107 protein-coding genes and 2 pseudogenes (2 of these 109 running past the window's edge) are annotated in these 113,579 nt (G+C 61.7%); 76 read left to right on the forward strand and 33 right to left on the reverse strand.

All coding sequences use genetic code 11. From position 1 onward, the window contains the following. The 14 genes from WH367_RS07205 to WH367_RS07270 form a co-directional block, all read left to right on the forward strand. Nucleotides 1-69, forward strand: partial view of a hypothetical protein gene (locus WH367_RS07205; RefSeq protein ID WP_339535127.1) — the end only. Its footprint begins 432 nt before the window's first position; only the last 69 of its 501 coding nucleotides appear in the window; the start codon falls outside the window, past its left edge; its stop codon occupies nucleotides 67-69. After that, a complete protein-coding gene (locus WH367_RS07210) occupies nucleotides 66-524 on the forward strand; it encodes a hypothetical protein (RefSeq protein WP_339535128.1) in 459 nt (152 codons plus the stop codon). The genes WH367_RS07205 and WH367_RS07210 overlap by 4 nt, the downstream gene beginning before the upstream one ends. A 12-nt stretch (nucleotides 525-536) precedes the next feature. Further along, complete coding sequence (locus WH367_RS07215; protein WP_339535129.1) at nucleotides 537-1,070, forward strand: hypothetical protein; 534 nt, start codon at nucleotides 537-539, stop codon at nucleotides 1,068-1,070. A 79-nt stretch (nucleotides 1,071-1,149) separates the two neighbouring features. After that, nucleotides 1,150-1,770, forward strand: a complete 621-nt coding sequence (locus tag WH367_RS07220) for a hypothetical protein (protein WP_339535130.1) — start codon at nucleotides 1,150-1,152, stop codon at nucleotides 1,768-1,770. A 54-nt stretch (nucleotides 1,771-1,824) separates the two neighbouring features. After that, complete coding sequence (locus WH367_RS07225; protein ID WP_339535131.1) at nucleotides 1,825-2,418, forward strand: terminase small subunit-like protein; 594 nt, start codon at nucleotides 1,825-1,827, stop codon at nucleotides 2,416-2,418. Beyond that, a complete protein-coding gene (locus WH367_RS07230; RefSeq protein WP_339535133.1) occupies nucleotides 2,415-3,689 on the forward strand; it encodes a PBSX family phage terminase large subunit in 1,275 nt (424 codons plus the stop codon). Before WH367_RS07225 ends, WH367_RS07230 begins: the two co-directional genes overlap by 4 nt. A 2-nt stretch (nucleotides 3,690-3,691) precedes the next feature. Beyond that, the gene (locus tag WH367_RS07235) at nucleotides 3,692-6,031 is read left to right on the forward strand and encodes a portal protein (RefSeq protein ID WP_339535135.1); all 2,340 of its coding nucleotides are present in this window, start codon (nucleotides 3,692-3,694) and stop codon (nucleotides 6,029-6,031) included. A 234-nt stretch (nucleotides 6,032-6,265) separates the two neighbouring features. Then, nucleotides 6,266-7,357 carry a hypothetical protein gene (locus WH367_RS07240; RefSeq protein WP_339535137.1) on the forward strand — a complete coding sequence of 364 codons (1,092 nt, stop codon included), beginning with the start codon at nucleotides 6,266-6,268 and terminating at the stop codon, nucleotides 7,355-7,357. A gap of 17 nt (nucleotides 7,358-7,374) precedes the next feature. Continuing rightward, nucleotides 7,375-8,664, forward strand: coding sequence for a phage capsid family protein (locus tag WH367_RS07245; RefSeq protein WP_339535138.1), 1,290 nt, complete (start codon nucleotides 7,375-7,377; stop codon nucleotides 8,662-8,664). A gap of 69 nt (nucleotides 8,665-8,733) precedes the next feature. After that, nucleotides 8,734-9,213, forward strand: a complete 480-nt coding sequence (locus tag WH367_RS07250; protein ID WP_339535140.1) for a hypothetical protein — start codon at nucleotides 8,734-8,736, stop codon at nucleotides 9,211-9,213. A 54-nt stretch (nucleotides 9,214-9,267) separates the two neighbouring features. Next, entirely contained in the window at nucleotides 9,268-9,717 is a 450-nt protein-coding gene (locus tag WH367_RS07255; RefSeq protein ID WP_339535142.1) for a hypothetical protein, read from the forward strand. Continuing rightward, nucleotides 9,714-10,385: a phage adaptor protein gene (locus tag WH367_RS07260; protein ID WP_339535144.1), complete on the forward strand. Its 672-nt coding sequence runs from the start codon at nucleotides 9,714-9,716 to the stop codon at nucleotides 10,383-10,385. The genes WH367_RS07255 and WH367_RS07260 overlap by 4 nt, the downstream gene beginning before the upstream one ends. Before the next feature lie 15 nt (nucleotides 10,386-10,400). Further along, entirely contained in the window at nucleotides 10,401-12,080 is a 1,680-nt protein-coding gene (locus WH367_RS07265; protein ID WP_339535146.1) for a hypothetical protein, read from the forward strand. Between the two features lie 592 nt (nucleotides 12,081-12,672). Further along, entirely contained in the window at nucleotides 12,673-13,848 is a 1,176-nt protein-coding gene (locus WH367_RS07270) for an IPTL-CTERM sorting domain-containing protein (RefSeq protein ID WP_339535148.1), read from the forward strand. 126 nt (nucleotides 13,849-13,974) lie between these two features. Here the strand turns inward: WH367_RS07270 and WH367_RS07275 are convergent, their stop codons facing one another. The 4 genes from WH367_RS07275 to WH367_RS07285 form a co-directional block, all read right to left on the reverse strand. Then, on the reverse strand, nucleotides 13,975-14,184 hold the full coding sequence (locus tag WH367_RS07275) for a hypothetical protein (RefSeq protein WP_339535150.1): 210 nt from the start codon (nucleotides 14,182-14,184) through the stop codon (nucleotides 13,975-13,977). A gap of 112 nt (nucleotides 14,185-14,296) precedes the next feature. Next, nucleotides 14,297-14,767 (reverse strand): helix-hairpin-helix domain-containing protein, encoded by a 471-nt coding sequence (locus WH367_RS07280; protein ID WP_339535152.1) that lies wholly within the window; start codon nucleotides 14,765-14,767, stop codon nucleotides 14,297-14,299. 509 nt (nucleotides 14,768-15,276) lie between these two features. Beyond that, nucleotides 15,277-16,386, reverse strand: coding sequence for an NF038132 family protein (locus tag WH367_RS24355; protein ID WP_148293041.1), 1,110 nt, complete (start codon nucleotides 16,384-16,386; stop codon nucleotides 15,277-15,279). Between the two features lie 267 nt (nucleotides 16,387-16,653). Next, entirely contained in the window at nucleotides 16,654-18,003 is a 1,350-nt protein-coding gene (locus WH367_RS07285; protein ID WP_339535153.1) for an IPTL-CTERM sorting domain-containing protein, read from the reverse strand. Between the two features lie 306 nt (nucleotides 18,004-18,309). Here WH367_RS07285 and WH367_RS07290 point away from each other — a divergent pair, with 306 nt between their 5' ends. Then, the gene (locus WH367_RS07290; protein WP_339535154.1) at nucleotides 18,310-24,879 is read left to right on the forward strand and encodes an LPD38 domain-containing protein; all 6,570 of its coding nucleotides are present in this window, start codon (nucleotides 18,310-18,312) and stop codon (nucleotides 24,877-24,879) included. 244 nt (nucleotides 24,880-25,123) lie between these two features. Here WH367_RS07290 and WH367_RS07295 read toward each other — a convergent pair whose 3' ends face one another. Both WH367_RS07295 and WH367_RS07300 read right to left on the reverse strand, forming a co-directional pair. Next, nucleotides 25,124-25,699 (reverse strand): DUF2569 family protein, encoded by a 576-nt coding sequence (locus WH367_RS07295; RefSeq protein WP_339535156.1) that lies wholly within the window; start codon nucleotides 25,697-25,699, stop codon nucleotides 25,124-25,126. Between the two features lie 53 nt (nucleotides 25,700-25,752). Continuing rightward, nucleotides 25,753-26,517, reverse strand: a complete 765-nt coding sequence (locus WH367_RS07300; RefSeq protein ID WP_339535158.1) for a hypothetical protein — start codon at nucleotides 26,515-26,517, stop codon at nucleotides 25,753-25,755. Nucleotides 26,518-26,727: 210 nt separating this feature from the next. Here WH367_RS07300 and WH367_RS07305 point away from each other — a divergent pair, with 210 nt between their 5' ends. The 16 genes from WH367_RS07305 to WH367_RS07380 all read left to right on the forward strand — a co-directional run bounded on the left by WH367_RS07305 (nucleotide 26,728) and on the right by WH367_RS07380 (nucleotide 38,847). Next, the gene (locus WH367_RS07305) at nucleotides 26,728-27,888 is read left to right on the forward strand and encodes a hypothetical protein (RefSeq protein WP_339535159.1); all 1,161 of its coding nucleotides are present in this window, start codon (nucleotides 26,728-26,730) and stop codon (nucleotides 27,886-27,888) included. 3 nt (nucleotides 27,889-27,891) lie between these two features. Continuing rightward, nucleotides 27,892-28,314: a phage tail fiber protein gene (locus WH367_RS07310; RefSeq protein WP_339535161.1), complete on the forward strand. Its 423-nt coding sequence runs from the start codon at nucleotides 27,892-27,894 to the stop codon at nucleotides 28,312-28,314. Nucleotides 28,315-28,337: 23 nt separating this feature from the next. Next, nucleotides 28,338-28,802 carry a hypothetical protein gene (locus WH367_RS07315; RefSeq protein ID WP_339535163.1) on the forward strand — a complete coding sequence of 155 codons (465 nt, stop codon included), beginning with the start codon at nucleotides 28,338-28,340 and terminating at the stop codon, nucleotides 28,800-28,802. 8 nt (nucleotides 28,803-28,810) lie between these two features. Further along, nucleotides 28,811-29,452, forward strand: coding sequence for a hypothetical protein (locus WH367_RS07320; RefSeq protein WP_339535164.1), 642 nt, complete (start codon nucleotides 28,811-28,813; stop codon nucleotides 29,450-29,452). Then, entirely contained in the window at nucleotides 29,452-31,107 is a 1,656-nt protein-coding gene (locus WH367_RS07325) for a hypothetical protein (protein WP_339535166.1), read from the forward strand. The genes WH367_RS07320 and WH367_RS07325 overlap by 1 nt, the downstream gene beginning before the upstream one ends. A 9-nt stretch (nucleotides 31,108-31,116) precedes the next feature. After that, the gene (locus WH367_RS07330) at nucleotides 31,117-32,901 is read left to right on the forward strand and encodes a hypothetical protein (RefSeq protein WP_339535168.1); all 1,785 of its coding nucleotides are present in this window, start codon (nucleotides 31,117-31,119) and stop codon (nucleotides 32,899-32,901) included. Nucleotides 32,902-32,904: 3 nt separating this feature from the next. Next, entirely contained in the window at nucleotides 32,905-33,915 is a 1,011-nt protein-coding gene (locus tag WH367_RS07335; protein WP_339535169.1) for a hypothetical protein, read from the forward strand. 55 nt (nucleotides 33,916-33,970) lie between these two features. After that, a complete protein-coding gene (locus tag WH367_RS07340) occupies nucleotides 33,971-34,417 on the forward strand; it encodes a hypothetical protein (protein WP_339535171.1) in 447 nt (148 codons plus the stop codon). Beyond that, the gene (locus tag WH367_RS07345) at nucleotides 34,414-34,920 is read left to right on the forward strand and encodes a hypothetical protein (RefSeq protein ID WP_339535173.1); all 507 of its coding nucleotides are present in this window, start codon (nucleotides 34,414-34,416) and stop codon (nucleotides 34,918-34,920) included. The genes WH367_RS07340 and WH367_RS07345 overlap by 4 nt, the downstream gene beginning before the upstream one ends. Before the next feature lies 1 nt (nucleotide 34,921). Continuing rightward, on the forward strand, nucleotides 34,922-35,440 hold the full coding sequence (locus WH367_RS07350) for a hypothetical protein (RefSeq protein ID WP_339535175.1): 519 nt from the start codon (nucleotides 34,922-34,924) through the stop codon (nucleotides 35,438-35,440). 5 nt (nucleotides 35,441-35,445) lie between these two features. Next, a complete protein-coding gene (locus WH367_RS07355; RefSeq protein ID WP_339535177.1) occupies nucleotides 35,446-36,165 on the forward strand; it encodes a hypothetical protein in 720 nt (239 codons plus the stop codon). A 545-nt stretch (nucleotides 36,166-36,710) separates the two neighbouring features. Then, on the forward strand, nucleotides 36,711-37,019 hold the full coding sequence (locus WH367_RS07360; protein ID WP_339535179.1) for a hypothetical protein: 309 nt from the start codon (nucleotides 36,711-36,713) through the stop codon (nucleotides 37,017-37,019). Continuing rightward, complete coding sequence (locus tag WH367_RS07365) at nucleotides 37,012-37,332, forward strand: hypothetical protein (RefSeq protein ID WP_339535181.1); 321 nt, start codon at nucleotides 37,012-37,014, stop codon at nucleotides 37,330-37,332. Before WH367_RS07360 ends, WH367_RS07365 begins: the two co-directional genes overlap by 8 nt. Before the next feature lie 53 nt (nucleotides 37,333-37,385). Continuing rightward, nucleotides 37,386-37,682, forward strand: a complete 297-nt coding sequence (locus WH367_RS07370) for a hypothetical protein (protein ID WP_339535182.1) — start codon at nucleotides 37,386-37,388, stop codon at nucleotides 37,680-37,682. Next, nucleotides 37,679-38,311, forward strand: a complete 633-nt coding sequence (locus tag WH367_RS07375; protein ID WP_339535183.1) for a glycoside hydrolase family protein — start codon at nucleotides 37,679-37,681, stop codon at nucleotides 38,309-38,311. The genes WH367_RS07370 and WH367_RS07375 overlap by 4 nt, the downstream gene beginning before the upstream one ends. Next, nucleotides 38,308-38,847, forward strand: a complete 540-nt coding sequence (locus tag WH367_RS07380) for a hypothetical protein (protein ID WP_339535184.1) — start codon at nucleotides 38,308-38,310, stop codon at nucleotides 38,845-38,847. The genes WH367_RS07375 and WH367_RS07380 overlap by 4 nt, the downstream gene beginning before the upstream one ends. A gap of 73 nt (nucleotides 38,848-38,920) precedes the next feature. On the opposite strand, the gene WH367_RS07385 is transcribed toward WH367_RS07380, so the two are convergent. Continuing rightward, on the reverse strand, nucleotides 38,921-40,810 hold the full coding sequence (locus WH367_RS07385; protein ID WP_339535186.1) for a S8/S53 family peptidase: 1,890 nt from the start codon (nucleotides 40,808-40,810) through the stop codon (nucleotides 38,921-38,923). Nucleotides 40,811-41,079: 269 nt separating this feature from the next. Here WH367_RS07385 and WH367_RS07390 point away from each other — a divergent pair, with 269 nt between their 5' ends. Next, nucleotides 41,080-41,769 carry an SOS response-associated peptidase gene (locus WH367_RS07390; RefSeq protein ID WP_339535188.1) on the forward strand — a complete coding sequence of 230 codons (690 nt, stop codon included), beginning with the start codon at nucleotides 41,080-41,082 and terminating at the stop codon, nucleotides 41,767-41,769. Here WH367_RS07390 and WH367_RS07395 read toward each other — a convergent pair. Together WH367_RS07395 and WH367_RS07400 are read right to left on the reverse strand one after the other, a co-directional pair. Next, on the reverse strand, nucleotides 41,766-41,987 hold the full coding sequence (locus WH367_RS07395) for a hypothetical protein (RefSeq protein ID WP_339535190.1): 222 nt from the start codon (nucleotides 41,985-41,987) through the stop codon (nucleotides 41,766-41,768). The two genes, WH367_RS07390 and WH367_RS07395, sit on opposite strands and share 4 nt — an antisense overlap. A gap of 736 nt (nucleotides 41,988-42,723) precedes the next feature. Then, complete coding sequence (locus WH367_RS07400; protein WP_339535191.1) at nucleotides 42,724-43,749, reverse strand: site-specific integrase; 1,026 nt, start codon at nucleotides 43,747-43,749, stop codon at nucleotides 42,724-42,726. A 116-nt stretch (nucleotides 43,750-43,865) separates the two neighbouring features. On the opposite strand from WH367_RS07400, the gene dusA reads away from it, so the two are divergent. The 4 genes and pseudogenes from dusA (at nucleotide 43,866) to WH367_RS07415 (ending at nucleotide 47,242) form a co-directional block, all read left to right on the forward strand. Continuing rightward, entirely contained in the window at nucleotides 43,866-44,924 is a 1,059-nt protein-coding gene (gene dusA, locus WH367_RS07405; protein ID WP_339535415.1) for a tRNA dihydrouridine(20/20a) synthase DusA, read from the forward strand. A gap of 297 nt (nucleotides 44,925-45,221) precedes the next feature. After that, nucleotides 45,222-45,350 (forward strand): annotated as a pseudogene (locus WH367_RS24360) (NINE protein); the annotation flags it as partial. A gap of 36 nt (nucleotides 45,351-45,386) precedes the next feature. Further along, complete coding sequence (locus WH367_RS07410; protein WP_339535193.1) at nucleotides 45,387-46,808, forward strand: hypothetical protein; 1,422 nt, start codon at nucleotides 45,387-45,389, stop codon at nucleotides 46,806-46,808. Between the two features lie 2 nt (nucleotides 46,809-46,810). Beyond that, nucleotides 46,811-47,242, forward strand: coding sequence for a hypothetical protein (locus tag WH367_RS07415; RefSeq protein ID WP_339535195.1), 432 nt, complete (start codon nucleotides 46,811-46,813; stop codon nucleotides 47,240-47,242). A gap of 12 nt (nucleotides 47,243-47,254) precedes the next feature. On the opposite strand, the gene WH367_RS07420 is transcribed toward WH367_RS07415, so the two are convergent. The 4 genes from WH367_RS07420 to WH367_RS07435 form a co-directional block, all read right to left on the reverse strand. Further along, a complete protein-coding gene (locus WH367_RS07420) occupies nucleotides 47,255-48,178 on the reverse strand; it encodes a thiamine phosphate synthase (protein WP_339535196.1) in 924 nt (307 codons plus the stop codon). Nucleotides 48,179-48,190: 12 nt separating this feature from the next. Next, nucleotides 48,191-49,000, reverse strand: coding sequence for a thiazole synthase (locus tag WH367_RS07425; RefSeq protein WP_312987604.1), 810 nt, complete (start codon nucleotides 48,998-49,000; stop codon nucleotides 48,191-48,193). A gap of 68 nt (nucleotides 49,001-49,068) precedes the next feature. Further along, on the reverse strand, nucleotides 49,069-49,266 hold the full coding sequence (gene thiS / locus WH367_RS07430) for a sulfur carrier protein ThiS (protein WP_027011261.1): 198 nt from the start codon (nucleotides 49,264-49,266) through the stop codon (nucleotides 49,069-49,071). Between the two features lie 37 nt (nucleotides 49,267-49,303). Beyond that, nucleotides 49,304-50,416, reverse strand: a complete 1,113-nt coding sequence (locus WH367_RS07435) for an FAD-dependent oxidoreductase (protein WP_043341526.1) — start codon at nucleotides 50,414-50,416, stop codon at nucleotides 49,304-49,306. Nucleotides 50,417-50,705: 289 nt separating this feature from the next. Between WH367_RS07435 and thiD the strand changes: the two genes are divergently transcribed. Further along, entirely contained in the window at nucleotides 50,706-51,560 is an 855-nt protein-coding gene (gene thiD, locus WH367_RS07440) for a bifunctional hydroxymethylpyrimidine kinase/phosphomethylpyrimidine kinase (RefSeq protein ID WP_043341522.1), read from the forward strand. Nucleotides 51,561-52,304: 744 nt separating this feature from the next. Here the strand turns inward: thiD and WH367_RS07445 are convergent. Next, complete coding sequence (locus WH367_RS07445; RefSeq protein WP_052330187.1) at nucleotides 52,305-52,970, reverse strand: gamma-glutamylcyclotransferase; 666 nt, start codon at nucleotides 52,968-52,970, stop codon at nucleotides 52,305-52,307. A gap of 439 nt (nucleotides 52,971-53,409) precedes the next feature. On the opposite strand from WH367_RS07445, the gene WH367_RS07450 reads away from it, so the two are divergent. Continuing rightward, nucleotides 53,410-54,417 (forward strand): D-2-hydroxyacid dehydrogenase family protein, encoded by a 1,008-nt coding sequence (locus tag WH367_RS07450; protein ID WP_021028438.1) that lies wholly within the window; start codon nucleotides 53,410-53,412, stop codon nucleotides 54,415-54,417. A gap of 61 nt (nucleotides 54,418-54,478) precedes the next feature. Here WH367_RS07450 and WH367_RS07455 read toward each other — a convergent pair whose 3' ends face one another. Further along, a complete protein-coding gene (locus tag WH367_RS07455) occupies nucleotides 54,479-55,471 on the reverse strand; it encodes a Bug family tripartite tricarboxylate transporter substrate binding protein (protein WP_339535200.1) in 993 nt (330 codons plus the stop codon). Nucleotides 55,472-55,804: 333 nt separating this feature from the next. On the opposite strand from WH367_RS07455, the gene WH367_RS07460 reads away from it, so the two are divergent. After that, nucleotides 55,805-56,317 (forward strand): retropepsin-like aspartic protease family protein, encoded by a 513-nt coding sequence (locus WH367_RS07460; protein WP_339535201.1) that lies wholly within the window; start codon nucleotides 55,805-55,807, stop codon nucleotides 56,315-56,317. A 14-nt stretch (nucleotides 56,318-56,331) separates the two neighbouring features. Here WH367_RS07460 and WH367_RS07465 read toward each other — a convergent pair whose 3' ends face one another. The 3 genes from WH367_RS07465 to WH367_RS07475 form a co-directional block, all read right to left on the reverse strand. Next, the gene (locus tag WH367_RS07465) at nucleotides 56,332-56,763 is read right to left on the reverse strand and encodes a hypothetical protein (protein ID WP_339535203.1); all 432 of its coding nucleotides are present in this window, start codon (nucleotides 56,761-56,763) and stop codon (nucleotides 56,332-56,334) included. A 154-nt stretch (nucleotides 56,764-56,917) separates the two neighbouring features. Then, on the reverse strand, nucleotides 56,918-57,550 hold the full coding sequence (upp, locus tag WH367_RS07470; RefSeq protein WP_021028434.1) for a uracil phosphoribosyltransferase: 633 nt from the start codon (nucleotides 57,548-57,550) through the stop codon (nucleotides 56,918-56,920). 122 nt (nucleotides 57,551-57,672) lie between these two features. Beyond that, a complete protein-coding gene (locus WH367_RS07475; protein ID WP_021028433.1) occupies nucleotides 57,673-58,650 on the reverse strand; it encodes a threo-3-hydroxy-L-aspartate ammonia-lyase in 978 nt (325 codons plus the stop codon). 264 nt (nucleotides 58,651-58,914) lie between these two features. Between WH367_RS07475 and WH367_RS07480 the strand changes: the two genes are divergently transcribed. Together WH367_RS07480 and WH367_RS07485 are read left to right on the forward strand one after the other, a co-directional pair. After that, nucleotides 58,915-59,679 carry a basic amino acid ABC transporter substrate-binding protein gene (locus tag WH367_RS07480; RefSeq protein ID WP_021028432.1) on the forward strand — a complete coding sequence of 255 codons (765 nt, stop codon included), beginning with the start codon at nucleotides 58,915-58,917 and terminating at the stop codon, nucleotides 59,677-59,679. Nucleotides 59,680-59,744: 65 nt separating this feature from the next. Then, nucleotides 59,745-60,521, forward strand: a complete 777-nt coding sequence (locus tag WH367_RS07485; protein WP_339535204.1) for an amino acid ABC transporter permease — start codon at nucleotides 59,745-59,747, stop codon at nucleotides 60,519-60,521. Between the two features lie 68 nt (nucleotides 60,522-60,589). On the opposite strand, the gene WH367_RS07490 is transcribed toward WH367_RS07485, so the two are convergent. Then, nucleotides 60,590-62,110: a helicase HerA-like C-terminal domain-containing protein gene (locus WH367_RS07490; RefSeq protein WP_339535206.1), complete on the reverse strand. Its 1,521-nt coding sequence runs from the start codon at nucleotides 62,108-62,110 to the stop codon at nucleotides 60,590-60,592. 78 nt (nucleotides 62,111-62,188) lie between these two features. Between WH367_RS07490 and WH367_RS07495 the strand changes: the two genes are divergently transcribed. The 9 genes from WH367_RS07495 to WH367_RS07535 all read left to right on the forward strand — a co-directional run bounded on the left by WH367_RS07495 (nucleotide 62,189) and on the right by WH367_RS07535 (nucleotide 70,912). Then, a complete protein-coding gene (locus WH367_RS07495) occupies nucleotides 62,189-62,908 on the forward strand; it encodes a YebC/PmpR family DNA-binding transcriptional regulator (protein WP_021028429.1) in 720 nt (239 codons plus the stop codon). Next, nucleotides 62,905-64,182, forward strand: a complete 1,278-nt coding sequence (gene purD / locus WH367_RS07500) for a phosphoribosylamine--glycine ligase (RefSeq protein WP_339535208.1) — start codon at nucleotides 62,905-62,907, stop codon at nucleotides 64,180-64,182. Before WH367_RS07495 ends, purD begins: the two co-directional genes overlap by 4 nt. Before the next feature lie 30 nt (nucleotides 64,183-64,212). Beyond that, entirely contained in the window at nucleotides 64,213-65,172 is a 960-nt protein-coding gene (hemF, locus tag WH367_RS07505; protein ID WP_339535210.1) for an oxygen-dependent coproporphyrinogen oxidase, read from the forward strand. Between the two features lie 258 nt (nucleotides 65,173-65,430). After that, nucleotides 65,431-66,147: a ribosome silencing factor gene (gene rsfS / locus WH367_RS07510; protein WP_021028426.1), complete on the forward strand. Its 717-nt coding sequence runs from the start codon at nucleotides 65,431-65,433 to the stop codon at nucleotides 66,145-66,147. 72 nt (nucleotides 66,148-66,219) lie between these two features. After that, on the forward strand, nucleotides 66,220-66,687 hold the full coding sequence (gene rlmH / locus WH367_RS07515) for a 23S rRNA (pseudouridine(1915)-N(3))-methyltransferase RlmH (RefSeq protein WP_339535213.1): 468 nt from the start codon (nucleotides 66,220-66,222) through the stop codon (nucleotides 66,685-66,687). Nucleotides 66,688-66,840: 153 nt separating this feature from the next. Further along, entirely contained in the window at nucleotides 66,841-67,455 is a 615-nt protein-coding gene (locus tag WH367_RS07520) for a Maf family protein (RefSeq protein ID WP_339535215.1), read from the forward strand. Between the two features lie 21 nt (nucleotides 67,456-67,476). Then, the gene (gene rng, locus WH367_RS07525; RefSeq protein WP_021028423.1) at nucleotides 67,477-68,964 is read left to right on the forward strand and encodes a ribonuclease G; all 1,488 of its coding nucleotides are present in this window, start codon (nucleotides 67,477-67,479) and stop codon (nucleotides 68,962-68,964) included. A 191-nt stretch (nucleotides 68,965-69,155) separates the two neighbouring features. Beyond that, complete coding sequence (locus WH367_RS07530; RefSeq protein ID WP_339535217.1) at nucleotides 69,156-69,641, forward strand: helix-turn-helix domain-containing protein; 486 nt, start codon at nucleotides 69,156-69,158, stop codon at nucleotides 69,639-69,641. After that, nucleotides 69,638-70,912: a type II toxin-antitoxin system HipA family toxin gene (locus WH367_RS07535; RefSeq protein ID WP_339535218.1), complete on the forward strand. Its 1,275-nt coding sequence runs from the start codon at nucleotides 69,638-69,640 to the stop codon at nucleotides 70,910-70,912. Before WH367_RS07530 ends, WH367_RS07535 begins: the two co-directional genes overlap by 4 nt. A gap of 157 nt (nucleotides 70,913-71,069) precedes the next feature. On the opposite strand, the gene WH367_RS07540 is transcribed toward WH367_RS07535, so the two are convergent. The 3 genes from WH367_RS07540 to WH367_RS07550 all read right to left on the reverse strand — a co-directional run bounded on the left by WH367_RS07540 (nucleotide 71,070) and on the right by WH367_RS07550 (nucleotide 73,843). After that, nucleotides 71,070-72,233 (reverse strand): pyridoxal phosphate-dependent aminotransferase, encoded by a 1,164-nt coding sequence (locus WH367_RS07540; RefSeq protein WP_339535220.1) that lies wholly within the window; start codon nucleotides 72,231-72,233, stop codon nucleotides 71,070-71,072. 93 nt (nucleotides 72,234-72,326) lie between these two features. Further along, the gene (locus tag WH367_RS07545; RefSeq protein ID WP_021028419.1) at nucleotides 72,327-73,268 is read right to left on the reverse strand and encodes a CysB family HTH-type transcriptional regulator; all 942 of its coding nucleotides are present in this window, start codon (nucleotides 73,266-73,268) and stop codon (nucleotides 72,327-72,329) included. Between the two features lie 170 nt (nucleotides 73,269-73,438). Next, the gene (locus WH367_RS07550; RefSeq protein WP_339535222.1) at nucleotides 73,439-73,843 is read right to left on the reverse strand and encodes a sirohydrochlorin chelatase; all 405 of its coding nucleotides are present in this window, start codon (nucleotides 73,841-73,843) and stop codon (nucleotides 73,439-73,441) included. 293 nt (nucleotides 73,844-74,136) lie between these two features. Between WH367_RS07550 and WH367_RS07555 the strand changes: the two genes are divergently transcribed. The 6 genes from WH367_RS07555 (at nucleotide 74,137) to WH367_RS07580 (ending at nucleotide 82,938) form a co-directional block, all read left to right on the forward strand. Continuing rightward, nucleotides 74,137-75,378, forward strand: a complete 1,242-nt coding sequence (locus tag WH367_RS07555; protein ID WP_339535224.1) for an efflux RND transporter periplasmic adaptor subunit — start codon at nucleotides 74,137-74,139, stop codon at nucleotides 75,376-75,378. A gap of 26 nt (nucleotides 75,379-75,404) precedes the next feature. Next, complete coding sequence (locus tag WH367_RS07560; RefSeq protein WP_339535225.1) at nucleotides 75,405-78,575, forward strand: efflux RND transporter permease subunit; 3,171 nt, start codon at nucleotides 75,405-75,407, stop codon at nucleotides 78,573-78,575. Between the two features lie 20 nt (nucleotides 78,576-78,595). Further along, nucleotides 78,596-80,113 carry an efflux transporter outer membrane subunit gene (locus WH367_RS07565; RefSeq protein ID WP_339535419.1) on the forward strand — a complete coding sequence of 506 codons (1,518 nt, stop codon included), beginning with the start codon at nucleotides 78,596-78,598 and terminating at the stop codon, nucleotides 80,111-80,113. Between the two features lie 87 nt (nucleotides 80,114-80,200). Further along, a complete protein-coding gene (locus tag WH367_RS07570) occupies nucleotides 80,201-81,337 on the forward strand; it encodes an NAD(P)/FAD-dependent oxidoreductase (RefSeq protein WP_339535227.1) in 1,137 nt (378 codons plus the stop codon). Nucleotides 81,338-81,367: 30 nt separating this feature from the next. After that, a complete protein-coding gene (locus tag WH367_RS07575) occupies nucleotides 81,368-81,838 on the forward strand; it encodes a GNAT family N-acetyltransferase (RefSeq protein WP_339535229.1) in 471 nt (156 codons plus the stop codon). A 149-nt stretch (nucleotides 81,839-81,987) separates the two neighbouring features. After that, a complete protein-coding gene (locus WH367_RS07580; protein WP_445228086.1) occupies nucleotides 81,988-82,938 on the forward strand; it encodes an AEC family transporter in 951 nt (316 codons plus the stop codon). Here the strand turns inward: WH367_RS07580 and WH367_RS07585 are convergent. The 4 genes from WH367_RS07585 to WH367_RS07600 form a co-directional block, all read right to left on the reverse strand. Continuing rightward, nucleotides 82,935-83,444 (reverse strand): GNAT family N-acetyltransferase, encoded by a 510-nt coding sequence (locus tag WH367_RS07585; RefSeq protein WP_339535233.1) that lies wholly within the window; start codon nucleotides 83,442-83,444, stop codon nucleotides 82,935-82,937. The genes WH367_RS07580 and WH367_RS07585 overlap by 4 nt on opposite strands. A gap of 35 nt (nucleotides 83,445-83,479) precedes the next feature. Further along, the gene (pdxH, locus tag WH367_RS07590) at nucleotides 83,480-84,151 is read right to left on the reverse strand and encodes a pyridoxamine 5'-phosphate oxidase (RefSeq protein ID WP_339535235.1); all 672 of its coding nucleotides are present in this window, start codon (nucleotides 84,149-84,151) and stop codon (nucleotides 83,480-83,482) included. A 75-nt stretch (nucleotides 84,152-84,226) separates the two neighbouring features. Continuing rightward, nucleotides 84,227-84,763, reverse strand: coding sequence for a superoxide dismutase family protein (locus WH367_RS07595; RefSeq protein ID WP_021028409.1), 537 nt, complete (start codon nucleotides 84,761-84,763; stop codon nucleotides 84,227-84,229). Nucleotides 84,764-85,157: 394 nt separating this feature from the next. After that, nucleotides 85,158-86,078: a LysR family transcriptional regulator gene (locus WH367_RS07600; RefSeq protein ID WP_021028408.1), complete on the reverse strand. Its 921-nt coding sequence runs from the start codon at nucleotides 86,076-86,078 to the stop codon at nucleotides 85,158-85,160. 88 nt (nucleotides 86,079-86,166) lie between these two features. Here WH367_RS07600 and WH367_RS07605 point away from each other — a divergent pair, with 88 nt between their 5' ends. After that, nucleotides 86,167-87,177, forward strand: a complete 1,011-nt coding sequence (locus WH367_RS07605) for a bile acid:sodium symporter family protein (protein ID WP_021028407.1) — start codon at nucleotides 86,167-86,169, stop codon at nucleotides 87,175-87,177. Nucleotides 87,178-87,230: 53 nt separating this feature from the next. Here WH367_RS07605 and WH367_RS07610 read toward each other — a convergent pair whose 3' ends face one another. Next, complete coding sequence (locus WH367_RS07610; protein ID WP_339518092.1) at nucleotides 87,231-87,713, reverse strand: hypothetical protein; 483 nt, start codon at nucleotides 87,711-87,713, stop codon at nucleotides 87,231-87,233. A gap of 160 nt (nucleotides 87,714-87,873) precedes the next feature. Further along, nucleotides 87,874-89,040: a DUF72 domain-containing protein gene (locus WH367_RS07615; RefSeq protein WP_339535237.1), complete on the reverse strand. Its 1,167-nt coding sequence runs from the start codon at nucleotides 89,038-89,040 to the stop codon at nucleotides 87,874-87,876. 216 nt (nucleotides 89,041-89,256) lie between these two features. Here WH367_RS07615 and WH367_RS07620 point away from each other — a divergent pair, with 216 nt between their 5' ends. Together WH367_RS07620 and WH367_RS07625 are read left to right on the forward strand one after the other, a co-directional pair. After that, a complete protein-coding gene (locus tag WH367_RS07620) occupies nucleotides 89,257-91,647 on the forward strand; it encodes a Tex family protein (protein ID WP_339535239.1) in 2,391 nt (796 codons plus the stop codon). Between the two features lie 163 nt (nucleotides 91,648-91,810). Further along, on the forward strand, nucleotides 91,811-93,766 hold the full coding sequence (locus tag WH367_RS07625) for an AI-2E family transporter (protein WP_339535241.1): 1,956 nt from the start codon (nucleotides 91,811-91,813) through the stop codon (nucleotides 93,764-93,766). 57 nt (nucleotides 93,767-93,823) lie between these two features. Here WH367_RS07625 and WH367_RS07630 read toward each other — a convergent pair whose 3' ends face one another. Continuing rightward, nucleotides 93,824-94,726 carry a LysR family transcriptional regulator gene (locus WH367_RS07630; RefSeq protein WP_339535243.1) on the reverse strand — a complete coding sequence of 301 codons (903 nt, stop codon included), beginning with the start codon at nucleotides 94,724-94,726 and terminating at the stop codon, nucleotides 93,824-93,826. A gap of 75 nt (nucleotides 94,727-94,801) precedes the next feature. Here WH367_RS07630 and WH367_RS07635 point away from each other — a divergent pair, with 75 nt between their 5' ends. Then, nucleotides 94,802-95,983, forward strand: coding sequence for an MFS transporter (locus tag WH367_RS07635; RefSeq protein ID WP_021028401.1), 1,182 nt, complete (start codon nucleotides 94,802-94,804; stop codon nucleotides 95,981-95,983). 268 nt (nucleotides 95,984-96,251) lie between these two features. Beyond that, nucleotides 96,252-97,055, forward strand: a complete 804-nt coding sequence (gene dkgB, locus WH367_RS07640) for a 2,5-didehydrogluconate reductase DkgB (RefSeq protein ID WP_339535245.1) — start codon at nucleotides 96,252-96,254, stop codon at nucleotides 97,053-97,055. Between the two features lie 93 nt (nucleotides 97,056-97,148). Here the strand turns inward: dkgB and WH367_RS07645 are convergent, their stop codons facing one another. Beyond that, nucleotides 97,149-98,093: a LysR family transcriptional regulator gene (locus tag WH367_RS07645; protein WP_339535247.1), complete on the reverse strand. Its 945-nt coding sequence runs from the start codon at nucleotides 98,091-98,093 to the stop codon at nucleotides 97,149-97,151. 178 nt (nucleotides 98,094-98,271) lie between these two features. Between WH367_RS07645 and WH367_RS07650 the strand changes: the two genes are divergently transcribed. The 15 genes and pseudogenes from WH367_RS07650 (at nucleotide 98,272) to ggt (ending at nucleotide 111,125) form a co-directional block, all read left to right on the forward strand. Next, nucleotides 98,272-98,940, forward strand: coding sequence for an aspartate/glutamate racemase family protein (locus tag WH367_RS07650; RefSeq protein WP_339535249.1), 669 nt, complete (start codon nucleotides 98,272-98,274; stop codon nucleotides 98,938-98,940). Nucleotides 98,941-99,088: 148 nt separating this feature from the next. Next, a complete protein-coding gene (locus WH367_RS07655) occupies nucleotides 99,089-100,102 on the forward strand; it encodes an N-carbamoyl-D-amino-acid hydrolase (RefSeq protein WP_339535251.1) in 1,014 nt (337 codons plus the stop codon). Beyond that, nucleotides 100,102-101,136 carry a threonine/serine dehydratase gene (locus WH367_RS07660; RefSeq protein WP_339535253.1) on the forward strand — a complete coding sequence of 345 codons (1,035 nt, stop codon included), beginning with the start codon at nucleotides 100,102-100,104 and terminating at the stop codon, nucleotides 101,134-101,136. The genes WH367_RS07655 and WH367_RS07660 overlap by 1 nt, the downstream gene beginning before the upstream one ends. A 91-nt stretch (nucleotides 101,137-101,227) precedes the next feature. Beyond that, nucleotides 101,228-101,647, forward strand: a complete 420-nt coding sequence (locus WH367_RS07665) for a VOC family protein (RefSeq protein WP_339535255.1) — start codon at nucleotides 101,228-101,230, stop codon at nucleotides 101,645-101,647. Nucleotides 101,648-101,794: 147 nt separating this feature from the next. Continuing rightward, a complete protein-coding gene (hydA, locus tag WH367_RS07670; protein ID WP_339535257.1) occupies nucleotides 101,795-103,267 on the forward strand; it encodes a dihydropyrimidinase in 1,473 nt (490 codons plus the stop codon). A gap of 167 nt (nucleotides 103,268-103,434) precedes the next feature. Beyond that, entirely contained in the window at nucleotides 103,435-104,289 is an 855-nt protein-coding gene (locus tag WH367_RS07675; protein ID WP_312988632.1) for a transporter substrate-binding domain-containing protein, read from the forward strand. Between the two features lie 40 nt (nucleotides 104,290-104,329). Then, nucleotides 104,330-105,127 carry an amino acid ABC transporter ATP-binding protein gene (locus WH367_RS07680; protein WP_339535260.1) on the forward strand — a complete coding sequence of 266 codons (798 nt, stop codon included), beginning with the start codon at nucleotides 104,330-104,332 and terminating at the stop codon, nucleotides 105,125-105,127. Next, nucleotides 105,124-105,807, forward strand: a complete 684-nt coding sequence (locus WH367_RS07685; protein WP_339535262.1) for an amino acid ABC transporter permease — start codon at nucleotides 105,124-105,126, stop codon at nucleotides 105,805-105,807. Before WH367_RS07680 ends, WH367_RS07685 begins: the two co-directional genes overlap by 4 nt. A gap of 10 nt (nucleotides 105,808-105,817) precedes the next feature. Beyond that, complete coding sequence (locus WH367_RS07690) at nucleotides 105,818-106,498, forward strand: amino acid ABC transporter permease (protein WP_339535264.1); 681 nt, start codon at nucleotides 105,818-105,820, stop codon at nucleotides 106,496-106,498. 75 nt (nucleotides 106,499-106,573) lie between these two features. Continuing rightward, nucleotides 106,574-107,524 carry a 2-hydroxyacid dehydrogenase gene (locus tag WH367_RS07695; RefSeq protein WP_339535266.1) on the forward strand — a complete coding sequence of 317 codons (951 nt, stop codon included), beginning with the start codon at nucleotides 106,574-106,576 and terminating at the stop codon, nucleotides 107,522-107,524. Between the two features lie 34 nt (nucleotides 107,525-107,558). Beyond that, a pseudogene (locus tag WH367_RS24365) lies at nucleotides 107,559-107,645 on the forward strand (tripartite tricarboxylate transporter substrate-binding protein); the annotation flags it as partial. Between the two features lie 67 nt (nucleotides 107,646-107,712). Then, nucleotides 107,713-107,862 carry a hypothetical protein gene (locus tag WH367_RS07705; RefSeq protein WP_339535429.1) on the forward strand — a complete coding sequence of 50 codons (150 nt, stop codon included), beginning with the start codon at nucleotides 107,713-107,715 and terminating at the stop codon, nucleotides 107,860-107,862. A gap of 123 nt (nucleotides 107,863-107,985) precedes the next feature. Continuing rightward, entirely contained in the window at nucleotides 107,986-108,510 is a 525-nt protein-coding gene (locus WH367_RS07710; RefSeq protein WP_339535268.1) for a hypothetical protein, read from the forward strand. A gap of 79 nt (nucleotides 108,511-108,589) precedes the next feature. Beyond that, nucleotides 108,590-108,850 carry a hypothetical protein gene (locus tag WH367_RS07715; RefSeq protein ID WP_339535270.1) on the forward strand — a complete coding sequence of 87 codons (261 nt, stop codon included), beginning with the start codon at nucleotides 108,590-108,592 and terminating at the stop codon, nucleotides 108,848-108,850. Between the two features lie 274 nt (nucleotides 108,851-109,124). Next, the gene (gene ggt / locus WH367_RS07720; protein WP_339535272.1) at nucleotides 109,125-111,125 is read left to right on the forward strand and encodes a gamma-glutamyltransferase; all 2,001 of its coding nucleotides are present in this window, start codon (nucleotides 109,125-109,127) and stop codon (nucleotides 111,123-111,125) included. Nucleotides 111,126-111,226: 101 nt separating this feature from the next. On the opposite strand, the gene phnX is transcribed toward ggt, so the two are convergent. The 3 genes from phnX to WH367_RS07735 form a co-directional block, all read right to left on the reverse strand. Further along, nucleotides 111,227-112,063: a phosphonoacetaldehyde hydrolase gene (gene phnX, locus WH367_RS07725; protein ID WP_339535274.1), complete on the reverse strand. Its 837-nt coding sequence runs from the start codon at nucleotides 112,061-112,063 to the stop codon at nucleotides 111,227-111,229. 88 nt (nucleotides 112,064-112,151) lie between these two features. Further along, entirely contained in the window at nucleotides 112,152-113,285 is a 1,134-nt protein-coding gene (locus WH367_RS07730) for a TIGR03364 family FAD-dependent oxidoreductase (protein ID WP_339535276.1), read from the reverse strand. Between the two features lie 44 nt (nucleotides 113,286-113,329). Then, nucleotides 113,330-113,579, reverse strand: partial view of a putative 2-aminoethylphosphonate ABC transporter permease subunit gene (locus WH367_RS07735; RefSeq protein WP_339535277.1) — the end only. It continues 1,472 nt past the right edge of the window; the window shows 250 of its 1,722 coding nt (coding positions 1,473-1,722); its start codon lies beyond the right edge, outside the window; it ends in the stop codon at nucleotides 113,330-113,332.

Consider the following 113,579-nt stretch of genomic DNA (forward strand, 5'->3'; position numbering starts at 1 on the left):
TTTGACCAGTGGGAGGCAGCCATTGCCCGGGGCGACGTGGATCCAGACACCGGGGAGATTCTGGGATGAAGCGCAGCGGATTCAAGTCCCGGACCTGGGCCCCAGCAGCCAAGGCTGTGCACCAGCCGTTGGCCACCGCACCGAACTACGCGCCCGCGACCGACGCAGCCGCACCGGTGGCAAAGGGCGACTTCCTGCGCCATGAGGGCTACCGCCGCGCCGTGGCAAGCCTGCCATGCTGCGCGTGCGGCATCGTGGGGTACAGCCAGGCCGCCCACGCCAACCACGGCAAGGGCGCGGGCCTGAAGACCGACGACCGTACTTGCTTTGCGCTGTGCTTTGACCGGCCGGGCGTGAAGGGGTGCCATCCCAAGTTCGACCAGTACGAGCTTTACCCCAAGGCAGCAGCGGCCCTGGTGGCCGAGGCCTGGGGCGCCGACACCCGCCGCAAGATCGAGATGAAGGGCCAATGGCCCGCAGATCTCCCGAAGTGGCCGACAGATCAAAACACATTGAACGACTGAGAAGGGGAAACCATGACCGAAAAGCAGACCACCAGCCAGGAACGCACCACCGGCCAAATCATCTTTGACACCCTGCAGGACTTGCACCAGCAGGGGCAGGTTGCCACACGGGAGCTGCTGTGCGACCTGACCGGCTTCAAGATGACCATTGTGGACGACCACATCAGCCGGATGATCGAGAACGGCCGCGTGCATCGCCTGCGCGCCGGCGTGTTCACCCTAGTGGCGGCCATGCCAGAGCCCAGGGCCATCTCCATGACCCGCATGGGTGACGGCACCACCATCCTGGAGATCGGCGAGTGCGTGGTGCATATCTATCCGCGCGAGCGCCGCGAGTTGGCCACCATGCTGGTGGGAGACGCCGTTCAATACAGCAACATACAGGCCGGTGTAGAGGCTGGCGTCCTGGCCACCGAGCTTTCAGCGGACCTGCTGGCTACCAAGCGGGAGATGGGGAACCGGATCGTTGACCTAGAGAAGCAGCTCGCCGCCACCCGAGCTCAGCAGCGCCAGGGTGACAACCAGCTGAACCTCATCGGGGGATGACCCGCATCGAACCCGGAATGTAAAGACTCCGCAAGCTATCTCGTCTATAGTGCGGCGCTTTACATAAAAGGAGCGGGCAATGGATGCAAGTAACAATTTCGATGACGAGGTAGCGAATGAGCAAAGGCTTCGCTCACAGCTAGAGCGCAAAATCATTAAATGGAAGTGTTTCTTGGCAGTGTTTGCTTTGATCTTAGTGTGCGCGTATTTTGGTTACTTCGGAGGTCATCTCAAGCAAGACGCGACAACAGATGCAAGCAAGTGGGGATCATTCGGGGACTTCGTGGGCGGGCTAATGAACCCAGTAGTGGCCTTTGCGGCATTCTTCTGGCTTACAGAATCGGTGAAGATACAGAAGCAGGAACTGGCCGACACTAGGCGCGAACTGGCGAACGCAACCTCTGCACAGCATTTACTTGTTAAAAATGGACGCCAATCCGTCGAGCTGGCAGCTCTCACTACATTGTTGAATGTGAATAACAACGACATTGCTCGCTTTGAACAACGAATTGACGACATCAATGTGAAGCTTGCAGAAATCGAATCGTTGCGCGAGGATCTAACCGCTGACTGCAGCTCGCTGACGGCAAGGGAAGAGATGCTGAAAACTCAAAGAACGGAACTCTACAAAAAAATGAGCGTTTTGGTTATGAATGGGGAAGAGCATGCCAAAAAGGTTGAGCGAATTTTAAACCTCTGATCGAATACCCCGTCTAGGGTTAGACGCCCAAAGGCCATGCCGGAACACTAGGGCATGGCCAATCCCAAGCCAGGCACGAAGCCTGCGACCCCCAAGAAATCAAGCATCAAGCCCGCTACTAAGAAGAAGGTAGCGGGCTTGGTTGCGTCTGCTCGCCCGCCCCATGCGCTTGACCGCTCAGTCATTGATACCGTCCTGGAGAAGCTGGTAGAGGGAAACAGCCTGCGATCCATCTGCGCCGAGAGGGGCATGCCTGCCATGGCTACGTTCATGCGCTGGCTGGCAGAAGAGGGGGAAGAGGGCGACAAGCTGCGAGAGCGCTACGCGCACGCGCGCGAGGCCCAGGCAGAAACCATCGCAGAAGACATCCTGACCATCGCTGACGAGGAGTGCACGATGGTGAAGGCCAGCAAGCACGGCAGCAGCGATGACGGCGACGGTGAAACTGAGGTGATATTCGACGCGACAGCCGTTGCCCGCAACCGTCTGCGCGTAGACGCCCGCAAGTGGTTGTTGTCCAAGCTGGTCCCAAAGAAGTACGGTGACAAGGTGCAGGCCGAGCACAGCGGCCCAGGCGGCGCACCCATCGCCATCCAGTCCACTGTGACATTCGTTGAGGCGCCGACGCGCGCAGAAGGCGACGAATGAGCGCTCCTCTGTCCATCAGCGTCCAGATCCCCGCCAAGCTCGCGGGCCTGTACAAGCCCTGCCGGTACAAGGTGATGAAGGGGGGCCGTGGTGGCGGTAAGTCCCATGGCGTGGCCGAGGTGCTGCTGGAGAAGGGCGCCCGCAACCCGCTGCGTATCCTGTGTGCCCGGGAAATCCAGAAGTCCATGCGCGATTCCGTGCACCGACTGCTCAAGGACAAGATCGTCAAGCTGGGCCTGCAGGCGTTCTATGAGGTGCTGGACACCGAGATTCGTGGCGCCAATGGCACCCTGATCGTGTTTTCCGGCCTGCAGAGCCACACGGTGGACTCGATCAAGTCCTTTGAAGGTGTGGACCTGGTGTGGGTGGAAGAAGCCCACGGGGTGAGCAAGAAGTCCTGGGACACCCTGACGCCAACCATTCGCAAGGACGGCAGCGAGATCTGGCTGACCCTCAACCCGGACATGGAGACGGACGAGACCTATCAGCGGTTCATTGCTACCCCGTCGGGCGACACTTGGGTGTGCGACATCAACTGGCGCGACAACCCCTGGTTTCCCGAGGTGCTGAACGAGGAGCGCCTCAAAGCCAAGCGCTCAATGCTCAAGGAAGACTACGAGCACATCTGGGAAGGCAAGGCGCGCCGTGTGGCCGCCGGGGCCATCTACCGGCACGAGATTGAGACGCTTTATCTTGAAGGGCGCGCTCGGGATGTGCCCTATGACCCGCTGCTGCCAGTGCACACCGTATGGGATCTGGGATGGAATGACTCTATGACCATTGGCATGGTCCAGCGAGGTCCTCACGATGTCCGATTGATCGACTATATCGAGGACAGCCACCGCACTCTCGACTGGTATGTGGCTCAACTGGACAAGCGGCCTTACCGGTGGGGTACAGACTTCCTCCCCCACGACGGACGCACACGAAACTTTCAGACTGGTAAAAGCACGCAGGAACAGTTGCAGGCGATGGGCCGCAAGAGTGTCGTCGTGCAGGCTCAGACCAGCGTGGAAGAGGGCATCAAGGCAGTTCGCATGCTGTTTCCCCGCTGCTACTTCGATAAGACCAAGACCGCCCGGCTACTGGAATGCCTCAAGCGCTATCAGCGCCAAATCAACACGCAAACGAATGAGCCAATGGGGCCGCTGCATGACGAATACAGCCATGGCGCGGACATGTTCCGCTACGTTGGCCAAGCAGTTCCAGTCATGGAAACGACCTTTGGTCATGAGTACCAAGAACCTGAAGAAACCGATTGGAGGCTCTGAGCATGAATGCCGCCACCTATGACAACAGCGTCGACGAAGAGTTGATGGACAGCGCAGATAAGGCTGAATCCACCGTTAGCGGTGAGGTAACGCTCACGGAATACCAGGAATGGCTACGAGAGATGGATGAAGAGCCAGCTTGGCGTCGGACTGCTGACAAAGAGATGGACTATGCCGACGGCAACCAGCTCGACACTGAGTTGCTTCGCGCCATGAAGGAGCAGGGAATTCCACCTGCAATCGAGGATCGCATCGGCCCGATGCTCCTGGCCCTCCAGGGATATGAGACTGCAGTGCGTACTGACTGGCGTGTCACTGCCAACGGACAGCCTGGGTCTGAGGACGTGGCTGATGCCCTGAACTTTGAACTAAACCAGGCAGAAGACAAGAGCAAGGCGGACAAGGCCTGCTCCAATGCATTCCGCCCGCAAGCGGCAGTGGGCATCGGTGTTGTCGAGGTGAAGCGACAGAGCGATCCCACCAAGTATCGATACAAGTGCGCCGTCGTGAAGCGAAACGATATTCGTTGGGACTGGACGGCCGAGGAGGACAACCTCGATGACGCCCGATACCTAAAGCACGACAAGTGGCTGCACTGGAATCGGCTGGCTGCCTCCTTTCCTCAGCATGCCGAGCACATCAAGCAGATGGGGCTGCAGGGCAACAACTGGTGGCAGAGTGGCCTAGCCGGTCAGTTCATCACCGCCGGTGGTGGCTCGACAGGCCTGGAAAACGTCTGGCAGGATGGCCGAGGCTGGACCGTTGAGGAATCACGCTGGTACAACCGCGAGAACAAGCGTCTGTGTCTTTCGGCCCTTTGGTATCGCCGCTGGGAAAATGTGGCGCTGCTGCGCACACCTGATGGCCGTGTGGTCGAATATGACCCGGAGAACATCGCGCACAACGTCGGGATCGCCATCGGATCAAGCGAAGCGTTCCGCGCGGTTGTATCCAAGGTGCGGCTTAGCTACTGGATCGGTCCGCTCAAGGTCCACGATGGTCCATCTCCCTATCCTCACAATCACTTTCCCTATGCATTCTTCTGGGGCTTCCGTGAGGACAGCACCCGCGTGCCCTATGGTTATGTACGCGGCCTGATCTTCCAGCAGGACAGCCTCAACAGTGGCACGGCCCTCATGCGTTGGGGTATGGCCGCCTATCGAGTGGAGCGCACAGAAGACGTCTTGGACATGCCCGATGACATGTTCCGCCGGCAGGTGGGGCGCCGCAATGCCGACATCAAACTCAAGTCTTCGGGCTTGGCCAAGACCGGCGCCCGCTTTGAAATCAAGCGTGATGTGCAGCTCACGGACCAGCAACACCAGCTGATGAACAACTGCCGCGCAGTGTTTGAGCAGATCTCTGCTGCGCCGGCCGCGTTCACTGGTCAGAAAGGCAATGCCAGCAGCGGCTTGCAGGAGCGCACCCAGTTGGAGCAGGCCAACCAGGCGCTGGGCGTCATCATGGACAACTTCCGTGACGGCCGCCGCATGATCGGTGAGATGCTGCTTTCGATGATCATTCAGGACCTGGGTGAGCGCGAGAAGACGGTGATCATCGAGGGTGATGCCGTGAAGTCAGATCGGACAGTGGTGCTCAATCGCTTGGAGACCGACGAGTCTGGCTACACCTACCGCAGTAACGATGTCCTGCGCACCATGCTGCAGGTCCAGCTGGAAGAAGTGCCCAGCACAGCTGGCTTCCGCTCGCAGCAGCTGTATGCGTTCCAAGAGGTCATCAAGACCATGCCGGCACACTTCCAGCAAGCTGCGTTCCCGTACATGGTCGCGCTGATGGATAGCCCCTATAAGCGGGAGATCGTGGAGGCCTTGCGCCAAGCTGGTGCACAGGAAACGCCAGAGCAGGTGGAAGAACGCATCAAGCAGTCCGTGCAGGATGCGATGGTCAAGGCGGGCCACGATTTGAAGGCGCGCGAGCTGGACCTCAAAGAGCGCCTGACGGATGCGCAGATCAAGGACATCGTGGCGGCCGCAGTGTTGAAGGGCGTGCAATCCGCTTTCAGTGCGATGCAGGGCGGTGCGCAGGTTGCGCAGATGCCAATGATTGCCCCGATCGCTGATGTGATCCTGCAGAACGCCGGGCACAAGAACCTGCCCGGTGACGACCCGAACATCCCCCAGCCAGGTCAAGCGAGCGCTGCTCCTCCGCAGGGGGCGAGTCCTGGCTCCCCGGGGGCTGCTGCACAGGAAGCTCAGGCAGCTCCGGATGTCCGGCAGAACACCAGCCCTGGATTCCCACCGGTGCCTCAAACGCCTGCCTCCGGTGAGCAAGGCATCGAGACGCCAACACCCGCTGACAATTTCAGTGGCGCACTTCGGTAGTCACTCTCACGGCCACTATCAGACCGCCTTCAGTCGAGGCGGTTTTTCTTTATCCCCCGTCTAGGGTTCGCGCCATTCAGCCTTCCCAGGAACACTGCCTATTAAGCCCCGTGCCATGCATGAGGTGAAGTGCAGCAGGCTTCGGCTTGCTGCTCCAAAGGCAGATGGCGTCGCCCAAGTGGCGGCACCGGATTGCAAGGCCCATGCGGCCACGGCGATATGTGGCGGGACAGCATGACGACATCAACTAACGATACAGACTCTATTGCGGATACCGGCGATGACGCTGGTTTTTCTACCGGACAGCTCGCCCAGATGTTCAACACTGGGATGAATGGCGATACCAAGGTGGCCGACCCTGTCGATCCCACCGAGGAAAACGATGCGAAGCCAGACGCGTCGGCTGGAGGTGGCGAACCAGAGAAGACGCCAGAGGGTGGACAGGCTGCAGGTGAGGTTGAGGCTGCCAAGGATGCAGCGTCATCCGAGCAAGAACAGCAGCCCGATCCCGCCAACACGGTGATTCTGGCCAAGGATGGCAAGCACACCATCGACTTTTCGCACTTGGAGAAGGCGCGCCAACAGCGCGACGGCTACAAGGCGGAGGCGGAGGAAGCAAAGCGTCAGCTTGCAGAAATGCAAGAGCAGGCGCAGGCGCGTGCGGACGCCGGACAGGCTCCAACCAAGCAGGATCAACTGGTTCACCAGGCCCAGGCGGCAATCGATGCCGGCGTAGACCCATCGGTCTTCGGCGATTTCGATGAGGAAGGCCTCACCAAAGGCATTGTCGAGGTGACCCGCCGTAACAGCGAGAAGCTGCGCGCTGAGCTGAAGGTTGAGGTGATGCAAGAGCTGCGTGCGGAAATCGCGCCGCTCCTGCAGCAGCAACAACAAGACGCTCTTTCGTCGCATGTGAGCGCGATTCTCCAGGCCCACCCGGCAGCTCCCAGCATTCTGGAAAGCACCGAGTTCGCTGAGTGGAAAGCCTCGCATCCGAGCTACGTGCAAACCGCCATGGCTGAGGTGCTCGACAAGGGCTCCTCCAAGCAAGTGGTCGAGTTGCTCGATAGCTACAAGGCAGCCAACACGCAAAAGAGTCCAGAAGTAGCCCAGCCCCAAGCCACCCAAGCGGCAGCGCAAAAGGTGGTGGAACAGCTGAAGCCGCCAGTGCCCAACAGTCCTACGGATATCCCGGGCGGACGAACGGGTGGTGGCACTTTGGCCGAGCGGCTGGGAGCCATGAATGAGGTGGACTTGTTCAACGCGGTCAACAACGGAGAGATCTCCGAGAGCCAGCTGAACGCCTACCTCTCCCGCAAATCCTGATTTACCGAGGTACACATATGAGCAAAACGCACACTTCTGGTGATGATGCCAAGAAGCTAGTCCAGCAGGCGATGGGTGTCTTCATTGGCACCCAATCGCGCAAATCCAACATCAACCGTCTGACGGGCAAGATGCCCCAGATTGAAGACGTTGCCAACTCGATCTCCAACCAGTCGAGCAACTCCATGCCTATCGTCCAGACCATGGACCTGGGCAAGGGCAAGGGCGACGAGGTGAAGTTCAACTTCGTCAACCCTGTCGGCGGCATCCCGATCATGGGCGGCGAGATGGCCGAGGGCCGTGGTGAGGGCGTGTCTCTCTCCGAAGACAAGCTGCGCGTGAACCAGGCACGCTTCCCGCTGGACCTGGGCGATGTGATGGACGAAATCCGCAGCCCCGTGGATATCCATCGCATTGGCAAGCCGCTGCTGCAAAGCTCCATGGACAACTACGAAGACCAGATGGCCTTGGTGCACATGGCCGGCGCTCGTGGTTTCCACAACAACATCGAATGGCGCCTCCCGCTGGCCAGCGATCCTCGCTTCGGCAAAGTGGTGACCAATCGTGTGAAGGCTCCCACGAAGAACCGTCACTTCATGGTGGACAACGGCACCATTGCGCTGTTCAAGGACAACGCCGGCGAAGTCGATCTGACCACGGCAGATGCCATGAGCATGGGTGTGGTGGATTCGTTGGCCGCTTACCTGGACCAGATCGTGGCGCCTCCACCTCCTGTGGAGTTCGAGAGCGACCAGGCCGCCAAGGACAGTCCATTCCGCGTGCTGCTGTGCTCGGCTGCCACCTACAACCTGTTTACTGCGGACCCTAATTTCCGCAACTACCAGGCCAATGCGCTCGCCCGCGCCCGTTACGCCAAGGACCACCCGCTCTTCACCAATCCAGAAGTGGCCCTGTGGCGCAATACGCTGCTGGTGAAGATGCCCAAGCCCGTTCGCTTTTACGCCGGCGATGCCATCAAGTTCTGCAGCGCTTATGACAGCGAGGCTGAAAGCACGACCACGGTCCCTGCATCGTTTGCCGACAAGTTCGCGGTGGACCGCAACATTCTGCTGGGCGGCCAGGCCCTGGCCAAGGCTTACGCCAAGAGCCGCCATTCGGGCTGGCCGTACTTCTGGAAAGAAGCGCCCAGCGACTTTGACGACAAACTCGAAATCATGATCGGCGCGATCCTGGGTATGTCCAAGATCCGCTTCGCAGTCGATGTGGGCGACGGCCGCACTGAGTTCACCGATCACGGCGCTGCTGTGGTGGACGCTGTGGTGCCAATCATCGGCGCGCGCCAGTAAGTACGACCGCAGGAGCTGGATTGATCCGGCCCTGCCGTCTCGCACAACACATTTCTCAAGGAGCCTGACATGGCCAAACTCAAGATTGACGGTTCGAGCCGAGCACGCTTCGGCAACAAGCCATTCGGCAATGAAGCAGTTCATCGCCATTCCCTAGAAACCGGTGCCACCGGCATTCTGCTGAACTCCCGCGATGCCACCGTCGCACTGGCGGTGAACGATGTGATCACCGTGGGCCTGCTCCAAGCTGGCCTGGTTGCTGACACCGTGAAGATCATCGTATCCACGGCTTTCGGCGCCGGCGTGAAGTGCTCGCTGGGCTTCGCCTATGCCGATGGCGTGGACAGCACAGCTCTGCCACAGGACGCTGCCTACTTCGGCACGGCCATCGACATCAGCGCTGTCGGTGAAATCGCTGTGCCCCTGAAGAAGAAGCTGCTCCCTCTGCCCAAGGATGCATTCCTGGTGCTCACGATCACCGGTGCCGCCGTGGCTCAAGCAGCCTATGCGGATGTGGTGGTCAAGGGCGAACTGCTGGGCGCTGAGTAAGCGCCGCGAACGGGGAGGGGCCTTGTGCCCCTTTCCCCAACCAGGAGGATCCACATGAATACGCCAGTCCAATACATTGGCCGCAAGCCCACCTACACCGATCTCCTCTATGGAACGGGGCTGACTTTTGTGCCAAACCAAGTACGACCCCTGCCAGAACGCTTGGCCGCCAAGTTCCTGCGCCACAGCGATCTGTTCCGTGAGGAGCGCCAAGACGACGAGCAGCAGGACGAGCAGGCGCAGAAGCCTGAGCGGAGCGATACTCCGGCACAGCAGGAAGATGACACCGCTGCATTGCTGGCCGCCGCCCAAAAGCAGCAGGACGAGCAGGCGCAGAAGGATCTGGAGCGAGCCGGGCTGATGGACCAGGTGCGAACCATGACCAAGCCCGAACTGCAGACTCTGGCCAAGGATCGCTGGAACCAGGTGCTGGCCAAGAACCTGACGCTGGAAAGCACCCGTGAGCGCGTGCTCCAGTTCGTTGACCAGTATGGTGCGGCATGAACCTCCAGCAGCTGATCAAGCGGTTTCGGCGCGATGCGATGGACATCGCTGCTGGGGAGCTTTGCACAGACGCTGACATCACCGATTGGCTGAACGAGGCGGAGCGTGAAGCGGCGATTCGCGGCCGGCTGCTACTGGAAGACATGAACACCAGCTTGTGCACGCTCAAGGTGTTGGCCGGCCAGTCCAGCTACCGGCTGCACCCCAAGGTCTACGAGATTGCTCACCAGGCCTTCTTCCCAGATGTTGGCCAAGGCCCGTGCTCGCTGGAGCTGGTAACCCGGGAGAAGCTCGACCGCGTGCAGCATCGCTGGCGAGAGCTGCCAGCCGCAGATCCGCGCTGGATGATCCAGACCGATACGGCGGTGCGCCTGGTGCCAGTGCCTTCCCAGGATGGGGAGTTGCGCATTGAAGCGTATCGGCTGCCCATGAAGGACATGTGCTCGCCGACCGACAAACCAGAGATTCACGAAGCACACCATGTGAAGCTGGTGCTCTGGGCACTGTTCAAGGCATTCAGTGCGCCCGATGGTGACCTGTTCGATGGCTCGCGCGGAAAAGATTCATATGCCGCCTTCGAGGCATATTTCGGGCCAAGGCCTGACGCCGATCTGCGCCGCAGCACCCGCGCAGACGAAGTGCAAACCACTGTCGTACAGACGTTCTAATTTTCAGGAGCCAAGATGGCCAACCCAAACCAAGACAAGAAGCAGGCGCGAACCGTTGGGCTCGGGGTAGGCCCTTTGCTCGACGCCGCTGCCATGGCGCAGTTGCAGAACCAGCAACCAGATTCACTTCCCGGGATGTTCAAGCCCGGTGAGTTCGTTCTCCCTCCTGATACCGTTCATGCTCTGGGTGGCAAGGCCGTCCTTCAGGATGCAGTGAACAGCACTCACACCCCCGGCAACTCTGGAGCCATCGTCCCTGCAGGCTTCAAGCCTGAGATGTTCTTCGCCCAAGGCGGCGCACCGGAAGACGAGATCAAGAAAGCGAACAGCTTTGGCGATGCTGCAGGCGCCACTGCAAGCCCTGGCATGCAGGTTGCGCAGCCGCGCTCGCAGCAGATCGCTGACAAGATGCTTGTTGGCCCTGCCAGTACCAGACAAGAACTCAACAAGCAGCAACAGTTGGGGCGTCAGTACCAGACCGCTCTGGGCAACGAACGCTATGAAGCGGGCGCTGCACAGATGGCGCAAGAAGCCCGGGATGCTGCATACAAGCGGCAGACCCGTGCGTTCGGCGCCTCGCCTCTGTACAACAGCTCTACCGTTCCGGATACAAGTAAGGCCCAGCCTGCTCTTGATGCGTGGGACAACAGCAATCCGCAGTACAAGCCAAGCACGGGCAGTTCGACAGCGGCTGCACCGGCATCTGCAGCGGCGTCCAGCAACCAGTCATCGGGTGAGATGGGGCCGCCGGATCTCTCCGCGTTAAGCAGAGGCACAGCTGCGTTGTTTCTGCCGAGCACGCCGACAGCCGCGCCCGCGCCCGGACCTGCTCCAGCGCCAGGCCCCAACAATGCGGTAACGAAAAACGGCAACAGCTACAGCGGTACGAACGTGGCAGGGGACATCTCGATCAATGGCGGGGCGCCTTCGGGTAGTTTTGTGGGCGGCGTCGGGGCTTTGCTTCAACGCTCCAGTCCACAATCCCCTGCAAGCCAGGTGCCCCAGTTCAACTCCCCGCAGGTAGCCCACAGTGGCAACGACTGGGAAGCTCGAAACAACCTGCGTAACCTGGAAGTGTCAGCCAGCTCCATCACGAACAATGGTGGTCGCTACGATTCTCGGCAGGGCCGCAACAACGCTGGTCCATCGGTAGCTCAGACCGCGTACCAAGATGCCCTAAGGGCAGACCTGACTGCCCGGGGCGTGCAGCCGGTTCTGGATAGTCAAACCAACCAACTCAACTCCAACCTCCAGCGCGAGGGCATGCAGCAGCGTGGTTCTGATTTCCGTGGCGGTGTGCACGCTCTGCTCGATCAGCAGAGGATTGACCAGGCAGGCGTTACTGCCGGCTACGCAAACCGCGCGGCTGGCCAGGCAGAGCAGATGCGTGATCGCATCATGAACGAGACCGATCCTGCCAAGCGTCGCGCGCTCACCGACACGATGATGGCTATGGAAGGCAAGCAGACGCAGGCCGATCCCTACCTGGTCGTGCCAGGTGGCCAGCAGGTGGATGCTGCCAGCGGCCGAGCCTACAACACGCCCTCGACAGTGTTCAACCGGCAGACGGGGCAGTGGGTGCAGCAGCCAGGGCAGTCGGGCAACCTGCCAGCGGGCATGACCAAACAGGTTGGCACCTCGGGTGGGAAGCCGGTGTACGAGGATGCCAGCGGCAACAGGTTCGTTGCTGGTTAATCGAGCTTGCCAGAGAAGGGGTTCAACTTCTGCGGCTCGTCATACAGCCTCCGACAAGCAATAGCCACCAGCGTGGCAGCCTGATTGCTCCGAGTGTCCACTGCCTTCTTGGCGGTGCACTCGGCCCCTGATTTGTAGCCCAGCACGCCACGGCCCGAGCCTTGAGGTATGGCCTCGATGCCGCCGGGGTGCTAAGCCAAGCACGACTGCATGATCGCGTGGGCCGCAACGTCGTTCTGCGTGGCAGGTGCCTTGTCCAGGATGCAGGTGGCGTAGTTCGCGGCCATGGCAGGTGAGGCTAGGAGCAGGGCTAGGGCGGCTAGGGTTGGGCGCATGGGCGCATGGGCGGATGGGCGGATGGGCGGATGGGCGGATGGGCGGATGGGCGGATGGGCGGATGGTAGCGCAAATGCGGGGAGAGCCGTCGAGGTGCCTGGAGGGTGGAGGCTGGTGGCGCGCTGACCACGCAACAAAAAAGCCCTGAGGCGATTGTGGGGCGGGGATACACCTACACTCTCTTTGAAACATTTCAATACATAAATTGGTCTTTGATCTTAGAATGCGCTCCAGTTGTTCTACATCTGGAGATGAAATGAAGAAGTTTTTGATCGGCTTGGGCTTGTCAGCTGTTGCAGCGCACGCAAGTGCCACCTATACGATTTTCCTGACTGAAGTTGGCACGGATGTCGTCGCTTCTGCAAGCGGGACAGTCGACACAACTGGGATGACGGCGGTTGCTGCTAACATTGATTGCACGGGCACCAACCTTGGGGCGATAGTTACTACCGGTACACTTTGCATGGGCTCAGGAAGGTCCGGCATCATGCTTGCCTCAGCTATTACGAACCCTCAAGCTTTTGGTCCAGGCACAGTCGTTTCAATGGGAGACTCAGGATCTGGTGACCCAGTTTATTTTAGTGCTAACACCCTTTATTTGCCTGCTAACTATGTTTCAGGTTCTACCCTCGTTGGCTCAAACACTTACGCAGGAAAGACTCTGGCTACGCTGGGCGTTACTGCAGGGACGTACACCTACAACCTGACTTCTGGCGACAAGATCGTATTGAACATCGGCGTTGCTGAGTTGTTGTTCCCAACGCCGTCTACGATACCTGTGGGGCAGATCGGCGCTGCATATAGCTTGCCGTTGGCCGCTACAGGCGGTAGCGGTGAGATCAGCTATCAGCTCGAAAGCGGCACGTTGCCCGCAGGTTTGAGTTTGAACACAACCAGCGGCTTGATCAGTGGCACTCCAACTGAAGCTGGGTATTACTCAGTTTCTGTGTTGGCCAAAGATGGCGCAAATCAGCAAAAGAGCGTTTCGCTGTTCATTGTTATAGATCCCCTTGATCTGGTCATCCAAAGTATGACCTTGCCAGGTGGCACCGTTGGGACTGCGTACAACTCGAACATTGTGGTCACAGGAGGTGTTGCGCCTTACAGTTTCACTGTTGAAGGTGAATTTCCTGACGGACTGAATCTCAACCCCGAAACTGGCGCAATAACCGGCACACCGACCAAAGCCCAGACGAGCAACTTCAGCATTACTGTCACGGACAGCTCTGTTGTTCCCACAGCGGTGGCCGTTAACGCAGTCAAGGCGGTTAGCACGCTCACCCAGAATTTCAGCATCACCATAAATGCTGCAGCGGTCGTGCCTGCGACGGCTACGCCTGTGCCAACACTGGGTGAGTGGGGCATGATTTCTCTGTCGGCTTTGCTGATGGGGCTGTTTGGAGTGGTGCAGCGTCGCAAGCGCAAGCTCTAAGTCAGCAACGCCAGTCAATTGCCATAGCTATGGGCAGTTGACTAGTTCAGGGTCTGAGACCGGTATTTCCCGGACTCAGGCTTTTTCTTTGAGTTTGCTCCGTCGGGTGCAACTTCACGCTACGGATCATCTCCGATGCAGCCCTTCTCTAAAAAGGTGGCCGCCGATCTCGGCTAAGGAGAACATCTCTTCCTCCGAGATGCTCCCCTCGATCTCGGCCATGAACTGCGCGAGGAGCACCATCGCTGCATCTGGGTCGCAGGGGATGCCCAGCTCGTCCATGCGCTCGGCCTGATGGCGGAAGGTCTCGATGTAGGGGTCTACTGGGTTGGTCATAGCTGCCTCCTCTTTGGATGCTACAGCGCAGGCAAAAGAAAAGCCACCCGGAGGTGGCTTGGACATTTCACTGGATGTTAAAAAACCCGCGCTTTGAACTGACCCCCAGAAGTTAGGCAGCGTCGTCCACTGCCGCCTGCTTCCTGCCGCGCGGGATCTCGTAGTGTTGACCTGGAAAGAAGGCTCTCTCGATCTCGCGAAGCCTGTTCACACCGAGGCCCTTGATCTTGAGAAGCTCAGACGGCTCCACCGCCTTCAGTTCCTCAGGAGTCGTGATTCCAGCGCTCAGCAAGGCCATGACTATGGACGGGTCGAGGGCGCCATTAAGAGATGAGCCGTGGATGTGTCGCACCGGCGAATAGACCCGTGCCGGTGTGAACGACTTCCCTGGGAAGAACGCTTTCTCAATCGTTCGGAAGCGGTACATGCCCAGGCCCCACATCTTCACGAGCTGATGCGGATAGGCACTGCGCAGCGCTTCTACCGTATGAATCCCATTCCTTTCGAGAATACGCTTCACTCGGGGCTGAAGTACGTCACCCAGGGGTGTTTCCGCTTGCGGCGTGGTTGTGTCTTCTTTCATATGCACGCATCATAAATTTGAACGCGGAGTCATCCTAACTCCTGGACCCAGCTTGTGCCGACTCCCTATCTGCCCTCTGGAGTTCCATGAGCAAGCGCCATAGAGCCGGTCGGTACTTAGATTTCCCATCAAGGGTATCGCTCTTCAGATCGTCCCGGAAGTCAGGTACATAGTACTGGCCAGGGAAAAGAAGCGCTTCAATCTTCGTGAACGCACGGGGACCTATGTCGGACATTTGGAGCAGCCCCTCGGGGTATAGCCGTCGTACCTCTCCCATGGTCGTCATCCCGTTTCTAGCAAGGGCCCTCCAAAGTCTTGGAGGCAAAATTTCCTTCAGCGATACGCATTCTTGATCGTGTGTTTCGTCGGTCATCCAATTCATGAATAAGATCATACAAATCAGAACTGACGAACACTTACAAATCGATGTTTTTAGTTGCTTTCGCAACAGAATTGGAAAGAAGATGTGACAGATGCTCATGAAAAAGCCCTCTGACGAGGGCTCTTGGTCAGTTCGACTTGCGTCGGCGCATGAGGCCCATGGATCCGGCAACCAGCCCCGAGAGCAGCAGCAGACCAATGCCGCCCAGGGTAGGGACTGTCTTAGGGGCGGTTGGTGGAGGAGGCGCTGTCACAGTAAATTCTTGCGTCTGAGTGCTACTCGTTCCTGTGAGGGTAGCGGTCACGGAGTACTGGCCGGCGGGCAATCCAGCACCTTGAGTGCTGTAGGTATTGTCCGGATTCAGAGTAGCCTGAATGTTTTCGACATATCCATTAGGACCAGTGATAACAAGGTCTACAGTGGTTGATGTCCCGGGGTTCGCAACTGACCCAGAGTACACAGGCTTGGTAAAGGCTGGCAATGTTCCAGGATTCGTCAGAGCCAAACTTGAAGGCGGTTGTCCTGCCACAAGTAGTCCATCGACGGCGAGTCCGGACTGATAACCGTTGTCAGACCAATTGACCACACCTACCTCTAATCGATATGCCCCAGGATTTGCGACCACGTAGGTAGCTTCAACCCAACCGGAATAGCCACACCCGTCGTCCCAGCATCCGCCAGAGCCATCGTTGACAGTTCCTAGTGGAGCCCAAGTGGGTGCCCCCGGAATGATTGGAACGCTTGGAGGTGTCAACGTAGCTTGATGTGGAGGCATTCCGTTGCCTGGAACGACCGATGCTACCGGGTCAGTTCGAGCAGTGAAAAGAAGTGCCACTTCATTTCCAGAGCTGTCCAATAGTCTCGCCCAAGCAAAATCTGAAAATTCTCCACCGTCACTGGTCACGTAGTTGAATTGGAAACTAACAGGCGAGTTTGATGCAGGAACTGCAAACGTTGGAGATGTGTATGTAGCGCCGCTTTTTACGTCAGCCGTCGGAACCCCAGTGGGGAGATTAGACGTTTCAAAATCTGGTGGTGTGGCACCGCCTGAGCTTTGCTGAGTACTGACCCACGCATACCCGGTGGTGCCTGCAACAGGCGCGTCAGTTACGACTCCATCGGCTGTTGATGTACCACACCCAATCAGATTGCTGCATGTCCAGCCAGTGGTGTCAATTGCCCAGGATTGGGCGGAAAACACTAATCCGGCTGTAGCCAATAGAGTCGTAATTTTCATCTTTTCTCCTGAGAGTTGAGCTCCGAATTGAAGCGGGTGAACACATCCTTCACGATTGTTATTCAGTGCTTTGAATTGCTTGAAGGAAAGGGGTGTTGGAAGGACCAAGCAATGATGGTCGGAATTTTCTATAAAGCTATAAATTTAAACAGATTGTTGCGCACTGTCCATCACTGAAATTAGTGACAGGGATAACCCGAGCTAATAACAGCAGGACGCAAAAAAGCCCGCGTCTGCGGGCTGCTGGTCACTGTTCTCCCTGAGGGATCAAGCGCTCTTCTGTGGAACTCTCCGCACCCTTGCGACGCCTAGCATGCCGAGCAAAGTCGTCAGGAGAATCAGACCCCATCCTTGAACTGACGGAACTGTTTTGGGGGCTGTTACCACCGGTGCAGTCCAGGTTACATCCAATGTGTTTGAGGTGATGGTGTTCCCAGCCAAAACGAATGAAGCTTCTATGGTGTCGGTGCCTACACCACCATTGCCAGCGTATGTGAAGTTGACCTTGCCTTCAGCATCAGTAGTACCGGTGAACGTAGCTCCAGCATTTGGGCCGGCGGTGACAGTGAAGGTGACACTGACATTTGGCTGGGGCACTCCGTTGTCATCGTTGATGACGGCTTGAGCAGTGTGCTGCGCACCCACGGTGTGCGTGTCGACAGTCTGGCTCAGCAGGATGCCTGCGCCGATGATGGCAGGAGAAGAGCTTTGGAAGTAGGCAAAGAAAATGTTGTCGTCTGACGAGGCATTGATGGTGTACGTAGAAATCGATGTCGTGCTTGAACTTAAAAACGGCAACAGAGAATAAAGTTCATCATCTGAACGTGCATTGGTTGAAGGTGCCAATGGATCTGCGGGGTTGTCATTGCTGTCGCCCAGTCCCCCGACAGTGATGAGAGCGCCATCGCTGTGTTCGCCATCGTCGTCTCCACCTGCAGATGATGTGAGGGTTTGACCATTGACTTGAACAACGCTGTTTTGGCCAGTAGTTCCTTCCTGGTATCCAAACGAGATACCTAATCCCATATCAAGCTGCGAACCAGGGACAGCAGGGTCGATAGGTGAGGCAAGCGTCACGTTAAAGGTGTCACCCATGATCTCCTGAGCACCAAAGTTCAACAATACGCTTGAAGCCTTTGGCTGGCTGGGATCATCAAAAACCACAACCAAAATGCTTCCATCAACAAGACTGCTTCCAGCGACGGATTCATCCACTTCAATTCCACTTATTCCTACAGCAGCAGGATCAAGAATTGGTTTGATGATGCTGGTGACATCCGCACGATAGTTGTTAGATCCAATGCCGTTTGGAAGAGACTCGACCCAATTGACCGGCTGCCCAGCAAGCGATATGGATGCGTTTGCAAGTACGGCTCCCGAGAAACCACTACTGGCCGTCATCAGGAAAGCAGTTTTCACTGTTGCCGAAGAACTTGGCTTATTCACATCGATGTTGCATTTGTCTGAGACGGTCCCGCAGCCATCAACCGACAGTCCTAGTTTTCCCGTTGCGCTATAGAAATTGACCAGTGCAGCATGGGCTGGTGCCGCCAGAAGGGCGAATGCGGCTGCAGAGGCTGATAGGACGGAGCGCATCTTAGGTTTAGTTAATTGCATCACTTTAGTCTCTCTTTACGCAGTGTGAATTAGTGAATAGTGTGTAATTGCTTACATGAGTATACGTATTCAATTGATTTATGACGAATGTATTTTTAAAACACAATGTTCATCACTGCGGAAGGTTGATGCTGGTCAAGTAAATTCCGGCGCACTGTCTGCTTTTCGCTTCCACCCTGTGGGGTTCGACTCTCATCGCACCGGTGGTGACACTGGAGCATGGCTACTGCAAACCTCCAACCATTCTCCGGTCAGCTTGACGCGCCTTCAGCAAAGACAGGGGCGGATGGCCCATGGTCAAACTATGTGAACAAGTCTCAGGCTGGTAGCGAGACTGGTCCGTGGAGTGCCTATGGCGGCCTTAAGTCTTTCGATGGAAAGCTCGACGGTGAGAAAGACACCGGCGGCGTAGTCTCCGACCTAGCCAAATCCGTCAAAGTAGGCGTGCAGCGCCTGCCGGGCATGGCCGCTGGCCTGGCGGATCTTCCGATTGCCGCAGTCAGCGGCGCCCGCCCGGTAACGGCAGCGGCAGATGCCATCGGCAAGGCCACGGGCTTCCAGCCTGGCAAATGGGCCGACGAAACCAAGTTCTCTGCTGGGCACGAGCAGGGCCGCAAGGCGGTCGACGAAGCCTGGGAGCAGGGCGATGTCGGCTCCATTGCCAAGGCCTACCTACAGAACCCTGGTTACACGGCTGGCCAGGTGGCCGAATCTTTGCCAGGTATGGTGACTGGCGGTCTGGTCGGTCGCGCGCTGATGGGCGCCGGCGCGGCAGCGGCAGCCGGTAATGCCGCCGGCGGCGCCGCGCGCGCCGCTGTGCCTGGGTATCTGGAGAGGGCTGTGGGCCAAAAGCTGGCCGTGCCGATTGCCGCCGGCGCCGGTGAAGGTGCCATCACCGCTGGCCAGCAGATGGCTCAATACGAGGGCGACGACCAACAAAAGAACGCTCTGGCGTCTCTGGGTGCTGGTGTCGGCACCGGTGTGCTGGGCGCCGTGGGTGGCCGGCTGGCCAACAAGCTAGGCCTGGAAACCGCAGAGACTGCCATCGTCAACGCAGGCAAGGGCCGGCTGGCAGAGGGCGCGGGCAGATCTTTGGCCGGGCGTGTTGCCGGCGGCATGGTGTCCGAGGCCGTTCTGCAGGAGCTGCCTCAGTCCACCCAAGAGCAGATGTGGCAAAACTATGCCGAGGGCAAAGACATCTGGGACGGCGTGGCGCGCGCCGGCGTGGAAGGTGCCATCGCCGGTGGTGTCATGGGCGCCGGTGCCAACATTCGTGGCCGCCGCACTGAAGGCGAGCATGCCAACGACCTGGCCCGCGATGCGGCCGCCAGCGCAAACGGCTTGGCCGAAGATGCGCAGAACCAGCCAGCACCCCTGATGCTGGGCAATGCGCCCCCCGACCAGATGGTGTCCTTCCCTGATGGAAGCGTGGGCCGGCGCGGCGAAGTCGAGAGCTACCTGGCCAACCTGCCCGAAGACCAGCGTGAGCAGGAGCGCTTGCGCCTGATGGGCCAGCAGTTCACAGAGGTCAACGACCTCCAGGCGCAGCAGGCGCGCCGCTGGTGGGAGAACTACGGCGAGGATGGTGCCCGTGCGCAGCGCCCCGACTACCTGGCTGAGGTGCAGCAGGCCGTGCGCAGCGGCACGCCTTTCAGCACGCAGGAGACCGTCGACACAGTACGCAGCGCCATGGAGGACGCCTGGCTACAGCAGCATGTTCAAGCTGAGGCCACGCCGGAGTCTGCCGCCGCGCCTGCGCAGGCAGCCGACGCCATCGGCCAGCAGCTGCAGGCAGAGTTCGACCAGGCCGGCCAGGATGCGGCCGTCGCAGCGGTGGACGCGCGCGTGCGCACCGGTCGTGTGCTCACTGGCTTGCAGAACGTGCTGGACGCCGGCGCCGACAACTCCCTGCAGGTGCTGTCCCGCTTGAATGATTCCCTGGTGCGCATTGGCGAAGACCCGCTGCAGCCCGGCGAGGTGGCGCGCGTGCGCCGCATGACCGATGCCTACATGGGTTTCAAGGGAGCAGGGGAGGCTGCGCCATTGCCATCGGCCCCGCGCCGCCTGGCCGACATGAACGCTGATAACGCAGCGATGGAATCCTTGATCCCAGAGCGGCAAATGTCCGAGCGCATGGGGCTGAACCCGGCCGCTGGCCCACTTTCCCGCGCCGCAGTGACCGCTGTTGATGGAGCAGCAAATGCCCAAGCTTCCCAAGGATCGCTGGCCCGAGCCGCCCAATCCATTCCCGCAGCCAGAGCCCTTCCCGTGGAAGCCGCTGGGCCTGCACCAGTTTCCCAACCCGTAGGAGCAGCCCTTGTCCCGCAAACCGATCAAGCCCAGCAAGTCCCAGCGCAACGCCCGCAAACAGCAGGAGCGCAAGCAGTCCAACCAGAGCCGGCGGGGCTGAACGATGGCAGCGCCACGCCTCAGAACACTGGAACGCAAACAACGCCAGCGCCAAGCGCGCAAAGCCAAGCGGCGCCTGCAGCGCAAGAAGTAGCCGCCCAAGCACCGGCGCGGCCTGAGAACTGGCGCTCCAGCATGCTGCGCGCTGCACCGGTGGCCCGCGCCCTGGGCATCGAGACGCGCGGCAAGCGCCTGGCAGAGGTTGTTGCCGAGGTGGATGCAGCAGATGCGCAGCGCACTGGCGTGGCGCCGGCGGACACAGGTAGAGCAGACGAAGGCTTCGCGACGAGCAACGAGGGCAGCAACAATGATCCAACCACACCAGATTTACGGGTGGCAGATGTCGGTGCGCAAGGCGCTAACACTGCTGCGGCAGACGGGCGAAGTGACGCGGCTTCAAGCCAGGCAGCTGGACAGCCTGCTGCGCAGCCCGCCAGAGGACAACGCGCTGATGCCAGAGAGCCTGGTGCCTCTGTGCCTGAAGCTGTACCTGGCCGAAGTGGCACCGGCGAATCAGCTGCCAACCTGAACAACACTCAGACCGAAGCCGCGCAGTTCAGCCGTGGCACCCCTGGCATGACGCCGGAGCTGGCCGCCGCGATCATGCGCATCAAGATGCCCGCCACCGTGGATACCGTGCGCGCAGCCGTACGAGACCTGGTCGGTGGCCTTGGCACTCTGCCCAACCGGCTGGGCCGCGTGGTCGTGGCCACATCGGCGGAAATCCGCCAGACCTGGGAGCCCCTGATTGGGCCCGTGGCCATGGAGGCCGCCGGCGACACCGGTCGCGCCCAGGGCTTCTACGACCCCAAGACCAAGACGGTGTTCCTGATTGCTGACCACATCCAGCGTGGCCAGGAGGCGGGCGTTGTAGCGCACGAGCTCATGCATAAGCACGGCGAGGCGGTGTTGGGCGCCGAGGGCTGGCAGCAGCTGCACGGGATGATCGAAGGCTGGGCCAGCGCGCCAGAGGGCAGCATGGAGCAGCGTGTCTACAGCGAAGCCCAAGCTCGCGTGCAGTCATCCATGCCAGAAGGTGCACAACAGCAGCAGTATTCCTCGCAGGAGTTGTTCCCCTATGCCGTGCAGGTGGCGTTGGAGATGGGCGTACGGCCGAACCTGTTGGCGCAGCCAGGCACTGTCGCCCGCTGGCTTGGCCAAGTGCGCGCCGCGCTGCGTCAGGTGTGGGCGAAGATCACCGGTAAGCCAGGCCAGTTCGAGGCGCAGGACATGGTGAACCTGGCATTCGGCATCGCCCAGCGGGAGAACCCAGAGCATGCCGGCGAGCTGGATGGCTCGATTGCTCCGTTGCGCACAGCGACCAACTTCCTGCAGGCGCGCCAAGCAGTGAAGGAATTCCAGGGCAGCGAGCTGACAAATGCGTCCACGGGCATGACTGCTGTGCTTGCACGCAACAGCTTGGACAAGATGCTGAGCGGCAAAGCTGTGGCCAAATCCGAGACGCCGGCCACGCATGCCATGGCGGTTGCGAATGCTGACAGCCTGTTCGAGCGGGCAATTCTGGGATGGAGCAAGGAGGACCGTGCCGGCGACCCGAACATTCGGGCCATTCACCGGTTCTTTGCCCCGCTGGATGTCGATGGGCGCACCAAGCTGGTGAAGCTGACGGTCAAGGAAAGCGTGAGCGCGGATCGCCAGAACCCGCTGTACACGATCGAGGCAGTGGAGCTGAATGAAAAGATGCCAGGGGATGCTTGGCTGGAGGCTGCTGCCCGCGAAGATGGGGTGAGCCTGGACGAAAAAAGTCCCCTGCAGCGGGGAGTAGGTCGGCAGGATGACCAGCAAGCTGGCTCCCGAGCAACCCTCACGTCGCCCCACGGTTTTACCCCGGGCGACTCTGCAGAGGACTTGCGTAGTTTAGCGCAAGAGGTGGAGCGTCGCAATTCTGCCCCCTCACAGGCGCCGGATAAGGCGGAGCCCCCCAAGGGATCGGGAGGCGAGGGAGTGCAGTTCAGCCGCGCCGCCACAGCCACGATCACCGACAACTACAACCCATCGCAGAAGCAGGCCGCAGAGAAAGCTTTCGGCGCCGTGGCCAAGCAGACGGTGGCCGAGCGTGCCAAGGAGATGCGTTCGAACCTGGGCACCAAGCTGCGTCAGGGCCTGGTCGACCAGTTCGCCCCCATCAAGGAGGTGAGCGAAAAAGCCTATATGCTGGCCCGCCTATCCAAGGGCAGCGACGGTGCGGTAGAGGCCGCCTTGCTGTACGGCAAGCCATTCCTGAAAGACGGCGTGGCCGATGTCAACATCCAGGATGGCGGCTTTGCCAAGGTGCTGGCCAGCCTCAAGGGTGAGCACGACCGCTTCTTCCAGTGGGTGGCGGCTCAGCGCGCCGAGCGCCTCAAGGCCGAGGGCAAGGAGAACCTGCTCACGGACCAGAACATTTCTGCCCTGAAAAGCCTCAACGCCGGAACATTTGAGGATGGCACGCCGCGCATGCCGGCCTACTCAGCGGCCCTGCGCGAGCTCAACGCCTTCAACGAGGCGGGGCTCAAGATCGCCAAGGAGTCCGGCTTGATCGACCAGGCCGCCATGGACCTGATGAAGGACCAGCCCTATGTGCCGTTCTACCGCCTGATGGAGGACGGCGACATCAAGGGCGCCAGGTTCAGCTCGGGCCTGATCAACCAGCAGGCCTTCAAGAAACTCAAGGGCGGCAACCAGCAGATCAACGCCGACTTGCTGCAGAACACTCTGTTGAACTGGGGCCATCTGTATGCGGCGGCCGCGCGCAACCGCGCTGCGCTGGCCACGATGAAGGATGCCGAGGGCATGGGCATTGCCTACCAGGTGCCGGCCGACACCAAGGGCGCCGTGAAGGTGATGCGCGATGGTGTGACCGAGCACTGGATGATCGAAGACCCCTACCTGCTGGACGCTGTGTCCGCGCTGCACTACACCCCGAGCAAGCTCGCCCAAGGCATGGCGCCCTTCAAGCGGCTGCTGACCATGGGTGTGACGATCAATCCCACGTTCAAAATCCGCAACCTGATCCGCGATTCACTGTCTGCCATGGCGCAGTCGGACTTGGGCTACAACCCGTTCGCCAACGTTGCCCAAGGCTGGAAGGCCATGGACAAGAACAGCCAGACCCAGGCCTCGATGCTGGCATCCGGAGGCATTATCAAATTCGGGACGCAGGAGGACACCGGGGCGCTGCGCCGCAAGATCGACAAGCTGGGCGGCACTATGCTGGACAAGGATGGGTTCGGCAAGCTCAAGAGCCAGATGGCAAGCCTGTGGGAAACCTACGAGGAATTCGGCGACCGGACGGAAAACGCCAACCGCGCAGCGCTGTACGAGCGCCTCATCGCCAAGGGCCACAGCCATGCCGAGGCCTCGTTCATGGCGCGCGACCTGATGGACTTCTCCATGAGCGGCAAATGGGAGATGGTGCGATTCCTCACCCAGACGGTGCCGTTCCTCAACGCACGAATTCAGGGCTTGTACAAGCTGGGCCGGGCGGCCGCCGAAGATCCCAAGCGCTTTGGCGCCATTGCTGGGGCAGTATCTCTGGCCAGTCTGGGCCTGCTGGCTGCCTATCAGGATGACGAAGACTGGAAGAAGCGCGACGACTGGGACCGCGACAGCTACTGGTGGTTCAAGATCGGCAACCAGGCCTTCCGTATCCCCAAGCCGTTCGAAGTGGGCTCCATCGGCACGATGGCCGAGCGCACTGCAGAGCTGATGTTCAGCAAGGAGATGACCGGCAAGCGCTTTAGCGAACGTCTGAGCGACATGATCTTCAACACCTTCGCCATGGATCCCACGCCCCAGGCGGTCAAGCCGCTGCTGGATGTGTACGCCAACAAGGACAGCTTCTCCGGCAAGGCCATCGAAGGGTTTGCTGATGAACGCCTGCGCCCGCAGGATCGCTACAGCGACCGCACGTCAGAGGTGGCACGGCTGCTGGGATCCTGGGGCCTGCCTGATCCGGTGAAGCTGGCCAAGGGCGACTACTCAGCCCTCAGCCCCAAGCAGATCGATTTCCTCATGCGTGGATACACAGGCTGGCTGTCCACCGTGTTCACCACAGCGACAGACACCGTGCTGCGCCCGATGATGGGCCGGGGTGATCGCCCAGAGATGCAGATGCGCGATGTGTTCCTGGCGGGCAACTTCGTGGAGAACTTGCCGACAAACTCCAGCCGCTATGTCAGCACGATGTACGACCAGGCCCGGGAGATCAGCCAGGTGTGGGCGTCCTACCAGGCAGCGGTCAAAAGCGGCGATGCGGACGGCGCGGCCAAGATCCGGGCAGCAAACCCAGAGGCTTTGGCCAAGCGCATTCCCGTGGAGGCGGCCAAGACTCGGGTGGCCGAGCTGTCGCAGCAGGCCAAGAAGGTGGAGGGGGACCGCCTCATGAGCGCGGAGGCCAAGCGGCGCCGGCTCGATGAGATCGCCGCTCAGAAGGATGCAATCGCCAAGCGCTTGGCCACGCTATGAGCTGAGGGTTCCCTGGCGTAGGAACTGCCACACGAAACCACAAGAGCCGAGCAAGATGATGATTACCCAGAAGCTGGACCACATCTCTCGGCGCTGCTCGCGGGTGGTGAGGTTGAGGAATATTACGATCAGGATGATCGCGCCCCAGAAGACAAGTGCTGCCATGTATGCAATCGTATTAGGCGCCTGTGCGTCAAGCAATCCGCTGGTGCCGGATAGTAGTCAAGACATGACCTCGTTTGCCTCAATCTTTAGATGGATGTTCAAAGGGTGATGTGCCTGGCTTTGATGTTTCCACTGGCGAGTCTATAGATCGCGCAGGAGGTGGAGAACTGAAAATATCTTGGAGAGTCGATTCCTTCACCTTTGATTTTTGAATAAATCCTGGCGCACCAATAGGATATGTGTTTCGCACACGCTTGGATTTCAATAGGTAAAACGTCCAAATTACAAGTGAAATGCATGAGCCGGTGGCAGAGGGGAGTACAGCTGACCATACGTCAACATTAGGCATGAACATGCTAACCACCAGCGCGGGTGCAAGTAGGGAGGTAATTGATCCAATCCACATGCACCTAATTGCGGTGTTGACCGTTTGCCATGTACTATGTTTAATCAGTGTCCATGCGGCGAATCCTAAAAACCCAGCAGGAATGAGAAGTGAAAGTGTGTAAGTAGGTTTGAATCCCGGGGGCCAAACAGCACCTTCTTGCTCTGCTATTAAAATAGGGCCCATTCCCTTGACGAGAATTGCAAGAGTAGATGCAATGAGAATGAAAATAAAAAATCGAAGCCAGCCGCCGCGTCCTTTGGGTTCCAAAATAGTTACTCCGTAATAGTTAATTTTCGACTATTGAAAGCTCCGTGGATGACTTACTTTACATCATATTTGTTGATTTTCGAAACACGACTGAATTCATCTTGCGTGACTGCTTCGCCATCGGGCTGCACAACAAAGCGCGATTGAAGTAGGAACCCTTGATATTGCGACTTCGCCGCAAACCATCGCGTTTTCGTAATTGTCGTAGGCTTGCTATTTGGATCGCTGTAGGTGAAGTGCTGTTTAATTTCGAATTTGCAGGTCTCAAACGAACCCATGGGGGTCTCAATAACTTCACGCCCAACGTATGTGTTGTCGTGAACAATATTTTGCGATGATTCAAGGTTGCCCGATCCATCATTAATATAGTAGTTGGTTGTTACCACTTGATGTAATGACTCGCCAGCTTCCATCTGAATGGGTCTGCGGAAGGGGGGCGTAGAAAATCCTATGCTGTCATTGAACAGGATCCCATATTCCAGAAGGGCATCTTGGTCGACCAAATACAGCGTGGCGGAATTAAATGCCGTAGTCACCTTGGACATTGCTGGAGTCTTCGCCGTGGCGGCATAGGGGGTTACCTCCCATATGGCCGAAAATCCGATTGTCTGGTCGGGCTTATCCAATCTCTCAAACTCGATGCTGGTCCCAGGCTTGTAGAGCCCGCTGTTGAAACAGTCTCGGGAGTCTGCCTGTCTGATTGGCCCCGGGCCGCTGCCCGAATCATTCTCTCCACCACCACCGCCGCCACAGGCAGTGAGCAAGGCAATGCTGAAGATGGCAGGAAGAGCCAGAAAACGCATGGAGCTAGAGTTCATGTTAGTTATCGTTAAAGGTGAGTCTCGCTTGCCATCTTATTAAATTATTTGTCTCAAAAAACATACGTTGACACAAATATAGAATTGGCGGCGTAGGGTAGTCTGCCCCCGCGTAGGGTTCGACTACGGCAGCCACTCCCGGAACACTTGGGGTATGCGCATAGCCCCAAGGACTGACCACCAAGCCGCAGCCAGAAAGCGGGGCAGGTAATGCCACGCACTGTCAGCCTTGGCGCCATTCTGGGCCTGAACAACCGTCTGCCTCCAACACGCATGGAGGTGGCGCTGCCGAACCGCACCACGGCAGCATGGCTGCAGGTGGCCACCAATATAGACCTGACCAGCAATGGATTCATCCGGCGTCGGCGCGGCGCGGGGAAGAAGGTGGCTGCCGGCTGCCATTCCGTCTGGGGTGACAAGTCCGAAGGCTATATGGTGCGCGATGGCGATCTGGTGCACATAAATGCTCGCAGCCTGGTGCAGACCACAGTGCTGGCTGGAGTGGGCCAGGCCCCAGTGCAGTACGCCCGCTTGCCCGACGGCATGGTGTACTGGACCAATGGCAACCAGATCGGGCGCCTGGACGGCGCATCGGCGCGCAGCATCGCAACGCCTGTCCCCAATCCTGTGCCTGTAGCCAGCGCCACCGGTGGAAGCCTGCCGCCTGGCCGCTACCAGATTCTGTTCACCGCCCTGGGGCCTGATGGTGAATCGCCAACGACCGAGCCCCAGGCCATCCACCTGCCAAACGGCGGCGGTGTTGCCATTGCGGGACTTACCCCCAACACCTTGGTCTACGCCACGGGGCCAGATGGCGAGATCTTCAACGAGATCGCACCCGGCGACTACCTGAGCCTGGGCAACACGGGCGCCGCATGCGGCACGCTCATGCACAAGGCCATGCCAGCGGGCCGGGCCATCGCCCACTATCGCGGTTCGCTGATGGTGGGGCGAGGGCGCTTCGTCTATGTGAGCGAGCCCTACGAGTACGGCCGGGTGAACCTGGGCCGGGCCTTTATCCCTTTCCCCGGCGATGTGTCGGTCATCGCGCCATGCGAGGACGGCGTCTACATCTGCGCCGACAAAACCTATTGGATCGCTGGCGACCCGCTGAACTCGGCCCCCGTGGTGGTGCTGCCCTTTGGCGCCATGCCGGGCTCTCTCGCCTATGACCCCAAGGAGCAAGCCAGCTACTGGCAAAGCGAGCTCGGGGTGATCGTTGCCAAGCCCGGTGGGATTGTGGTCGCGCCCCAGGATGACGCGCTGCAGTTTGGCAAGGCTGAGTCAGGCGCAACGCTGGTGCGGGACCAGGACGGCGAGACCCACATCATTGCCGCCCGGTTTGATGTTGAAAAACTTCATGAGGATTGAACCATGTCTTTGAACTTCCCGGCCCAGGGCCGTGACTATTTGATGGATGTCGGTGTCCACGGCGGCACGCAGGTGCCCGCCTGGTACATCGCATTGTTTGAAGGCGACTACGACCTTCAAGAGGACGACACGGCGGCCAATATCGGCAGCCGGGCAACGGAGATCACGGCCTATGCCGAGACCACCCGCCCGGAATTCAAGGAGTCGGCAGCCACTGGCGGTGCAACCAGCAACTCCGGCGGGGTGGCACTCGTAACGTTGACCGCGCAGAAAGCTGTCTCCGGTTTCGCTCTGGTGTCCAGCGCAGGCAAGGGTTCGAGCACCGGCATCTTGCTGTGCTACCAGCGCCTGCCATCGCCCCGCACCTATGGCCCGGGCGACGTGGTCAAGATCCCGGTGAGCCTGTTGCTCGCCAACGCCGTTTAACCCGAACCCCGAAGGAGCGTCACATGACGGTTAGTTTTTCCACTGGATACCGCAATGCTGCGGCAGGCGGCGCGCTGAACGCAGCCCCGTCGGCCCCCATCATGGATGGCTGCGTGCTGATGCTCTATGCCGGCAGCATGCCTGCCTCGGCTGACGCGGCACTCGACAGCGCCACCTTGCTGGCCACCTACAGCCTGAACGGCACGGGCGACCCGCTCGCCTGGAGCGCCCCGGCCAATGGCTCGGTGTCCAAGGTGGTGGGCGATGTCTGGTCGGCTGTCGCGGTTGCCTCAGGCACACCCACGTTCTTCCGCTACCAAGCGCCCGATGACGATGGCACCTTGAGCAACACCCGTATTCGCGTGCAGGGCAAAGTGGGCCTGGTGTCTGACCCGAGCGCTGACCTTGCACTGAGCAGCCTGGCCATTGCCAATGGCGCGCCGCTGACCATCGACGCTGCAAGCGCCACGGTGCCGGCCAGCATGTAAGGGCAGCCATGACGCTGTTGGTAGATGCTGACTTTGGCGGGCCTGCAGGCAGCCGCATTGCCGGGCTCAATGCGGGGGTAGGGGCAGAGCTGCCGTGGGCGAGCGAGTGGGGCGACCCCACGCCGATCATGGATGGCGTTGGCAACGTGATCCAGGAGGACTCTTCTGAAAGGGAGGCCATCTTGTCGCTCCCGCCAGCCATGTTCACGGGGCCGTTCTCGGTAGCGCTGCGACTGGCAGCCGTGAGCACAGGAGGGAACAGCCCCAATGTGGTCACTGTGCGCATGGGTGGGTTGGATGTGTTCCTGATGAACCAACCCGGTGTCGGCGGCGCGATTACAGCAGGAGCCACCTTTGCTGGCATTGCCACCGTGGACGATGCCGTGGGCAAACAAATCTGGTACACCTTCGACCCGGTCGAGATGCGCATTGCCGCAGGCGTCGGTGAGGAGATTGGGCGTGAAGACGATGTGATTCTCAGCGCCTACGGGCCCATCTACTTCTCAGACACCAACCTCAAGCTGATCATGTATTCGGTGGAGGAGGGCGCCACGACCGTCAAGCTCAGCAATTTGAAGGTGGACGGCATCGGCTCGCTCAACATGCCCGATTTCTGGACGGAGTTCGCGGGCACACGCGAAGTGCCCTGATGGACTACAGCAAGTTTCCCCACCACCGTGGCATGCCCCGCAGTCTGCAGGGCGAGCGACAGGCCAGGTTTCTGGACACCCTGGGCGCGCCGGCGCTGCACCATGCCAACCTCGATGGCAGCCGCTCGTCCAAGGTAGGCGGCCGTCTGTATGTCGATCCGGCGCAAGACCAGGCAGAGGACGGCTACTACAGCGCCGGGGCGGTGGGCGATGGCTCGATCCATGTTGTGGGCAGCCCAACGGCCCTGGGCGCGTTCCTCGATCGCGGCGTCTTTGGCAACTCGGTGGACTATGTGAACACCGACATCACGCAGATGGTCTACTACGGGGCGGGCCTGGGCGCCATGATCCGGGTGGCTTACCGGGGCACCGTGCCTGATTTCAACGGCATGCCATCCATCGTGGCGGGGGTGTCCGTCCACAAGACACGCAACGGCCGTACCTTTGAGCAGGTCTACGAGACCTACGCCTCTGTGCCCTACGTTTCTGCGCTCCGTTCCTATAACGCGGCCATCTTCGCCACCGGGCCCACCTTGGTGCGCCAGGGCGTGGTGGGGTGGCGCTACATGGGGCTGGGAGCCGTGCAGTTCCTAGACGGCCAATACCAGTTTGTCTACACCGTTGACGACGGGATCTCCCGGGGCTATGGCAACACTGTGACGATTGCCTGGCAGCTGCCGCTGCTGTTTGAGGCCTGGTCCACGGCGCCCGAGCAGCGCTTTGCCCTGGGCAAGTACCTGCGGCCCGAATACAGCCAGGCCGGGATGCCGCACCCGATCAATGTGGCCGCCTGCCCCGGGGTGGATTTTCAGTTCTCTGAAGACTCGGGCATGAACTGGGTGCGCGCCGCTGCGCTGCCGGTGATGGCTGAATTCACCGATACCGCCTTGGCGCTGCCGGCCGACTCGGTGCCTGCCGCCATTGCCTTCAATACAGCGGTCAACTGGGTGCATGTGAACGTGGCGCCCGTCTCCAAGCGCTATGCCGTGGCCATTGTCTCGGTGCCCTATATTGAGGTGGATGCCAGCCTGCCCACCGGCTACCGGGTGCATGCCAAGGTCAAGCTGGCCCGGATCGATCACGAGGAGCGCACCGTCGTGCAGACGGCGGTGCTGCAGGACTTCCGTTCCGAAGACGCAGACGATTGGGACAGCGGCGCGGAGAATGCTGCCGCGTTTGCCAATGGCGGCTGCGTGCCCATCGCCGGCGGCGCTCTGTTTGTGCTGCGGCCGCCCGGCCAGGCCGACTACCGGGACAACGCGGCCGTGTGTCTTTTCACCACCGATGGCTATGACCTGCAGTACCAGCCCAGCACTGGCTGGCCAGGCTGGCATGTCGGCATTCCCTTTGCCATTGATGCCCGGACCCTGGCGCTGCCAGTGTTCAGGGCTGAGCCCGTCCTCGTGGAATCGGGCGGCGCGGTGGCGGCATATGGCCAGGGCTACACGCTCATGCAGTCCACGGACCTGGGAGCGACTTGGAAGCAGCGCGCCGTGCTCTCGGTGGATGCGCCCGCGCCGGTAAAACAATTGGGCGTGTCCTACCTGCGCGACTTTGCCAGCATCACCCAGCTGCGCGCTGCCAACTTCGCGGCCAATGCCACACCAGGCGCTACCTGGATTTCTGATTCTCGATACCCAGCGCCCAGCGCATAGGAGCAAGCGGTGGCCAATTCACTGATCAAAGAAAAAGTCTACGTCCCGGGCGAGCAGGGCCAGGAATACCGTCCGGCCCGGCCAGCTCGAGATATCTTTGTCGACACCATGGTGTGCGGCATGCGCCCCGTATCCAAGAACGTGCCTGGGCGCTACAAGTATGTGACCAATCCGGCCACCGGCCAGGTCTCGGCCATCTTTGTGCCCGACAAGAAGACCGGCACCGTTACCCTGGTGAGCGAGATCGAGATGACCTACGCCTGCTGGGAGGAGAAGGTGCTGGTTCACCTTCCGGCTGACCCGGGGCAGAAGGGGGTCGCTGCCCGCGCGCCGGGCTGGGACTATGCCCTGGGTTGGGAGAACGGGGCGCGCTCGCTGATGTTCGTGACGGGTGATGCATCGGCCACCTTCCAGGGCCGGGCCAGCCTTATCGGCGCCGTGGTGGGCCTCAATGGCTACGAGGACCCGGTCCAGTACACGGGCCTCACCACCGCCTACGGCTTCTACCTGGCCAAGGGCCTTGCCAAGGTGATGGAGCTGGGCCAGGCCAAGACTGGCTCGCGCCCCTACACCGATGCCACCGTGTTCAAGATCGAGCGTGTCGAAGGTGTGGTGAGCTATTTTCTCGATGATGAGCTGGTCTACACCAGCAGCACCACCGGCAGCACGCAGCCGCTGTGGCTACAGGCCGCGCTGTATGCCGGGGATGATGAGATCTTCAACCCTATGCTCACGCAGATCTCCCCTCCGGACACAAGTCCAGTGACGGGCGAGCTCACCCTTCGGCTCCCCCCGGCCAATGTCGCCTTCGACAAGGGCCAGGTCCTGCGCCTGGTGCTGGGCCAGGCTAAGCCCGCGATGTCATTTGGCAAGCTGGCCGCGCCATCGTTTGCGTTGCTGAGCTTCACCCTGCCGCCGGTGCTGCCGTATGCCAATGCACTGGTGGGCGCCGTGGGCCAGCTGGCCCTGACGCTCCCTCCTGTCAATCTCGCGGCGTCGGACCGGGAGATCGGCCGGCTCAAGCTGCCCCTGCCAGCACCCACCCTCTACGGCCGCAACTGGCCCTACGGCGAGCTGCCGGGCACCTTTGGGCGGTTGATGCTGGACGGCAAGATCTCGTTGCAGGGCTTGGTGACCCTGCAGACCAAGCCCATGCGCGCGGTGCTGTCTGGATCCGTGTCTCCGTATGCAGAGGCCACCCTGCAGACGGTGGTGATGCGCGGGATGCTCAGCGGCGACATGACGGCCATGGGCGAGGTCACTTTGCCGGTGGTGCCCATGCGCGCCGTGCTGAGCGGGAAGATCTCGATTCTGTCGGGTCTGGGTGAGGTGTTCGCCATGAACATAACTGGCGGCAACCCGGGCGGGACTACCCGCTACGAGCGCTACCCCTACAACAGCTACGCCACCATTGGCGGGAAGCACTATGGAGCGAGCGAGGAAGGCCTGTTCCTGCTGGACGGTGATGACGATGCGGGCCAGCCCATCGAGGCCGTGTTTGGCATGGGCCAACTGGACTTCGGCAGCCCACAGGTGAAGATCCTGAGCTACTGCTATCTGGGCGCGGCGGCGGGCTCCATGCGGCTGCAGATCGATTCCTTGCTCAACGGCCGGCCCGCCAGCTACACCTATCCAGCCCGTGGGCACGGGGCCAGCATGCGTGAGGTGCGCTTTGACCTGGGGCGCGGCCTGCGCAGCGCCTACGCCACCCCCACTTTCAAAAACAGCAACGGCGATGCTTTCGAGGTGGATGCCATTCGCTTCGTCGTCAACGAGTCCAACCGGAGGATCTAAGCCATGCCAATCGTCACCATTCCGCCCGGCATCACTGGGCCGGCCCTGCAAACCACTCAGGTCATCAACGCCAAGTGGGACAACGCTGTGGGCTGGTTCAACCAGGCCTTTGACTTTGGCGCCGAGGCCATGGGCCAGGTGGGCACGGCTCCCGTGGTCCAGCAGCCCAACGTCCTGCAAAATTTCGACCTGGTTGATCCCCCCAGCGATCTCAGCTTCGATGACCCGACCGCTGCGATGGCGTACTTCGATGCCAAGAACTCGGAGATCTCCGCACAGATCGACGGGGCTTTCCGCTCCATGCTCGGGGAAGCCTTCCCGGATATGTCCACCCTGGCCGAGGCACTGGCCTGGTGCCGGCGCGCTATCACGCAGGGCGGCACCGGCATCAACTCCAATGTGGAGGCGGCATTGTGGGAGCGCGGCCGGGCGCGCATCCTGCGCCAAGCCGACCGTGACATGGCCAGTACCACCGAGCGCTACGCCCGCGCCGGCTGGCCGCTGCCGCCTGGCGCCATGCTGCACGATACGGCGCTCATCCGCCAGGACAGCCGAGACAAGCTGGCCGAGCAAAGCCGCGACATTGCGATCAAGAGCTTTGAGACAGAGGTGGAGAACGTCCGCTTTGCCGTCGGCGCCGTGTCGGACATGTACACCAAGGCCATTGCTGCCGTGGGAGAGTATGTCAAGGCTATCGCGCTGGGTCCGCAACTGGCTGCCCAGCTGGCCACCTCGATGTCCGGGCTCAAAAACGAGGCAGCGCGAACCCTGGTGGCTCTGTACCAGGCACAGAATGCGGCCATCGATCCGCTGCTGCGCCTGTCCATCACCGATGCCGAGCTCAAGACCCGGGTAGCCGAGGCCAATGCCCGCTTCAAGCAAGACACGGCCCAGATGCGCGTGCAGACCGTGCTGGCAAACGTCAAGATGATGGGCGACTCTGCCGCCGCGAGCTTGAACGGCATCGGCGCGGGGGTGAGCAACACCATGAGCACCTCCGTAGTGGGATCCTGACCTTACACCCCTGTGGGGTTCGACGGGGGAGGGTGGTTTGCAGACACTGCAATGCATGACAGCTCCGGCCCACCTCTGCTACACCATCTACCAAGGGGCCACGTTCCGGCGTGGCTTCCAGTGGTGCACGGCTCCATATCCCACGCGCATCGTCAATGGTGAGCTGGTCAATGCGCAGACTGGCCGGCCTGTACCCAAGACCGACCTGACGCCAGTGGACCTTACGGGTTGTACGGCACGCATGCAGCTGCGTGCCGATGTGCTCTCACCTGATGTGCTGCTGGAGTTGAGCACGGAGAACGGCCGCATTGACCTCAGTGGCGGGGAGGGGCGTATCGCCTTCATTCTTGACGCTGCCACGACTGCCGACTTGCCCTATGGGCAAAACCCGCCCGCGACCTGGTGCTCGGCCGTGGGTCAGCTCGAAATCCTGCACCCCAATGGCGACGTGTCGCGCGTGGCGGAAATCTCCTGGAACCTGAACCCAGAGGGCACGCGATGAACTGCGATACCTCCGTCATCGTGGAAATGCAGCCCGGCGAGATTCTGGTAATGCCAGAGGACAGCCAGGTGGTTGTGAGCGAGATAGAGCTTACCGAAGTGCTGATCGCGCCCGGAGAGCAAGGCCCGCCAGGCCCACCTGGCCCTGCAGGTGGTGGCGGCGATGAATACGTGACCCGCACGGCAGGGGAGACGATCAGCGCGAACCGCGTGTTGTACGACCAGGGTGGCTTTGTGTATCCACTGAGCCAGGACGACGCCGAGAACATTTTCGCCATCTTGGGCCTGTCGGTCTCTGCTGGCCAGACGGGCGCGCAGATTTCGGTGCAGCGCAGCGGCACGGTGACTGACTCGGGCTGGTCCTGGGCCTACGGCCGCGTGTACCTGGGCGCCAACGGGCAGCTGACCCAAACCCCGCCTACCAGCGGCTTCTCTGTGCTGATCGGCTTTGCAGCCACTGCGACCAGCATCAATCTTTCAATCAACGATCCAATCGAGGTGTGATATGCCACAAGGTTTTTTGGCCCTGGTGGGCGGCAAGGTAAAACAGATTTTTGGCATCGCCACTTCGGCGGGGGCCACAGACGCAGGCAAGATCCCGGCGCTCGACAGCGCGGGCAAGATCGACATGAGCATGATGCCAGCTGGCATTGGCGCCAACACGAAGATCGCGCCGGCTTTCGAGGCCTTGGGCGCGGGCAAGTTCGTGAACCTGTTCTCTGACTCGGGCACCCTCAAAGCCCGCCTGGCCGACAACTCCAACAACCGGCCGGCCCACGGGTTTGTGCTGGCGGCAGTGGCTTCTGCCGCGAATGCGACCATCTACCCGCTCGATGTGGCCAACACGTCGCTGAGCGGCTTGACGCTGGGCAACGACTACTGGCTGGGCACGGCGGGCGATGTGACGCTGACGCCGCTGGACGCCACTGATGCCGGCAACGTGAACAAGCTCAACCAGATGCTGGGCACGGCCACGAGCGCGACTGAGCTGCGCACTGACGACTACGGCTTCCAGATTCTGTAAAGCTCATGGACATTCGCAAGCCACTGGTTCTCAAAGGCGGTATCCCGCAGCAGCTGCCTGCTGGGGACGCCGTTGTGGCGCCGACGCGCCTGGTGCCGGTGCGCATGGCTGATGGCGTGACGGTGCGGCAGGTGGAGGTGGGGAATGCTGGTCCAGCTCTGGTGACTTTCGCTGATGGCTCGACAGCCGAGGTATCCGCAGCTAATGCGGCCGTCTGGCTACTGACGCAAGACCCGACACCTGTGGATCTTTCCGGAAAGCTGGACGTCGAATTCAGCGGGTTCGCGGATGGCGTCGCTCCACAGGTGACAGACCTCTGGCCGGTGCGCCGGGGCTCGTCAACGTTCAAGCTGACGGTGCAGGCGCTGCTGACCTGGCTGCTGGGCTCGGCCCGCAACTGGCTTGGGGTGCAGACATTTTCTGCCGGTGCTGTGATTGGCGAGCAGTCCCCAATCGTGAAGTGCAAAGTGCTCGACACCACCATGACCAGCAGCACCGCCGGTGTTGATCTGATCGCGCACGGGCTGTCACAAGCAGATATTTTGAATGCCAACGGGATGGTGTTGTCGACCAATGGCCACTGGGTCGGTATGAATAGCCAATACGCCGATTCCCAATGGGTCTTCGTAGTGAGCGCTACTCATGTTCGTGCTGCTGTTACAGCGGCTAGCAGCTCGGCAGTCACTGGCCGGGCCGCGCGATTCTTCATTTTCTACAAGGGATGACCTATGACTACACCCCTTAAAGCGGGAGCAGCCGGCGGTAATAGCGCAGAGCTGCGCGAGTGGATTGCTGGTGTGGATTTCTTGCCAATCGCACTTGGAGGCACTGGCGGCACGACGGCGGCAGCGGCGCGCTCCAACCTTGGCCTTGGTCTTGCTGCACTCGCGGACATTCTGGGTACGGTTTCTCAGTCTGGAGGTATTCCAACTGGGGCGATTTTTCAAACTGGTTCTAATGCCAATGGAGAGTTCATCCGGTTTGCAAGTGGGTGGCAGATTTGCACGAAAACACTCGCGCTCTCGACAGGTGCGACAACAGCGGTAGGGAGTATTTTCGCAAGCACAGCTACTAGTGCTGGAGCGTTCCCTGCCAGTTTTTCACAGACACCAATCGTCATACCTAACGGAACGGACACCCGTGGGGGTGGGTGGGCAGCCATGGATATTTATCCTACTGCTACCACTTGGGGCTCATTCAGCACACGCCATGGCACATCAGGCGGTGTGAGCGGGACTGTCTATCTTGTCGCCGTCGGAAAGTGGTTCTAATGAAAATCAATCTCTCCCCCCAAGTTCGCCTCGATGCATTGGAAGTGCTCAAGGCTGGCGACACGCTCACCATCAACGGCGAGCCGTTCGACTTCACCCAGCTTCCAGAAGGTGCCGTTCTGCCAGCGGCTGCCGTGGACTGCGAATTCATCATTGGCGATGTGCGCCGCCAGGGTGGCGAGTTGCAGCTGACTCTGCTGCTACCCATCACCTGGGACGCGCCCGAGAGCTGCGCTTTCCCTGAGCCCATCCTCAACCCAGCAGATGGCCGCGTGTCCCTGCCAACCGACGAGGTGCCCAATGCCTAATATCGACTGGGGTCAGCTCAAGACGGCCGAGCAGATTGCCGAAGACGACCGCCGTGCGCGCGTGCCTGCCGAGATCAGCCGCGCACAGGGCCGGGCGATCCTGGGCCTGCATGGCCTCACCCAGGGAGTGCTCGACTACATGGCCGGCATCACAGACGATCAAGAGGCTATGTGGGCTGACTTGGCTTGGAACCACACCAGCACCTGGCGTCGCTTCGACTCGCCATTTCTGACCAAGGCTGCTGCTACGCTTGGCCTAAGCGACGACGCCCTGGACGAGATGTTTATCGCTGCCGCGCAGATCGCCATCTGATCCTCCCCCGCGTAGGGTTAGACGCAAGGGGCTGAGCCCGGGATCATGGGCCCATGAAAAAAGCACTCGTCGTCTTCCTTGCCGCAATCGGTGTCAACCGGCATTTGAGTGCTGAGCAGCGCCAGGACATTGCCAACGCTGCCTACCACGCGACACCTGGAGCAGCTGCCACGGGCGTATTCAAAGTGTGGGGGTTGCCGCTGAGCGAATGGCTCGTGGTAGCCTCGCTTTTGTTCATTGCGTTGCAGGCCGGATACTTGGTATGGAAGTGGCGCCGAGATTACCGCCGCGATCTGGCCCGCCGCGCCATGGGCAAGTTGGCAGATGAGACTGTGCGGGGTGAGCTGTGAGCCGCATTCCAAACGCCTTGCGCACTGGCCTGATGGCGCTCGCGGTGCTGACTGCAGGCGGTGGCGGCTACGTGGCGCTCGAGCGAGACAAGGCCGCTGCCCAGGCCATGTCCGAGCAGAATCAGTACATCCAGGCCGTGGCAGCTGATCCTGGCACCTCCCAGGCGGTCAAGATCGCCATGGTGATGGGCGGCTACTACGAGAGCAGCTATCGGCACATTGGAACGCCCTACGTGGACAAGCTGGGCAAGGGCCAGCCGCTGACGGTCTGCAATGGAATAACGGGCAGGGATGTGGTGGCTGGCCGGTACTACACGCCGGCCGACTGCTACGAGCTCGAGCGCAGCCGTTACCTTGCCGCCGAGCGTGCTGCCATGGGCATGTTCCGCCTCTGGACAACCTACACACCGCTGCAGCAAGCCGTGTTCATCGACTTCGTTTGGAACAAGGGCGAGGGTGCGCTGTACACCTCCACGCTGCTGCGCAAGGCCAATGCGGGCGATGTGGTGGGTGCATGCCGTGAAAACCCGCGCTGGAATCGCGGCACGGTCAATGGTGTGTCAGTGGTGCTGCCTGGTTTGCAGGCCCGTGGCGATGCCAATGGCGAGATCTGCGAGGCAGGCTTATGACCCTGCAGATCAAACTTATCTTGGCCGCCGCTATCGCCGCGCTGGCCTTCTCTACTGGCTGGGTTGTCAAAGGCTGGCAGGCCAGCAAGACCATCGCCGAGCTGCGCGCCGAGCAATCCCAGGCCAAAGCCACCCGGGCCGAAGCCGCACGCACCGACGAAGCCCACACTGCACAACTGGAAAGCAAGCATGCCCAAGACACCATCTACAACGCCGATCGACTGGCAAACCTCAAAACTGGCATTGATGTTGATGTGCGCGCTGAGCTTGCCCTTGCTGAGCGGCTGCACCGCGGCGCCGACAGCCGAAGTGCCACTTATCGTGCGCAAGCCCAGGCCGACGCAGCTGCCCGCAGCGATCTTGCAGATAAAGCCGCAGCCCTCGACCGCCAGCTTGCAGAAGGCCTCGGCGTGGTCGCAAGCCTCGGAGGCGACCTTAAGCGACGAGACGCCGAAGTAGCCGCGCTGTGCGACCAGGTGAACATCGAGCGCCGGCTGAGTGGTGACGACAGCGACCAGGCCTGCAGCCAAAAATAGAAAGAGCCTTCCTACTACCTAGGAAGGCTCTTGCATATGGAGGTGCCGCGTAACTACAGCGGATTATAGATTATCACTTGCTATAAACTTCGATTTCGGCGTATCGCAAATTAGTTTCAGATGGATTGTAGCCGTCCAGCCTGAGGAATCTGTAAGATCCGTTAATCGGTATAAAAACAGGGGCATAATCTGCCTGAGAGGGTTCATTATAAGCAATAATGGATGTGTTTGCAGTATCTATAGTTGCGTTGCCAGCGTAAAGACCGAAGTGAAATGGCAAGTTGGCTTCTGCACCAATACCGCTTTGCTTGGTTCGAATTGTTACGCGTATTCCATGCAGGTTATACGCTGAACCAAGGTCAATGTATAAGGTTCCGAAATTTTGGGGGAATGCGAACTCATTTGCTCCATAAAATTTTCCGTCTTTAAGGATTGGTATATCTGTAGTAGATGTCGATGTTCTAATGAGTGTTGGCTTGATATATTTCAACTGGTAGGTGGGAGAGGTATCTCCTACCCTTACTTTCTTAATAAATCCACCGCCTCCATCTGGATTAGAAGTAGAGACAAGTTGGCTCTTAATATAATTTTCTCTCACTATCGGCCGGGTGGCTGAATTGCCAAATCGCGATGCTACTGCCGCAGTGATCGGTGCCGCGAAAGAGGTGCCGCTAAGAGTCCAGTAGGATCCATGAATTTGCGGTGGCGTGTCAGCATTTGGTGATCCGTTATATGCATTGTTTGACGTGATCTCATGTGACGGAGCCCATGCCTCGACGCATTTTCCATAGGCTGCGGCAGGTACATTGTCGTACAAAATCGGAACTACTCCAATTGGCCAAGTCGTTCGTGCAGGCATTGGATATTCAATACCAACTGTAGGAGTTCTCTGGCCATTGAAATTATGACCGCTCACCACAATAATTCCGTCATTATGCCTAGCGCCAGCTCCAGATGGATTAACTGTGGAGTTTGTCTGATCAGGAGCTGCGCTATAAGCGGTTAAGCACGCATCAGAGTTTGAATTTCCAGCAGATTGCACCACTAACAATCGATTGCTGGCTTTTCGCATTTTGACAGCTATTTCACTGTCATGTGAAAAGTAGTTGGTTGAGCCTATCGAACTGTTGATTGATAAATTCAATGTGGCGAAATGATTATTTGTTTCGGCTTTTGTTAATGCTGCTTCAATTGCTAATGAAAGTTTTCTTATGTCATTGGGGTCAGTGGAAAATAAATAAATAGGCTGACTGGGGTTTATGCCTACAACTCCAGTTGTGTTATCTTTTGACCCTATTATTCCTGCGACCATGGAGGGATGATATGAAGCTAGGGGGTAAAAATTATCTTCCAAGTTATAAAGTAAATTTATTTCTGCTTTCGCCGCTGCCGTCATTCCATCATTTGCCTGATCTACAATATATGCGGGTACTGAACTAGTACCAGAGGAAGCACCAACTGCTGCTTTAGCCCATGGGATGACTTGTCCACTGACTATTTGATCATTTGGATGCAAAGGAGCGATTTTGGTTGAGAATGAAGTTTGCTCCGTAGAAGCCTTCTCCGAATCACCATTTTTTATTTTGCCGTTGACTTGTCGGGCAGATTCAACTCTATAGTCAGTTTTTAGTCTTTCTATTTCGTAAGGATCTGCCCACACAAAGAATGAGTTTGAAGATGGTGAACTATAGTCAAGTATTTCCAATTGAAGCTTATCGCTAATTTCCAATCCGACTTTATAAACTGGGGGGTTGTAAGTAAGGTTTGATTCTTCGGTGTGATTTTTACTAGCTGTTGAAATATCTAGTGCAGAAGTTTTGAGGCCAATCTCCCATAAGGTTTTGCTTGAATCGAATTCATTCGTCACAGGTGTACTTGCTAAGTTCAATTGACTCGCAAATCCATTGATGGCTAACGTCGCCAAAGATATTCCGATTGCTATAGAAATTTTGCTTATTTTCATATTTAATCCTTAAGTGTGAAGGTCGCAATCGAGTTCTAACAGATGCGTTCGTATTTGGCAAGTACAAATTTTTGCGGGAAATGATTTCTATTTTTTGCATTGGTTTTTAATTGTATCGGCAAGGGCTGGTAAAAGAAATAATCTATTTTGCGCAAGATGCTGAAGGTGTGTAATACTATCTTGTGAAATAAGCAGTGTTTAAATGTTTGGAAAGATAGCGGCCTCTGGAGACTTGTAGAGTCTGCTTCCTTCGATCTGAAGAGGCCCAAATGTGCAACCGCTACCATTCCCCAGACGAAGGCTATATACAGCAGTACTGGCGGCTGAACCCCCGGCAGCTCGGCCTGGGTGCCCGCGATGTGTTCCCGCGATCACCCGGTGGATTCATCCGGCGCGCCGTGGATGATCCTGGGTACAGCAAAGAGCTGGCGGTGGGCCGATGGGGCCTGATCCCTTGGTTCAGCAAGGCGCCCGACATCAAGTACAGCACCAACAACGCCCGGGCTGAGGAGGTCGCGGATAAAGCCAGCTTCAAAGACCCGTGGAAGCGCGGCCAGCGCTGCATCATCCCGGCGACCACCTTTGACGAGCCGTACTGGGGGCCATATGAGGCGCAGTTTAAGAAGTGCGAATGGTGGCGCTTCAAGCGCGCGGATGGCGATCCCTGGGGGCTAGCCGGGCTGTGGAATATCTGGACAGATAGGGCCACAGGCGAAGTGCATGAGAGCTATACGATGCTCACACTCAATGCTGACGGTCACGAGATCATGGGGAAGATGCACAAAAATGAGCTCAATCCCGATACCAAAAAGCCACTTCCCTTGGACCATCAAGACAAGCGGAGTGTGATCCCCATCGAGCTGGCTGATGTGGATCAGTGGCTTGAAGGATCAATAAAAGACGCACAAGCGCTGCTCAAGTTAGCACCGGTGGAAGTGTTCGCGGCAGGGCCGGCCTAACCCTCGACATCCTCCGCAATCCACTGGTGGATCGTTTGATATGCCTGCCCTGGCATGTCGAGTAGGTGAGGGTGGCTGGCCTGCAGGTACTCAGAGAACAGATGGATCTGCTTGCCCGTGTCGTAATACGGGAACCAGCCGTCGCTAAGGTCGCGCATGTTCTGGCGCCAAGCCCGCCAAAGACCAATGACTACACCGCGGCGTTCAGAAAGGGACATCTGGCTCCAAGCTTTCATAAAGGGCCACCGCATCAGAAGACAGTGGCGTGCTGTGCAAGATCATAGTGCCCAAGACGGGCATAGCCTCTGGGAAGTCTGGCTTGATGCCATCCCATCGCTCGTGCTCGGTGGTCTGCAGCCACCCCTGGCCGTTCTTGATGTGCCAGCGCCAGTATCTTGATTGATCCATAGACACCTCCAAAAGACTGTATATTTATACAGTAAATGGAGCGAGCAATGGAAGCAGTCAGGAAATTTGCGGGTCAAGATTTGCCGGGGCTATACCTGGGTATGGCGACACCTGGCACTGAGCTAGATTTGGAGGGCAAGCGCCGGGTTGGGTGTGATGCCTATGTGCTTCGGCTGTGCTTCAATGGTGTCTACCTGCCGGCTGAAATCCTGGCCAGGAGGGCTAAGTCCACAGGAATGCTGCTCAGTACCGCAATGACAGATGGCAGCTTCCAAACTTGGCTGGTGGATCGCAATGAGCCTATGCGGCTCATCATTCATGGGCTGGAGCGTGTCGAGGTATGGCGGCAACGCCAATCGGGGACTCTCCTGTTACGAGGTTTCGAGTTTGACGAGGGGGAGCTTCAGCGCTGGCCGCAAACTTGGATGTGCGGCACCAATCTCCGAGAGATGCATGAGATCTTGGGGGAGATGTCGCACTGGCTCTCCACGAGATACAAGGAGGTCAAGCGAGGGCCGCACCCTCATGTTCGACCAGGCTAAAACTCTACCCAGCCAGAAGCTTGGTCTTCCATTCCCAATTTTCGTATCTGTCTCCGACCTTCTTGAACTGGGTGTAGCGCTGCAAGCTCTGCCAAGAGCGATGCCCTGAAACTTGCGCAACATGAGGAATGTTCCAGCCCATCTCAAACAACCGGCTGATCCCTTCATGTCGAAGGTCATGGAAATGTAGATCTTCAATTCCGAGTAGCTTGCATGCTCGAGTAAAGCTCGTGCTGACAGACTCAGCGTTGTAGGGCCAGATGCGACCCTTTGCCACCTTGCGATTCTGAATGAGCTTGAGAGCTTCCGGCGGGAGGAGGGTGGTGACATCGTTGCCTATCTTTTCACCCGGGTTTTTCATGTCGCGAACGATGACCTCAGAGTTTTCCGCATCCACATCCTCGCCCAAGATGCGGCAGGTTTCCTCCTGCCGGCGCGTGGAGAATAGGCTGAACAGTATGATGTAGGTCATCGGGATAGAATCCTCCCGCTTTCGCTCATAGACCGAGTAGTAGGTCATGAGCTTGTTCAACTCCTCAAGAGTTGGGCGGCGTGTACGCTGCTTTGACCTGGAAATTAGCCCAAGCTTTTCAGCTACCACGCGTGCGTCCTCACAGGCTTGCTTGTCGAGGGGATACCCCCAAGCAGGGCGGGCCACGGTGAAAATCGCGGAAAGGTGGGAAAGGTAGTTGCCTCGGGTTTGGGGCTGACTGGTTAGGCCTTCTAGGTATTTGATAACCGTCGCGCTGTCGATCTGAGAGCAATGTGTCTCACCAAGCCAAGAGTTGGCAATTGTGCGCAGAACCTGATCCTTGGTCTTCCCGTGTGGCTTGAGCTTATCCTCCAGGTACTTCTGGATGACGACAGATAGGATTGGGTCTTCAGGTTTATCAAGGGCGCCAGGTTCCGCAAGCTCTGTCTCGCGCTTCTTGATCCAGGTTTTGGCGGCTGCTTCGCGGTCAAAGGTCTGGGTTTCAGCGTGAACGACCTTGCCACCCTTTTTGACGCGGACTTGGGCGGTGTAGCCCACGCTTCCGTCTTTGCGCTCACGGCGGATTATGGTTCCCATAGTCTCGGTGCAACATTGAAAAATTGTTGCGCTGAATGTAGCACCAAAGTGCTAAAAATGGCATGAAATTAGATCAAATGGTATCGAATCAGACAGTTGAAAAATCGTTAGTTTCCATAGGGAAAACGCCTCTTCATTGGCCGGGTCGCATGTCTGTCGCGCCGATGATGGACTGGACCGACCGCCATTGCCGCTATTTTCACCGTCTGCTCACGCGCCAGACCTTGCTCTACACCGAGATGGTGACGACCGGTGCGCTGATCCATGGGGATGTGGCGCGGCACTTGCGCTTTTCTGCAGAGGAGCACCCGGTGGCCTTGCAACTGGGCGGCAGTGAGCCTGCGGACCTGGCCCAATGCGCCAAGCTGGCGCAGGACTGGGGCTATGACGAGGTCAACCTCAACTGCGGCTGCCCCAGTGAGCGTGTGCAGCGCGGTGCCTTTGGCGCCTGTCTGATGAATGAGAAGGAATTGGTGGCCGATGGCGTCAAGGCCATGCGCGATGTGGTGGATATCCCCGTGACAGTGAAGCACCGCATTGGCATCGACAAAAACGAGAGCTATGGCTTTGTGCGTGACTTCATCGGCACGGTGGCCGATGCGGGTTGCGAGGTGTTTGTCGTGCATGCCCGCAATGCCTGGCTCAAGGGCTTGTCGCCCAAGGAGAACCGCGAGATTCCGCCGCTGCGCTACGACGTCGTGGCCCAGCTGAAAAAAGACTTTCCGCAGCTGACCATCGCGATCAATGGTGGCATTGCCGATAACGCCACCGTGCTGGCACAGCTCGAACAGGTCGATGGGGTGATGGTGGGGCGCGAGGCCTACCACAACCCCTGGTGGCTCGCGACCTGGGATGCCCAGTTTTATGGCGCCGAGCTCAACAGCGGCATCAGCCGCGAATCGGTTGAAGAGGCGATGGTGCGCTATATGGAGCGTGAAGCTGCCGAGCATGGCACGCACTGGTACGCCATTGCCCGCCATATGCTGGGCCTGCGCCAGGGCATGCCTGGTGCACGCCGCTGGCGCCAGGTCTGGAGCGACCACCGCATGAAGCATCTGCCAGCGCATGAAGTCATGCAAGCGGCCCGCACCAAGCCCGAGCGCCAAACCGGCGCCCCCGTTTTGGTAAATATTTGATACGGCAATGCCGGCGGCAGCTGGTCGTTGCCGGCCGCTGCCAACGGGTATTGCGCGGCAGCGGCGCAGCGGCTGGCCTCTGTAACGCCCTCGCGCAGGCCTGATTTTTAGGCCTCGAAATCCTCTCCCAGACCTTCCGGCGCCCCAGCGACAGGCGCTGCAAACGTCCGCTGGCAGCCCTGGCGCAGCCGGTAGCGGTTGCTATACTTCCCGCGATATATGCCGCCTTGTGCAGCGCTAATGCGGTGCATGCCTGGGCGGCAAAGTGCAGACCAAACAAAGCACAAGGGATGAGGGATGGGGGAAAAAAATCCGCGATGGGCTCTGGGCCTGTTGTTGGCGGTGGGGTGGCTGGGCGCTCACCGCTTTTATCTGGGACGCTATGCAAGCGCCGTGGCGCAACTGGGCTTAAGCCTACTGTGCGCGGTGCTGTGGCTATGGGGAGGCCCCCTTGCACGCTACGTGCCTTACCTGCTCGGGCCGGTGGTCTTTTGGCTGCTGCGGGACGGCTTTTGGCTGTTCGACTACTTTCGGGTCGAAGAAGACATGGATTCGCGCCTGTCCGCCTTTGCGCAGTCCCAGCTCGATGCGCAGGCATCGCAGCCAGCAGCCAGCGCGCAGGCTGCCGCAGCGCCGGCGCTTGCCCCTGTGGCCCAGGCCTTGGGAGCCGCAGCCGTCTTGCCGGACGCCAGGTCGCAGCCCGTAGTGGATCTGCAGGCCGACAAAAAGTCGCTGGCCATCCAGATGGCGCAAAAGCATATTGGCGATGCGCTGGCACACCGGGATGTGCAGACCGCGCATGCCGAGGCGGACACCTTGGTCAGGTACCTGGCCCAGCGCAGCCGCAAACCGCAAAGCGATCCCCATTTGGCAATGGCCTATCTGCTGCAGGGGATGACCTTCTACCAAACCGAACACCTCGATGCCGCTCGCAAAAAGCTGCAGATGGGTGTGCATCTGGGCGTGGCTTTTGCCGAGCTGGCGCAACCGGTGCAGCAGGCGCAAGCCTGCTTGCAGCGCCTGCGCTCGCCCAAGATGGCGCCGGGCGCCGCTGCCACCCCTGCACTGCAGCCAGGGCAGTACCCGCTGCTGATGCAAGCGCAGGACTGGGCGCAGGCATTGGCACTGTGTGAGCAGACCATTGCCTTGCAGGCCGCCCAGAGCGGCGATCTGACCGATCTGGCGCAGCACCACCTGCATGCGATGGAGATGGCCCAGCATCTGGGCGATACGGCGCGCCAACGTGGGCATGGCCAGGCCTTGCTGGCGCTGGCCGCGCGCGAGGGGGCTGCTGTGCCCGCCACGCTGCGGCGCCAGGCGCTGGAACGCCTGGGCGATGGATACCAGGCGGAGGCCGACCACCAGCGTGCTGTGCAGCACTATGCGCAAGCGCAGGCCCTGGTCGATGTGCGCAGCGGGGGCAACGCCGCAGCCCAGGCCCTGGCACTGTGCGCGCTGTTGCAGCGCATGGCCGCCAGCCATGCAGCGCTGGGCGAGACGGCGCAGGCGCTGCAATGCTGGCAGCGGCTGGCGCTGTACCTGGACAGCTTTGACCGGCTGGACCAGCAAGGCCAGCGCATGCCCGATCCGGAGGCGGTGTCTGTCATGCTGGCCGGCTACGCCGCGTTTGCCATCCGCCACCAGCCCGCGCGGGTCAAGCCCCTGGTGCAGCAGGCCTTGCGCATACAGCAGCGCAGTTGCCGGGGTTACTCGCTGGCAGCAGCGCGGGCCTATGAGGTGTTTGCCGCATTTCTGGCGGTGCATGGGCAGACCGATGCCCGCCGCAGCTACCTGAAAAAAGCGCTGCTGCTGGTGCAGATCTGTGACCCGGATAACGCCTTGCATCTGCAGCAGTTAAAAACAGCGATCAGGGAGGCGGTATGAGCGTGCAAGGACTTTTTTATGCGCTGCCGCGCCATGGCCTGCGGGGCTTGCTGGTCGAGCCTTCGGCGATGGATGACTACCTGCAGCGCAGTGCTGCGCAAGGCGGGCCGCTCGCCATGATGGACCAGGGCAGCCTGTGGCAGCAGGACATGCAGCGCCTGCCCGAGATCGAGCCCGGTGTGGCGGTGGAGGGCACCTTGGCCCAGCAGTGCTGGGCCTGGCCGGCCGACCTGGTGACGGACAGTGCGCAAAGGCTGGCCGCCATCAGCGCGGCCCAGCTGGTGCAGCGCATGCATGCCTGGCAAAAGGCGCAGGATGGCAGCGCGCCCGATCTGGAAGCCCTGCGGCTGTGGGTGCGCCGGCAGGCCGCGTTGCGCGGCTTTTGGCAGGCAGCGGCCCAGCGGCGTGATGCCGTGCTGCTGTATGTGGTGTAGCGCGGGCCGCGCTTAGCCCATCAGCGCCATCAAGTCGGCGGCTGCGGCCTCGGGCTTGTCCGCGTTGACGATGGCGCGCACCACGGCAATCGATCCAACACCGCTCTCGCGCACCTGCGCAAACTCCGCTGCCGAGATGCCGCCAATGGCGACCTGGGGGTAGCTGCGCGTCAAGGCGGCATAGCGCTCCAGGCGCGCCAAGCCTTGCGGGACGGTGGCCATTTTCTTCAAGGTGGTCGGAAAGACCGCCCCCATCGCGATATAGCTGGGCTGCGCCTGGCTGGCACGCACCATCTCGGCATAGCCATGGGTGCTGACACCCAGGCGCACGCCGCTGGCGCGCAGCTCGGCCAGCTCTGCTGCGCCGAGCGCATCCAGGTCTTCCTGGCCCAGGTGCACGCCATAGCTGCCCGCTGCAATCGCCTGGCGCCAGTGGTCGTTGATAAAGAGCAGGGCGCCGGTACCTTCAACGGCGGCCACGGCAGCGGCGATCTCTGCAGCAATGGCCTGGGCATCGTCGGATTTGAAGCGCAGCTGCACCGTCGGCACGCCTGCGCGCGCCAGACGGCCCACCCATTCGGCCGTTGGCAGCACGGCATAGAGGCCCAGCCGCTGGGGGCAGGGTGCAAAGGCCTCGGGCCCGCCGCTGGTCAGCAGGCCAAAATCGGCGGCTTGCGTGGGCCAGGCTTGGGGATCGAACTGGCCGGTGCGGGCAGTCTGCGCGCTCCAGGCGCTGGCCAGACATTCAGCATCGATAGCGATAAAGCCCAGTGCGCTGCAAGCGGCCAAGGCGCCGGCATAGACGGCATCGTGCTGGCGGCCTGCGGGCAGCGCAGGCGTGGGTTGCTGCGGAAAGCTGGCAAAGGCGGCCTGGTGGGCCGCTGTGATGGCCTCTGCGATCTGGGCTGGGGTGGTGGCCGTGGTGGTGGGCTGCATGGGCATGGCCTTTTAGTTGCTCTGGTGCCAGAACGGCGTGCCCAGCACCGGGGTGCTGGGTTGGGCCATGTCCTGCGCCTGCATCGCGCCGGCGCGGAAGGCGGCGTGGCCGGCGGCGGTGGCATCGGCAAAGGCGCCGGCCATGGCAACCGGGTCTTGCGACAGCGCGACGGCCGTGTTGAGCAGCACGCCATCAAAGCCCCATTCCATCACCTGGCAGGCATGGCTGGGCAGGCCCAGGCCCGCGTCACAGATCAGCGGCACATCCAGGCGCTCGCGCAAGGTCTGCATCGCGTACGGGTTGACGGGGCCACGGCCCGTGCCAATGGGGGCAGCCCAGGGCATGACGGCCTGGCAGCCCACATCGACCAGGCGCTGGCAGAGCACCAGGTCCTCGGTGCAGTAGGGCAGCACCTGAAAACCGTCCTTGATCAGGATGGAGGCGGCCTCCACCAGATTCAAGGTATCGGGCTGCAAGGTGTAGTCGTCGCCAATCAGCTCCAGCTTGATCCAGGGCGTTTCGAACACCTCGCGCGCCATTTGCGCGGTGGTGATGGCCTCTTGCAGGCGCATGCATCCGGCGGTGTTGGGCAGCACCGGCACATTCAGGCGCTTGAGCAGCGCCCAGAAATCGCTGCCGGTCTCGGCGGCATTGCTGCCCTGGCGGCGCAGCGATGCGGTGACCATGGCCGGCTGGGCGCGGGCGACGGCTGCTTCCAGCACGGCGGGCGATGGATAGCGCGAGGTGCCCAGCAGCAAGCGGCTTTGAAAACGCTGGCCATAGAGCACCAGGGCGTCGTCGGAGGAGGGGGTGGCGTTCATGGCAAAGGCCTTGGGTAAATACGGGTCAGGGGCGCTGGCGAGGTAGCCCGGGCAGATGGCGCGCGAGCTCAGCCGCCGGTGACAGGCGAGATGACTTCGAGCTTGTCGCCTGCCTGCAGCTGGCGGCTGTCGTACTGGCCCTTGGGTACAAATTCGGTGTTGACGGCCACGGCAAAAGGCGGGCGCGGCTGCAGCTGGGCCAGCGCCACCGCAATGGTCGCGCCTTCGGGCAAAGCTGTGGCCTGGTTGTTCAAGAGGATCTGTATCGTCATCATTCAAGGCTCATCATAGGGCTGCGGGCCATCAGGCCGTCGCGAGCAGGCGCACATCCATGCCAAAGCGTGCTGCCAGGGGGGCCTCGCCCGTCAGCAGCAACTCGACCGCGCAGTCCAGCACGGCGGGCGAGATCATGAAGCCGTGGCGGTAGAGGCCATTGACCTCCAGCACCCGGGGCCGCACCTGGCGGATGGCTGGCAGATTATCGGGCAAAGTCGGGCGGCACTGGGTGTTGATCTCCAGGATGCGCGCCTCGGCAAAGCCGCTGTGCACGGTATAGGCGGCGCTCAGCAGCTCCATCGCCGAGCGCACGCTGGCCGGGGACATGTCGTCGGACTCGATCTCGGTGGCGCCAATGACAAAGTGGTGGTCCTGCTTGGGCGCGATATAGATCGGGTAGCGCGGGTGCATCAGGCGGGTGGGGCGGCGCAGCTGCACCTCGGGCGCATGTACGCGCAGCACTTCGCCACGTACGCCGCGCAGCTGGCTCCACTGCGGCTTGGCACCCAGGCCACGTGTGTCGATCAGCAGATCGGGCTGGCCCTGCGTGCCGGGCGCAAAGTCATTCAGCTCACGCGCTTGCTGCCAGTGCAGGCGCACGCCCCGCGCCTGCAGTGCAGGCACCAGCGCAGCCAGCAGCTGGCGGTTGTCCAGCTGGCCTTCGCCTGGCAGGTAGTAGGCGGCTTGAAAATGTCTGGCCAGCGCTGGCTCCAGCTCGGCGATTTGGGGGGCACCCAGGGTCTGCAAAGGCGGCAGCTCGGGGATGGCCGCCTGGGTGCGCTGCAAGATGCCATGGAAGCGCTGGGCTTCCGCCGCATCCTGGCGGTGCCAGACCACCATGGTGCCGGCCTGCTGCAAAAACACCGGCGCCTCCAGCTGCGCAAGCAACGCGGGCCAGCGCTGCAGCCCATACTGGCCCATGCGCACCACGCCATGCTCGGTCACGGCCGATTCGGCCAGCGGCGCGAGCATGGCGGCGGCCACACGCGCTGCGGCATGCTCGGCATCCGGCCCGCCCCGGTCATACAGATCGATGGAGAAGCCCCGGCCCGACAGCTCCAGCGCCATCAGCCGGCCCAGCAGGCCAGCGCCCAAAATGGTGATACGGGATTGGGGAGAAATGAAGGGCTGAGAGGGCATGTTTTGTAGTTGGCAATAGACAAAACAGTGCGCGCAGCTGCCGAAAACTCCCCACGCCAGCATGACCTGGATCGGGTTGCGGAGCGCTGCCATGGCGGCGCGCTCCAGGGTCTGATCTCAGTCGCGCTGCAGCCAAACTGCTGCAGGGACACCCCTGTTTCGTCTCAGGCTGCATTAAAACACAGCGCTGCGCCGGGGGCATGGGGCTGCGTCAAGCCGTCGTCACAATCGTGGATAATTTTGCCCAGGCCGGGCCAGTGTTGCCCGGCATTGTTTTTGGACTGCAGCCATGGCCTCACTGAACCCCTCTTCTCCCGTCTCCTTGCCGCGCTATGCCCGGGTGCTGTCGATTGCCGGCTCCGACAGTGGCGGGGGGGCAGGTATCCAGGCCGATCTGAAGACCATGTCGGCGCTGGGCTGCTTTGGCATGACCGCGATCACGGCGCTGACCGCGCAAAACACGCAGGGCGTGCGCTCCATCCATGGCGTGCCACCAGTCTTTCTGCAAGAGCAGCTCGATGCGGTGCTGGAGGACATTGGCTGCGATGCCGTCAAGATCGGCATGCTGCATGCGCCCGAGATTGTCGCCGTGGTGGCCTCGGCGATTGACCGCTATGCCTTGCCCCATGTGGTGCTGGACCCGGTGATGGTCGCCACCAGCGGTGACCGGCTGATTGCCGAGGCCACCGTGGCTGAGCTGGTGCGCGAGCTGTTTCCGCGCGCTGCGCTCATCACCCCTAATCTGGACGAAGCGGGTTTGCTGCTGGGCCGCAGCCTGGTGCATGCCGACCAGCTCGAGCAGGCCGCGCAGGATTTGCTGGCCCTGGGCGCCAAGGCTGTGCTGATCAAGGGCGGCCATCTGCCCGGCAATGAGGTGGTGGACCTGCTGGCCACTGCCGACGGCGAGCGTCTGCGCCTGGCTTCCACCCGCATCCACACCCATAACGGCCATGGCACGGGCTGCACCCTGTCATCGGCCATTGCCTGCCAGCTGGCCCTGGGGCAGCCGCTGCCGGCCGCCGTCAGCCTGGCGCGGCAGTATATTCTGGGCGCCATTGAATCGGGTGCCGATGTGCATACCGGCCAGGGCCATGGCCCGCTGAACCATGGTTGGAACCCGCAAAAGCAGGTGATTGTGCGTTGAACACCTGCGTTTGGCGGGTTCTGTAAGCAGCGGTCAGGGTGGCTAGGTAGCCGATTTTTTGCCCGTATTTACGTCTAAATGGCTAAATAATTGACCATTTGAAATCGAAATGACCTGAAATTTGTCGATACTACGACGAAATGCAATATTTATTGAACATCAAATGGCGTTGCTGTTAACTTAAGTTACTTTCTACGTTTACGATTTAAGCCAATGATATATATCAATAACATGCGAAAAATGTAGCCTGAATCAAGCTTTCGATACATTTTCCAGTGTTGTTTTTCATGGGTTAAATATATTTAAGTAAACCATATGTAAACATGCAAATTTCTGGGGCCTGCTGTCAACCGCCTCGTCATCCCCGGCGTTGAACACGCATCTTTAGGAGATTGTTCACATGACCACCGCAAATGTTTTCAGCATCTGGCCAGAAGACGAACGTGATCGCAAGCGCTAAGCACTGGCGCCAGTAGCTCTTTTTTCCTGCTTGCCGATACTGAAGCCGGCAACCCACCCCAGTAGACGGCTCCTCCATGGAGCCGTTACTTGCGAATAGGGCGCGGAAGCTGCACATTCCCGCCCGGGATGGCCCAAAGACCGTCCATCCCCTCTCAACATGCACCTCGCTTTCGGGCCATCTGGCTGTAGAAAGGCGGGGTGTTTGTTTTTGTGCCGCAGTTTTGGGAGACCAGCCCTCAGACCAGCGCCTCTGGCGCGCTGGTTGGGCCTTTGCAATCGGGTTTATGCGGCAGAGCTGGCCGTGCTGCGGCTTGGCTGGCCCAGCAGGCTGCGCGCTTCCTGGCCTGCATGGGCACGTGAGGCCGACAGGCGCAGCAGGCGCTCCAGCGCCCGGTCCTGGATACCCCGGCTTTTGAGGGCGGTGTAGGTGGACTCGGCGTAATCCAAGGTGGTGCCATAGATGCCGCAGGACTGGGCAAAGATGCGGCGGTAGTCTTCTTCGCTCAAGGTGCCCGTGCAGCGCGGGCTGGATTTGGACAGCGTAAAGGCCAGCGCCTTGACGGGGCCGTCTTCGGTCTGGCAATCGAGCCACTTGGGATCGTAGGAGTCGGTGGCCATTTCGCGCTGCCACAGGCGAGGCATCATCTCGGGCACATGCTGACGGGCGATGCGAAAGGCCATGCCTCGGCAACTGCCACCGGAGAACATGCCAAACACCAGGCCGGGGCACTCGGGCGTGCCCCGGTTGATGTGGCTCCACATCTTGAGCGCGCGGTGCCAGCCAAAGACCCGCGCGTGGCGGCATTCCAGAAATTCGAACTCCGGGCGCCAGATCAGCGAGCCGTAGGCAAATACCCAGAGATCCTCCGCTCCTCCCCATTCCTGCATGGTTTGCGCCAACATCTGTTGTGGGCAACGACTGCGGGATGGAGCGACCAAATTCGTCATAGTGCTATCAACCAACAAAGCAAAGTAACAAGCAATTGTTATAGCGCTCGGCGTGAGCCAGCGCTAGCGTTGCAGCGCCCCGGCATCTAAATTTGCGTTGAAAGCAACAGTCTGGCGGGCGCTGTACGCACAGTGCACAACGCAGGAGGCAGCCGGAGCGATGACAGCGGCCAGGCACGGGCCTGTGCAAAGATTTGCATAGCAGCCGGCGGCATCGATGGCTGCTGCCGCCAGGTGATCGCTGTTGCAGCCTTGTCGCCCGCTGGTGGGCATGGCAGAGTGCTGAGATTATTCAATGCTATGATGTTCATAGCTGATGCGGTACTCAGCGGTGCTCGGAAACCGGTTTTTCGGTGAATGTTGCCAGCGCGCTGCCGTGTACAGGGGGCTTGCGTGGGGCAAAGCCGCCTGGTTGGCGTTCGATGAGAATGGTCTTCCTATGAATATTGTGATCTTGGACGATTATCAGGATGCAGTGCGCAAACTGCAGTGTGCATCCGTTCTCGACGCCTATTCGGCCAAGGTCTATACCAATACGGTCAAGGGTCTGGGGCAACTGTCGGTGCGTCTCAAGGATGCCGACATCATCGTTCTGATCCGCGAGCGCACGCATATCAACCGCCTGCTGCTCGACAAGCTCCCGCGTCTCAAACTGATTGCCCAGACCGGGCGCATCGGCTCCCATGTGGATTTGACAGCCTGCACCGAGCGCGGTGTGGCGGTGGCCGAGGGTGTGGGATCGCCCGTGGCGCCCGCCGAGCTGACCTGGGCGCTGATCATGGCCGCAGCGCGCCGCCTGCCGCAGTACATCGCCAACTTAAAGCATGGCGCCTGGCAGCAGTCGGGCTTCAAGGCGGCCAATATGCCGCCCAATTTTGGCCTGGGCAACGTGCTGCGCGGCCGCACCCTGGGTATCTGGGGCTATGGCCGCATTGGCCAGCTGATTGCCGGTTATGGCAAGGCCTTTGGCATGGAGGTGCTGGTCTGGGGCAGCGATGGCTCGCGCGCCAAGGCACTGTCCGATGGCCACAAGGTGGCCTCGAGCAAGCAGTTCTTCTTTGCCAACAGCGATGTGCTGACCGTGCATTTGCGCCTGAGCGAGCAGACCAAGGGCTGCATCAGCTTTGACGATCTGGCGCAGATGAAGCCCTCGGCCACCTTCGTCAACACCTCGCGGGCCGAGTTGGTGCAGCCCGATGCGCTGATTGCTGCACTCAACCGGGGACGCCCCGGCATTGCGGCCGTCGATGTGTTCGAGAGCGAACCCATCCTGCAGGGCCATGCCTTGCTGCGGCTGGAGAACTGCATCTGCACGCCCCATATTGGCTATGTCGAGCAGGATAGCTACGAGCAGTACTTTGGCGTGGCCTTTGACAACGTGGTCAACTTCATCAAAGGGCGGCCATCGAACATCGTCAACCCCGGCGCCTTGCAGGTTCGCCGCTGAAACTGTTCTATTCACAGAAAAGGGCCCTGCGAGGGCCCTTGGTGTTGCAGCAGCGCGGGTATCACTCCAGCTGCAGTTTCTTTTTTGCAATCAAGGCGTTGTACATCTTGCGGTCGCTGCTGATGCGCGTTTGCAGCGCTGCGGGCGATGCGTCCTCCAAGGTCCAGGCCTGGCGCAACAGCTGATCGCGGATGTCGGCGGTGTTGAGCACCTTGAGCAGCGCGTCGCTCAGCTGGCTGCGGATGGCGGCAGGCATGCTGGCCGGGGCCATTAGCGCGTTCCAGACTTCGATATTTACATCCTGGGCGCCGATTTCGCGCATCGACGGCGTCTGCGGCATCAGCTGTGTGCGCTGGGCGGAGGTGACGGCCAGGGCCGCCAGCTTGCCGCTTTGCACCAGCGGCAGCACCGACGAGATGGGCAGCAGCGCGCAGTCGAGCTGGCCGCCCATCAGCGCGCCGACAACACCGGGGGCACCGGTAAAGGGGATGTGCACGGCATCGAAATGCAGCGCATCTTTGAGCAGCTCCATGCCCAGATGGCCGCCCGAGCCCAGGCCGGTGGAGCCGTAGCTGGCGGCATTGCCTTTTTGGCGCAGGCTGGCGAGCGCCTTGTCGGTCTGCGCACCTGCACTGGCCGGCACCACCCAGGCCAGCGGCGATACGCCCACCAGGGCGAGCGGCGCAAAGTCCTTGACCGGGTCGTAGGGCAGCTTGGCATACAGCGCCTGCGACGAGGTCAGCGGGCCATTGCCCACAATGCCAAAGCTGTGGTCATCGGTCGCGCGGGCCACCTGGTCGGCGCCGATATTGCCGCTGGCACCAGGCCGGTTGTCGACCACCACGGGCTGGCCCAGGATCTGCGCCAGCGGCTGAGCGATCATGCGCGCCTGCATGTCGGGCGAGGAACCCGCCGGGTAGCCGACGATAAAGCGCAGGGGTTTGCTGGGCCAATGGGCTGGGGCTGCATGGGCGCTGGTCCAACCCGCAGGCAGGGCAGCGGCTGCGGCAAATCCCGCCAGGGATTGCAGCAAATGGCGACGGTCGATGGTCATGAAAAACAGGGCAGGGTGATAACTGGCGGCCATCCTACCCCAGTCCAGCCCGCCCCCAGCTGCTCACCCTGTCCGCCAGGCGGCTGCGGCCGGGCGCCCATGAAGCGCTATAAGCCCGCGCGCACAGTGCAGCGGCGTGGCCCGGGCCATGCCAGTATGATTTATGCTTTGTCACCGGCCGTCGCACAGTTTGCTTGCGTAGGCAAAAAATCCTGATCCATGAGCCGATTACGCACCCGACGTCCAGATTCCTCCTCTTCAGCACAGCCCGCAGCTGCCGCGCCGCCGTCACCCTGGCCAGGCGCGCCACTGCCCGCTGGCGGCCCAGGGCCTGTGCGCTCGCCACCCGATGCCAGCCGGCGCACCACCTGGATGCTGCTCGCTCTCTGGATCGGCGTGATGTTTGCGATCTACCTGGTGACCGAGGTCTACCGCAAGCCCAGCGAAGGCAAGGTCATGGCCCATGGCGTGCTGGAGATTCCGCGCGACCGCGATGGCCATTTCCGCGTGGCGGGCTCGGTCAACGGCGTGCCGGTGCAGTTCATGGTGGATACCGGTGCCAGCCTGATCAGCATCACCGATGCGGTCGCCGAACGTGCCAACCTGGGCGAGGGCGTGCCCATCAGCTTTCAGACCGCCAATGGCGTGCGCCAGGGCATGATGAGCCGGGCCGAGCGGATTGAGGTCGGCCCGCTGGCCGTCAACGATTTGCGCGTGGGCACGGGCTATACCGGCGAGAGCGCGCGCGATGCGCTGCTGGGGCAGAACTTCTTGCGCTACTTTGATGTGAGCATCTCGGGTAACAGCATGGTGCTCAAGGCGCGCGACAGCGAGTCGGCACGTTGAATTTGGAGGCCAGCTCAGCCCATATCCGGCTTGCAGTCAAATGCGGCCTGCAGGCCATTGTTGCCATCGGGCAGGCGCACGGCGGCCGGTGATTCGCTGGCCTCGTACAGGCCAACGCAGTGCTGGGCTGCCAGCGCACGCGCCAAGGCCAGCGCGGCCTTGGCCTGGGCCGGTTGCACGGCGACAAAAACAATATTGCGGCCAATGCTGTAGTCGGCCAGCAGGCTTTTGTCCTCGGGTGGGAGCTCTTCCCGGTAAGGGCCTGATCGGGGGGGAAAGCGCTGCATCATCTCCAGGCACCAGGCTTTGAGCGACAAGGTAGCAACAGCCGGATCCTCGTAGTCATGGTGCTCGGGCCATTCGGTCTGGGCCTGGAACCAGAGACCAAAGGCCGCCGCTTCCTTGGGCGCGGCGGAGGGCGCAAAAACCAGCAGATGGTAGCTCATGGTGTGGTCTCCCGGCAGTGATGCCCCGAAGGCCATTTAACCAAAGCTGCTGCATATTGGGTGTGCGATTTGTCCTACGCCCTGCCATAGGCCAGCCGCGGCGGCGTCGGACCTCGCATGCCCAGCGCGTGGTGGGCATGCGGTTTGGCTGGGCTTACTTGGTGCCGAAGATGCGGTCGCCCGCGTCGCCCAGGCCCGGCAGGATGTAGCCGTGGTCGTTGAGCTGGCGGTCCACGGCGGCCGTGTAGATGTCCACATCGGGGTGGGCGGCCTGCATGGTCTTGATGCCTTCAGGGGCTGCGAGCAGGCACATGAACTTGATCGACTTGGGCTGGCACTTGTCCTTGAGCTGCTGCACGGCGGCGGCGGCCGAGTTGCCGGTGGCCAGCATCGGGTCCACGACGATCACATCGCGCTCGCCCATGTTGTCGGGCATCTTGAAGTAGTACTCGACGGGTTGCAGCGTTTCGGGGTCACGGTACAAACCGATGTGGCCGATACGGGCGCCGGGCACCACGTTGAGCATGCCGTCGAGAAAGCCATTGCCGGCGCGCAGGATGGAGACCAGGGCCAGTTTCTTGCCATCGATGACCTTGCCGACCATCTTTTCCATCGGGGTTTCGATCTCAAGATCCTGCAGCGGGAAGTCGCGCGTGATCTCATAGGCCATCAGGGTGGACAGCTCGCCGAGCATGCGGCGAAAGCTGTTGGTCGATGCCTCCTTGCGGCGCATCAGGGTGAGTTTGTGCTGGACCAGCGGGTGGTCGATGAGGTGAACGGTGCTCATGGTAGTTGCCAATGTCATTTTTGGCCGCAATGGTAGCAGTGCCGCTCTGTGGCCGTGCGCTGCTGGTGAATATATTTACCGAATGGTAGGCTTTAGCGCTGCAAATCGCCGCCCATTGCCGCTCAGGCGCTGCCCAGCAATTGCGCGTAGCGCCCCAGGTCCACATTGCCGCCGCTGATCAGCACGCCCACGCGGGCGCCCTGCAGATCAACGCCGCCAAATCGGGCCCCGGCCAGGCTTAGCGCGCCGGTGGGCTCGACCACCATCTTCATGCGCTCGGCATAAAAGCGCATGGAGTCCACCAGTTGCGGATCGCTGGCGGTGACGATATCGGTCACATCGCGGCGGATGATGGCATAGGTCAGATCGCCCAGTGCCTGGGTCTGTGCGCCATCGGCAATGGTGCGGGGCGTGGCGATCTTGACGATCTCACCCTTGCGCAGCGATTGCTGGGCATCATTACCCGCCTCCGGCTCCACGCCATAGACCTTGCACTGGGGTGCCATGGCCTTGGCCGACAGCAGGCAGCCCGACAGCAGTCCGCCGCCGCCCAGGCAGACAAACAGGTAGTCGAGCTGGGGCACGTCCTGGAACAGTTCCATCGCGCTGGTGCCTTGGCCGGCAATCACATCGGCATGGTTGTAGGGCGGCACCAGGGTCATGCCGCGCTCCTGGGCAATGCGCTGGCTGATCGCCTCGCGGTCTTCGGTAAAACGGTCATAGGTGATGACCTCGGCGCCGTAGCCGCGCGTGGCATCGAGCTTGGCCGCCGGGGCATCTTCGGGCATCACGATGGCCGCAGGCATGCCCAGGATGCGGGCCGACAGCGCAATCGCCTGCGCATGGTTGCCCGAGGAGAAGGCCAGCGCGCCGCGCTGCGCCTGCTGCGGCGAGAACTGGGCCAGCGCGTTGTAGCCGCCCCGGAACTTGAAGGCGCCCATGCGCTGGTAGTTCTCGCACTTGAAGAAGAACTCAGCCCCCGTCAATTTATCGAGGGTGGACGAGCGCATCACTGGCGTGCGGTGGGCAACGCCTTGCAGGCGCTGGGCAGCGGCCTGCACATCATCGAAAGTGGGGAGCGGGGTGGCGGTGGCGTTCATGGTCGATCAGGGTGGCAGAGGCGTCGAGGGATTCATGGTAGTGGCTTTTTGGCGATTCGGTGTCGCTCTGGTGGTGCGCCCTGGGCGTATTGCCTGCTGCGTTGCGGGTTGCTGCGCTGCCCGGCACCTGGCGGCTCAGGCTGGCTGACAAGCTTGTGCGCAATGCTTTCCGGGCGCTGGCGGGCTGGCTTTGACAGCCGTTGCCTATAGGCGTTTACGTATAATCGGCTGCTTGTATCGGCTTATGTAGCTAAAGGTTGGGGTATGTGGAACAAAAAATTTGCGCTGGCCATCGGTGCCGCAGCGGTCTCGGTGTTGGCAGCGGGCGCGGCGCAAGCGCAGGGCCGTGATCTGGTGGTGGCCTCGAGCGCGACCTACGCACCTTTTGCGTTCGAGAACAAAGACAAGCAGATCGTCGGCTTTGACATCGACATCGTCAATGCCATCGCCAAGCAGCAGGGCATGAAGCTGCGCATCGTCAACACGCCGTTCAGCAGCATCTTTGCCTCGCTCAACAATGGCGATGTGGACTTTGTCATCTCCGGCGTGACCATCAACGACAAGCGCAAGCAGAGCTTTGATTTCTCCCAGCCTTACTTTGATGCCCGCCAGCTGATCGCTGTGCCCAAGGACAGCACGGTGGCCTCGCTCAAGGACCTCAAGGACAAGAAGGTGTCGGTGGTCAGCGGCTCGACCGGTGACGATGTGATGAGCCGCGAAGTCGGCAAGACCAGCGCCAATATCCGCCGCTTCGAGAGCACACCGCTGATCATCTCCGAGCTGGCCGCAGGTGGCGTGGATGCCGCCATTGGCGACAATGGTGTCATCGCCTACCGCGTCTCGCAGTACCCGGCGCTCAAGACCGTCGATGATGCGAGCTTCCCCAAGGAGCATTTCGGCATCGTCGTGCGCAAGGGCGACAAGGCCTTGCAAGACAAGATCAACGCCGGCCTGGCCGCCATCCGCGCCGACGGCAGCTACAACGTGATCTACAAGAAGTGGTTCAACCAGGACTACAAGCCCCAATAAGGCAAGGCTTGGCGCAGTTGCAATGACGGCCCTGTGGCCGTCATTTTGTTTGAAGGAATGGATTGATGGACAACAACACCCCCGTAGAGTGGTTCGGCTGGTTCCGCCCCGACATCCTGGTGGAATACAAGCAAATGTTCTGGCAAGGTGCCATGGTCACCATCGGCATGACGGTGGCCTGCGTGATCATGGGCTGCGCGCTGGGCCTGATGCTGGCCCTGGCGCGCCTGGCCGACACGCGCCACCAGCCCTGGAAGGGCGTGTGCAAATACCTGCTGCGCTGGCCATCGACCGCCTATGTCAGCTTTTTCCGGGGCACGCCGCTCTTTGTGCAGATCTTGCTGATGCATTTTGCCGTGATGCCCTTGTTCGTGCACCCGGTCAACGGGCTGTTCATCAGCGGTGACCTGGCGCGCACGCTCAAGCAGGACCATGGTGCGCTGATGTCTGGTGTGGTGGCCTTGACACTGAACTCGGCGGCCTACATCTCCGAAGTGTTCCGCGCCGGCATCCAGTCGATTGCCGTGGGCCAGAAGCAGGCGGGCATGTCGCTGGGCATGACGCATGGCCAGATGATGCGCTATGTGGTGATTCCGCAGGCCTTCCGCCGCATGCTGCCGCCGCTGGGCAACAACATGATCTCGCTGCTCAAGGACACTTCGCTGGTCTCCGCCATTGGCCTGGCCGAGATGGCCTATGCCGCGCGCACCGTGGCCGGCGCCTATGGCCGCTACTGGGAGCCTTACCTGGCCGTTGCGCTGGCCTATTGGTTGATGACCTTTATGCTGACCCTGGGCCTGCGGGCGCTGGAAAACCATCTGGCACGCACCGATCGCACTTGATTGCGCAATGCATAAGCGAAAAAGCCGGCAATTGAACTGCCGGCTTTTTCTTTGCGGTGCCTCTCAAGCTACTTCTTGCCGCCCATGATGCTGCCCAGCACGCCGCGCAGAATCTGGTTGCCCAGCTTGGTGCCAAAGGAGCGGGCCGTGGACTTGGCCATGGACTGCACGATGCCGTCCTTCTTGCCGCCACGCGGGCCGGTGGTGCCAAAAAGAATGTCGTTGATGCTGCCCATCAGGCCGCCATCCTCAGGGGCTGCAGCGCCACCTGTAGCGCCCGCTCCGGCCTTGCCGCCTTGTGCATCGGTGGCCTGGCCGGCGCGCGCCTTGAGGATCTCATAGGCCGACTCGCGGTCCACCGGCGTGTCATAGACGCCAGCGACCAGCGAATTCTTCAGCAAGGCCTGGCGCTGTTCGGTAGTAATGGGGCCGATCTGGCTGCCGGGTGGCAACACATAGACGCGCTCTGTCACGCTGGGGCGGCCTTTTTCGTCGAGAAAGCTGACAAGCGCCTCGCCTACGGCCAGCTCGGTGATGGCCGCTTCGATGTTCAGGCCCGGATTGGCGCGCATCGTGGTGGCCGTGGCCTTGACGGCCTTCTGGTCGCGCGGCGTGAAGGCGCGCAGCGCATGCTGCACGCGGTTGCCCAGCTGGGCGAGCACGCTGTCGGGAATATCCAGCGGGTTTTGCGTGACGAAATACACGCCCACGCCCTTGGAGCGCACCAGGCGCACGACCAGCTCGATGCGCTCTTGCAGCACCTTGGGCGCGTCATTGAACAAGAGGTGGGCCTCGTCAAAGAAGAAGACCAGCTTGGGCTTGTCGGGGTCGCCAATTTCCGGGAGCTTCTCGTACAGATCGGACAGCATCCACAGCAAAAAGGTGGAGTACAGGCGCGGCGAATTCATCAGCTTGTCGGCTGCCAGGATGTTGATCACCCCCTGCGTGCCCACGGTCTGCATCATGTCATTGATGTTGAGCATGGGCTCACCAAAGAAGCTGCCGCCGCCTTGCTGCTCGATCTGCAGCAGGCCGCGCTGGATGGCGCCCACGCTGGCCGAGCTGATGTTGCCGTAGTCGGTGGTGAACTGCTTGGCGTTCTCGCCCACGTAGGACAGCATGGCGCGCAGGTCCTTGAGGTCGAGCAGCAGCATGCCGTTGTCATCGGCGATCTTGAAGACCAGGTTGAGCACGCCCATCTGCGTATCGTTCAGGTCCAGCATGCGGCCCAGCAGCAGTGGGCCCATGTCCGAGATGGTGGCGCGCACCGGGTGGCCTTGCTCGCCAAACACATCCCACAAGGTGGTGGGGCAGGCCTTGGGCGTGGGCAGGTCAATACCACGGTCTTGCAAGGTGGCGGCCAGCTTGCCGCCAATCTGGCCTACCTGGCTGATGCCGGTCAAATCGCCCTTGATATCGGCCATGAACACCGGCACGCCAATGCCCGAGAATCCCTCGGCCAATGTCTGAAGGGTTACAGTCTTGCCCGTGCCGGTCGCGCCGGTGATCAGCCCGTGGCGGTTGGCGAGGCCAGGAAGTAAAAAACACTCCGTTGTGCCATTTTTGGCAACCAGTAGGGGTTCAGCCATCGTAGGTTTCCTCTCCAGCATCAAAGTCAAAAGTAAAATCGCAGTCTAGCTAGATAAAACAATAGCAAAGGAAATTCTGTGGCAGGACACAGCAAATGGGCCAATATTCAACACCGCAAGGGTCGTCAGGACGAAAAACGCGGCAAGGTATGGACCCGCATCATTCGTGAAATTATGGTCGCTGCGCGGCAGGGCGGTGCGGATTTGAGCGCCAACCCGCGTCTGCGTCTGGCGATCGACAAGGCCAAGGCGGCCAACATGCCGGCCGACAACATCAAGCGCAACATCGACAAGGCCACCGGCAACCTCGAAGGCGTGACCTACGAGGAAATCCGCTACGAAGGCTATGGCATCGGTGGCGCGGCCATCATTGTTGACACCATGACGGACAACCGCGTGCGCACGGTGGCCGATGTGCGCCATGCGTTCAGCAAGCACGGCGGCAACATGGGCACCGAAGGCTCGGTGTCCTTCCAGTTCCGCAACCTGGGGCAGCTGGTGTTTGCCCCTGGCGCTGACGAGGACAAGATCATGGAAGTGGCGCTCGAAGCGGGCGCCGAGGATGTGATCACCGACGAGGAGGGCGCCGTCGAAGTGCTGACGCCCCCGTCAGAATTTGAAGCGGTGCGCAATGCGCTGGAGGCAGCGGGATTCAAGCCCGAAGTGGCCGAGGTGACGATGCGCCCCGAAAATACCGTAGATCTGGATGAGGAAGGTGCGGCCAAGATGCAAAAGTTGCTGGACGCACTGGAAGATCTGGATGATGTTCAAGATGTTTACCATAACGCGGCGCTATGAAGGTACTTGTGATTGGTGGCGGCGGCCGTGAACACGCAATGGCCTGGAAGTTGGCGCAATCGCCCAAGGTCTCCAAGGTCTATGTAGCCCCGGGTAACGCAGGCACCGCACGCGACAAGCGTCTGGAAAACCTGCCGATCACCGATGTGGTCCAACTGCGCGAATGGGCGCAGGACAACGGTGTGCAGCTGTCCGTCGTGGGCCCCGAGGCGCCTTTGGCCGCCGGCGTGGTCGACGAGTTCCGCGCGCATGGCATGAAGATCTTTGGCCCGACCAAGGCCGCAGCGCAGCTGGAAAGCTCCAAGGCTTTCTCCAAGGATTTCATGGCACGCCATGGCATCCCGACGGCGCAGTACGAGACCTTCAGCGACCCGGTGGCGGCCCATGCCTACATCGACAAGCTGGGCGCGCCCATCGTCGTCAAGGCCGACGGCCTGGCTGCCGGCAAGGGCGTGGTGGTGGCCACCACCGCCCAGGAAGCGCACGATGCCGTGGACTTCATGCTGGTGGACAACAAGTACGGCGTTGCCCATAACGACGGCGGCGCCCGCGTGGTGATCGAGGAGTTCCTCGACGGCGAAGAGGCCAGCTTCATCGTGCTGTGCGATGGCAAGAGTGTGGCGGCCATGGCGACCAGCCAGGACCACAAGCGCCTCAAAGACGGCGACCAGGGCCCCAACACCGGCGGCATGGGTGCCTACTCGCCCGCCCCAGTGGTGACGGCTGATGTGCATGCCCGCGCGATGCGCGAGATCATTCTGCCCACCATCCGTGGCATGGAAAAAGACGGCATTCCCTACACCGGCTTCTTGTACGCGGGCCTGATGATCGACAAGGCGGGGCACCCCAAGACCTTGGAGTTCAACTGCCGCATGGGTGACCCGGAAACCCAGCCGATCATGATGCGCCTCAAGAGCGATCTGGTCGATGTGATGCAGGCTGCCACCGACGGCAAGCTCGACCAGATCGAGCTGCAGTGGGACCGCCGCACCGCGCTGGGCGTGGTGATGGCCGCCCATGGCTACCCGGACGCTCCCCGCAAGGGCGATGTGATCACCGGCCTGCCCGAGGACGAAGAAGAAGTGATGGTCTTCCACGCCGGCACCACAGTGCGGGATGGCAAGCCCGTCACCAGCGGTGGCCGCGTGCTGTGTGTGACCGCCTTGGCCGACAACGTCAAGCAGGCGCAGCAGCGCGTGTATGCCGCTGCAGCGCAAGTGCATTTCGATGGTGCGCAATACCGCCACGACATCGGCTACCGCGCGGTCAAGTGACTGCCCGCAAGCCCACAGAGAGCCAGGCCCGTGCTGTCCTCGTCCGTTGACCAACTGAACGCCGGGGCCCAGGCCCAGGCGGTGGCCGCCTACCTCCAGTCGCTGCAGGCCTCGATCACCGAGGCCGTTGAAGCGCAGGAGCAGGGGGCGGGCAGCTCCGTGCGCTTTCTGGCCGATGCCTGGCACAAGGCGCCCGGTGAGAAGCTGCAAGGCCAGGGTCTGACCAAGATCCTCGAAGGCGGAGCGGTGTTTGAGCGCGCAGGCGTGGGCTTCTCGCAAGTGCGGGGCCCGCAGTTGCCACCCTCGGCCACCCAACACCGGCCCGAGCTGGCAGGTGCCCCTTTCACGGCCATGGGCGTGTCGCTGGTCTTCCATCCGCGCAACCCCTATGTGCCCACGGTGCATATGAATGTGCGCATGATTGCAGCAGGCCACCCCGGCCAGCCCGCCACCTGTTGGTTTGGTGGCGGTATGGACCTGACGCCGTTCTACCCGTTTGCGCAGGACGCGCAGCATTTTCACCAGGTTTGCCACGATGCGGTGGCGCCTTTTGGTGCTGAGTTGTACCCGCGCTTCAAGCAGTGGTGCGACAGCTATTTTTTCCTCAAGCACCGCAACGAAGCGCGCGGCATCGGCGGCATCTTCTTTGATGATTTCTCCGAGCTGGGCTTTGAGGGCGGCTTTGCAATGCTGCAGTCGGTGGGCGATGCCTTTTTGCAGGCCTATCTGCCCATCGTGCAGCGCCGCAAGGACGAGGTCTATGGCGAGCGCGAGCGGGACTTTCAGCTCTACCGGCGCGGGCGCTATGTGGAGTTCAACCTGGTCTGGGACCGGGGCACCCACTTTGGTTTGCAGTCGGGTGGGCGCACGGAGTCGATCCTGCTGTCGATGCCGCCGCTGGCGAGCTGGAGCTACCAGCGCCAGGACCCTGAGGGCTCGCCCGAAGCGCGTTTGCTGGCGGACTTTTTGCAGCCGCGTGATTGGCTGTAAATACCGGGCCGCTCGGGCTGCCGGTGCCCTTGTGCTGCGGCTTGGCGAGGGCCTCCGTCTGCGCTGCAAGGCCCTACCGGGGCGCCATTTGGCGCAGCTTGCGTATAATTGACTTTCCGCTGACCGTATTCATGCCCCATCGCAGGCTGTGCGGCAGTATCTCTTGAAGGCCTTGCCCTTTTGCCACGGCGTGTTGACGCGATCAACAATAACTGCAACACGCGCTATAGTACAAACACTTTCATCCATCACCGACTGATGACCACCGCCAAAAAATCCGAATCCACTGCCAAGAAATCTGTGCAATTGCTGCAGCGTGCCATCGTTGATGGGCTGGAAGATGTGAAAGCACAAGATATCCAGGTTTTCAATACCGAGCACCTCTCGCCGCTGTTTGAGCGCGTGATCGTCGCTGCCGGTACCTCGAACCGCCAGACCAAGGCCTTGGCTGCCAGCGTCAAGGACGCCGTCAAGGAAGCGGGCTTTCCCAAGCCACGCACCGAAGGCGAAGACAACGGCGAATGGATCATTGTCGACTGCGGCCCGGTTGTGGCCCACATCATGCAGCCGATGATCCGCCAGTACTACCGCCTCGAAGAGATGTGGGGCGATACGCCCGTGCGCGTCAAGCTGGGCGCTGCCAAGCCCAAGGCCGCCAAGCCGGCCAAGGCCAAACCAGAAGCCGCTGCCGACACCGCTGCTGACAGCAAGAAGAAGCCCGCTGCACGCAAGCCTGCTGCTGCCAGCGCTGCCGATGCACCGGTGAAGAAGACCGCTGCGAAGAAGCCAGCGGTCAAGAAGATCTCGGGCACCGTGGCCAAAAAGCCTGCGGCCAAGAAGACCAGCGCTGCTGCCACCGTCAAGACCGTCGTGGTCAACAAGCCCAAGGCCAGCAAGCCCGCAGCCAAGTCAGCCGTCGCCAAGCCTGCAGCCAAGAAGCCAGCGGCCAAGCGCGCGACCAGCAAGGCCAAGTAACGCCCCTCAACCTGCGGGTTGCAAAGAGCTGTACTGCCGAGCAGGACAGCTCTTTTTCATTGGAGATTTCACATGAAGATTTTCATTGTTGCGGTGGGCCAGCATGTACCTGATTGGGCGCAGATCGCTTATGACGACTATGCCAAGCGCTTCCCGCCCGAGCTGAAGGTGGAGCTCAAGGCGGTCAAGACCGAGCCGCGCGGCTCCAAGACGGTGGAGACCCTGTACGCCGCCGAGCGCAAGCGCATCGAGGCGGCCATCCCGCGCGGCACACGCATTGTGGTGCTCGATGAGCGCGGCACCAACCTGACCACCAAGGCACTGGCCCAGCGGGTCAAGGGCTGGCAGCTCGAAGGTGACGATGTGGCGTTGATCATCGGTGGCCCCGACGGGCTGGACCCCGAGTTCAAGGCTGCTGCGCACGAGCGCATTCGCCTCTCGGACATGACCTTGCCCCATGCGATGGTGCGGGTGCTGCTGATCGAGCAGCTGTACCGCGCCTGGTCGGTCAATGCCGGCCATCCTTACCACCGCGAGTAGGCCCAGAACGCCTGCGCTCGGGTGGGCGAGAGCAGGGCAATATCCCCGCTTGCCAGCGGGCTGCCGGATGCGTTATGCTGCAAAAATAATAGCTGCTTGTGCTGGATTGATGGGCGCAGGCGCTTTTTTCAAATCTTGGCCTCGCTTCCCACCATGCATCCCTTCGTCTACCTGGCGTCACAGTCCCCGCGTCGCAGTCAACTGCTCGAGCAGATCGGTATCGCCCACCGCTTGCTGGTGGCCCAGGACGGCGATCCCGAGCCCCAGGACCCCGAAGCGCTGGAGCAGGTGCTGCCGCGCGAATCGGCCACCGACTATGTGCAGCGCGTGACCGGGCTGAAGCTCGATGCCGCGCTGGCCCGCCTGCAGCGGCGCGGCTTGGACCCAGCACCGATTCTGTGCTCTGACACCACGGTGTCGCTGGGCCGGCATATTCTGGGCAAACCCGAGACGCCGCAGCAAGCGAGCGAGATGCTGCAGGCACTCAGCGGCAAGACGCACCGGGTATTGACCGCTGTGGCCCTGCAAAGCGGGCGCAAGCGTTTGACGGCCTTGTCCGTCTCCAGCGTGCAGTTTGCGCCTATCGATGCCGCGCAGATCGAAGCCTATGTTGCCAGTGGTGAGCCCATGGGCAAGGCGGGCGCCTATGGCGTGCAGGGGCGGGCGGCCGCATATATTGCCAAGATCAGCGGCAGTTATTCCGGCATCATGGGGCTGCCCGTGTTCGAGACAGCGAATGTGCTGCGGGCTGCAGGGTTTGCCATCTAAGGCCCTTTAAGAATGACTTCTATGCAAAATGATATTTTGATCAATTGGGCGCCGCAGGAGACGCGGGTGGCCATCATTGAGGGTGGCGCCGTGCAGGAGCTGCACCATGAGCGCACCCTGGAGCGAGGCCTCGTGGGGAATGTCTACCTGGGCAAGATATCGCGCGTGCTGCCCGGTATGCAGTCGGCCTTTATCGACATTGGTCTGGAGCGCGCCGCATTCCTGCATGTGGCGGATGTCTGGCAGCGCCAGGAGGGTGGCCTGGCGCCGATGTTTGCGCGCAAGGGTGAGCCCCAGGTACCGATTGAAAAGCAGATCTTTGAAGGCCAGTCGATCATGGTGCAGGTCATCAAGGACCCGATCGGCACCAAGGGCGCGCGGCTGTCCACCCAGATCAGCGTGGCCGGGCGCTTGCTGGTCTTTCTGCCCCAGGACGACCATATCGGCGTCTCGCAAAAAATCCCCCAGAACGAACGTGATGCGCTGCGCGCCCGCCTGCAGGCACTGGTGGGCACGGCGCAAACGGGCGGTGGCGGCGGTTTTATCCTGCGCACCAATGGCGAGGATTCCAGCGACGAGGAACTGGCCGAGGACATCAGCTACCTGCGCAAGGTCTGGAAGCGCATCAAGGACAGCGCTGCCAAGCAGGCCGCCAAGAGCTTGCTGCACCAGGACCTGAGCCTGATGCAGCGCGTGCTGCGCGACATGGTCACGGAAAACACCCAGTCGATCCGCATCGATTCGCGCGAGCAGTTTGTGCTGCTGCAGCAGTTTGGCCAGGAGTTCATGCCGGCAGCGCTCCCCAAGCTGCAGCTCTACAAGGGCGAACGCCCGATCTTCGACCTTTACTCGGTCGACGAGGAGATCGCCCGCGCGCTGGGCCGGCGTGTGGACCTCAAGTCGGGCGGCTACCTGATCGTGGACCAGACCGAGGCCCTGACCACCGTCGATGTGAACACCGGCGGCTATGTGGGTGCGCGCAATTTTGACGACACCATCTTCAAGACCAACCTGGAAGCGGCCCATGCCATTGCCCGCCAGCTGCGGCTGCGCAACCTGGGCGGCATCATCATCGTGGACTTCATCGACATGGTGCACGAGGACCACCAGGCGCAGGTGCTGCACGAGCTGCGCAAGCAGCTGCAGCGCGATCGCGTCAAAACCATGTGCGGCGAATTCTCCCAGCTGGGCCTGGTGGAGATGACACGCAAGCGCACGCGCGAATCGCTCGCGCACATGCTATGCACCTCGTGCCCGGTCTGCAATGGGGTTGGTGAGGTCAAGACCGTGCGCACCGTCTGCTACGACATCCTGCGCGAGATTCTGCGCGAGGCACGCCAGTTCAACCCCAAGGAGTTCCGCGTGCTCGCCGCCCCTCCGGTGATCGAGATGCTGCTGGACGAAGAGAGCCAGCACCTGGCCGGCCTGTCCGATTTCATCGGCAAACCGATCTCGCTGCAGGCCGAAGGGCGGGATGGTTCGGACCAGTACGACATCGTGCTGCTTTGATCTACCGCGTCTCTCGGACACTGTTTGATAAAAAAATGAAGTTATTTTTCACTTTTTTATCTATAAATATAAAAATATTGTCTCTTTTCCTAGGTGAAGCGGCATTGCTCCAGCGTTCGGGCTGGTAGATGTCCTTGAATAGTGCTAATATTATTTCATCGGTGATTGAAAAATGATGAAATATTAGCGCTATGGCGAAGAAGACTGCTCCCCTTTTGCCCGCTACCACCAAGCTCCTTGTCGAGTTTGGAGAGCGGCTCAAGCTTGCGCGCCTGCGCAGGAAGCTGACAGCCAAGCAGGTGGCTGAGCGTGCCGGCATGACCCCCATGACCTTGCGCTCCTTGGAAGCCGGTGGATCAGGCGTGACGATGGGGGCCTATTTGTCGGTAATGCAGGTCCTTGGACTTGCCAATGATTTGGCCATGCTTGCCACGGAGGACCAGCTGGGCCGCCAACTCCAGGATGCACGCTTGGTCAAAAGCGAGACTGCGCAGCACGTCGTTAGCGAGCCGGTGAAACGTCGGTCATCACGCAAATCACAGACGGCGCCGGCCAGGAAAGACATGCCGACCACCGTTTTACCCTTGCCCCTCAGTGGCTCTGCAGCGGATGCTTTGGGGGAGGCCAAAAGCACAGCAGCGCTGAGCGCCCTGCTTAAAAAGAGCACAGAACCATGAGCAAGATAGCGGTCTATGCGGACTGGGAGGGGTTGCCGGGGCCTTGGCGCTTGGGTTTTCTGCACAGTCGCCGAACGCGCGCGACGGAGTTGTTTGAATTCGAATACGACACCAGGGCGCTGGCAGAGCCGCTTCTTGCCGGTGTGCACCTGGATCCGAACCTTCAGGCGTTCAGCGGGCCGCTGTATCCCCCTGCGCCCAGAGACAAGTTTGGCATCTTTGATGATTCAAGCCCGGATCGTTGGGGACGCAAGCTGATGGATCGGCGGTTCGAGCGTGAGAAGCGGGCAGGGCTGTGGCCGGCCGAGGCCCGCCTCTACGACTCCGATTACCTGTTGGGTGTGCATGACCAGTACCGCGTGGGGGCCTTGCGCTACCGGCTGGAGGACGAGGGCAGCTTCCTTGACGACCGTATCGACATGGCAGCGCCGCCTTTCACGGAAATTCGCGCGCTGGAGCAGGCCAGCCGTGGCTTGGAGCAAGACCCAGACAATATGGCGGCGCAGGGGCAGGACTGGCTGCGGATGTTGATCGCACCGGGTGGCTCGCTAGGCGGTGCCCGGCCAAAGACCAGCGTTGTGGACGATGCGGGGCGCCTGTACATCGCCAAGTTCCCCAGTATCAGAGACAGCTATGACGTTGGTGGCTGGGAAATGGTGGTGAATGCGCTCGCGCATGGCTGCGGCCTTCAGGTTGCTACGGCGCAGGCGCGTAAATTTGCCAGCGATTACCACTGCTTCATGGTGAGCCGCTTTGACCGGACGGACGGCGGGAGGCGGCTGCATTTTGCGTCGGCAATGACGATGACCGGCCGCAACGACGGCGATGATGCGTCCACGGGTGTGAGCTATCTGGAGCTCGCGGAAGTCATTATGCGCCAGGGCGCGCAGCCTAATCAGGATCTGAAAGAGCTCTGGTCGCGGATCGTCTTCAACCTGCTGGTCTCCAACACGGACGACCATCTCCGCAACCACGGCTTTATCCTCGTGCCTGGCAGGGGCTGGAAACTGTCACAGGCTTACGACATGAACCCGGTCGCCTATGCCGATGGCCTGAAGCTCAACATCACCGATGCAGACAATGCGCTGGATCTTGAACTGGCGCGGGAAGTTGCAGCTTATTTCCGTGTGAGCCTGAAAGACGCAGACAAGACCATTGACGCATTTCGAGGCATCGTCAGTCAGTGGCGGGTGGTCGCCACGCATGTCGGTCTGTCAGCCAGTGAACAGGGCCGAATGGCGGGCGCCTTTGCGCTTGCCGAGGAAGACTGAGGCCGACATGGCCATCTGTCAGCGCGCTCCGCGTCTGCAGACCGAGTCCAGCCAATATGCGGCTCAACATTGCTCGCGCTGATCGTCTGGAATGGCTGGGGTGCTGCAACTCCAGCTGCCCCAATCCAAACCAGATCAACCCTGCATTAGAGGGCGGTTAAAGCTTGCGCAGACGCTCCAGCGCCGCCAGCAAGGTCTCGTCCTTTTTGGCATAGCAAAAGCGCACCACCTGCTGGTCAAAGCCGTTGCCATAAAAGGCAGACAGCGGAATGGCTGCAACGCCCAGGTCCTTGACCAGTTGCTGGCAGAACTCGGCCTCGCTGGCATCGGTCACGGCCGAGATATCCACGCACTGGAAATAGGTGCCGGAGCTGGGCAGCAGCTTGAGGCGCGAGCCTTCGAGGCCGGCGCGGAACAGGTCGCGCTTCTTTTGGTAGAAGGCCGGCAGGTTCAGGTAGGGCGCGGGGTCCTTCAAATACTCGGCCAAACCCACCTGCATGGGGGTGTTGACCGTGAAGACATTGAACTGGTGCACCTTGCGGAATTCAGCAGTCAAGGGCGCCGGTGCGGCCACGGTGGCCACCTTCCAGCCAGTGACGTGGAAGGTCTTGCCAAAGCTGCTGACCACATAGGCGCGCGCGGCCAGGCCCGGGTAGCGTGATGCGCTTTCATGGCGCTCGCCGTCGAACACCATGTGTTCGTAAACCTCATCGGCCAGCAGCAGGATGTTGGTCGGGGCCAGCAGGTCTTGCAGCTGCTGCATCTCCTGCGCCGTCCAGGTGGTGCCGCTGGGGTTGTGCGGGGTGTTGATCAGCAGCAGGCGCGTCTTAGAGGTGATGGCTGCTGCGATCTTGCCAAAATCAGGGCGGAAGGTCTTGGGGGTCAGCGGCACGCGCACCGGCACGCCGCCGGCCAGCTCGATATTGGGCACATAGCTGTCGTAGCAGGGGTCCAGCACGATGACCTCGTCACCCGGGCTCACGCAGCTGAGGATGACGGTCAGGATCGCTTGCGTGGCGCCGGCAGTGACGGTGATTTCGCTGTTGGCATCGTAGCGCTTGCCATAGAGTGCCTCGATTTTCTGGGCCACCACCTCGCGCAAGGCTGGCACACCGGTCATTGGCGGGTACTGGTTGTGGCCGGCCTGCATGGCGCGGCTGACGCTCTCGATCAAGGCCAGATCACAGCCAAAGTCCGGGAAGCCCTGGCCCAGATTGACGGCCTTGTGCTCGGTGGCGAGCGCCGACATGACGGTGAAAATGGTGGTGCCCACGTTGGGCAGGCGGCTGGGGAACGATGGGGTCAGGGCAGAAGCGGACATGGTGGACAGGGCGGGACACAAGACCCCTGCCGGCAAGCGGGGCGGTGGTCTATGCATCCGTCGATCAATAAGCGGTGTGGAAAGGGTTGCGGATCAGAGTTCGTAGTCAGCCACGTGGCCAACCATCGCTCGGCCGATCAGATCACGGTTCAAACGGTCGCTGATCAGCTCGGCAAATTTGTAGACAAAATTGCGCATATAAGCGCCGCGCTTGAAGGCCACGCGCGCCACGCTCTCGCCAAACAGATGGCCCATGGGCCGCACGGCCAGGTCCTTGATCGGGTCGTCGCGCATGGCCATCTCGGCCACAATGCCAATGCCCAGACCCAGGCGCACATAGGTCTTGATGACGTCGGAGTCAATGGCTTCGAGCACGATCTTGGGCGTGAGCTGGCGGGCTGCCATCGCCGAATCGATCTTGCCCCGGCCGGTGAAGGACGGGTGGTAGGTGATCAAGGGCTCGCCGGCGATGTCCTCCAGATTGATGCGTTCTTTTTGCGCCAGCGGGTGCTGGTGGGGCATGACCAGCACATGCTGCCATTCGTAGCAGGGCAGGGTCACCAGCTCGGGGTAGTCGGCCAGCGATTCGGTGGCCATGCCCAGGTCGGCCTGTTCATCGATCACCATGCGGGCCACTTCGGCGGGCGTGGCCTGGTGCAGGCTGACCGTCACCTTGGGGTAGTGCTCGCGCAGGCGTGCCACCGGGGTGGGCAGCACATAGCGCGCCTGGGTGTGGGTGGTGGCGATGGAGAGCGTGCCGCTGTCCTGCGCGCTGTACTGGTCGCCAATGCGCTTGAGGTTGCCGACCTCGCGCATGATGATCTCGATGCTGCGCAGCACCTGCTGGCCGGGCTCGGTGATGCGTTTGAGGCGCTTGCCGTGGCGCGCAAAGATGTCGATGCCCAGCTCCTCTTCCAGCTCGATGATGGCCTTAGAGACGCCGGGTTGCGAGGTGTGCAATGCCTTGGCCGCCTCGGTCAGGTTGAGGTTGCGGCGCGCGGCCTCTTGCACAAAGCGGAACTGATGCAGGTTCATACAATGATGCGGAATATGAATTTACATCATTATGCTTGATTGGAATATAAAAAGCAGCCCTTAGACAGAAACCCAAGCGGCGGGGCGGAATTTTGGCACGCCGCGCTTGCCGCGCATCGCCATAGGCGCGGCGTCTAGGCTCAGATAGTTCGGCGATGCGACTCGGGCCCCTAGCCCTGCAGCTTGCCTTGCAGATAGCCGCCAGCCATGTCTGCCAAGAGCTGGATCACCCTTGCATCCTCGCCCATTGCCGGGGCGATGCGCAGCTGCACCTGGGGATAGCGCGGGGCGAGTTCCTCGACCAGCGCAGGAATGTCTTCGCTGGCATGCTTGCCCACGCCAAAGAGCAGGGGCCAGATGGTGATATGGGTCAGCTGCGGGTGCGACTGCAGCAGTTGGGCCACGGCCGGGCCCAGCGGCGGCTCGCACCAGTCCAGGTAGGCGCAAGCGACGGCAGCGTCAGGCCGTGCATGCTGTACCTGGGCGAGCAAATGCTCGGCATTGCGGCGCCAGACGGGGTCTTTGGAGCCGTGAGACAGCAGAATGAGACCAGTGGCAGAGGAGGGCGATGGCATGGGGCGATGGTGGTGGTCGAAGGTGGAGAGGTGTTTGCGGCTGTAAAGCTTGGAACCTTTGAACATTATCGCTTACCCATAGATGGGCGCGATTCGGCGCCCGCGCTGATACCGCGTGTAGCAAAATGTACAGCTTGCGCGCCTAGGTGCGAAAAAGCAGCCCATCCTGTGCAACGCTTTACACTGCCTACATATTTAGCTGTAAAAATAGTAGTTTGCTCTACCTGAAGCCAAAACCGATGATGCCGGATGTTTCCAATTTTTCGCGCCAGTCTCTGGCAACGTTTCAATCTTTGGCAACTGTCGGAAAGCTTTCCCCTCCCTGTACGTTCAGCCAGCTCGCCCGGGTTGGAGCGGTGGTCGCGGCGCTGGGGCTGCTCGCCGCCTGCTCGGACAAACCCGCGCCCACGGCTGCTGCGCCACAGGCCCCGGAGGTGGGCATCATCACCGTGCAATCCGCATCGCAGCAGCTGACTGCCGAGCTGCCGGGCCGCACCAACGCCTTCATGATTGCCGAGATTCGCCCCCAGGCCAATGGCATTGTCGAAAAGCGCCTGTTTACCGAAGGCGCCTCGGTCAAGGCCGGTCAGGCGCTCTACCAGCTCGATGACCGGCCCGCGCGGGCCGCGGTCAACAGCGCCGAGGCGGCACTGGCCAAAGCCAAGGCCACGGCGCAGACCGCCCGCAGCAATGCCGCGCGCAACAGCGAGCTGGTCAAGATCGATGCCATCAGCCGCCAGGTGTTTGATGACAGCCAGGCGCTGGTCGCACAGACCGCCTCCGATGTGGCCGTCGCCCAGGCTGCGCTGGACAATGCGCGCATCAATCTGCAGTACACCCGCATCAGCTCACCCATCAGTGGCAAGGTCAGCACCTCGGCGGTCACGCCCGGTGCGCTGGTCACCGCCAACCAGGCGACGGCGCTCACCACCGTGGTGCAGCTCGATCCGATGTATGTGGACTTCACCCAATCGAGCACCGAGATGCTGCAGCTGCAGCGCGACCTGAAGGCGGGGCGCTTTCAGCGCCTCGAAGGTGACCAGATTCCGGTGCGCATCCGCCTCGACGACGGCACTGAATACAGCCATGAGGCCAAGCTCAAGTTCTCTGGCGTGATTGTCAGCGCCACCACGGGCACCGTCACCTTGCGCGCCCAGGTGCCCAACCCCGATGGCGTGCTGATGCCCAATATGTATGTGCAGGCCTTGCTGCCCACGGCCGTCGCACCCGATGCGTTGCTGGTGCCACAGCAATCGGTGGTGCGCGATTTGACCGGCAAACCGACCATCTTGGTGGTTACCGCCGAGGACAAGGTGCAAAAGCGCACCTTGCAGCTCGACCGTGCGGTGGGCAGCCAGTGGCTGGTGGGCAGTGGGCTCAAGTCCGGTGAGCGCGTGGTGGTCGATGGCTTTCAGCGTGTGAAGGACGGTGACAAGGTGCGGGTGGCCGAGGTGGACCTGAAGGCGCAGGCCGAGCGTGTGCGCAGCCCGGGACGCGTGCCCGGCCAGGCCGCAGCGCCGGCAGCAGCCCAGTAAGTCACCCAGAACCCGAGGCTGCATCCATGGCACAGTTTTTTATCCAGCGCCCCATTTTTGCGTGGGTGATCGCCATCATCATCATGCTGGGCGGGGCCCTGTCCATCTCCAAGCTGCCGTTGGAGCAATACCCCGAGATTGCGCCACCGCGCGTCACCATCGGCACCCAGTACACCGGCGCATCGGCCGAGACGGTGGAGAACTCCGTCACCCAGATCATTGAGCAGCAGCTCAAGGGCATTGACAACATGCTCTACATGAGCGCGACCAGCAATGCCTCTGGCCAGGCCCGCATCACCTTGACCTTTGCGCCCGGCACCAATGTGGACGTGGCCCAGGTGCAGGTGCAAAACAAGATCCAGGGGGCGCTCAACCGCCTGCCCGAATCGGTCAAGAGCCGGGGCGTGTTCATCAACAAGGGCGGCCAGGATTTTCTGGTCACCTACAGCTTCTACTCGCAAGACCCGACGATGACCGAGGTCGACATTGGTGACTACATCAATGCCAGCCTGGTCGATGTGATCGGGCGCCTCGAGGGCGTGGGCGACATCAATGTGTTTGGTACGTCCTACGCCATGCGCATTTGGATGGACCCGGCCAAGATGGAGAAATTCGGCCTGATGCCGTCGGACCTGGCCAATGCGCTCAATGCGCAAAACGCCCAGGTCTCGGCCGGCCAACTGGGCGCGCTGCCGGCGGTGAACAACCAGCAGCTCAATGCCACGATCACCGCGCGCACCAAGCTCAAGACCGTCGACCAGTTCGAGGACATCGTGCTCAAGGCTGCGACCGATGGCTCGGTGGTCACCATCAAGGATGTCGCCCGGGTAGAGCTGGGCGCGGAGAACCTGAACGTGCAGGCCAAGCTCAATGGCATGCGCGGCGCGGGCATGGGCATCATCTTGGCCGACGGCGCCAATGCGATGGCGGTGTCCGATGCCGTTGCGGCCAAGCTGGCCGAGATGAAGCCGTATTTCCCCAACCAGATTGACTACTTCGTCAGCTCGGACTCCACCCCCTTTGTGCGCGCCTCCATCCACGAGGTGGTCGCCGCGCTGGGCGAGGCCATGGTGCTGGTGGTGATCGTCATGTTCGTGTTTTTGCAGAACCTGCGCGCGACCTTGATTCCGGCCATTGCCGTGCCGGTGGTGCTGCTGGGCACCTTTGGCGTGCTGTCGATTGCCGGTTACTCCATCAATACCTTGACGATGTTTGCGATGGTGCTGGCCATCGGCTTGTTGGTGGACGATGCCATTGTGGTGGTGGAAAACGTCGAGCGGGTGATGCACGAGACGGGCATGTCCGCCAAGGAGGCAACCAAGGTCTCGATGCGTGAAATCACCCCGGCGCTGGTCGGCATTGGCGTAACCTTGTCGGCGGTGTTTGTGCCCATGGCCTTTTTTGGTGGCTCCACCGGCGTCATCTACCGCCAGTTCTCGATCACCATCGTCGCGGCCATGGCGCTGTCGGTGTTTGTCGCGCTGACCTTGACCCCCGCGCTGTGCGCCACCATCCTGAAGGCGCCCGAGCATGCCGGCGGCCATGAGCGGGCCATTCGCAAGGGCCTGTTTGGTATCAGCGATCGGTTCTTCCGCTGGTTCAACCGCAATTTTGACCGCACTGCCAGCCGCTACCAGGGCATCGTCGCCCGCAGCCTGCGCCGCGCCAAGCGCATGATGCTGATCTTTATCGCGGTGCTGCTGGGTGTGTGGCTGTTGATGCACAAGCTGCCCACGTCCTTCCTGCCCGATGAGGACCAGGGCTTTCTGTATGTGAACGTCAACCTGCCATCGGGCGCGGCAGATGCGCGCCTGCAGGATGTGCTCGACGAGGTGCGCGAGTACCTGCTCCAGCAACCCGACATCATCAGCTTCAACCAGGTCTCGGGCCTCAACGGCGACCAAAGCTCGGCGCGTGGCTTTATCCGCCTCAAGCCCTGGGATGAGCGCAAGCTTCCATCGCAGTCGTCGGCAGCCATCGCCAACAAGGCCACCAAGGACCTGTCGCGCATCCGCGATGCACGCGTCTTGGTGATTCTGCCGCCGGCCGTGCGCGGCCTGGGTGCCAGCTCGGGCTTTAACTTCATGGTCAAGGACATGAACAGCATCGGCCACGATGGCCTGCTGGCCGCCAGCAACCAGGTGCTCGCGGCGATGCGTGCCAACCCGAATCTGACTGCGGTACGCACCACCAATCTGGACGATGCGGCCGAGCTGCGCGTCGATGTGGATGACCGCAAGGCCGCAGCGCTGGGCCTGTCCTATGCCGACATCAACAGCGTGCTGTCCAGCGCGATGGGCGGTACCTATGTGAATGACTTCTTGAACAATGGCCGGGTCAAGCGCGTCTACATCATGGGCGACGCGCCGCACCGCATGCTGCCCCAGGACATCGCCAAATGGACCGTGCGCAACAAGAACGGCGAGATGGTGCCCTTTGGCGCGTTCTCGGACAGCCACTGGGCCTATGGCTCGCCCCAGCTGCTGCGCTACAACGGCAGCCCGGCCTATGAGTTTGAAGGCCGCGCGGCACCCGGCATCAGCTCGGGCGCAGCGATGCAGGAGGTCGAAGCCATCCTGGCCAAGCTGCCATCCGGGCTGGGCTATGAGTGGACCGGTGCCTCGCTGCAAGAGCGCCAGTCCGGTGCGCAGGCGCCCATGCTGTATGCGATCTCGATCCTGTTCGTGTTCCTGTGCCTGGCCGCGCTCTACGAGAGCTGGACCGTGCCGCTGTCGGTGATGCTGGCCGTGCCGCTGGGCGTGATTGGTGCGCTGGCCGCCACCTACACCCGGGGCCTCACGAACGACGTCTACTTCCAGGTGGGCTTGCTCACCACGGTGGGCCTGGCGGCCAAGAATGCCATCTTGATTGTGGAGTTTGCGGTGCAATTGCAGGAGCAGGGCAAGAAGCTGTTCGACGCGACGGTCGAAGCCGTGCGCCTGCGCCTGCGTCCCATCCTGATGACCTCGCTAGCCTTTGGCTTTGGTGTGATTCCGCTGGCCATTGGCACCGGCGCAGGAGCGGGCGGGCGCAATGCCATCGGCACGGCGGTGCTGGGCGGTATGGTGGCCTCGACCGTGCTCGGCATTTTCCTGGTGCCGGTCTTCTTTCTGCTCATCCGCAGCTGGTTCCGCTCCCACAGCCGCCATGACGAGGCGCCCGCGCAGGCCAGCCCTGCGCAGGAGACCGCGCCATGAGCCGTTTTGATACTTTCTCCATGACCCGTGCTTATCGTTTGCCGCTGTCGCTGTTGGCAGCGGGCCTGTTGTCCGCCTGCAACCTGGCGCCGCAATACCAGCGCCCTCCAGCAGCAGTGCCCGCCACGCTCGACGGCGTGGCCCAGACCTTGCCTGCCGACTTTGTCGTTGAACCCGTTGCCGCCGACAGTCTGCAGCTGCTGCCCTGGCAGCAGTGGGTGGAGAGCGCAGGCCTGCGCCAGTTGATCGAGCAGGGTCTGCAGAACAACCGCGATCTGCGCGTGGCCATCGCCAATATCGAAAAGGCGCGCGCGCAATACGGCGTGCAGCGCGCCGACCAACTACCCAGCCTGAACGCCAATGCCCAAGGCAGCCGCACCCGCACGGCAGATGATCTGCGCTCGTCGACGGCGCCGTCGTCCGTTGCCAACCAGGTGAGCGTGCAGCTGGGGCTGGCCAGCTATGAGCTCGATTTTTGGGGCCGGGTGCGCAACCTGAGCGAGGCGGCCTTGCAGCAGTACCTGCTGGTGGAAGAAAACCGCCGCAGCGTGCAGCTGGGCCTGATCACCGATATCGCCAATGCCTGGGTGGCCCTGGCCAGCGACCAGCAGCGCCTGCAATTGGCGCGCGATACGCTGGCCACGCGCGAGCAGGGCTATGGCCTGGTGCAGCGCATGCACCAGCTGGGCGCCACCAATGGCCTGGTGCTGGCCCAGAACGAGACGGCGGTCGAGACCGCCCGCAACGATGTCGCTGCCTACGAGTCGCAGGTGGCGCGCGACCGCAATGCGCTGCAGCTGCTGGTGGGCGGACCGGTGTCGGGCGATATGCTGCCGCCGGCGCCCAGTGCATCGCTCAGCAGCAATGAGGTCAAGAGCGCGGGCTCGGGCCAGTTGCTTGATGGCGCAACGCCGCAGGTCAAGGCGCCTGGCGTCGCCACCGCGATGACCGTGGTGCCGACCGGCCTGTCGTCGCAGGTGCTGCTGGCCCGGCCCGATGTGGCCGCTGCCGAGCACAGCCTGCAGGCCCAGTACGCCAGCATTGGCGCGGCGCGTGCCGCCTTCTTCCCCACCATCAGCCTGACGGCCAATGCCGGCACTGCCAGTGATGCGCTCTCGGGTCTGTTCGATGGCGGCAACCGCGCCTGGAGCTTTGTGCCGCAGATCCGTTTGCCGATTTTTGATGGTGGCCGCAACCAGGCCAACCTTGATATCGCACAGGCCAACCGCGACGCGGCGCTGGCCCAGTACGACAAGGCCATCCAGGTCGCTTTCCGCGAGGTGAGCGACGCGCTGGCCGATCGCGCCACGATGCAGCGGCGCCTGAACTCGCAAGTGGCCTTGGTGCAGGCGGCCAGCCGCGTGCTGCAGCTGTCGCAGGCGCGCTTCAAGGCTGGAGCCGACGATTTTCTCACCGTGCTCGATGCGCAGCGCAGCCTCTACGCGGCCCAGCAAACCCAGATCACCTTGATGCAGGCCGAGCAGGTCAACCGCATCAGCCTGTACAAGGCGCTGGGCGGGGGTATCGACCGGGTCTAGTGAGATCACAGGCGCTAGCTTGAACGCCAACGCCAATGCAAACGCGCAATGCTGCGAGGGCAATGCGCGCTGCACTACCATGGCGGCATGACTGATACCTTGCCCACGCCTGCTGACAGCACTGCCTTTTCCGAGTTTGACGAATCCCAGGCGCAGGCGGTGGATGCGCTGATTGTCGGCGCCGGGCCCGTGGGCATGTTTGCCGCCTTCCAGCTGGGCTTGCAGGGTGTGCAGGCCCAGCTGTGCGACAGCCTGCCGCAGATGGGCGGGCAGTGCATTGCGCTCTATGCCGACAAGCCCATCTACGACATCCCCGGCATTGCGCTGTGCACCGGCCGCGAGCTGGCCGCGCAGCTGCAGCAACAGATCCAGCCCTTCCATCCCGTATTCCATGGCCACACCCAGGTCGCGCAACTGCTGCCCCATGGCGATGGCCGTTGGCGTGTGCAGCTGCAGGCCATCGATGGGCTGCAGACCCGCTGGCTGCTGGCCCGTACCGTGGTGGTGACCGCCGGTGTCGGGGCCTTTGTGCCCAAGCAGCTGCGCCTGCCCGGGCTGGAGGCCTGGTTGGGCAGCCAGCTCTTCTACCATCCCGCTTTCGATGATGCCTGGCTGGAGCCGGTACTGGCGCGCCACCCCGCGCCGCGCATTGTGATCCATGGTGGCGATGAGCCGGCTGTCGAGGCCGTGCTGGCCGCCGCAGACCATGCCAGCTTGCAAGCCGCGCAGCTGGTGCTGATGCACCGGCGCGACCAGTTCAGCGCCCCTGATGCGCTGCTGCAGCGCCTGGCGCAGCTGCGTGCCAGTGGCAGGGTGGAGGTCGTCATTGGCATGCCCCAGGCTATCGATGCGGGGGAACATCTGCAGGCTATCGACTATGTCGATGCCGATGGCGCCGACCAGCGCCTGGCCTGTGACCAGCTCTGGGTGTTCCAGGGCCTCTCGCCCAAGCTCGGGCCCTTGCTGGACTGGAACCTGGCGCTTGCGAAAAAGCAGCTGCAAGTGGCTACCGATACCTTCCAGACCAGCGCCGTCGGTATCTATGCCGCAGGGGATATCGTCAGCTACCCAGGCAAGCGCAAGCTGATTCTGAGCGGCTTTTACGAAGCGACGATGGCCGCGATGGCCGCCATAGAATATCTGCGTGGCGAAAAACTGCTGCTGGAGTACACGACCACCAGCAAACGCCTGCATGAACGCCTGGGTGTGTCGCACCCGGACTGAGACCTGACTTGTTGATACCAATCCCGACCGATGCCTGATCTAGCCATTCGCCACGCCCGTTTTCCTGAAGATCTGCAGGCGGTGCTGGCCATCTTTCGCGAGTACATTGCCAGCCCCCAGGCCGACCTGGGTTTCCAGAACTATGAGCCCGAGCTGGCGGCACTGCCCGGCAAATATGCAGCGCCTCAGGGGCGCTTGCTGCTGGCCTGGCAAGGCGATGCGGTGGTGGGCTGCGCGGCGTTGCGCGATGTCGATGGCCAATGCTGTGAGCTCAAACGCGTCTATGTGCGGCCAGCGGCGCGCGGCCTCAAGCTGGGCCGGCGTCTGGTCGAGCAGATGCTGCAGGAGGCCCGCGCCGCCGGTTACCAGCGCATGGCGCTCGATGTGCTGCCGGAATTTGTCGCGGCCCAAGCGCTGTACCGGGATCTGGGCTTTGTCGATGCGCCGCCGGTGAGCATCAACCCGGTGCCGGGCACAGCTTTTCTGGCGCGTGTGCTGTAGCGCGGCATTGAGCGGCCCGCACCCTGCATGCGTCCTCTGGATTCCCGGCGGTTTGGGCAAGGCGCCCCTGGGCGACGATGCCGGCGCGGTGCAGCGGCGATAATCGCCGCCGGGTGTGATCAACAAAGGGCGATGCAGCAATGGCGGTGATGGTGTCTTTGATTCCCGTGGTGCTGTTCATTGCACTGGGGTATGGCGCAGGGCGCATGGGCTGGGTCAAGGCGGCATCGGTGCGCGATCTGTCCAATATCGTTTTTCTGATTCTCACGCCGGCCTTGCTGTTTCGCACGATGAGCACGGTGCGTGTGCAAGAGCTCAACCTGCAGACCATTGCGGTCTATTTCAGCGCCGCGGGCCTGCTGTTTGTCAGCACCTTGCTGCTGCAGGGCTTCACCACCTTGGGCGCGGCGCGGGCGCTGGCCAACTGTTTCAGCAACAACATCATGATCGGCGTGCCGCTGGTGGGCATGGTGTTTGGGCAAGAAGGCCTGGTGACCTTGTTCACCATCGTCTCGGTCCATGCGCTGATCCTGATGACCTCGGCCACCATCGTGTTCGAGCTGGCCGTCATGCACCAGCAGCAGGCGGCGCAAGGCGGCGCGCGCAGCTACCGCGCAATGGCGATCACCGTGGGCCGGGCGCTGAAAAACGGCATCATCCACCCGATTCCCTTGCCCATCCTCTGCGGTCTGCTGTTTGCGCAGACGGGGCTGGAGATGCCCGAGGTGATCGATACCTCGCTGCAGATGCTGGCCCAGGCGCTGGGCCCGATCGCGCTGATGCTCGTGGGCATCACCTTGTTCTACAGCGCAGTGGGCCGCTACTGGCTGCCTGCCAGCCGCATCGCAGCCGTCAAACTGCTGCTGCACCCGGTGCTGCTGCTGGCCATTGGCTGGCTGTGGGGGCTGCGCGGCCTGCCGCTGGTGGTGCTGGCCACGGCCGCATCGCTGCCGGTGGGGGCCAATGTGTTTTTGTTCACGCAGCGCTATGAAGTGGGGCGCGAGGAGGTCACGGCCAGCATCGCGGTATCGACCAGCCTGGCCCTGGTGACGATACCGCTGATCTTGCTGGGCCTGGCCCAGCTGCTGCATACGGCTTAGGCCACAGGCCATGCGGCAGGATGCAAGCGGTGCTGCATCAGCAGCTCATCGTGCAGCGCGCCATCGACCAGCAAGGCCGCTGGCTCGGTGCCATAGGCTTGGAAGCCCGCCTGTTCGTAAAGGCGAATCGCGCTGGCATTGGCGGCGTTGACGCTCAGGTGGATCTGCACCGCACCGGGCACCTGGCGGGCAAAGGCAACGGCTTGCGCCAACAAGGCCTGCGCAATGCCCTGGCCGCGAAAGGCCGGCTCTACATACACGCCCCACAGGGCCATGCGGTGCCGGGTCTTGAGGCCATCTTGGCGGCGAATGCCCAGCATGCCCACCAGATGGGCGCCGGCAAAGGCCCCCAGCACGCCCTGGTCAGCACTGGGCGCCAGGCGCGCCTCAATCAGCGCCAAAGCTCGGTGCTTTTCTTCTTCGTAGCTGGAGCCAAAGGCGCTGGGCGATGCGCGCAGGCCCGCCAGGCGCAGGGTCTGGAATGCACTGGCATCGGACGGGTTCATCCAACGGATCTCATAGGCAGCAGCAGCCATCAGTATCAGGGCGCCAGGCGTTCGCGGATCCAGTCGGCGCTGTTGGGCGCTGCCTGGCGGTAGCGCAGGCGGTCATGCAGCCGGCTCTTGCGGCCCTGCCAGAACTCCCAGGTGTCGGGCACCAGGCGAAAGCCACCCCAGTGCGGCGGGCGGGGGGGCTTGAGCAGGAACTGCGCGCCATACTTGGCGGCATTGGTCACCAGCACGGTGCGGCTGTCGATCACCTGGCTTTGCGGGCTGGCCCAGGCACCAATGCGCGAGTCGAGCGGGCGGCTGTTGAAGTAGGCATCGCTCTCCTCGTCCGAGACCTTCTCCACGCGCCCCTCGATGCGCACCACGCGCTCGAGCTCCACCCAGTGGAACATCAACGCGGCAAACGGGTTGCCGGAAATCTCGCGGCCCTTGCGGCTGTCGTAATTGGTGTACCAGACGATGCCGCGCGCGTCATAGCCCTTGATCAGCACGATGCGGGTGCTGGGCCGGGCATCGGCCCCCACGGTGGCCACCGTCATCGCATTGGGCTCGGGCAGCTGCGCGGCAACGGCCTCGTTCATCCAGCGGTCAAACTGGTCGATGGGCGCGGCGCAAGACGCCGCATCGTTCAGCTCTGCGCGTTCATAGCTTTTGCGCAAATCGGCAATGGAGTGGGAGAGTTCGCTCATGGCCCGATTGTGCATCGCTTTGGCGCGGCGCAGCGACAAAAAGGCCTGTGGGCCGCTGGGCGCCACAGGCCGGGGGAGCGCGGGAGGCGCTTACTGGATCACGCCGCAGCCCAGACGCGCGCCTGAGTTGCCGGTAGGCTGGGTGGTGTAGTCGTCCTTGTCCTTGTGCACCACCACGGCGCGGCCCTTGATGTCGCTGGGCTTGCCTGTGCCAATCGACAGGTCCTTGGTCTCCCAGACCAGGAAGGCGGTGCCCGCGGCATCGGCCATCAGGCTGGGCAGATCGCCGACATGCGCTTGTGGGCCGGCCTTACCATGCTGGTGGCCGTTCGGGTTGTAGTGGCCGCCAGCGCTCATCGCATCGGGCGAGGAGCAGTTGCCGTTCTCATGCACATGGAAGCCATGCTCGCTGCCCGGTGCCAGGCCCTTGACCTGGGCCATCACGCGCACGGTGTCGCGGTTGACCTCGTAGACGCGGAAATAGCCGCTGATGTTGTTGCCTTCGGTCGGGTTGATCGTCGCCTCGGCAATCGGGGTGGCGCGGTCGGTGGTGGCGCAGGCGCTCAAAACGGCGGCCACGGCAGCAGCGGCCGCGAGTTTGGCGATAGATGGGATGCGTTGAATCATGCGAACTCTCCTGGTGCCTTGGAATAAGGGGTTGTTGTCACAAGCCACCGTTTTTAGCATGCATGCGGGGCCTGTTTTGTAGTCTGATTGCCAGCAATCGAGGCGGCATGCTTAGAACCTGTTCAAAGTCTCCTCGCGCCGCGACAGTGTCTTTGCGAGATGGGATGCGAGGGGGGCGCCCAGCCGCGTAATACCGCAGCAATAGCCCAGCTATTGCGAGGATTTGCAACGACGCAGACCGCTCGCAAAGCCACTGTCCCTGTGGGTTGGAGTGAAATCGGGCGATTTCTACGCGCTGGCCCTTGCTTGCACCCCGGTGCAAGCTGCGTTCCATCCCTTCGAACTCATCCCGATTGCACTCCAACGCGGCTGCGTAGTGACTTTGAACAGGTTCTTACTGCGGAGGCAGCGTGGTCAGCCGTTTGGCAACCAAATCCCAGACCGCTTGCGCAGCAGCGGGCAGGCTGCGCTGGCGGCGCCGCACCAGCATGATGGCCCTTTGCACCTGGGGCCGCAGATCGCGCACCTGCAGGCTGCTCAAGCCATGGGCCGGAATGGCCAGGCCCGGCATGATGCTGATGCCAATGCCGGCCTCGACCATGCGAAAGGCGGTGGTCACATGGCCGACCTCTTGCACGACGGGGCTGTGCTCGGGGCCGCAACCGCTGGCCAGCAGCGCAGCGTCCATCAACCGTCGACTGCCCGATGCATGGTCGAGCAGCACCAGCGCTTCGCCGCGCAGCTGGTCCCAGCGCAGGCTGGTGGCGTCCTGCGCCTGCTGCACCAGCGCATGGCCGGGCGGCAGCACGGCGACAAAGGGATCCAGCTGCAGATTGATGCAGTCCAGGTCACCCAACTCGGGCGGCTCCACGACCAGCCCAAAATGCACATCACCGCTGCGCACCTGGGCCAGCACCTCTTGCTGCAGGCGGTCGACCAGCTGCAGCTGGACCTGAGGCAGCTCGCGGTTGCAGGCGGCAATGCAGGCGGGCATCAGCGCGGCAGACAAGGTCGGGCTGCTGGCCATGCGCACCTGGCCGCGCGCCGCATGACCGACATCGGCCACTTCGGCCAAGGTATCGGCCAGCTCTTGCAGCAAGGGTGCGGCTTTTTGGGCCAGCAGCTGGCCGGCATCGGTCAGCAGCACTTCGCGCGTGGTGCGGTCCAGCAGCCGCACATGGAGCTGGCCCTCCAGCTCGACCATCGCGCGGCTCACGGCCGACTGGGTCAGGCCCAGGGTCTGGCCGGTCTGGCTGAAGCTGCGGCACTGGGCAACGCAGAGGAACACCTGGAGCTGGCGGAGGCTGACATGCATGGCTGGACGGATGATTGGGAGATATATGACTTTAAATCATTAATCAATCTTATAAATTAATTTTACTTTCGCTTGAGAACGGCGTCCAATGGCGCTCATGAAATTCCGTCCCGACAACTTCACCCTGATGCTGGTGGCCACTGTGCTGCTGGCCAGTTTTTTACCTGCCACCGGCCAGGTGGCGAGTGCCTTTGAGACCTTGACGACCGCGGCCGTGGCCTTGCTGTTCTTTCTGCATGGCGCCAAGCTCTCGCGCCAGGCGATTCTCGCGGGCATCATGCACTGGCGGCTGCACCTCTTTATCGTGGGCAGCACCTTTGTCGTGTTTCCGTTCCTGGGCTGGGCGCTCAAGCCGCTGCTCACACCCCTGGTCTCGCCCGAGCTATATGTGGGCGTGATGTTCCTGTGCGTGCTGCCGTCCACCGTGCAGTCCTCGATCGCCTTTGTGTCGATGGCGCGGGGCAATATCCCGGCGGCCATTTGCAGCGCATCGGCCTCGACCTTGCTGGGGGTGTTCATCACGCCGCTGCTGGTGAGCGTGTTCGTCACCGCCCATGGTGCCAGCGGCTCCTTTGTCGATGCGGTGGTCAAGATCCTGCTGCAGCTGATGCTGCCCTTTGCGGTCGGCCATCTGCTGCAGCGCTGGGTGGGCCCGTTTATCAAAAAGCACGGCAAGCTCACCAAGGTGGTGGACCAAGGCTCTATCTTGCTGGTGGTCTACACCGCCTTCAGTGCCGCCGTGGTGCAGGGCATCTGGCGCCAGGTGTCGCTCAGCACCTTGGTCGGACTCTTGGTGATCAGCGCCATCATCCTGGCACTGGCGCTGTTCCTCACCACCTTCCTCTCGCGCCGCCTGGGCTTTAGCAAGGAGGACGAAATCACCGCCGTGTTCTGCGGCAGCAAGAAGAGTCTGGTCAGTGGCGTGCCCATGGCCAAGGTGCTGTTTGCCAGCAGCACGGTGGGCATGATGGTGCTGCCGCTGATGCTGTTCCACCAGATGCAGCTGATGGTCTGCGGGGTGTTGGCCGCCAAGTACGCCAAGCGCGCGCAGCAGCTCGAGGGCGACAAGGCCCTTGGCACAGCGGCTGCGGGCAAGTAAGCCGCAGCGACAGGCATCAAAAACGGGCCGGGCGCATCAAGCCCCGGCCCGCATCACTTGAGCGCCGGGCTGAAGCGGATGCTGTATTTCTCCAGTGCCGGGCCCACTTCGAGCTGCATGGTGCGGCGCTTGGCCGCGGGCTTGCCGCCGGTGACCTGGGCCGTAATCACAATGCCTTTGCCATGGGCCTTGCAGCGCAGCTCCTGCAAGCCCAGATCGGCGTTGTCGTCATTGATCTCGGCAAAGCCCTGGGTATGGGCGGCCACCCCGCGCCAATGGGGCGTTTCTTCGGGCTGGTTCATCCACTGCACAAACAAATAGGCCTGGCCGTTTTGCTCGCCCTGCACCACGCGGTAGGGCTGCTCCGCCTTGTTGCTGCCCTGGTTGCGGTTGCCACACAGCTGCACGCTGGTGACGCTGTCGCTCACGGTGAAACGGTTGGCACGGGTCTCCGCCGCCTGGGCGCTGAGAGAAGAGGCCAGGCCGGCACAAACGGCTGCCAGGCTGGCAAATTGGCACAAAGTGCGGTAACGCATGGGTTCCATCGCTAATGGGGGAGTGGGTGCGGCGGTCGCCCGGAATGGCACTGCGCTGCGCACCCGCAGGGCAACCATCATAGGCCTGCACCAGACTGCTTCGGCGCAGATAACGGGGCGGCAGCGGCAAATTTGCGCAAAACATCGCAAGCGATTGCAATCAGGCCGGGCTGGGGTTTTCAGATTTTTTCAGTGCGGCAATCGCCTCTGCCAGCCGCACAATGCTGAGCGGGCCGCAGCCCTCGGCCTCGTTGCTGACGGTGACATAGGCGGGCTGCCCCTTGCCGCAGACGCCAGCCAAGGTGCTGGCCAGCAGGGCCAGCGTCGCGGGGTCGGGCTGCTGGATGCGGTCAAACGGCGCCAATTGCTTTTCGGCATCGGCATAGCCATAGGGGCCAAAGACGGGGTTCACATTCCAGCGGCAGACCAGCGGGCCGGGCCACAGGGCACGCAGCAGTGGCAGTTGCTCGGGCATGCGCGGCATCTTCGCATGCAGGCCCAGGCAGTAGGTGGCACCGGCCTGGCGCAGAATCTGGGCCAGTTGCGGGGCGATGTCGGGGCGCAGCCAATCGGCATCGCGCACTTCAAAAGCCACAATCGGCCGGCGCTCTGCGGGCAATCCGGCCAGCTCGGTCTGCACGGCCAGCGCCAGTTGCGCAAGCGCTGCCAGGGTGGGCTGCAGGTTCAGCAGCCGGCCCAGCGGCAGGGGGCTGAGCTGGAACAGCAGCACGCCCAGCTTGTCCAGCAGCCCTTCGCAGGCGGGCCGTACATAGCTGCTGAGGGCCAGCTCCACATTCAAAAAGGCCGGGTTGGGCTCTTTGCCGCGGCCTTCTTCACTGCGCACCTGGGCATCGCAGACGAGCGCCGGCGCCTTGACGACAAAGCGAAAATCTTCTGGCACCTGGGCGGCATAGACCGCGTACTCGGACGCTGCCAGCGGGCGGTAAAAGCTGCGGTCAATGCTGACGGTGCGCAGCAACGGGTGCTCGGCATAGGCGTTCAGGCCGCGTTGCGCAAGAATGCGCTCGCTGTAGGCCTTGTCCCAGACCAGGCCCTGCCAGCCGGGGTAGGACCAGGAAGAGCCGCCCATGCGCAGCAGCGCAGGCATGGCGGGAGCCAGGTCCTCACCCAGCAAGGGGTAGGCCGCGCCTACGGCCTGCGCACGGCTGCGCGCTTTGGCGGCAGGAGCGGGTGGAGTGGCGGGTGGAGGAGGGGAGGCTTCGCTGTCTGGCGCGTCAGCGGGCGGTGCAGCCGGGCTGGGCGCAGCAGCAGCCGGCGCGGGCTCGGCGCCAAACAAATCCAAATTCGAATCGGGCTCTGGGGACATCGCGGCCCAGTATGCCATCGCTCGCGCTGCGATTCGCATTGTTTGACGATTGGCGCCGAAGGCCGCCTGCGACACGCATCCCCCGTGTAGAGGCACTACCGATCGCTATAAAAATTACATTTTTCAAATCCGGCAACTGTTCAAATCCCCAGTGGCTGCCAGCAGCTATGGCACACTGGCTCTTTTGCCAGAGAAGCATTGGAGCGAGCGTAGAGCATGCAAAAAATCATTGCGCAGATTGCAGCTGAGCTGAAGGTTGCCGAATCGCAGGTGACGTCGGCCGTGGAACTGCTGGACAGCGGGGCGACGGTGCCTTTTATTGCCCGCTACCGCAAGGAAGCCACCGGTGGTCTCGATGACACCCAGCTGCGGGATTTGGCAGAGCGCCTGACGTATCTGCGGGAGCTGCAGGACCGGCGCGAGACAGTGCTCAAGGCCATCGACGAGCAGGGCAAGCTGACCGATGCGCTGCGCCTGGCCATTGCCCGCGCGCCGACCAAGCAGGAGCTCGAAGACATTTACCTGCCCTTCAAGCAAAAGCGCCGCACCAAGGGCCAGATCGCCAAGGAGTTTGGCATTGAGCCGCTGGCCGACAAGCTGTTTGCCGACCCGAGCCTCGATCCGCAGCAAGAGGCCCAGGCCTTTTGCAAGCCCGCCACGGTGCTCGACGATGGCAAGCCCGGTCCGGATTTTTCCACCCCGCTGGCCGTGCTCGATGGCGTGCGCGACATCCTCTCCGAGCGCTGGGCCGAAGACCCGGCGCTGGTGCAAAAGCTGCGTGAATGGCTCTGGGCCGAAGGCCTGCTGCGCTCCAAGAAGGTGGACGCCAAAAACGAAAACGACCCCGAGGTCGCCAAGTTCCGCGATTACTTTGACTATGACGAGCCGATTGGCCGCGTGCCATCGCACCGTGCGCTGGCCGTGTTCCGCGGCCGCGCGCTCGAAGTGCTGGAAGCCAAGCTGGTGCAGCCCGAGCTGCAGCCTGGCGTGGCGCCCGAGCCGGGCCAGCCGAGCCTCGCCGAGGGCAAGATTGCGCTGCACCTGGGCTGGAGCCATGCCAAGCGCGCCAGCGATGACCTGATCCGCAAGTGCGTGGCCTGGACCTGGCGCGTTAAGCTCAGTCTGTCCACCGAGCGCGACCTGTTCTCCCGCCTGCGCGAAGACGCCGAAAAAGTGGCGATCAAGGTGTTTGGCGACAACCTGCGCGACCTGCTGCTGGCAGCGCCTGCCGGCCAGCGCGCCGTGCTGGGACTGGACCCGGGCATCCGCACTGGCGTGAAAGTGGCCGTGGTGGACCATACCGGCAAGCTGGTGGACACCACCACCGTCTACCCCCATGAGCCGCGCCGCGACTGGGAGGGCTCGCTGGCCGTGCTGGCACGCCTGGTGGAAAAGCACCAGATCAACCTGATCGCAATCGGCAACGGTACCGCCAGCCGCGAGACCGACAAGCTGGCCGCCGACCTGATCCGCATTGCTGAAAAAGCAGACAAGAAGATCGAGAAGGTGGTGGTGAGCGAGGCGGGTGCCTCGGTCTACTCGGCCAGCGAATTTGCGGCGCTTGAGATGCCCGATGTCGATGTCAGCCTGCGCGGAGCGGCATCGATTGCCCGCCGCCTGCAGGATCCGCTGGCCGAGCTGGTCAAGATCGACCCCAAGAGCATTGGCGTGGGCCAGTACCAGCATGATGTGAACCAAAGCGAGCTGGCCCGCCAGCTCGACGCCGTGGTGGAAGACTGCGTGAACTCGGTGGGCGTGGACCTGAATACGGCCTCTGCGCCACTGCTCAGCCGTGTCTCCGGCCTGTCGGGCACGGTGGCCAAGTCGGTGGTGCGTTGGCGCGATGCCAATGGCTCGTTCAGGAACCGCAAGCAGCTGATGGATGTGGCGGGCCTGGGCGCCAAGACCTTTGAGCAGGCAGCAGGCTTCTTGCGCATCCGGGGTGGTGACAACCCGCTGGACATGACCGGCGTGCACCCGGAAACCTATGCGGTGGTCGAGCAGATCATTGCGACGACCGGCAAGCCGGTGGACCAGCTGATGGGCCGGGGCGAGGTGCTCAAGAGCCTCAAGGCCGAGCGCTTTGTCAGCGAAAAGTTTGGCGCGCTCACGATCTCCGACATTCTGGGCGAGCTGGAAAAGCCCGGCCGTGACCCGCGCCCCGACTTTGTCGTGGCCCGCTTCAACGAAGGCGTGGAAGACATCAAGGACCTGCGCGAAGGCATGACCTTGGAAGGCACCGTGAGCAACGTCGCCCAGTTTGGCGCCTTTGTCGACCTGGGCGTGCACCAGGATGGTCTGGTCCATGTCAGCCAGATGAGCTACAAGTTCATCGAAGATGCCCGCGAAGCCGTAAAGACCGGCCAGATCGTCAAGGTCAAGGTGCTGGAAGTGGATGTGGAGCGCAAGCGCATCAGCCTGACGATGAAGCTGGACGCCGCGCCCCCGCGCCGCGACGGCCCGCGTGACAACCGCTTTGAAGCGGCTGGCCGGGGCCAGGGCGGTGGCGGCCGGGGCGGCTACACCCAGCCCGCGCGCGCCAACCAACCTGCGCAGCAAAACGCAATGGCCTCGGCCTTTGCCAAGCTGCAGGGCCTCAAAAAATAAGCCCGGGCTGATGGCCTGCGCGGACCGCAAGTGCCATTCGGCCTTGCGGTTTTTTATTGAGCGCGGCTAGCGCTCCAAAAATCGGCCAAAGATGACATCCGCCCGCCCGGAAATTGGATGTAATAGCAGCTGCGTAGTCCATCCCCTCTGAGCCCTTGCCCCCATGCCACCCGACCACCCCGCGCCCGACGATGAGCCTGTAGCCCAGCCTGTTCCTGGGCCCAAGCGCCCGCTGGGCGAGACAGAACGCAGCGGCAGGCGCGCTGCGGGGCGCCGCCGCGCCGGGCTGTCCACCCAGGACACCCTGGCGCCGCTGTTGGCAATCGTGCCCGGCCTGCGGCTGATGGTGGGCATGGTCATCGCGGCGGTGGTGATTCTGGGCCTGTATGTGGGCCGGGATGTGCTGCTACCGGTGGCCTTGGCGGCCTTGCTGGGTTTCTTGCTGGATCCGGCGGTCAGCCGGCTCAAGCGCTGGGGCATGCCCCGCGTGCTGTCGGTGGCGCTGGTGATGGTGCTGGCCTTGGGCGCGCTGGGGGCAGGCGCCATCTATGTGGGCGGCCAGGTCACTAGCCTCAGCGCCGAGCTGCCCACCTACCAAAACACCATTCGCCAGAAGCTGCGCCATGTCAAACCCTATTTCAATGGCCCTGGCGTCTGGGATGGCGCCGTCAAGGTCCTCAACACCGTGGAGACGGAGATCGGGCAGGGCGATGCGCGAACGCGCCGGGTGCAGAAGGTGGAGGTGCAGGAGCCTGCCGTCAAGCCCATCCAAAAGGCGCTGGAGCTGCTGAGCAAGGTGGCCGAGCCGCTGGCCACCACCGGCATCGTGTTCCTGTTTGTCGTCTTGATCCTGCTGGACCGCAGCGGCCTGCAGGACCGGCTGCTGCGCCTGATGGGCCCCAACACCCATATGGCGTCGGACGCGCTCGACGATGCCGCCACCCGCATTGGCCAGTATCTGCGCATGCAGCTTTTTGTGAACCTGAGCTATGGTGTGCCGATGGCTTTGGGGCTTTGGTGGATTGGCGTGCCTGGCGCGATTCTCTGGGGCATTTTGGCTGCGGTGCTGCGCTTTGTGCCCTATATCGGCCCGATGGCGTCGGCGGTGTTCCCGCTCACCCTGGCCTTTGCGGTCGACCCGGGCTGGAGCCTGCTGCTGTGGACCTTGGCCTTGATTCTGCTGTTGGAGCTGCTCAGCAACAACATCATCGAGCCCTGGCTGTATGGGGCCAGCACGGGCCTGTCGACCTTGTCCATCATTTTGGCAGCGACCTTCTGGACCGCGCTGTGGGGGCCTGTCGGCCTGATCTTGTCGACGCCGCTGACGGTCTGCCTGCTGGTGCTGGGCCGCTATATCCCGGGGATGGGCTTTTTGGAGATCTTGCTGGGTAGCCAGGCCGTGTTTGACCCGCCTGAGAAGCTGCTGCAGCGCCTGTGGCGCGGCGATGTGGACCAGGCCATTGATGTGGCTTCGGAAAACATCGACCAGGCGCTGTCCCCCAAGCCCAGCCAGCATGAACAGGCCTTGGCCGTCACCCAGTTCTATGACCAGGTGGCCGTGCCGGCGCTGCTGATTGCCGCGCAGCAGTACCGCCATGCCGCCAGCCCGCCGCAACGCCAGCGCCTCTCTGAGGCCGTGGCCATGCTGCTCAGTGGCCTGCAGCGCCACTACCGGCCCACCGCGCTTGCGCCGGTAACCGAGGGCCAGCCACCGGCACAGACCGTGGTCTGCGTAGGCATGCAGTGGGATATTGACCGGCATGCCGCCACGATGGCCGCCCATGCGCTGCGTCTGCACGGCGTGGACAGCAGCACGCGCGCAGTGTCGATCGAGACGGTTCTGCGCCAGGGCGATCTGTCCCTCTATGACGGGGTGCGCCACCTGTGCATCTGCAGCTTTCACTCCAATCCGCTGGGCAAGCTCAGCCAGATGTGCGAGAGCCTACGCTTGCGCTGCCCGCAGTTGCACATCACCGTGATGCTGTTGGGTGCCCCGGGCCGCGGCCCTTTGCGGCCTGCAACGCTGGACAGCATGCAGGCCGATAACGCCGTCTACCAGATCAGCGGGCTGACGGCGCTGTGGGTGGGCCAAGGCCCATCGAATGAGGAGGCTCACTGATGGGCGCGCCCCAGCCAGGCAGAGCAGGGCAGCGCTGCAAAACTGGGGTCGCGCAGCTCAGTCGCTAAAGGGCTGCGTGCCCAGCGCGCCAATCACATGGTCGACAAAGCAGGTGATGCGCGAGGCCAGCGCCGTGTTGCGGTAGTACACCGCATGGATGGACTGGCGCACATCGAGCAGCTGGTCGCCGAACAAGGGGACCAGCTGGCCGCTGTCGCGGTCCGCCCGGGTCATGAAGTCGGACAGGCAGACGATGCCAAAACCCGCCAGGGCCATATGGCGCAGCGTCTCGCCGCTCGAAGATGCGATAGCGGGCTGGATGCGCAGCAGCTCGCCGCTGGCATCACGCAGCGGCCATTCATTGAGCGAATCGGGCTGGGTGAAGCCCAGCAATACATGCTGGGCCAACTGCTGGGGGCTGCTCGGGGTGCCATGGCGCGCCAGGTAGCCGGGGCTGGCCAGCACCCGGATGCGGCTGATGCCGACGGGCCGCGCATGCATGCTCGAATCCTTGAGCGCCCCAATGCGAAAGGCCACATCGCTGCGCTTTTCGATCAGGTCCACAATCCCTTCGTGCGAGTGCAGCTCCAGCTCCACCTCCGGGTACTTGGCGCGAAAGCTGTCGACCAGGGGCACCAGCACATGCAGCATAAAGGGCGTGGCGGCATCCACGCGCAGGCGCCCGGCGGGCCGTACACGCCGGGCGGCCATCAGCTCTTCGGCCTCATCCACCGACACCAGAATCGCGCGTGCCCGCTGCAAGAAGGCGCTGCCTTCTTCGGTCAGCTCCAGGCGGCGTGTCGTGCGGCGCAGCAGGGTGGTTTGCAGCTTTTCTTCCAACCGGCCCAGGGTGCGGCTGGTGGCGGACACCGTTTGGTCCAGCAACTCAGACGCTGCGGTGATCGAGCCGGTATCGACCACGGCCACAAAGGCCTGCAATTCATCGAGCGTGGTCTTCATTGTTGCCCTGGCGTCAAAAGATTTTGGTGGCGATCGTACTTAATCTGCAAATATTAGCAGGGCACACTAGAGGCTATGAAGTCTTCCGCTGTTTTGTTCGCCTTGGCCATTGGTGCGTTCGCCATTGGCACGACCGAGTTTGCCCCGATGGGGCTTTTGCCCGTCATCGCCCAGGGCGTTGATGTCAGTATCCCGACTGCGGGCATGCTGGTGTCGGCCTATGCCGTGGGCGTGATGCTGGGCGCGCCGGTGATGACCTTGCTGTTCAGCCGCTTTGGCCGGCGCGCTGCGCTGGTCACCCTGATGCTGATTTTCACCGTGGGCAATCTGCTCTCGGCATTGGCCCCCGGCTACACGACCTTGCTGCTGTCGCGCCTGGTGACCAGCCTCAACCATGGTGCTTTCTTTGGCATTGGTGCCGTAGTGGCGGCCAGCGTGGTGCCCAAGGACAAGCAGGCCAGCGCCATTGCGGCCATGTTCATGGGCCTGACGGTGGCCAATATTGGCGGTGTGCCCGCTGCCACCTGGATCGGCCAGCAAGTGGGCTGGCGGCTGGCCTTTGCCGGCACCGCTGCGCTGGGCCTGATCACCATTGCCGCACTGTGGATGGTGCTGCCCAAGGGCGAGGCCGGCACACGCCCTGATGTGCGCCGCGAGCTCAAGGTGCTGACCCGCCCCGAGGTGCTGCTGGCCATGGGCACCACGGTGCTGGGTGCCGGCTCGATGTTCACGCTCTACACCTATGTGGCCCCGGTGCTGACCGAGATCACCCATGCCAGCCCCGGCTTCATCGCCTTTGCGCTGGTGCTGATTGGTGTGGGTTTCACCATCGGCAACAGCCTGGGCGGGCGCCTGGCCGACTGGTCGCTCGATGGCGCCACGCGCCTGATTCTGCTCGCCCTGGCCCTCATCATGCTGGTGCTGCCCTGGGCGCTCGGCAGCCATCTGGGCGCAGGCATTGGCCTGGTGGTGTGGGGTGCAGCCGCTTTTGGCATGGTTCCTCCGGTGCAGATGCGGGTGATGCAGGCAGCCGCCGAGGCGCCGGGCCTGGCCTCGTCCGTCAATGTCGGCGCCTTCAATTTGGGCAATGCCGTGGGCGCCGCCTTGGGTGGCGCTGTGATCGGCCAAGGTCTGGGCTATGCAGCGGTGGCCTGGGCAGGCGCGGCGCTGGCTGCCGGCGGGCTGGGCCTGGTGTTGATCCAGGGCCGCATGCGCCGTGGGCAGACTGGTGCTGCAGCGGCGGCGGGCCATATCTAAACATTGCTATGTGGGCCTACGGCTCCTCGTGCAGACCACAGGCTGCGCGAGGAGCTTTTTTGCTTTCTAGGCCTGGTGAAGCCGCGCAAGGAGCAGGAGAGGGCTTGATAGTTGATATTTCTTCAAAAGAATATTGTTGATCCAGGGCTTTATCTGCAAGGATGAAAAGCGCAAACTGGCTGCCAATGCGATCAAGACCTGGTTGCTGATCCAAGCGCTGCAGGTCTGCCGTACCTCTCTGTCTGTATTTTTCCCAAGGAGTTTTTTTATGTCTATTCCTCGATTTGGCGTTGGTACTTTCCGTCTGCAAGGGCAGGTAGTCGTCGATTCCGTGCGCAATGCGCTGGAGCTGGGTTACCGGGCGGTCGATACCGCGCAGATCTACGGCAACGAAGCCGAAGTGGGCCAGGCTATGGCCGACAGCGGAATTGCGCGCGAAGCGCTGTTTGTCACCACCAAGATCTGGACCGACAACTACAGCCAGGCCAAGCTGATCCCTAGCCTCAAGGACAGCCTTAAAAAGCTGCGCAGCGACTATGTGGACCTGACCCTGATCCACTGGCCCGCCCCCGGCAATGGTGTGGAATTGCAAGAGTTCATGACCGCGCTGGCCGAAGCCAAGGCCCTGGGCCTCACCCGCCAGATCGGTATTTCCAACTTCAATATCGACCTGACCCGCCAGGCCATTGCCGCCGTGGGAGCAGGGGAGATCGCCACCAACCAGATCGAGCTCAGCCCCTACCTGCAAAGCCACAAGTTGACCGCTTTCCTCCAGGAGCAAGGCATTGCCGTGACCTCGTACATGACCCTGGCCTACGGCAAGGTGCTGAAGGACCAGCTGCTGGCCGAGATCGCCAACAAGCACCAAGCCACCGTCGCCCAGGTCGCCCTGGCCTGGGCGCTGCAACTGGGTTACGCCGTCATCCCGTCTTCGACCAAGCGCGAGAACCTGGCCAGCAACCTGCTCGCCCAGCAACTGGTGCTCGATGCCGAGGACATGGCCCGCATCGCGCAGCTGGAGCGCAATGGCCGTGAGGTGAATCCTGAGGGACTGGCTCCGATCTGGGATTGAGGCGGTAGCCGCATTTGCCTGCATGGGCGCTTGGCCGCTTTGCAGCAAACGCGCCGCGTCCAAGGGCGGGATGGTTCTGCGATCTGGCCCCTGCTACGGGGTTACCACCGGTTCCATATCCCTCTCTCGCGCAAGCACAAAGCCGTATTGCTCAACCAACTGGCGCAACTCGGCGATAAAGCGCTGGGCCAGCTGGGACATGGGCTCGAATTTGTGGTGCACCAAATTGGTTTGCAATACCGGTGCATTCCTCAAGGGGCGCACCATCACGGGTCGCGAGGCATGCCAGCTGCGCACCGAGAATTCATCGACCAGCGCAATGCCCACACCCATCTCGACCATCGATCCCGCATTTTGCGGCGAGCCCACTTCCACCACTTCGTTGGGCTCCAGCTCCATATCCTGGCAGTAAGCCGTCACCCGCCGACCCATCGGCGTGTCGTGTCCGTAGCCGACCATGGGCCATTGCATCAAGTCCTCGGGCGTGACTTCTTCTTTCTCGCACAGTGCGTGGTTGGCCGGCATGATGCACACCAGGCGGTTGGTGCACAGCGGCGTGATGTCGAGATTGGGGTGCTCGATCGCTGAGCTGATCACGCCCAGATCGGCCTGGTGGTTCAGCAAGCGTTCGCGAATCTGCTCGTGGCCGTGGCAGGCAAAAGTCATCTTGCAATCGGGAAACTGCTGGCGAAAACTGGCGACGGCCTGCGGAATAAAGCTTTGTCCAATCGAGGGGCCCGAGACCAGGTTCAGAATGCCGGTGCGGTGCCTGGCCAGGTCGCCTGCCAGGTCGTTGACGCGCTGCACCGACTGGTAGACCTGCTCGACCTCGCCAATCAGGCGGCGCGCCTCCGGCGTGGCAAACAAGCGCCCTTTGATGCGCTCAAACAAAACAAAACCAATGCGCTGCTCGGTGTAGGCCAGCAGACGGCTGACGGCCGGCTGGGAGACAAACAGGATTTGCGAAGCGCCCGCAATGCTGCCGGTGCTCATCACGGCGCGGAATACCTCAATCTGGCGCAAGTTCAGTGCGGCCATTGTGGTCCTTACTAGTCAAGGTGACTACAAAAGCGGCCAAGGCGCTGGGAGACTGCACAGAGCAGGGCGCCACCAGCAAGCCTTAACCTCATGTTAATCAAGACCGACATTTCAGCAATTTCTATGCCACGCGAATACTCGTAAATTGCAGTCATTCCAATTTGTACGAGGCGCGCTCATGTCATCGGCCATTTACGTCGTCAACCCCAACAGCAGCTTAAGGGTCACCCAAGGTATTGATGCCGCGCTGTCGCCGCTGCGCATGCCTGGAGGGCCGCGCTTCGTCAGTGACTGGCTGCCAAGCGGTCCGCCCGGCGTGCAAAGCCAGCAGGATGTCGATGGCGTGGCCATGCCCCTGGTGCAGCATTGCCTGGCCTTGCCGGATGACTGCGCAGCGGTGGTGATTGCCTGCTTTAGCGACCCCGGCCTGTACGCCGTGCGCGAGGCCATGCAGCCGCGTGGCGTGCCGGTGCTGGGCATCAGCGAGTGCGCGATGCTGACGGCCCTGTCGATGGGCCAGCGGGTGGGCGTGATTGCGATTTTGGAAACCTCGATTGCCCGCCATATGCGCAACTACGGTGCGATGGGCATCAGCAGCCGCATTGCTGGCGAAGCTGCAATCGGCCTGGGCGTGACTGAATTGGCCGACCAGGAACGCACGCTCTCGCGCATGGTCGAGGTGGGGCAGCGCCTGGTGCGCGAGCAGGGCGCGAACGTGCTGGTGATGGGCTGTGCAGGCATGGCCTCTTACCGCGATGCACTGGCTGAAGCCACTGGCGTGCCGGTGGTCGAACCCACCCAAGCAGCTGCTGCGATGGCCTTGGGCCGTGCGCGGCTGGGCTGGTAGGCCTCTGCCCGCCACCCTAGCGGCATGGGCACAAGCCCTTGCACCCTTTTTCCCCTTGGATTGACTTTGATGGCTTGACCTGGGCGTGCGCTGCGCCGCCGTGTCACACCAGGCCTGTTTGTTTTCCTAGCACTTGAGTTCTACAACTATGAAGCGTCTTATTACCGTGGCTGCCGCCCAGCTGGGCCCTATTCAAAAAGCCGAAGGCCGTGACTCGGTCGTTGCACGCATGGTGCGCCTCGTGGAGCGCGCCTACCAGCGCGGCGCCAATGTGGTGGTGTTCCCTGAGCTGGCCTTCACGACCTTCTTCCCGCGCTGGTATGTCGAAGACCTCGACCAAGCCGACAACTGGTATGAAGAAACCCTGCCATCGCCCGCCACCCAGCCGCTGTTCGATGCGATCAAGCGCTACGGGATCACCTGTTACCTGGGTTACGCCGAGATCGCCCATGAGGCCGATGAAACCGGCGTGCTGCGCAAGCGCCGCTTCAACACCTCGGTGGTGATTGCACCGTCGGGTGAGGTCATTTTGAAGTACCGCAAAGTCCACCTGCCCGGCCACAAGGAGTTCTCCACCATCCGCAAGGTGCAGCACCTGGAGAAGCGCTATTTTGAAGTGGGCAACCTGGGCTTTCCGGTCACCCGCGCCCCGGTGGGCGAGGTGGAAGGCGTCAACATGGGCATGCTGATCTGCAACGACCGCCGCTGGCCAGAATCCTGGCGTGAGCTGGGTCTGCAGCAGGTCGAACTGGTCATGCTGGGCTACAACACCCCGGCCGTGAACCAGGAAAACCGTGGCTTTGAAGCCCACCATCTGCGCAACTTCCACTCGCAGTTGTCGATCCAGGCCGGGTGCTACCAAAATGCCACGTTTGGTGTTGGCGTGGCCAAGGCCGGCAATGAAGATGGCTTTGAGCTGATGGGCCACTCGATCATCGTCAACCCGCAAGGCGAGATCATGGCGATGGCCACCAGCTGGGACGACGAGCTGGTCGTGGCCGACTGCAACCTTGCGATGTGCGAGCTGGGCCGCACCACCATCTTCAACTTTGCGCAGCACCGCCGCCTCGAAGCCTACCAGCGCCTCACCAACCAGACCGGCAGCACAGCCCCTGCCGTTTGGCAGCCCCAAGGCGCTGCCGTCGCCCAGGAGCAGAACTGATGAATGCGCCCAGCCTGGCCGAGCTGCCCAGCAGCATCGCGCATGCGTTGTTTGGCGCGATGCGTGTGCCCACGTTTGCCGATGTTGAGTTGGCCGCCGAGCGCATTGCACCCTATATACGCCGCACGCCTTTGCTGTTTTCGCGCAGCCTGAGCGAACGCACGGGTGCACGCATCTGGCTCAAGCCCGAATGCCTGCAAATCACCGGCTCCTTCAAGCTGCGCGGTGCCTTCAATGCGATCTTGTCGCTCAGCCAAGCGCAGCGCCACAACGGCGTGATTGCGTACTCTACGGGCAACCACGGCCAGGCAATTGCCTGGGCCGCTGCCACGCTGGGCGTGCAGGCGACGATTGTGATGCCTGCGGATGCGCCCAAGAACAAGGTCAAAAAGGCGCTGGAGCAGGGCGCCAACGTGGTGCACTACGACCGCATGACGCAAAGCCGTGAGGAGATTGGCATGCAGTTGCTGGCCGAGACCGGCGCGACCCTGATCCCGCCGGGCGACTTTCCCGAAGTGCTGGCCGCCCAAGGCACGGTCGCGCTCGAAGCCTTGCAGGACTTGCCAGCCGATGACCTGGCGCAACTTAGTCTGTTTGCCGCTCCCTGTGGCGGTGGCGGCCTGATGGCGGGCTGCAATTTGAGCCTGGCCGCCTTGAGCCCGCAAACCCGCCGCGTCGCCGTGGAACCGGCTGCGTTTGATGACACCCTGCGCTCACTGGCCAGTGGCACGCGCCAGAGCAATCCCAAATCGGCCGATTCGATTTGCGACGCCTTGCAGGCCGTCACACCGGCCGAGCTGCCTTATGCGATCAATGGCCTGCGCCTGAGCCAGGCCGTCAGCGTCAGCGACGCAGAGGTGCTGGCCGCCATGCGCTTTGCGATCGAAGACCTGCGTTTGGTGGTCGAGCCCGGCGGCGCAGTCGCCTTGGCAGCCTTGCTCGCAGGCAAGCTGCCGCTAGAGGGCCAAAGTGCAGTGGTTGTGCTGTCAGGGGCCAATGTCGACCTGCCTTTGCTCAGCCAGGCCCTGGCTTGATGCCATCGCCACATCCCGAGCGGGCCTGCTCTTGCGTTCCATGCATTCGCCAGCGCCCGCACCGTCCAGCTATTTCCAGAGTCCATGCACCATGAATCTACCTTCCGCTTTCCACTTTGCCTTCAACATCCGCGACCTGGACCAGGCCCGCGCCTTTTACGGTGGCGTGCTCGGCTGCGTCGAAGGCCGCAGCACCGACACCTGGGTCGATTTTGATTTCTTCGGCCACCAAATCTCCTTGCACCTGGGCGAGCCCTTTGCCACGGCCAACACCGGCAAGGTCGGCCAGCACATGGTGCCGATGCCGCACTTCGGCATCATCTTGCTCTACCCCGACTGGCGCGCCATGGCCGATCGCCTGCAAGCCGCCGGCGTGGAGTTTGTGCTCGCGCCCCAAGTGCGCTTTGAGGGCGAGCCCGGTGAGCAATGGACCATGTTCTTTCGTGATCCGTTTGGCAATCCAATCGAGGTCAAAGGCTTCCGCTCGGAAGCGCAAATCTACGCGCACTAAGAATGTATTGAGGTTCCCAAAAACACTGCCCCAAAGCCGCTCCACGCACCAAAGCCAATGCGCTGAGCACCAATCCGGTGCAGGTTGGCATGAAGCCCGCTTGCAACCAGCGCATGTGTGAACCTAGCTAGAGAAAGAAACGACGCCATGTTTGATCTGACCATCCGCAACGGCCGTATCAGCACCTCCCAAAACACCTTTGTGGCCGATATCGGCATTCAGGGCGGCACCATTGCCGCCATCGGCGAGAACCTGCCAGCAGGGCGGCGTGACATTGATGCACAAGGCCTGTGGGTCATGCCCGGTGGCATCGACAGCCACGCCCATATTGAACAGGCATCCAGCTCCGGGGTGATGTGTGCCGATGATTTCTACAGCGCCACGGTCTCGGCCGCGTTCGGCGGCACGACCTGCGTGATCCCGTTTGCTGCGCAGCACAAAGGCCAGCAAGTGCCCGAGATGGTCGCTGCCTACGCCAAGCTGGCGGCCGAGAAAGCGGTGATCGACTACGGCTTTCACCTGATCCTGTCCGAAATCACCCCGCAAATGCTGGAGCAGGATTTGCCACGTGCAATTGCAGAGGGCATCACCTCGCTGAAGGTCTACATGACCTACGACAAGCTCAAGATCGACGACTTCCAGATGCTGGATGTGCTGGAAGTCGCAGGCCGCGAAGGCGCGATGGTCATGGTGCATGCCGAGAACCACGACGTGATCCGCTGGATCGCCCGCCGTCTGCTGGACAAGGGCCTCACGGCGCCCAAATTCCACGGCGTGGCCCACGATGCGATTGCAGAAATCGAAGCCAGCTCGCGTGCTATCCAGCTGGCCAATCTGCTCGATGTGCCGATTTTGCTGGTGCATATTTCAGGCCCCGAAGCGATTGAAGTGATTCGCAGTGCCCGGCAACTGGGCAGCAAAGTGCATGCCGAGACCTGCCCGCAATACCTGTTCCTGACCGCAGAAGACATGGACCAGGAGGGTCTGGAAGGCGCAAAATTCTGCTGCAGCCCACCGGTGCGCGACAAGGCCGCGCAAGACAAGGTCTGGCAAGGCCTGCTGGACGGCACCCTGGGCATCTACAGCTCTGACCACGCGCCCTACAAGTTCGATGAAAGCGGCAAGCTGCCCAAGGGCGATGCCACCACCTTCAAGGAAATGGCCAATGGCGTGCCCGGCCTGGAGCTGCGCTTGCCGCTGCTGTTCTCCGAAGGCCTGCTGACTGGCCGCCTCACGCCCGAAGAATTTGTGCGTCTTACTGCCACCAACCATGCATACATGTATGGCCTGCAAAAACGCAAGGGCGATATTGCCATCGGCCTGGATGCCGACATTGCGATTTGGGACCCCCAAGCCCAGCGCAGCGTGCGCTGGAGCGACCTGCACGACCAGGTTGGCTACACGCCTTACGAGGGTCGTGTGGTCAACGGCTGGCCCATTACTGTGATCAACCGTGGCGAGGTGGTGGTCGAGAACGCCCAGCTGCTGGCCCAGCGTGGCCGTGGCCAGTTCCTGCCTTGCGAATGCCCCGAGCCCATTGTGCAAGCAGCCCAGCAGCCCAAGCCCTCTGATGCCTCGCAATGGCTGGGGCTCAAAGGCAAGGCCTGGCAGCAGTATTGAGTGCCAGATGACGTCGACTTTGGCGGGCCCTTAACAACAGGTTAAGGCATACCGATAAAACGGCAGGCGACAGCTTGGCCAATGCGCCCAATAATTTTCTCAAGCTCCCAAGCTACTCAGGCCCAGCCAGTGATGGCTTTTCATCCATGAATGAACGAACTCCGCCCATGAACAACCTTGCCCATACCCTCGCTCGCGCCTCCTGGCTGACACTGGCACTGGCTTTGACCAGCGCCGCCCAGGCACAAACTGCTGCGCCTTTGAAAACCGCCTTGGATCCCACCTTTGCCCCGCAGGCCATGGTCAAGATCGGTGGCGGCCTGCAAGGCTTCAACGTCGACATGGGCGAAGAAATCGCCAAGCGCCTGGGCCGCAAGCTCAGCATTGATGCAACCGAATTCTCGGGCCTGGTGCCGGGTCTCAACAGCGGCAAATACGAGTTTCTGCTCGCGCCTGTGACGGTCACGCCTGAACGCGCCAAAGCCATGCTGTTTACCGAGGGCTACACCGAGACAAACTACACCTTCATGGGCCGCAAAAACGCAGCCGCGCTGGAATCGCTGGAGGCGCTGAAAGACAAGGTCGTGGCGGTCAACAAGGGCTCGAACTACGACGCCTGGGCCAAAGAGAACGCCGACAAGTACGGCTTCAAGTACTTCGTCTACGGCTCCAACGCGGATGCGATTCAGGCCGTCTTGACCAAGCGTGCCGACTACAACCTGACCGGCAGCACAGTGGCGGGCTGGGCCGTCAAACAATCGCCTGCGCTGCAGGCGGGCTACACCATCAAGACCGGGCTGGTCTGGGCGATTCCCTTCCGCCTCGACGACAAGGCCGGCCGTGACCAGGTCAGCAACGTGCTCAAGTGCATGAAGGCCGATGGCACGATCGCCAAGCTCGCAGAAAAATGGTATGGCTACTCACCTGCGGCCAACAGCGTGGAGCGCACCGTCAGCCCAGGCCACGGCGTGCCCGGCACCGAGAACTACGACGCCACCCCCGTTAAGCCGAAGTGCTCGTAAGCACGCGATGGCTGTGATAACCCTGAAGTGCTGAGGACCTATGAGCGCCCCCATTCTTGAACTTGTTGAACTGCGCAAATCCTACGGCTCGCTGGACGTCTTGCGTGGTGTGAACTTGCGTGTGTACCCGGCAGAGCTGGTGTGCGTCATCGGACCCTCTGGCTCTGGCAAAAGCACCATGCTGCGCTGCTGCAACCGGCTGGAAGAGCCCAGCGACGGCCAGGTGGTCATCAACGGCCAGGACATCATGCGGTCCGATGTCGATGTCAACCAGGTGCGCCAAAACGTCGGCATGGTGTTCCAGCACTTCAACCTGTATCCCCACCTGAACGTGCTGGGAAACATCACCCTGGCACTGCGCCAGGTGCAGAAAAAAAGCAAAGCCGAGGCCGAGACCATTGCCCAGGAGGCGCTGGCCAAAGTGGGTCTGGCCCACAAGGCGAGCGCGTTTCCCAGCCAGCTCTCCGGCGGGCAGCAGCAGCGCGTGGGCATCGCGCGCGGCATTGCACTCAAGCCGCAGGTGATGCTGTTTGACGAGCCCACCAGCGCGCTGGATCCGGAGCTGGTTGACGAGGTGCTGCAGGTGATGCGCGCGCTGCGCGATGAAGGCATGACCATGCTGGTCGTGACCCATGAAATGGCGTTTGCCCACGCAGCGGCTGACCGCGTGATCTTCATGGACGGCGGCGTGGTCGCCGAAGCGGGCACTCCGGCTGAGATTTTTGAGAACCCGCAGCAAGAGCGCACCCGCAGCTTTGTAGGCCGCTACATGCATGGCACGAATGGAGTCAAAGTCGCTGCATTGCAGGCACCCACTGGCGCAGGTGGCAGCCTATGAGCGAGTCCAGTGGCGGTTTTTTATTCACCTTTTTCAACCTGGCCATCGCGCAGGAATACTGGGCCGACATCGCGCGTGGCATGCTGGTCACCATCGGGGTCGGCATAGCGGTCGTCATCACCGGTCTGGCACTGGGGCTGGCCATGGCGATTGGCCGCGCATTGCAGCTGCGCTGGCTGACGGCAGCCACTGTGATCTTCTCGGACGTGATGCGCTCGCTGCCACCGCTGGTGGTGCTCATCCTGCTGTACTTTGGCCTGCCGACCCTGGGGCTGGAGTTATCGGCCTTTGCTGCGACCTGGGTCAGCCTGTCGATGGTGCTGGCCGCTTATGCGCAAGAAAGCATCTGGTCGGCGATGGCCTCGCTGCCCAAAGGCCAGACCGAGGCGGCGCGCTCCACCGGCCTGTCGTGGTGGCAGGCGATGCGCTGGGTGGTCTTGCCCCAGGCGCTGCGCCGCGCGGTACCGCCGCTGACCAACCGCGTGATCTCGACGACCAAGAACACCGCACTGGGCTCGATCGTTGCCCTGGGGGAAATTCTGAGCAATGCGCAGGCCGCATCGGCCGTGGCGGGCAACCCCACACCGCTGACGATTGGGGCATTTCTCTACCTGTTGGTGTTCTTGCCGATCGTGATTTTCTCGCGCTGGCTGGAGCACAAAACCAAAACCACCGCGTAAGTGCCAAGCCATGGAAATTTTCTTACAAAACTTCTTCAACCTCGAGGTCTTCCAGCAGGCGCTGCCGTATCTGCTGCAAGGTTTTTGGACGACGATCTGGCTCTCGGTGCTGGTGATTCCGCTGGGTGCAGCGGCAGGCTTGCTGCTGGCCCTGGGCCAGACGCAATCGAGCCGCCGCAGCCTGCGCTGGAGCATCATTGCCTATATCGATTTCTTTCGCGCCTTTCCGCCGCTGGTCTTGCTGATTTTTCTCTACTTTGGCCTGCCTTTTGTCATCGGCGATGTGCCCAAGCTGATTGCCGTGATGCTGGCCTTTACGCTGAACAACTCCAGCTACTTTGCCGAGGTGTTTCGCGCCGGCATCGAGGCCATTCCCAAAGGTCAGATGGAAGCGGCCCGCTCGACGGGTCTGAGCCGTTTGCAAGCGCTGCGCTGGGTGATCTTGCCGCAGGCCACGCGCCATGTGCAGGCCGATTTGCTGGGCAACTGCATTGAGGTGGTCAAGCTCACCGCGATTGCCAGCGTGGTCGGGATTCCGGAATTGCTGCGCAACGCCCGCGATGTGCAGTCGCTGGTCTACAACCCCTCGCCCGTGGTGCTGGCCGCGCTGCTCTACCTGGCCTTGTTGTGGCCGCTGACACGCTGGCTGGCGCGCCTGGAGAACCGCAAGCTCGCCATGCTCAGCCACTGATAGACGCACTAGCAGGCCTGCCATTGAACGGCTTCAATGGCAGCTTCATTGATCCATTTTCATTGCGCACGCCCCATGACCCTGCACGCTACCCCCATCCCTTTGCCCATTCTCGGCCCCTGGCTCGCCCAGGACCTCAGTGCCAGCTTGCCTGACAGCTTTCTGCCTTTGGTCTTGCACAGTGCACCGGACTTTATGGACCAACTCGCACCGCACGTGCCGCGCATTCGCGCCCTGGTATGTACCAGCGGCGGCCATGCAATTGATGCGGCCTTGATGGACCAACTGCCCCAGCTCGAACTCATTTTGAACCTGGGCGCGGGCACAGAGTGCGTGGATTTGGCCGCTGCACAGGCGCGTGGCATTCAGGTGCTGACAGGCGCAGGCGTCAATGCGGTGGACGTGGCTGAGCTTGCGATTGGCATGATGATTTCGATGGCCCGGCGCATCCATTTTGCCGACCGCGAGGTGCGTGCGCTGCAATGGGGCGCTGACCGACAACCGGTGCGCCGCCTGGCTGGCCAGCGCGTGGGCATCGCCGGCATGGGCGCGATTGGCCAGGCGATTGCCAATCGCTTGCTTGCCTTCGACATGCCCATCAGCTACTTCTCGCGCCGCCCGGTGGAAGCACTGCCTTACACGCACCATGCCGATCTACAAAGCCTGGCCTCTGCGGTGGATTTTCTGTTTTTAGCCTTGCCCGGTGGCAGTGCGACACAGCATCTGGTCAATGCCGGCATCCTGAGCGCCTTGGGCCCTCAGGGTTATGTCATCAATGTGGGCCGTGGCAGCGTGGTCGATGAGCAAGCGCTGTCCCAAGCGCTGGCCGCAGGCCAGATTGCCGGAGCTGCCCTCGATGTGTTTGAGCACGAACCGCAGGTGCCAGACAGCCTGATTCAAAGTCCCAACACCTTGCTGCAGCCGCACCGTGGCGGCTTTACGGTCGAAGCCCATGCGGAAATCATTGCGCTGACTTTGCAGCGTTTAGCCAGTTTGTACGCTAAGAGCTCCTTTCCAATCCGCTAAAAACTCAAGTCGGGGCGGCTGACATCACCTGTTCATGGTCGTCGAGAACAGGGGAGGGGCGGGCGGCCTGCTCGGTGCCGAGGTCGTGACCAGGGCGCAGGCGGATGGCTATACAGTGTTGATAGCTTTGTACCGGTGGTGCTCATTTCACAGTCGCCCAATATCCTGGTGGCCAGGCCACGCGTTGCGTGGCAAGACGCTGCGATACCCGCCAACGGCTTGCCGCCCAAGGCACCGACTTGGTCGCCATGCCATCGGCCCAGTTTGCCGAGAAGATGCGCCGTGAGACCCAGGTCTATGGCGACATCATCAAGCGCTTTGGTATCAAGGCCAACTGAGGAGGGCGCTGATACGGTGACGACCTCACCCACCACCAAAGGCCTGCCCGTATGCAGGCCTTTTTCAATGCTGGAAGCAGAACCAGCCGCTAGGATTCGCGCAGAGAATACGTAAGGAAATGTATGCGATTTCTGATGGCCCTGGGCCTGCTGCTGGCAGGCTCAGCCAGTGCCCAAGAGGTCTACCGCTGCGGCAATAGCTATAGCTCCGAGCCCTGCAAAAATGCGAAAACCATTGACGTCACGCCCGCAGTCAGCAACCCGGATGGACCGCTGACCCAGCTGATCTACCTCTGTAAACGACCCGACAAAACCGAGCTGTGGTGGATCGACCGGCCTTGTTCCCAGGAGCGATGGGACCTGGTCGAGAGCGTCAGAGTGCCGAGCAATATGGACTGGAAGACCCAAATGGCCATCGCCCAACGAAAACGGGCGGACGATGCTCGCCGAACTAGCCAGGCCCGTCATCACTACCATTCGGCTTCGCCTGGCAGCGGACGATCCAACGAAGCGCGTTGCGAGGAATTCAAGCAAAGGGTGGAATATCTGGATTCCGCCGCCAGAGTTGGCGGTACCGCGCGCAAGATGGAATGGATCCGAGAGGAACGGCAAAGTGCGCGGGACCAGCAGTTTCGGGCGGGGTGCTGAGGTTCCTGTTACAGCGCTTGCATGCGCTGAAGGGTTTCAGACCCGCACGCAGCTACACTGCGCGTCAGGAGGAACGGCCATGGATTGGGCAAGACTGCAGATGGAGATAGACCGACAGCTCGCTTGGATGCTTTTCTGGTCGTTGATCACTACTGTTATCTCGTTATGGGTCGGTTATGAGCTGTTGAAGGCAGCGATCAAGAACGGTATCAATGCCTCAAACCTGGGCGACCGCCGCAGGTTGATGCAAACAGCGCAGCCGCCGGTGGCACCGGCAGGTTATCGCTGGGTGTTGGTGAAGGATGACAAGTCAGGTGTGGACATACGGCCGGAGCGCTGATTGACCGACGCGGCGCGGGCCAGGTGGCCATGCAAGCATTGCAGCCAAGAAGGCTGCCAACCCTTACTTAGATAATTGATACGATGTATATTATGTTAAGTAACATTTCTGCCTAGCCGACAGACCAGCACCGAACCAGGAACCTCTCACCGGCTCCGCCTGGGCAAGGCGGTCAATTTGTTGCCAAACCGAGGGTTAACCACGGCTTATACAGCCTTTCGATGATTCGTTTTGCTAAGACAATTTCCTGTCAATTGATCCAAGGAAAAGTTATATGAAAAACGAAAAATCGCTGGGCGCCGTACCTGCGCGCTACAGCATGGCGGCATTGGCGGCGATCGTCGCGCTGGCGATGACCGCCTGCGGCGGCTCCAGCCATAACGACCAAGACGATCTGGTGAGCACGGCTTGCGAAGCTGGTACGTCGGACGGATCGGTAGTGGTGGGCTCCGGTCTGCCGGGCGATCCTTCGTTCCCTGAGCTGGCTTCGGGCTACCGCACTGGCAAGAAAGTGGTCGAGGGCCATAAGTACATGGTGGTGACGGCCAATCCTCTGGCCTCCAAGGCCGGCTGTGAGGTGCTGAAGTCTGGTGGCTCGGCGGTGGATGCAGCGGTGGCCGTGCAGATGGTGCTGGGTCTGGTGGAGCCCCAGTCCAGCGGTATTGGCGGCGGCGCCTTCATGCTGTACTACGATGCTGCGACCAAAAAAGTGACGGCCTATGACGGCCGCGAAACCGCCCCTGCGGCCGCGACCCCAGATTACCTGCGCTACATCGACAGCGGCACGCAGACCACGCCGCTGCCCAGCGCCCGTGCCAGCGGCCGCTCCATCGGCACGCCTGGCGCCGTGCGCATGCTGGACCTGGCCCACAAGGACCACGGCGCCAAGCCCTGGAAGGACCTGATCCAGCCGGGTATCGACCTGGCCACCAATGGCTTCAAGATCAGCGGCCGCATGTCCGATGCGCTGGCCGGTGCCAAGACCGCGCTGCAGGCCGATGCCGATGCGCTGGCCCTGTATTTCAACGCCGACGGCTCGACCAAGGGCCTGGGTGAGACCTTCAAGAACCCCGCTTACGCAGCTACGTTGACCAAGATGGCGACCGGCGGTGCGGATGCGTTCTATACCGGATCGGTCGCACAAGGCATTGTCGACAAGATCGCCGTGACCCAGAACGTGACCACAGGCGCGCCTATCACCCCTGGCGTGACCACGATGGCTGACCTGGCTGGCTACCAGGCCAAGAAGCGCGATGCCGTCTGCACCACCTACCGCGCCAAGTACGTGATCTGCGGCATGCCACCACCCTCGTCCGGCGGTATTGCCGTGGCGCAGGCCATGGGTGTGCTGGAGAATTTTGACCTGGCCCCCCACAAGCCCACCGCGCTGGATCTGGAAGGCGGCAAGCCGACTGCCATGGGCGTGCACCTGGTGAGCGAAGCCGAGCGCATGGCCTACGCCGACCGCGACATGTATGTGGCCGACACCGATTTCACCCCCCTGCCCGGCCCGCTCTACAGCACCTTGCTGGACAAGAGCTACCTGAAGTCGCGCGCCGCGCTGATCTCTACCACCCAAAGCATGGGCACCGCGACCGCCGGCCAGTTTGGCAACACCCGTCTGGGCGTGGGCAAGGTGACCGAAGCGGGTACCACGCACATGACCATCGTCGACGGCAAGGGCAACGTGGTCAGCATGACTACGACGGTGGAAGCGGGCATGGGCTCCTACCACATGACCCAGGGCTTTGTGCTGAACAACCAGCTGACCGACTTCTCGGCAGCACCGGTCTCGGCCGATGGCCTGCCGATCGCCAACAAGGTGGAAGCGGGCAAGCGCCCACGCAGCTCGATGGCGCCTACGCTGGTGTTTGACGCCACGGCGGACGGCCAACCTGGCGCTTTCAAGATGGCCACCGGCTCGCCTGGCGGCGCCACCATCATCCAGTTCGTGACCAAGACCCTGGTCGGCGCGCTGGACTGGGGCCTGGATGCGCAGCAAGCCACCAACCTGGTGAACTTTGGCGCCTCCAACAGCCGCACCACCAACCTGGGCGGTGAGCACCCCAACATCAATGCCACCAACAGCGGTGACAACGATCCGTTGGTGCTGGCACTGCGCGCCATGGGCCACACCGTGTCGGTCAATGCGCAATCCAGCGGTGTGGGCACGGTTATCCGTACCGCCAATGCGGCAGGCGAAGCCCGCCTGAGCGGTGGCGCAGATCCACGCCGTGAAGGTGTGGTGCTGGGCGATACCTACAAGGCCAAGTAAGCCTCGGTTTCAGCAACGTCAAAGAGCCGCTGCGGGTTGATGCCTGCAGCGGCTTTTTTGCTGGTTGGCCCCCTGCTCTTGGCGCTTATCTGTTTAGCGCATCAAGCAGCAGCCTGGGCGGGCAGCTCCTGGCGCTGCAGGTGCTGGTTGATCTGCTCGATCACCGGCAGCAGGTCGGCCACGCTGTCGATCACAAAATGGGCGCCGGCGCTGCGCAGCTGTTCGCTGGCGGTGCTGCGTATCTCTGCTTGCGCGTCCGAGCCGAGCGCCTGCCATTCGGGCAAGGACAGGCCATTGGCATTGCCGCTGACTGCCACACCAACCGTCCAGCAACCGGCATTCAGCCCTTCGGCAATGCCGACGCCGGTGTCGTCCACCTTGACCACGGTCGAGGCAGGCCAGACACCCAGATCGGCAAAACAGCGGTACATCATCAAGGGGCTGGGGCGGCCAGCGGCCAGGTCGCCGGCGCAGACGATGTTGTCTGGCGCGTAGCCGGCGCGGGCGGCGATGGGTTCGAGCACATCCATGATTGGGCGGTTGTAGCCGGTGGTGCTGCCGATCTTGATGCCGTCGAGCCGCAGGCGGTTGACCACTTCCAACGCGCCAGGGATAAAGTCGGCAAAATCACCGACCACGCGGGCGTTCATCGGCGTGAACACCTCGTAGAGATGGTCGATATCGCTGTTGGCCACCGGCTTGCCATAGCGGCGCTCCCACTGCGCTGCCACCTCGGGCAGCTGGCACAGCGCTGCAATATGGTCCCATTTGGCAGAACCCATTGGGCCCCGGGCCTGGGCAATGCTGATCTCGATGCCGAAATCCTTGAACAGCTGCACAAAGGCGCCCATCGGCGCGCGTGAGCCAAAGTCGACAATCGTGCCGGCCCAGTCAAAAACAACGGCTTGTACGCGTTGGGGGTTGTGAAAATTCGTCATGGTGTCCTCTGCCCCTTGGCCCGGCCAGGGCCAAGTCGGGGTATGTCTATATATAGAAGATGGGTCGTTCAGCGGGTGGTGTCTGCCTTTACCAATCAGCAAAGGTGTCATGGGCCACGCCAAAACCGGTGCTGGCCCCCGTTCCGCTGGTGACGATCGCCACGCGGGTGGCGGCGTCCGGCGCCTCGATAAAGCAGTCGGTCTGTGGGGCGGAGGGGTAAATGCCCACCCAGCGCTCGGTGACGCGGTAGTCGCCAATGTTCAATGCTTCGCGCATATGGCGCAGCATCAGCGCATCAACCTCGTCCTGCGCAAAGGGCTGGACGGAGGCGCCATAGTGGTGCGAATCGCCGACCACCAGGCTGCCGTCAGCGCTTTGCACGGCGATCAGGTGGATGCCATGGGCAAGGCTTTCGCCCTCTTCCTGCTGCAGTTGCTCGAGCAAGGCGCGCGCCTCGGGCAGCTTGCTGTAGCCGTGGTAGCGCACCAGGCTCAGGTCGCCCATCACCGATGCGTTCAGGCGCAGATTGCCAGCGGGCTGTACGCGCAGCATCTGCAGCTGGCACAGCTGCACCTGGTGTTTGGCAAACAGCTCGCTGTAAAGGCCATGGATGTCGGCATTGGTGCAGACCACCACGCGCTCGGCGTGCAGCTGGCCCTTGGCTGTCACCACCTGGGGCGTGGCCACCTCCAACACCGCTTCGCCAAAGCGGAAGGTGACTTGCATCTGCTCGGCCAGCCAGCGCGTCAGCTGGGCGATCGCGTCGCGCGATTCCACCCGCAGGTCAATGGGGCTGTGCAACACGGCCTTGGCCTGGTCTAGCCGCAGCTCGGGCGCGTGGCGGGCGGCCTCTTCGGGGCTCCATAGTGCGCAATTCACACTCTGGGCCATCTCGGTGCGCATAAAGGCCTGCAACACATCCAGCGCCTTGTCGCGTGTCGCCACCAGGTTCAGGCCCTGGTGCTGCACCGTTATACCGGCCTTGGGCGCAAGCTCGGCCCAGACGTCGCGCGCATGGCGGGCGCGGCGCCAGGTGTCCCCGGCCCCCTGGCCGGTCACCGTCACAAAGCCAAAATTGCGGATCGACGCGCTCACGCAGGCGGCATCCCGGTCGACCACGCAGACCGTAAGGCCCCGGCGTGCCGCCTCATAGGCATGGGCGAGGCCCACAATGCCTGCACCCACCACAATCACATCAAAACTAGTGCTTCCCACCGTCATTCCTGTCTTTCCTGGTTCTCAAATCATCTTGTCCATCCACACGATCAGCGCTTGCGCCAAGCCTGCGTGCGCTTGTTCAACCACCAGCCCAGCGCCTGGTAGAGCACGGTCACCACGCAGCTGATCGCGGCAATCATCACCGCCATCGCAGCGGCGGCGGCCATGTCGCCGGCCTCATCCAGGTTCAGGATCGCAACGGCGCCCAGGCGGGTTTCTGGCGAGTAGAGGAAGACGACGGCTGAGATCGTGGTCATCGCGGCCACAAAGAAGTAGCGCGAGACCTCCAGCAAGGCC

Source organism: Comamonas sp. MYb21 (assembly GCF_037479395.1).
GTDB lineage: Bacteria > Pseudomonadota > Gammaproteobacteria > Burkholderiales > Burkholderiaceae_C > Comamonas.

Bases quoted from the DNA above. Each gene is read 5' to 3' on its own strand.
- WH367_RS07250 (WP_339535140.1), top strand. From the start codon at position 8,734: ATGGCCAAACTCAAGATTGACGGTTCGAGCCGAGCACGCTTCGGCAAC.
- WH367_RS07390 (WP_339535188.1), top strand. From the start codon at position 41,080: ATGTGCAACCGCTACCATTCCCCAGACGAAGGCTATATACAGCAGTAC.
- WH367_RS07435 (WP_043341526.1), bottom strand. From the start codon at position 50,416: ATGCCCTCTCAGCCCTTCATTTCTCCCCAATCCCGTATCACCATTTTG.
- WH367_RS07685 (WP_339535262.1), top strand. From the start codon at position 105,124: ATGAGCGAGTCCAGTGGCGGTTTTTTATTCACCTTTTTCAACCTGGCC.
- WH367_RS07610 (WP_339518092.1), bottom strand. From the start codon at position 87,713: ATGCGTTACCGCACTTTGTGCCAATTTGCCAGCCTGGCAGCCGTTTGT.
- WH367_RS07365 (WP_339535181.1), top strand. From the start codon at position 37,012: ATGCCTAATATCGACTGGGGTCAGCTCAAGACGGCCGAGCAGATTGCC.
- WH367_RS07480 (WP_021028432.1), top strand. From the start codon at position 58,915: ATGTGGAACAAAAAATTTGCGCTGGCCATCGGTGCCGCAGCGGTCTCG.
- WH367_RS07355 (WP_339535177.1), top strand. From the start codon at position 35,446: ATGGACATTCGCAAGCCACTGGTTCTCAAAGGCGGTATCCCGCAGCAG.
- purD (WP_339535208.1), top strand. From the start codon at position 62,905: ATGAAGGTACTTGTGATTGGTGGCGGCGGCCGTGAACACGCAATGGCC.
- WH367_RS07220 (WP_339535130.1), top strand. From the start codon at position 1,150: ATGGATGCAAGTAACAATTTCGATGACGAGGTAGCGAATGAGCAAAGG.
- WH367_RS24355 (WP_148293041.1), bottom strand. From the start codon at position 16,386: ATGAAAATTACGACTCTATTGGCTACAGCCGGATTAGTGTTTTCCGCC.
- WH367_RS07565 (WP_339535419.1), top strand. From the start codon at position 78,596: ATGACCCGTGCTTATCGTTTGCCGCTGTCGCTGTTGGCAGCGGGCCTG.
- hydA (WP_339535257.1), top strand. From the start codon at position 101,795: ATGTTTGATCTGACCATCCGCAACGGCCGTATCAGCACCTCCCAAAAC.
- WH367_RS07540 (WP_339535220.1), bottom strand. From the start codon at position 72,233: ATGTCCGCTTCTGCCCTGACCCCATCGTTCCCCAGCCGCCTGCCCAAC.
- WH367_RS07635 (WP_021028401.1), top strand. From the start codon at position 94,802: ATGAAGTCTTCCGCTGTTTTGTTCGCCTTGGCCATTGGTGCGTTCGCC.
- WH367_RS07595 (WP_021028409.1), bottom strand. From the start codon at position 84,763: ATGATTCAACGCATCCCATCTATCGCCAAACTCGCGGCCGCTGCTGCC.
- ggt (WP_339535272.1), top strand. From the start codon at position 109,125: ATGAAAAACGAAAAATCGCTGGGCGCCGTACCTGCGCGCTACAGCATG.
- WH367_RS07690 (WP_339535264.1), top strand. From the start codon at position 105,818: ATGGAAATTTTCTTACAAAACTTCTTCAACCTCGAGGTCTTCCAGCAG.
- WH367_RS07235 (WP_339535135.1), top strand. From the start codon at position 3,692: ATGAATGCCGCCACCTATGACAACAGCGTCGACGAAGAGTTGATGGAC.
- WH367_RS07535 (WP_339535218.1), top strand. From the start codon at position 69,638: ATGAGCAAGATAGCGGTCTATGCGGACTGGGAGGGGTTGCCGGGGCCT.
- WH367_RS07520 (WP_339535215.1), top strand. From the start codon at position 66,841: ATGCATCCCTTCGTCTACCTGGCGTCACAGTCCCCGCGTCGCAGTCAA.
- WH367_RS07420 (WP_339535196.1), bottom strand. From the start codon at position 48,178: ATGCAGCCCACCACCACGGCCACCACCCCAGCCCAGATCGCAGAGGCC.
- WH367_RS07225 (WP_339535131.1), top strand. From the start codon at position 1,825: ATGGCCAATCCCAAGCCAGGCACGAAGCCTGCGACCCCCAAGAAATCA.
- WH367_RS07680 (WP_339535260.1), top strand. From the start codon at position 104,330: ATGAGCGCCCCCATTCTTGAACTTGTTGAACTGCGCAAATCCTACGGC.
- rng (WP_021028423.1), top strand. From the start codon at position 67,477: ATGCAAAATGATATTTTGATCAATTGGGCGCCGCAGGAGACGCGGGTG.
- WH367_RS07600 (WP_021028408.1), bottom strand. From the start codon at position 86,078: ATGCATGTCAGCCTCCGCCAGCTCCAGGTGTTCCTCTGCGTTGCCCAG.
- WH367_RS07695 (WP_339535266.1), top strand. From the start codon at position 106,574: ATGACCCTGCACGCTACCCCCATCCCTTTGCCCATTCTCGGCCCCTGG.
- WH367_RS07715 (WP_339535270.1), top strand. From the start codon at position 108,590: ATGGATTGGGCAAGACTGCAGATGGAGATAGACCGACAGCTCGCTTGG.
- WH367_RS07570 (WP_339535227.1), top strand. From the start codon at position 80,201: ATGACTGATACCTTGCCCACGCCTGCTGACAGCACTGCCTTTTCCGAG.
- WH367_RS07360 (WP_339535179.1), top strand. From the start codon at position 36,711: ATGAAAATCAATCTCTCCCCCCAAGTTCGCCTCGATGCATTGGAAGTG.
- WH367_RS07370 (WP_339535182.1), top strand. From the start codon at position 37,386: ATGAAAAAAGCACTCGTCGTCTTCCTTGCCGCAATCGGTGTCAACCGG.
- WH367_RS07605 (WP_021028407.1), top strand. From the start codon at position 86,167: ATGGCGCTCATGAAATTCCGTCCCGACAACTTCACCCTGATGCTGGTG.
- WH367_RS07675 (WP_312988632.1), top strand. From the start codon at position 103,435: ATGAACAACCTTGCCCATACCCTCGCTCGCGCCTCCTGGCTGACACTG.
- WH367_RS07575 (WP_339535229.1), top strand. From the start codon at position 81,368: ATGCCTGATCTAGCCATTCGCCACGCCCGTTTTCCTGAAGATCTGCAG.
- WH367_RS07255 (WP_339535142.1), top strand. From the start codon at position 9,268: ATGAATACGCCAGTCCAATACATTGGCCGCAAGCCCACCTACACCGAT.
- WH367_RS07285 (WP_339535153.1), bottom strand. From the start codon at position 18,003: ATGCAATTAACTAAACCTAAGATGCGCTCCGTCCTATCAGCCTCTGCA.
- WH367_RS07280 (WP_339535152.1), bottom strand. From the start codon at position 14,767: ATGAAAGAAGACACAACCACGCCGCAAGCGGAAACACCCCTGGGTGAC.
- WH367_RS07645 (WP_339535247.1), bottom strand. From the start codon at position 98,093: ATGGCCGCACTGAACTTGCGCCAGATTGAGGTATTCCGCGCCGTGATG.
- WH367_RS07210 (WP_339535128.1), top strand. From the start codon at position 66: ATGAAGCGCAGCGGATTCAAGTCCCGGACCTGGGCCCCAGCAGCCAAG.
- WH367_RS07660 (WP_339535253.1), top strand. From the start codon at position 100,102: ATGAATGCGCCCAGCCTGGCCGAGCTGCCCAGCAGCATCGCGCATGCG.
- WH367_RS07340 (WP_339535171.1), top strand. From the start codon at position 33,971: ATGACAGCTCCGGCCCACCTCTGCTACACCATCTACCAAGGGGCCACG.
- WH367_RS07665 (WP_339535255.1), top strand. From the start codon at position 101,228: ATGAATCTACCTTCCGCTTTCCACTTTGCCTTCAACATCCGCGACCTG.
- WH367_RS07425 (WP_312987604.1), bottom strand. From the start codon at position 49,000: ATGAACGCCACCCCCTCCTCCGACGACGCCCTGGTGCTCTATGGCCAG.
- dusA (WP_339535415.1), top strand. From the start codon at position 43,866: ATGGTATCGAATCAGACAGTTGAAAAATCGTTAGTTTCCATAGGGAAA.
- WH367_RS07615 (WP_339535237.1), bottom strand. From the start codon at position 89,040: ATGTCCCCAGAGCCCGATTCGAATTTGGATTTGTTTGGCGCCGAGCCC.
- WH367_RS07260 (WP_339535144.1), top strand. From the start codon at position 9,714: ATGAACCTCCAGCAGCTGATCAAGCGGTTTCGGCGCGATGCGATGGAC.
- pdxH (WP_339535235.1), bottom strand. From the start codon at position 84,151: ATGCACAATCGGGCCATGAGCGAACTCTCCCACTCCATTGCCGATTTG.
- WH367_RS07620 (WP_339535239.1), top strand. From the start codon at position 89,257: ATGCAAAAAATCATTGCGCAGATTGCAGCTGAGCTGAAGGTTGCCGAA.
- WH367_RS07300 (WP_339535158.1), bottom strand. From the start codon at position 26,517: ATGAACTCTAGCTCCATGCGTTTTCTGGCTCTTCCTGCCATCTTCAGC.
- WH367_RS07230 (WP_339535133.1), top strand. From the start codon at position 2,415: ATGAGCGCTCCTCTGTCCATCAGCGTCCAGATCCCCGCCAAGCTCGCG.
- WH367_RS07265 (WP_339535146.1), top strand. From the start codon at position 10,401: ATGGCCAACCCAAACCAAGACAAGAAGCAGGCGCGAACCGTTGGGCTC.
- rsfS (WP_021028426.1), top strand. From the start codon at position 65,431: ATGACCACCGCCAAAAAATCCGAATCCACTGCCAAGAAATCTGTGCAA.
- WH367_RS07395 (WP_339535190.1), bottom strand. From the start codon at position 41,987: ATGTCCCTTTCTGAACGCCGCGGTGTAGTCATTGGTCTTTGGCGGGCT.
- WH367_RS07385 (WP_339535186.1), bottom strand. From the start codon at position 40,810: ATGAAAATAAGCAAAATTTCTATAGCAATCGGAATATCTTTGGCGACG.
- WH367_RS07550 (WP_339535222.1), bottom strand. From the start codon at position 73,843: ATGCCATCGCCCTCCTCTGCCACTGGTCTCATTCTGCTGTCTCACGGC.
- phnX (WP_339535274.1), bottom strand. From the start codon at position 112,063: ATGACGAATTTTCACAACCCCCAACGCGTACAAGCCGTTGTTTTTGAC.
- WH367_RS07655 (WP_339535251.1), top strand. From the start codon at position 99,089: ATGAAGCGTCTTATTACCGTGGCTGCCGCCCAGCTGGGCCCTATTCAA.
- dkgB (WP_339535245.1), top strand. From the start codon at position 96,252: ATGTCTATTCCTCGATTTGGCGTTGGTACTTTCCGTCTGCAAGGGCAG.
- WH367_RS07325 (WP_339535166.1), top strand. From the start codon at position 29,452: ATGGACTACAGCAAGTTTCCCCACCACCGTGGCATGCCCCGCAGTCTG.
- upp (WP_021028434.1), bottom strand. From the start codon at position 57,550: ATGAGCACCGTTCACCTCATCGACCACCCGCTGGTCCAGCACAAACTC.
- WH367_RS07710 (WP_339535268.1), top strand. From the start codon at position 107,986: ATGCGATTTCTGATGGCCCTGGGCCTGCTGCTGGCAGGCTCAGCCAGT.
- rlmH (WP_339535213.1), top strand. From the start codon at position 66,220: ATGAAGATTTTCATTGTTGCGGTGGGCCAGCATGTACCTGATTGGGCG.
- WH367_RS07465 (WP_339535203.1), bottom strand. From the start codon at position 56,763: ATGAGCTACCATCTGCTGGTTTTTGCGCCCTCCGCCGCGCCCAAGGAA.
- WH367_RS07560 (WP_339535225.1), top strand. From the start codon at position 75,405: ATGGCACAGTTTTTTATCCAGCGCCCCATTTTTGCGTGGGTGATCGCC.
- WH367_RS07490 (WP_339535206.1), bottom strand. From the start codon at position 62,110: ATGGCTGAACCCCTACTGGTTGCCAAAAATGGCACAACGGAGTGTTTT.
- WH367_RS07450 (WP_021028438.1), top strand. From the start codon at position 53,410: ATGAATATTGTGATCTTGGACGATTATCAGGATGCAGTGCGCAAACTG.
- WH367_RS07585 (WP_339535233.1), bottom strand. From the start codon at position 83,444: ATGAACCCGTCCGATGCCAGTGCATTCCAGACCCTGCGCCTGGCGGGC.
- WH367_RS07380 (WP_339535184.1), top strand. From the start codon at position 38,308: ATGACCCTGCAGATCAAACTTATCTTGGCCGCCGCTATCGCCGCGCTG.
- WH367_RS07650 (WP_339535249.1), top strand. From the start codon at position 98,272: ATGTCATCGGCCATTTACGTCGTCAACCCCAACAGCAGCTTAAGGGTC.
- WH367_RS07270 (WP_339535148.1), top strand. From the start codon at position 12,673: ATGAAGAAGTTTTTGATCGGCTTGGGCTTGTCAGCTGTTGCAGCGCAC.
- WH367_RS07275 (WP_339535150.1), bottom strand. From the start codon at position 14,184: ATGACCAACCCAGTAGACCCCTACATCGAGACCTTCCGCCATCAGGCC.
- WH367_RS07215 (WP_339535129.1), top strand. From the start codon at position 537: ATGACCGAAAAGCAGACCACCAGCCAGGAACGCACCACCGGCCAAATC.
- thiD (WP_043341522.1), top strand. From the start codon at position 50,706: ATGGCCTCACTGAACCCCTCTTCTCCCGTCTCCTTGCCGCGCTATGCC.
- WH367_RS07630 (WP_339535243.1), bottom strand. From the start codon at position 94,726: ATGAAGACCACGCTCGATGAATTGCAGGCCTTTGTGGCCGTGGTCGAT.
- WH367_RS07485 (WP_339535204.1), top strand. From the start codon at position 59,745: ATGGACAACAACACCCCCGTAGAGTGGTTCGGCTGGTTCCGCCCCGAC.
- WH367_RS07245 (WP_339535138.1), top strand. From the start codon at position 7,375: ATGAGCAAAACGCACACTTCTGGTGATGATGCCAAGAAGCTAGTCCAG.
- WH367_RS07335 (WP_339535169.1), top strand. From the start codon at position 32,905: ATGCCAATCGTCACCATTCCGCCCGGCATCACTGGGCCGGCCCTGCAA.
- WH367_RS07320 (WP_339535164.1), top strand. From the start codon at position 28,811: ATGACGCTGTTGGTAGATGCTGACTTTGGCGGGCCTGCAGGCAGCCGC.
- WH367_RS07305 (WP_339535159.1), top strand. From the start codon at position 26,728: ATGCCACGCACTGTCAGCCTTGGCGCCATTCTGGGCCTGAACAACCGT.
- WH367_RS07445 (WP_052330187.1), bottom strand. From the start codon at position 52,970: ATGACGAATTTGGTCGCTCCATCCCGCAGTCGTTGCCCACAACAGATG.
- WH367_RS07310 (WP_339535161.1), top strand. From the start codon at position 27,892: ATGTCTTTGAACTTCCCGGCCCAGGGCCGTGACTATTTGATGGATGTC.
- WH367_RS07625 (WP_339535241.1), top strand. From the start codon at position 91,811: ATGCCACCCGACCACCCCGCGCCCGACGATGAGCCTGTAGCCCAGCCT.
- WH367_RS07530 (WP_339535217.1), top strand. From the start codon at position 69,156: ATGGCGAAGAAGACTGCTCCCCTTTTGCCCGCTACCACCAAGCTCCTT.
- WH367_RS07240 (WP_339535137.1), top strand. From the start codon at position 6,266: ATGACGACATCAACTAACGATACAGACTCTATTGCGGATACCGGCGAT.
- WH367_RS07350 (WP_339535175.1), top strand. From the start codon at position 34,922: ATGCCACAAGGTTTTTTGGCCCTGGTGGGCGGCAAGGTAAAACAGATT.
- WH367_RS07475 (WP_021028433.1), bottom strand. From the start codon at position 58,650: ATGAACGCCACCGCCACCCCGCTCCCCACTTTCGATGATGTGCAGGCC.
- WH367_RS07345 (WP_339535173.1), top strand. From the start codon at position 34,414: ATGAACTGCGATACCTCCGTCATCGTGGAAATGCAGCCCGGCGAGATT.
- WH367_RS07730 (WP_339535276.1), bottom strand. From the start codon at position 113,285: ATGACGGTGGGAAGCACTAGTTTTGATGTGATTGTGGTGGGTGCAGGC.
- WH367_RS07455 (WP_339535200.1), bottom strand. From the start codon at position 55,471: ATGACCATCGACCGTCGCCATTTGCTGCAATCCCTGGCGGGATTTGCC.
- WH367_RS07315 (WP_339535163.1), top strand. From the start codon at position 28,338: ATGACGGTTAGTTTTTCCACTGGATACCGCAATGCTGCGGCAGGCGGC.
- WH367_RS07580 (WP_445228086.1), top strand. From the start codon at position 81,988: ATGGTGTCTTTGATTCCCGTGGTGCTGTTCATTGCACTGGGGTATGGC.
- WH367_RS07545 (WP_021028419.1), bottom strand. From the start codon at position 73,268: ATGAACCTGCATCAGTTCCGCTTTGTGCAAGAGGCCGCGCGCCGCAAC.